This window comes from Pseudomonas sp. GW821-FHT12A04 (assembly GCF_058807755.1).
This window is the reverse complement of sequence record NZ_JBXAQZ010000010.1, coordinates 1-112,721: the sequence shown is the minus strand read 5'-3', so window position 1 is coordinate 112,721 and position 112,721 is coordinate 1. Positions and strand designations below refer to the sequence as shown.

The 112,721-nt window shown below is 60.7% G+C and carries 108 protein-coding genes and 4 pseudogenes (1 of these 112 running past the window's edge); 62 read left to right on the top strand and 50 right to left on the bottom strand.

Going from position 1 to position 112,721, the window contains the following annotated elements; all coding sequences use genetic code 11:
• Positions 1 to 822: the 5' portion of a thioredoxin-disulfide reductase gene (trxB, locus tag AC1RS8_RS17005; RefSeq protein WP_057714171.1), read on the bottom strand. The gene continues 138 nt to the left of window position 1, outside the view; only the first 822 of its 960 coding nucleotides appear in the window; its start codon is at positions 820 to 822; its stop codon lies beyond the left edge, outside the window.
• A 307-nt stretch (positions 823 to 1,129) separates the two neighbouring features.
• Between trxB and AC1RS8_RS17000 the strand changes: the two genes are divergently transcribed.
• From AC1RS8_RS17000 to cysG, 6 genes are all read left to right on the top strand, one after another.
• Positions 1,130 to 3,541 (top strand): DNA translocase FtsK, encoded by a 2,412-nt coding sequence (locus AC1RS8_RS17000; RefSeq protein ID WP_057714172.1) that lies wholly within the window; start codon positions 1,130 to 1,132, stop codon positions 3,539 to 3,541.
• 65 nt (positions 3,542 to 3,606) lie between these two features.
• Entirely contained in the window at positions 3,607 to 4,230 is a 624-nt protein-coding gene (lolA, locus tag AC1RS8_RS16995; protein WP_008049385.1) for an outer membrane lipoprotein periplasmic chaperone LolA, read from the top strand.
• Between the two features lie 162 nt (positions 4,231 to 4,392).
• The gene (locus tag AC1RS8_RS16990; RefSeq protein ID WP_090456609.1) at positions 4,393 to 5,715 is read left to right on the top strand and encodes a replication-associated recombination protein A; all 1,323 of its coding nucleotides are present in this window, start codon (positions 4,393 to 4,395) and stop codon (positions 5,713 to 5,715) included.
• Entirely contained in the window at positions 5,715 to 6,089 is a 375-nt protein-coding gene (crcB, locus tag AC1RS8_RS16985) for a fluoride efflux transporter CrcB (protein WP_057714174.1), read from the top strand. Before AC1RS8_RS16990 ends, crcB begins: the two co-directional genes overlap by 1 nt.
• A gap of 16 nt (positions 6,090 to 6,105) precedes the next feature.
• Positions 6,106 to 7,386, top strand: a complete 1,281-nt coding sequence (gene serS, locus AC1RS8_RS16980) for a serine--tRNA ligase (protein WP_489338864.1) — start codon at positions 6,106 to 6,108, stop codon at positions 7,384 to 7,386.
• A complete protein-coding gene (gene cysG, locus AC1RS8_RS16975) occupies positions 7,387 to 8,781 on the top strand; it encodes a siroheme synthase CysG (protein ID WP_090456605.1) in 1,395 nt (464 codons plus the stop codon). It abuts the gene before it with no gap.
• A gap of 114 nt (positions 8,782 to 8,895) precedes the next feature.
• Here the strand turns inward: cysG and AC1RS8_RS16970 are convergent, their stop codons facing one another.
• The 9 genes from AC1RS8_RS16970 to AC1RS8_RS16930 form a co-directional block, all read right to left on the bottom strand.
• Entirely contained in the window at positions 8,896 to 9,897 is a 1,002-nt protein-coding gene (locus AC1RS8_RS16970) for a glutathione S-transferase family protein (RefSeq protein WP_489338863.1), read from the bottom strand.
• A gap of 91 nt (positions 9,898 to 9,988) precedes the next feature.
• Positions 9,989 to 10,990 (bottom strand): glycosyl transferase family protein, encoded by a 1,002-nt coding sequence (locus tag AC1RS8_RS16965; protein WP_489338862.1) that lies wholly within the window; start codon positions 10,988 to 10,990, stop codon positions 9,989 to 9,991.
• Positions 10,987 to 11,322: a TusE/DsrC/DsvC family sulfur relay protein gene (locus AC1RS8_RS16960; RefSeq protein ID WP_057714179.1), complete on the bottom strand. Its 336-nt coding sequence runs from the start codon at positions 11,320 to 11,322 to the stop codon at positions 10,987 to 10,989. Before AC1RS8_RS16960 ends, AC1RS8_RS16965 begins: the two co-directional genes overlap by 4 nt.
• Positions 11,319 to 11,612: a sulfurtransferase complex subunit TusB gene (tusB, locus tag AC1RS8_RS16955; RefSeq protein ID WP_090456601.1), complete on the bottom strand. Its 294-nt coding sequence runs from the start codon at positions 11,610 to 11,612 to the stop codon at positions 11,319 to 11,321. Before tusB ends, AC1RS8_RS16960 begins: the two co-directional genes overlap by 4 nt.
• Positions 11,612 to 11,974 carry a sulfurtransferase complex subunit TusC gene (gene tusC / locus AC1RS8_RS16950; RefSeq protein WP_223503289.1) on the bottom strand — a complete coding sequence of 121 codons (363 nt, stop codon included), beginning with the start codon at positions 11,972 to 11,974 and terminating at the stop codon, positions 11,612 to 11,614. The genes tusB and tusC overlap by 1 nt, the downstream gene beginning before the upstream one ends.
• Before the next feature lies 1 nt (position 11,975).
• Positions 11,976 to 12,368, bottom strand: coding sequence for a sulfurtransferase complex subunit TusD (gene tusD, locus AC1RS8_RS16945; RefSeq protein WP_218496514.1), 393 nt, complete (start codon positions 12,366 to 12,368; stop codon positions 11,976 to 11,978).
• 200 nt (positions 12,369 to 12,568) lie between these two features.
• Positions 12,569 to 13,273, bottom strand: coding sequence for a YoaK family protein (locus tag AC1RS8_RS16940; RefSeq protein WP_090456597.1), 705 nt, complete (start codon positions 13,271 to 13,273; stop codon positions 12,569 to 12,571).
• Positions 13,274 to 13,298: 25 nt separating this feature from the next.
• Positions 13,299 to 13,628: a DUF6388 family protein gene (locus tag AC1RS8_RS16935; protein ID WP_057714183.1), complete on the bottom strand. Its 330-nt coding sequence runs from the start codon at positions 13,626 to 13,628 to the stop codon at positions 13,299 to 13,301.
• 20 nt (positions 13,629 to 13,648) lie between these two features.
• The gene (locus AC1RS8_RS16930) at positions 13,649 to 13,897 is read right to left on the bottom strand and encodes a hypothetical protein (RefSeq protein WP_008015571.1); all 249 of its coding nucleotides are present in this window, start codon (positions 13,895 to 13,897) and stop codon (positions 13,649 to 13,651) included.
• Between the two features lie 148 nt (positions 13,898 to 14,045).
• On the opposite strand from AC1RS8_RS16930, the gene AC1RS8_RS16925 reads away from it, so the two are divergent.
• Positions 14,046 to 14,396, top strand: coding sequence for a hypothetical protein (locus tag AC1RS8_RS16925; protein ID WP_090456593.1), 351 nt, complete (start codon positions 14,046 to 14,048; stop codon positions 14,394 to 14,396).
• A 130-nt stretch (positions 14,397 to 14,526) separates the two neighbouring features.
• On the opposite strand, the gene AC1RS8_RS16920 is transcribed toward AC1RS8_RS16925, so the two are convergent.
• Positions 14,527 to 14,952, bottom strand: coding sequence for a GNAT family N-acetyltransferase (locus tag AC1RS8_RS16920; protein ID WP_407515614.1), 426 nt, complete (start codon positions 14,950 to 14,952; stop codon positions 14,527 to 14,529).
• A gap of 146 nt (positions 14,953 to 15,098) precedes the next feature.
• On the opposite strand from AC1RS8_RS16920, the gene AC1RS8_RS16915 reads away from it, so the two are divergent.
• Both AC1RS8_RS16915 and AC1RS8_RS16910 read left to right on the top strand, forming a co-directional pair.
• Positions 15,099 to 15,536: a hemerythrin domain-containing protein gene (locus AC1RS8_RS16915; protein WP_218496225.1), complete on the top strand. Its 438-nt coding sequence runs from the start codon at positions 15,099 to 15,101 to the stop codon at positions 15,534 to 15,536.
• Positions 15,537 to 15,602: 66 nt separating this feature from the next.
• Positions 15,603 to 16,196, top strand: a complete 594-nt coding sequence (locus AC1RS8_RS16910; protein WP_489338828.1) for an NUDIX domain-containing protein — start codon at positions 15,603 to 15,605, stop codon at positions 16,194 to 16,196.
• Here AC1RS8_RS16910 and AC1RS8_RS16905 read toward each other — a convergent pair whose 3' ends face one another.
• On the bottom strand, positions 16,197 to 16,709 hold the full coding sequence (locus tag AC1RS8_RS16905) for a methylated-DNA--[protein]-cysteine S-methyltransferase (protein ID WP_489338827.1): 513 nt from the start codon (positions 16,707 to 16,709) through the stop codon (positions 16,197 to 16,199).
• A gap of 137 nt (positions 16,710 to 16,846) precedes the next feature.
• Here AC1RS8_RS16905 and ggt point away from each other — a divergent pair, with 137 nt between their 5' ends.
• Positions 16,847 to 18,574: a gamma-glutamyltransferase gene (gene ggt, locus AC1RS8_RS16900; RefSeq protein ID WP_154947854.1), complete on the top strand. Its 1,728-nt coding sequence runs from the start codon at positions 16,847 to 16,849 to the stop codon at positions 18,572 to 18,574.
• A 69-nt stretch (positions 18,575 to 18,643) separates the two neighbouring features.
• A complete protein-coding gene (locus tag AC1RS8_RS16895; protein WP_057714191.1) occupies positions 18,644 to 19,177 on the top strand; it encodes a cysteine hydrolase family protein in 534 nt (177 codons plus the stop codon).
• Between the two features lie 225 nt (positions 19,178 to 19,402).
• Here the strand turns inward: AC1RS8_RS16895 and AC1RS8_RS16890 are convergent, their stop codons facing one another.
• On the bottom strand, positions 19,403 to 20,305 hold the full coding sequence (locus AC1RS8_RS16890; RefSeq protein WP_218496235.1) for a LysR family transcriptional regulator: 903 nt from the start codon (positions 20,303 to 20,305) through the stop codon (positions 19,403 to 19,405).
• A gap of 199 nt (positions 20,306 to 20,504) precedes the next feature.
• Here AC1RS8_RS16890 and AC1RS8_RS16885 point away from each other — a divergent pair, with 199 nt between their 5' ends.
• The 7 genes from AC1RS8_RS16885 (at position 20,505) to AC1RS8_RS16855 (ending at position 29,989) form a co-directional block, all read left to right on the top strand.
• Positions 20,505 to 22,004 carry a purine-cytosine permease family protein gene (locus AC1RS8_RS16885; RefSeq protein WP_489338826.1) on the top strand — a complete coding sequence of 500 codons (1,500 nt, stop codon included), beginning with the start codon at positions 20,505 to 20,507 and terminating at the stop codon, positions 22,002 to 22,004.
• Positions 22,001 to 22,828 (top strand): nitrilase family protein, encoded by an 828-nt coding sequence (locus AC1RS8_RS16880; RefSeq protein ID WP_489338825.1) that lies wholly within the window; start codon positions 22,001 to 22,003, stop codon positions 22,826 to 22,828. The genes AC1RS8_RS16885 and AC1RS8_RS16880 overlap by 4 nt, the downstream gene beginning before the upstream one ends.
• A 100-nt stretch (positions 22,829 to 22,928) precedes the next feature.
• Positions 22,929 to 23,951: a helix-turn-helix transcriptional regulator gene (locus tag AC1RS8_RS16875; protein ID WP_090456574.1), complete on the top strand. Its 1,023-nt coding sequence runs from the start codon at positions 22,929 to 22,931 to the stop codon at positions 23,949 to 23,951.
• A 202-nt stretch (positions 23,952 to 24,153) separates the two neighbouring features.
• The gene (locus AC1RS8_RS16870; RefSeq protein ID WP_489340634.1) at positions 24,154 to 25,950 is read left to right on the top strand and encodes an amidohydrolase; all 1,797 of its coding nucleotides are present in this window, start codon (positions 24,154 to 24,156) and stop codon (positions 25,948 to 25,950) included.
• An 18-nt stretch (positions 25,951 to 25,968) separates the two neighbouring features.
• Positions 25,969 to 27,708, top strand: coding sequence for an amidohydrolase (locus AC1RS8_RS16865; RefSeq protein ID WP_489338824.1), 1,740 nt, complete (start codon positions 25,969 to 25,971; stop codon positions 27,706 to 27,708).
• A 106-nt stretch (positions 27,709 to 27,814) separates the two neighbouring features.
• Complete coding sequence (locus tag AC1RS8_RS16860; RefSeq protein ID WP_489338823.1) at positions 27,815 to 28,555, top strand: TorF family putative porin; 741 nt, start codon at positions 27,815 to 27,817, stop codon at positions 28,553 to 28,555.
• 45 nt (positions 28,556 to 28,600) lie between these two features.
• A complete protein-coding gene (locus AC1RS8_RS16855; RefSeq protein WP_150814729.1) occupies positions 28,601 to 29,989 on the top strand; it encodes a purine-cytosine permease family protein in 1,389 nt (462 codons plus the stop codon).
• A gap of 145 nt (positions 29,990 to 30,134) precedes the next feature.
• Here AC1RS8_RS16855 and AC1RS8_RS16850 read toward each other — a convergent pair whose 3' ends face one another.
• The 7 genes from AC1RS8_RS16850 to AC1RS8_RS16820 form a co-directional block, all read right to left on the bottom strand.
• On the bottom strand, positions 30,135 to 30,854 hold the full coding sequence (locus tag AC1RS8_RS16850; protein ID WP_489338822.1) for a L,D-transpeptidase family protein: 720 nt from the start codon (positions 30,852 to 30,854) through the stop codon (positions 30,135 to 30,137).
• Positions 30,851 to 31,609: a M15 family metallopeptidase gene (locus tag AC1RS8_RS16845; protein WP_489338821.1), complete on the bottom strand. Its 759-nt coding sequence runs from the start codon at positions 31,607 to 31,609 to the stop codon at positions 30,851 to 30,853. The genes AC1RS8_RS16850 and AC1RS8_RS16845 overlap by 4 nt, the downstream gene beginning before the upstream one ends.
• Before the next feature lie 33 nt (positions 31,610 to 31,642).
• Positions 31,643 to 32,632, bottom strand: coding sequence for a lipoyl synthase (gene lipA / locus AC1RS8_RS16840; RefSeq protein WP_489338820.1), 990 nt, complete (start codon positions 32,630 to 32,632; stop codon positions 31,643 to 31,645).
• Between the two features lie 167 nt (positions 32,633 to 32,799).
• Complete coding sequence (glyA, locus tag AC1RS8_RS16835) at positions 32,800 to 34,056, bottom strand: serine hydroxymethyltransferase (protein ID WP_057714202.1); 1,257 nt, start codon at positions 34,054 to 34,056, stop codon at positions 32,800 to 32,802.
• Positions 34,057 to 34,097: 41 nt separating this feature from the next.
• Positions 34,098 to 34,481 carry a glycine cleavage system protein GcvH gene (gcvH, locus tag AC1RS8_RS16830; protein WP_057714203.1) on the bottom strand — a complete coding sequence of 128 codons (384 nt, stop codon included), beginning with the start codon at positions 34,479 to 34,481 and terminating at the stop codon, positions 34,098 to 34,100.
• Between the two features lie 404 nt (positions 34,482 to 34,885).
• Positions 34,886 to 36,394, bottom strand: coding sequence for a transcriptional regulator GcsR (gene gcsR, locus AC1RS8_RS16825; RefSeq protein ID WP_223532167.1), 1,509 nt, complete (start codon positions 36,392 to 36,394; stop codon positions 34,886 to 34,888).
• Positions 36,395 to 36,462: 68 nt separating this feature from the next.
• Complete coding sequence (locus AC1RS8_RS16820) at positions 36,463 to 37,377, bottom strand: LysR family transcriptional regulator (RefSeq protein WP_489338819.1); 915 nt, start codon at positions 37,375 to 37,377, stop codon at positions 36,463 to 36,465.
• A gap of 151 nt (positions 37,378 to 37,528) precedes the next feature.
• Here AC1RS8_RS16820 and speB point away from each other — a divergent pair, with 151 nt between their 5' ends.
• From speB to AC1RS8_RS16795, 5 genes are all read left to right on the top strand, one after another.
• Positions 37,529 to 38,530: an agmatinase gene (speB, locus tag AC1RS8_RS16815; protein WP_057714206.1), complete on the top strand. Its 1,002-nt coding sequence runs from the start codon at positions 37,529 to 37,531 to the stop codon at positions 38,528 to 38,530.
• 53 nt (positions 38,531 to 38,583) lie between these two features.
• Entirely contained in the window at positions 38,584 to 40,092 is a 1,509-nt protein-coding gene (locus tag AC1RS8_RS16810) for an aldehyde dehydrogenase family protein (protein WP_489338818.1), read from the top strand.
• A 283-nt stretch (positions 40,093 to 40,375) separates the two neighbouring features.
• On the top strand, positions 40,376 to 41,950 hold the full coding sequence (locus tag AC1RS8_RS16805) for a purine-cytosine permease family protein (protein ID WP_489338817.1): 1,575 nt from the start codon (positions 40,376 to 40,378) through the stop codon (positions 41,948 to 41,950).
• A gap of 17 nt (positions 41,951 to 41,967) precedes the next feature.
• Positions 41,968 to 43,656 carry a choline dehydrogenase gene (gene betA / locus AC1RS8_RS16800; protein ID WP_090457955.1) on the top strand — a complete coding sequence of 563 codons (1,689 nt, stop codon included), beginning with the start codon at positions 41,968 to 41,970 and terminating at the stop codon, positions 43,654 to 43,656.
• A gap of 211 nt (positions 43,657 to 43,867) precedes the next feature.
• On the top strand, positions 43,868 to 44,326 hold the full coding sequence (locus AC1RS8_RS16795; protein WP_489338816.1) for a GNAT family N-acetyltransferase: 459 nt from the start codon (positions 43,868 to 43,870) through the stop codon (positions 44,324 to 44,326).
• A 13-nt stretch (positions 44,327 to 44,339) separates the two neighbouring features.
• Here the strand turns inward: AC1RS8_RS16795 and AC1RS8_RS16790 are convergent, their stop codons facing one another.
• The gene (locus tag AC1RS8_RS16790) at positions 44,340 to 44,645 is read right to left on the bottom strand and encodes an NIPSNAP family protein (protein WP_489338815.1); all 306 of its coding nucleotides are present in this window, start codon (positions 44,643 to 44,645) and stop codon (positions 44,340 to 44,342) included.
• 206 nt (positions 44,646 to 44,851) lie between these two features.
• Here AC1RS8_RS16790 and AC1RS8_RS16785 point away from each other — a divergent pair, with 206 nt between their 5' ends.
• The 6 genes from AC1RS8_RS16785 (at position 44,852) to AC1RS8_RS16760 (ending at position 48,737) form a co-directional block, all read left to right on the top strand.
• A complete protein-coding gene (locus AC1RS8_RS16785) occupies positions 44,852 to 45,187 on the top strand; it encodes a hypothetical protein (RefSeq protein WP_090456550.1) in 336 nt (111 codons plus the stop codon).
• Positions 45,188 to 45,369: 182 nt separating this feature from the next.
• Complete coding sequence (locus AC1RS8_RS16780; protein ID WP_489338814.1) at positions 45,370 to 46,032, top strand: ATPase; 663 nt, start codon at positions 45,370 to 45,372, stop codon at positions 46,030 to 46,032.
• 67 nt (positions 46,033 to 46,099) lie between these two features.
• Positions 46,100 to 46,438, top strand: a complete 339-nt coding sequence (locus AC1RS8_RS16775; RefSeq protein ID WP_057714212.1) for a hypothetical protein — start codon at positions 46,100 to 46,102, stop codon at positions 46,436 to 46,438.
• A gap of 276 nt (positions 46,439 to 46,714) precedes the next feature.
• Positions 46,715 to 47,644: a Ppx/GppA phosphatase family protein gene (locus AC1RS8_RS16770; protein ID WP_489338813.1), complete on the top strand. Its 930-nt coding sequence runs from the start codon at positions 46,715 to 46,717 to the stop codon at positions 47,642 to 47,644.
• A gap of 24 nt (positions 47,645 to 47,668) precedes the next feature.
• Positions 47,669 to 48,112 (top strand): arsenate reductase ArsC, encoded by a 444-nt coding sequence (locus AC1RS8_RS16765; protein ID WP_218496262.1) that lies wholly within the window; start codon positions 47,669 to 47,671, stop codon positions 48,110 to 48,112.
• Positions 48,113 to 48,347: 235 nt separating this feature from the next.
• Entirely contained in the window at positions 48,348 to 48,737 is a 390-nt protein-coding gene (locus AC1RS8_RS16760) for a c-type cytochrome (RefSeq protein WP_489338812.1), read from the top strand.
• On the opposite strand, the gene AC1RS8_RS16755 is transcribed toward AC1RS8_RS16760, so the two are convergent.
• Positions 48,738 to 49,613, bottom strand: coding sequence for a LysR substrate-binding domain-containing protein (locus AC1RS8_RS16755; RefSeq protein ID WP_223503333.1), 876 nt, complete (start codon positions 49,611 to 49,613; stop codon positions 48,738 to 48,740).
• 134 nt (positions 49,614 to 49,747) lie between these two features.
• On the opposite strand from AC1RS8_RS16755, the gene AC1RS8_RS16750 reads away from it, so the two are divergent.
• The 4 genes from AC1RS8_RS16750 to AC1RS8_RS16735 are packed head-to-tail and all read left to right on the top strand — an operon-like array spanning position 49,748 to position 53,988.
• On the top strand, positions 49,748 to 50,800 hold the full coding sequence (locus tag AC1RS8_RS16750; RefSeq protein ID WP_154861321.1) for an agmatine deiminase family protein: 1,053 nt from the start codon (positions 49,748 to 49,750) through the stop codon (positions 50,798 to 50,800).
• Between the two features lie 4 nt (positions 50,801 to 50,804).
• Entirely contained in the window at positions 50,805 to 51,713 is a 909-nt protein-coding gene (gene aguB / locus AC1RS8_RS16745; RefSeq protein WP_057714218.1) for an N-carbamoylputrescine amidase, read from the top strand.
• A 1-nt stretch (position 51,714) separates the two neighbouring features.
• Positions 51,715 to 52,815: an extracellular solute-binding protein gene (locus AC1RS8_RS16740; RefSeq protein ID WP_407515594.1), complete on the top strand. Its 1,101-nt coding sequence runs from the start codon at positions 51,715 to 51,717 to the stop codon at positions 52,813 to 52,815.
• A gap of 48 nt (positions 52,816 to 52,863) precedes the next feature.
• Positions 52,864 to 53,988, top strand: coding sequence for an agmatine deiminase family protein (locus AC1RS8_RS16735; RefSeq protein ID WP_493163105.1), 1,125 nt, complete (start codon positions 52,864 to 52,866; stop codon positions 53,986 to 53,988).
• Positions 53,989 to 54,133: 145 nt separating this feature from the next.
• On the opposite strand, the gene AC1RS8_RS16730 is transcribed toward AC1RS8_RS16735, so the two are convergent.
• The 9 genes from AC1RS8_RS16730 to AC1RS8_RS16690 all read right to left on the bottom strand — a co-directional run bounded on the left by AC1RS8_RS16730 (position 54,134) and on the right by AC1RS8_RS16690 (position 63,915).
• Positions 54,134 to 54,562 carry a nuclear transport factor 2 family protein gene (locus tag AC1RS8_RS16730; RefSeq protein ID WP_090456533.1) on the bottom strand — a complete coding sequence of 143 codons (429 nt, stop codon included), beginning with the start codon at positions 54,560 to 54,562 and terminating at the stop codon, positions 54,134 to 54,136.
• Positions 54,555 to 55,298, bottom strand: a complete 744-nt coding sequence (locus AC1RS8_RS16725; RefSeq protein WP_489338810.1) for an SGNH/GDSL hydrolase family protein — start codon at positions 55,296 to 55,298, stop codon at positions 54,555 to 54,557. Before AC1RS8_RS16725 ends, AC1RS8_RS16730 begins: the two co-directional genes overlap by 8 nt.
• Positions 55,299 to 55,304: 6 nt before the next feature.
• Positions 55,305 to 55,877, bottom strand: a complete 573-nt coding sequence (locus tag AC1RS8_RS16720) for a chorismate mutase (protein ID WP_154861316.1) — start codon at positions 55,875 to 55,877, stop codon at positions 55,305 to 55,307.
• An 81-nt stretch (positions 55,878 to 55,958) separates the two neighbouring features.
• Entirely contained in the window at positions 55,959 to 56,249 is a 291-nt protein-coding gene (locus tag AC1RS8_RS16715) for a DUF7693 family protein (RefSeq protein ID WP_489338809.1), read from the bottom strand.
• A gap of 185 nt (positions 56,250 to 56,434) precedes the next feature.
• Entirely contained in the window at positions 56,435 to 57,988 is a 1,554-nt protein-coding gene (locus AC1RS8_RS16710) for an amino acid permease (protein ID WP_489338808.1), read from the bottom strand.
• 162 nt (positions 57,989 to 58,150) lie between these two features.
• Positions 58,151 to 59,311 (bottom strand): iron-containing alcohol dehydrogenase, encoded by a 1,161-nt coding sequence (locus AC1RS8_RS16705; protein WP_057714226.1) that lies wholly within the window; start codon positions 59,309 to 59,311, stop codon positions 58,151 to 58,153.
• A 3-nt stretch (positions 59,312 to 59,314) separates the two neighbouring features.
• Positions 59,315 to 60,706: an aldehyde dehydrogenase family protein gene (locus AC1RS8_RS16700; protein WP_218496282.1), complete on the bottom strand. Its 1,392-nt coding sequence runs from the start codon at positions 60,704 to 60,706 to the stop codon at positions 59,315 to 59,317.
• A gap of 7 nt (positions 60,707 to 60,713) precedes the next feature.
• A complete protein-coding gene (locus tag AC1RS8_RS16695) occupies positions 60,714 to 62,087 on the bottom strand; it encodes a glutamine synthetase family protein (protein ID WP_489338807.1) in 1,374 nt (457 codons plus the stop codon).
• Positions 62,088 to 62,325: 238 nt separating this feature from the next.
• Positions 62,326 to 63,915: a winged helix-turn-helix domain-containing tetratricopeptide repeat protein gene (locus AC1RS8_RS16690; protein ID WP_489338806.1), complete on the bottom strand. Its 1,590-nt coding sequence runs from the start codon at positions 63,913 to 63,915 to the stop codon at positions 62,326 to 62,328.
• A 259-nt stretch (positions 63,916 to 64,174) separates the two neighbouring features.
• Between AC1RS8_RS16690 and AC1RS8_RS16685 the strand changes: the two genes are divergently transcribed.
• From AC1RS8_RS16685 to AC1RS8_RS16670, 4 genes are all read left to right on the top strand, one after another.
• Positions 64,175 to 64,927 (top strand): SDR family oxidoreductase, encoded by a 753-nt coding sequence (locus AC1RS8_RS16685; protein WP_057714229.1) that lies wholly within the window; start codon positions 64,175 to 64,177, stop codon positions 64,925 to 64,927.
• 44 nt (positions 64,928 to 64,971) lie between these two features.
• Positions 64,972 to 65,385: a cupin domain-containing protein gene (locus AC1RS8_RS16680; protein WP_057714230.1), complete on the top strand. Its 414-nt coding sequence runs from the start codon at positions 64,972 to 64,974 to the stop codon at positions 65,383 to 65,385.
• 95 nt (positions 65,386 to 65,480) lie between these two features.
• Positions 65,481 to 66,578, top strand: a complete 1,098-nt coding sequence (locus AC1RS8_RS16675) for an HlyD family secretion protein (protein ID WP_057714231.1) — start codon at positions 65,481 to 65,483, stop codon at positions 66,576 to 66,578.
• Positions 66,575 to 68,167, top strand: a complete 1,593-nt coding sequence (locus tag AC1RS8_RS16670) for a DHA2 family efflux MFS transporter permease subunit (RefSeq protein ID WP_489338805.1) — start codon at positions 66,575 to 66,577, stop codon at positions 68,165 to 68,167. Before AC1RS8_RS16675 ends, AC1RS8_RS16670 begins: the two co-directional genes overlap by 4 nt.
• Positions 68,168 to 68,426: 259 nt before the next feature.
• Here the strand turns inward: AC1RS8_RS16670 and AC1RS8_RS16665 are convergent.
• The 5 genes and pseudogenes from AC1RS8_RS16665 to AC1RS8_RS16645 form a co-directional block, all read right to left on the bottom strand.
• Positions 68,427 to 68,663: pseudogene (locus AC1RS8_RS16665) on the bottom strand (hypothetical protein); the annotation flags it as partial.
• A gap of 236 nt (positions 68,664 to 68,899) precedes the next feature.
• Complete coding sequence (locus AC1RS8_RS16660; RefSeq protein ID WP_489338804.1) at positions 68,900 to 69,592, bottom strand: RES family NAD+ phosphorylase; 693 nt, start codon at positions 69,590 to 69,592, stop codon at positions 68,900 to 68,902.
• Positions 69,586 to 69,990, bottom strand: a complete 405-nt coding sequence (locus AC1RS8_RS16655) for an antitoxin Xre-like helix-turn-helix domain-containing protein (protein ID WP_090456513.1) — start codon at positions 69,988 to 69,990, stop codon at positions 69,586 to 69,588. The genes AC1RS8_RS16660 and AC1RS8_RS16655 overlap by 7 nt, the downstream gene beginning before the upstream one ends.
• Positions 69,991 to 70,087: 97 nt before the next feature.
• Positions 70,088 to 71,584 (bottom strand): methyl-accepting chemotaxis protein, encoded by a 1,497-nt coding sequence (locus AC1RS8_RS16650; RefSeq protein WP_489338803.1) that lies wholly within the window; start codon positions 71,582 to 71,584, stop codon positions 70,088 to 70,090.
• Positions 71,585 to 71,879: 295 nt separating this feature from the next.
• The gene (locus tag AC1RS8_RS16645; RefSeq protein WP_340313927.1) at positions 71,880 to 72,014 is read right to left on the bottom strand and encodes a hypothetical protein; all 135 of its coding nucleotides are present in this window, start codon (positions 72,012 to 72,014) and stop codon (positions 71,880 to 71,882) included.
• A 323-nt stretch (positions 72,015 to 72,337) separates the two neighbouring features.
• On the opposite strand from AC1RS8_RS16645, the gene AC1RS8_RS16640 reads away from it, so the two are divergent.
• Entirely contained in the window at positions 72,338 to 72,610 is a 273-nt protein-coding gene (locus AC1RS8_RS16640) for a hypothetical protein (protein WP_489338802.1), read from the top strand.
• A 500-nt stretch (positions 72,611 to 73,110) separates the two neighbouring features.
• Here the strand turns inward: AC1RS8_RS16640 and AC1RS8_RS16635 are convergent.
• Positions 73,111 to 74,408 (bottom strand): annotated as a pseudogene (locus AC1RS8_RS16635) (ABC transporter ATP-binding protein/permease); the annotation flags it as partial.
• On the opposite strand from AC1RS8_RS16635, the pseudogene AC1RS8_RS16630 reads away from it, so the two are divergent.
• Positions 74,406 to 74,570: pseudogene (locus tag AC1RS8_RS16630) on the top strand (DMT family transporter); the annotation flags it as partial. The pseudogenes AC1RS8_RS16635 and AC1RS8_RS16630 sit on opposite strands and share 3 nt — an antisense overlap.
• Positions 74,571 to 74,657: 87 nt before the next feature.
• On the opposite strand, the gene AC1RS8_RS16625 reads toward AC1RS8_RS16630, so the two are convergent.
• Positions 74,658 to 75,686 carry an AraC family transcriptional regulator gene (locus tag AC1RS8_RS16625; RefSeq protein WP_489338801.1) on the bottom strand — a complete coding sequence of 343 codons (1,029 nt, stop codon included), beginning with the start codon at positions 75,684 to 75,686 and terminating at the stop codon, positions 74,658 to 74,660.
• A gap of 516 nt (positions 75,687 to 76,202) precedes the next feature.
• Between AC1RS8_RS16625 and AC1RS8_RS16620 the strand changes: the two genes are divergently transcribed.
• The gene (locus AC1RS8_RS16620; RefSeq protein WP_489338800.1) at positions 76,203 to 76,697 is read left to right on the top strand and encodes a lecithin retinol acyltransferase family protein; all 495 of its coding nucleotides are present in this window, start codon (positions 76,203 to 76,205) and stop codon (positions 76,695 to 76,697) included.
• Here AC1RS8_RS16620 and AC1RS8_RS16615 read toward each other — a convergent pair.
• Positions 76,676 to 76,837 carry a hypothetical protein gene (locus AC1RS8_RS16615; RefSeq protein WP_167362845.1) on the bottom strand — a complete coding sequence of 54 codons (162 nt, stop codon included), beginning with the start codon at positions 76,835 to 76,837 and terminating at the stop codon, positions 76,676 to 76,678. The two genes, AC1RS8_RS16620 and AC1RS8_RS16615, sit on opposite strands and share 22 nt — an antisense overlap.
• A gap of 152 nt (positions 76,838 to 76,989) precedes the next feature.
• Between AC1RS8_RS16615 and AC1RS8_RS16610 the strand changes: the two genes are divergently transcribed.
• The 7 genes and pseudogenes from AC1RS8_RS16610 to AC1RS8_RS16580 all read left to right on the top strand — a co-directional run.
• Positions 76,990 to 78,234, top strand: a complete 1,245-nt coding sequence (locus tag AC1RS8_RS16610; protein ID WP_489338799.1) for a dienelactone hydrolase family protein — start codon at positions 76,990 to 76,992, stop codon at positions 78,232 to 78,234.
• Between the two features lie 10 nt (positions 78,235 to 78,244).
• Positions 78,245 to 79,030, top strand: a complete 786-nt coding sequence (locus AC1RS8_RS16605; RefSeq protein ID WP_489338798.1) for an SDR family oxidoreductase — start codon at positions 78,245 to 78,247, stop codon at positions 79,028 to 79,030.
• A 79-nt stretch (positions 79,031 to 79,109) separates the two neighbouring features.
• Positions 79,110 to 80,348 carry a styrene monooxygenase/indole monooxygenase family protein gene (locus AC1RS8_RS16600; RefSeq protein WP_057714243.1) on the top strand — a complete coding sequence of 413 codons (1,239 nt, stop codon included), beginning with the start codon at positions 79,110 to 79,112 and terminating at the stop codon, positions 80,346 to 80,348.
• Positions 80,349 to 80,373: 25 nt separating this feature from the next.
• On the top strand, positions 80,374 to 80,916 hold the full coding sequence (locus tag AC1RS8_RS16595) for a flavin reductase family protein (protein WP_057714244.1): 543 nt from the start codon (positions 80,374 to 80,376) through the stop codon (positions 80,914 to 80,916).
• 176 nt (positions 80,917 to 81,092) lie between these two features.
• Positions 81,093 to 82,040 carry a SphA family protein gene (locus AC1RS8_RS16590; protein ID WP_057714245.1) on the top strand — a complete coding sequence of 316 codons (948 nt, stop codon included), beginning with the start codon at positions 81,093 to 81,095 and terminating at the stop codon, positions 82,038 to 82,040.
• A gap of 338 nt (positions 82,041 to 82,378) precedes the next feature.
• Positions 82,379 to 82,546 (top strand): hypothetical protein, encoded by a 168-nt coding sequence (locus AC1RS8_RS16585; RefSeq protein ID WP_157858923.1) that lies wholly within the window; start codon positions 82,379 to 82,381, stop codon positions 82,544 to 82,546.
• Positions 82,519 to 82,655 (top strand): annotated as a pseudogene (locus AC1RS8_RS16580) (methyl-accepting chemotaxis protein); the annotation flags it as partial. The gene AC1RS8_RS16585 and the pseudogene AC1RS8_RS16580, both read left to right, overlap by 28 nt.
• Before the next feature lie 146 nt (positions 82,656 to 82,801).
• Here the strand turns inward: AC1RS8_RS16580 and antC are convergent.
• Genes antC through antA form a run of 3 tightly spaced genes read right to left on the bottom strand, consistent with a single transcriptional unit; the run spans position 82,802 to position 85,727 of the window.
• Positions 82,802 to 83,833, bottom strand: coding sequence for an anthranilate 1,2-dioxygenase electron transfer component AntC (antC, locus tag AC1RS8_RS16575; RefSeq protein WP_489338797.1), 1,032 nt, complete (start codon positions 83,831 to 83,833; stop codon positions 82,802 to 82,804).
• An 18-nt stretch (positions 83,834 to 83,851) separates the two neighbouring features.
• Positions 83,852 to 84,340: an anthranilate 1,2-dioxygenase small subunit gene (gene antB, locus AC1RS8_RS16570; RefSeq protein WP_407515573.1), complete on the bottom strand. Its 489-nt coding sequence runs from the start codon at positions 84,338 to 84,340 to the stop codon at positions 83,852 to 83,854.
• Position 84,341: 1 nt separating this feature from the next.
• Positions 84,342 to 85,727, bottom strand: a complete 1,386-nt coding sequence (gene antA, locus AC1RS8_RS16565) for an anthranilate 1,2-dioxygenase large subunit (RefSeq protein WP_489338796.1) — start codon at positions 85,725 to 85,727, stop codon at positions 84,342 to 84,344.
• Positions 85,728 to 85,967: 240 nt separating this feature from the next.
• Between antA and AC1RS8_RS16560 the strand changes: the two genes are divergently transcribed.
• The 5 genes from AC1RS8_RS16560 to AC1RS8_RS16540 all read left to right on the top strand — a co-directional run bounded on the left by AC1RS8_RS16560 (position 85,968) and on the right by AC1RS8_RS16540 (position 90,824).
• Positions 85,968 to 86,975 carry an AraC family transcriptional regulator gene (locus AC1RS8_RS16560; protein ID WP_489338795.1) on the top strand — a complete coding sequence of 336 codons (1,008 nt, stop codon included), beginning with the start codon at positions 85,968 to 85,970 and terminating at the stop codon, positions 86,973 to 86,975.
• Positions 86,976 to 87,149: 174 nt separating this feature from the next.
• Positions 87,150 to 87,590 (top strand): CBS domain-containing protein, encoded by a 441-nt coding sequence (locus AC1RS8_RS16555; protein WP_489338794.1) that lies wholly within the window; start codon positions 87,150 to 87,152, stop codon positions 87,588 to 87,590.
• A gap of 245 nt (positions 87,591 to 87,835) precedes the next feature.
• Complete coding sequence (locus tag AC1RS8_RS16550) at positions 87,836 to 89,194, top strand: MATE family efflux transporter (RefSeq protein ID WP_489338793.1); 1,359 nt, start codon at positions 87,836 to 87,838, stop codon at positions 89,192 to 89,194.
• A gap of 251 nt (positions 89,195 to 89,445) precedes the next feature.
• Positions 89,446 to 90,117: a phosphoribosyltransferase gene (locus AC1RS8_RS16545; protein ID WP_489338792.1), complete on the top strand. Its 672-nt coding sequence runs from the start codon at positions 89,446 to 89,448 to the stop codon at positions 90,115 to 90,117.
• A gap of 137 nt (positions 90,118 to 90,254) precedes the next feature.
• Positions 90,255 to 90,824, top strand: coding sequence for a YceI family protein (locus tag AC1RS8_RS16540; RefSeq protein ID WP_489338791.1), 570 nt, complete (start codon positions 90,255 to 90,257; stop codon positions 90,822 to 90,824).
• A gap of 336 nt (positions 90,825 to 91,160) precedes the next feature.
• Here AC1RS8_RS16540 and AC1RS8_RS16535 read toward each other — a convergent pair whose 3' ends face one another.
• Complete coding sequence (locus AC1RS8_RS16535; protein WP_489338790.1) at positions 91,161 to 94,550, bottom strand: Ig-like domain-containing protein; 3,390 nt, start codon at positions 94,548 to 94,550, stop codon at positions 91,161 to 91,163.
• 475 nt (positions 94,551 to 95,025) lie between these two features.
• Here AC1RS8_RS16535 and AC1RS8_RS16530 point away from each other — a divergent pair, with 475 nt between their 5' ends.
• Positions 95,026 to 95,748, top strand: coding sequence for a GNAT family N-acetyltransferase (locus AC1RS8_RS16530; protein WP_102671368.1), 723 nt, complete (start codon positions 95,026 to 95,028; stop codon positions 95,746 to 95,748).
• A 318-nt stretch (positions 95,749 to 96,066) separates the two neighbouring features.
• On the opposite strand, the gene AC1RS8_RS16525 is transcribed toward AC1RS8_RS16530, so the two are convergent.
• Positions 96,067 to 97,197, bottom strand: coding sequence for a DmpA family aminopeptidase (locus AC1RS8_RS16525; protein WP_154908699.1), 1,131 nt, complete (start codon positions 97,195 to 97,197; stop codon positions 96,067 to 96,069).
• 165 nt (positions 97,198 to 97,362) lie between these two features.
• Positions 97,363 to 98,466 carry an extracellular solute-binding protein gene (locus tag AC1RS8_RS16520; protein ID WP_489338789.1) on the bottom strand — a complete coding sequence of 368 codons (1,104 nt, stop codon included), beginning with the start codon at positions 98,464 to 98,466 and terminating at the stop codon, positions 97,363 to 97,365.
• Positions 98,467 to 98,576: 110 nt separating this feature from the next.
• On the opposite strand from AC1RS8_RS16520, the gene AC1RS8_RS16515 reads away from it, so the two are divergent.
• Positions 98,577 to 99,350: a helix-turn-helix transcriptional regulator gene (locus tag AC1RS8_RS16515; RefSeq protein ID WP_489338788.1), complete on the top strand. Its 774-nt coding sequence runs from the start codon at positions 98,577 to 98,579 to the stop codon at positions 99,348 to 99,350.
• A 62-nt stretch (positions 99,351 to 99,412) separates the two neighbouring features.
• Here the strand turns inward: AC1RS8_RS16515 and AC1RS8_RS16510 are convergent, their stop codons facing one another.
• Positions 99,413 to 100,324, bottom strand: coding sequence for a LysR family transcriptional regulator (locus AC1RS8_RS16510; RefSeq protein WP_489338787.1), 912 nt, complete (start codon positions 100,322 to 100,324; stop codon positions 99,413 to 99,415).
• A gap of 106 nt (positions 100,325 to 100,430) precedes the next feature.
• On the opposite strand from AC1RS8_RS16510, the gene AC1RS8_RS16505 reads away from it, so the two are divergent.
• The 3 genes from AC1RS8_RS16505 (at position 100,431) to AC1RS8_RS16495 (ending at position 104,770) form a co-directional block, all read left to right on the top strand.
• Positions 100,431 to 102,158: an amidohydrolase gene (locus AC1RS8_RS16505; protein ID WP_489338786.1), complete on the top strand. Its 1,728-nt coding sequence runs from the start codon at positions 100,431 to 100,433 to the stop codon at positions 102,156 to 102,158.
• 145 nt (positions 102,159 to 102,303) lie between these two features.
• Positions 102,304 to 103,380, top strand: coding sequence for a C45 family autoproteolytic acyltransferase/hydrolase (locus AC1RS8_RS16500; RefSeq protein ID WP_489338785.1), 1,077 nt, complete (start codon positions 102,304 to 102,306; stop codon positions 103,378 to 103,380).
• A gap of 37 nt (positions 103,381 to 103,417) precedes the next feature.
• Complete coding sequence (locus AC1RS8_RS16495; protein WP_489338784.1) at positions 103,418 to 104,770, top strand: MFS transporter; 1,353 nt, start codon at positions 103,418 to 103,420, stop codon at positions 104,768 to 104,770.
• On the opposite strand, the gene AC1RS8_RS16490 is transcribed toward AC1RS8_RS16495, so the two are convergent.
• The 4 genes from AC1RS8_RS16490 to AC1RS8_RS16475 all read right to left on the bottom strand — a co-directional run bounded on the left by AC1RS8_RS16490 (position 104,748) and on the right by AC1RS8_RS16475 (position 109,299).
• The gene (locus AC1RS8_RS16490) at positions 104,748 to 105,695 is read right to left on the bottom strand and encodes a class I SAM-dependent methyltransferase (protein WP_489338783.1); all 948 of its coding nucleotides are present in this window, start codon (positions 105,693 to 105,695) and stop codon (positions 104,748 to 104,750) included. The genes AC1RS8_RS16495 and AC1RS8_RS16490 overlap by 23 nt on opposite strands.
• A gap of 76 nt (positions 105,696 to 105,771) precedes the next feature.
• Positions 105,772 to 108,135, bottom strand: a complete 2,364-nt coding sequence (locus tag AC1RS8_RS16485; RefSeq protein ID WP_340313891.1) for a TonB-dependent receptor — start codon at positions 108,133 to 108,135, stop codon at positions 105,772 to 105,774.
• Between the two features lie 101 nt (positions 108,136 to 108,236).
• The gene (locus tag AC1RS8_RS16480) at positions 108,237 to 108,773 is read right to left on the bottom strand and encodes a FecR/PupR family sigma factor regulator (protein ID WP_489338782.1); all 537 of its coding nucleotides are present in this window, start codon (positions 108,771 to 108,773) and stop codon (positions 108,237 to 108,239) included.
• A complete protein-coding gene (locus AC1RS8_RS16475) occupies positions 108,766 to 109,299 on the bottom strand; it encodes a sigma-70 family RNA polymerase sigma factor (RefSeq protein ID WP_493163086.1) in 534 nt (177 codons plus the stop codon). The genes AC1RS8_RS16480 and AC1RS8_RS16475 overlap by 8 nt, the downstream gene beginning before the upstream one ends.
• A gap of 233 nt (positions 109,300 to 109,532) precedes the next feature.
• Between AC1RS8_RS16475 and AC1RS8_RS16470 the strand changes: the two genes are divergently transcribed.
• The 5 genes from AC1RS8_RS16470 (at position 109,533) to AC1RS8_RS16450 (ending at position 112,631) form a co-directional block, all read left to right on the top strand.
• Positions 109,533 to 110,150 carry a cytochrome b/b6 domain-containing protein gene (locus AC1RS8_RS16470; protein WP_223504240.1) on the top strand — a complete coding sequence of 206 codons (618 nt, stop codon included), beginning with the start codon at positions 109,533 to 109,535 and terminating at the stop codon, positions 110,148 to 110,150.
• Entirely contained in the window at positions 110,147 to 110,932 is a 786-nt protein-coding gene (locus AC1RS8_RS16465) for a molybdopterin-dependent oxidoreductase (RefSeq protein ID WP_090456473.1), read from the top strand. The genes AC1RS8_RS16470 and AC1RS8_RS16465 overlap by 4 nt, the downstream gene beginning before the upstream one ends.
• Before the next feature lie 53 nt (positions 110,933 to 110,985).
• Positions 110,986 to 111,270, top strand: a complete 285-nt coding sequence (locus AC1RS8_RS16460; protein ID WP_489338780.1) for a pentapeptide MXKDX repeat protein — start codon at positions 110,986 to 110,988, stop codon at positions 111,268 to 111,270.
• A gap of 230 nt (positions 111,271 to 111,500) precedes the next feature.
• Positions 111,501 to 111,908, top strand: a complete 408-nt coding sequence (locus tag AC1RS8_RS16455; RefSeq protein WP_349736983.1) for a response regulator — start codon at positions 111,501 to 111,503, stop codon at positions 111,906 to 111,908.
• A gap of 60 nt (positions 111,909 to 111,968) precedes the next feature.
• Positions 111,969 to 112,631, top strand: coding sequence for an HAD-IA family hydrolase (locus AC1RS8_RS16450; protein WP_489338779.1), 663 nt, complete (start codon positions 111,969 to 111,971; stop codon positions 112,629 to 112,631).
• The last annotated feature ends 90 nt before the right edge of the window (positions 112,632 to 112,721 follow it).

Sequence of the window (112,721 nt, the reverse complement as noted above, 5' to 3'; positions counted from 1 at the left end):
GGTGGCATCGCCTTCGCTGCCACCCTTGACCAGCAGATACCCGTCGCGCATTTCCAGTTGGCCTGTGAACAGGTCGGTGTTGGGTTTATGGCCGATGGCGATAAACACCCCGGCCAGCGGCAGCTCCCGGGTTTCACCTGTGTGACTGTCCCGCAGGCGGGCACCGGTCACGCCGCTGGCATCGCCGAGCACTTCGTCCAGGTTTTGGTTCCAGTGCAGGCGAACATTGCCGTTGGCGGCCTTTTCAAAGAGTTTGTCCTGGAGGATTTTCTCCGAGCGCAGTTTGTCGCGCCGATGGATCAGGTGCACTTCTTTGGCGATGTTCGACAGGTACAAGGCTTCCTCGACCGCCGTGTTGCCGCCGCCGACCACAGCAACCACTTGATTGCGATAGAAAAATCCATCACAGGTCGCGCACGCCGAAACTCCTTTGCCGGCGAACGCTTCTTCCGACGGCAGGCCCAGGTATTGCGCGGAGGCGCCGGTGGCAATGATCAAGGCGTCGCAGGTGTAGGTGCCGCCATCGCCGATCAGCTCGAACGGCCGTTGTTGCAACTTGGCGGTATGGATGTGGTCGTAAACGATCTCGGTGGCAAAGCGTTCGGCGTGTTTTTGCATGCGATCCATCAGCACCGGTCCGGTCAGGCCTTCAACGTCGCCTGGCCAGTTATCCACTTCGACGGTGGTGGTGAGCTGGCCGCCTGCCTGGATGCCGGTAATGACAACCGGCTTGAGGTTGGCGCGGGCGGCATAAACTGCCGCGCTGTAACCGGCAGGGCCGGAGCCCAGGATAATCAGGCGGGAATGCTTCGCTTCGCTCATAAAAAACACCTCATAAGCCTTTGTCACCAAAGAGAATGCATGCTCAAATTGAATGGCATGTCATGTGCTGTTGACTATGCTGCATCCAAGGGTCTCAAGCATGGCGTCGTGCGTACAAACCCGTACAATGCCCTGCGTGTTACATATATTCAGTGTGCGCCGTGTTTATAGAAACAGGGGTGCAGTGTTAAAAGTAGTCCCGGTTACACGTGTTAACTTTATTACCTGCCTGGATTGGGCAGTTTTTTCGCGGTTTTTATAGACATTCACCAGATGGACGCGCCATTGGCGCAGGAAAAGAAGCGTTTTGAAGAAATCCACCGCAGCACCTAAACCAGCCGTCGTGCCGCTCTGGCGCCAGCACTTGCACTACCGACTCAAGGAAGGTGCGCTGATCGCCATCGGTGCCTTGTGCCTGTTCCTGATGATGGCCTTGTTGACCTATGGCAAGGATGATCCGGGCTGGAGCCATAACAGCAAGATCGACGACGTGCAGAACTTCGGCGGACCAGCGGGCTCCTACAGCGCCGATATCCTGTTCATGGTGCTGGGTTACTTCGCCTACATCTTCCCGTTGCTGCTGGCCATCAAGGCGTACCAGATCTTCCGCCAGCGTCACGAGCCGTGGCAGTGGAGCGGGTGGCTGTTCTCCTGGCGCCTGATCGGCCTGGTGTTCCTGGTGCTGTCGGGCGCCGCTCTGGCCCATATCCATTTTCATGCCGCGACCGGTCTGCCGGCCGGTGCGGGCGGTGCGCTGGGGGAAAGCCTCGGCGAACTGGCCAGGAACGCCCTGAATATCCAGGGCAGCACGCTGTTGTTCATTGCGTTATTCCTGTTCGGCCTGACTGTGTTTACCGACCTGTCGTGGTTCAAGGTGATGGACATCACCGGCAAGATCACCCTCGACCTGTTCGAGCTGTTCCAGGGCGCCGCCAATCGCTGGTGGGCGGCCCGTACCGAGCGCAAACAGCTGGTTGCCCAGTTGCGTGAAGTCGACGACCGTATGGATGAAGTGGTTGCGCCGACCGTCACCGACAAGCGCGAGCAGGCCAAGGTCAAGGAACGCCTGATCGAACGTGAGCAAGCCCTGAGCAAGCACATGTCCGAGCGCGAGAAGCAGGTGCCGCCGGTGATTGCGCCCGCGCCGCCAAAGCCCGCCGCACCGAGCAAACGCGTCGAGAAAGAGAAACAGGCGCCGCTGTTCGTCGACAGCGCCGTGGAAGGCACCTTGCCGCCGATTTCGATTCTCGATCCGGCGGAAAAGAAACAGCTCAATTACTCGCCTGAATCCCTGGCTGCGGTTGGCCACTTGCTGGAAATCAAGCTCAAGGAATTCGGCGTTGAAGTCGCAGTGGATTCGATCCACCCGGGCCCGGTGATCACCCGTTACGAAATCCAGCCGGCGGCCGGGGTAAAAGTCAGCCGAATCTCCAACCTGGCCAAAGACCTGGCCCGTTCCCTGGCCGTGACCAGCGTGCGCGTGGTGGAAGTGATTCCGGGCAAGACCACGGTCGGTATCGAGATTCCCAACGAAGATCGGCAGATCGTGCGTTTCTCCGAAGTGTTGTCGACTCCGGAGTACGACAACTTCAAATCCCCGGTCACCCTGGCCCTGGGCCATGACATCGGCGGCAAGCCGGTCATCACCGACCTTGCGAAAATGCCGCACTTGCTGGTCGCCGGTACCACCGGTTCCGGTAAGTCGGTGGGTGTGAACGCGATGATCCTGTCGATCCTGTTCAAGTCTGGCCCGGAAGACGCCAAGCTGATCATGATCGACCCGAAAATGCTGGAACTGTCGATCTACGAAGGCATTCCGCACCTGCTGTGCCCGGTGGTCACCGACATGAAGGACGCCGCCAACGCCCTGCGCTGGAGCGTTGCCGAGATGGAGCGACGCTACAAGTTGATGGCCAAGATGGGTGTGCGAAACCTGTCGGGCTTCAACGCCAAGGTCAAGGAAGCCCAGGACGCCGGCGAGCCGTTGAGCGATCCGCTGTACAAGCGCGAAAGCATCCACGACGAAGCGCCACTGCTGCAGAAGCTGCCGACCATCGTGGTCGTAGTCGACGAATTCGCCGACATGATGATGATCGTCGGCAAGAAGGTTGAAGAACTGATCGCCCGTATCGCGCAAAAGGCTCGTGCGGCCGGTATCCACTTGATCCTTGCGACCCAGCGTCCGTCGGTGGATGTGATCACCGGTCTGATCAAGGCCAACATCCCGACCCGCATGGCGTTCCAGGTATCGAGCAAGATCGACTCGCGGACCATCATCGACCAGGGCGGCGCCGAACAACTGCTGGGCCACGGTGACATGCTCTACATGCCGCCGGGTACCAGCCTGCCGATTCGTGTTCACGGTGCTTTCGTGTCCGACGATGAGGTTCACCGCGTGGTGGAAGCCTGGAAGCTGCGGGGTGCGCCGGAATACAACGACGACATCCTCAATGGCGTCGAAGAGGCGGGCAGCGGCTTTGAAGGCAGCAGCGGTGGCGGCGACGGTGACGATCCCGAGGCCGACGCGCTGTACGACGAAGCGGTCCAGTTCGTGCTGGAAAGCCGTCGTGCCTCCATTTCTGCGGTTCAGCGCAAGCTGAAGATCGGCTACAACCGCGCTGCGCGCATGATCGAAGCCATGGAAATGGCCGGGGTCGTGACGTCCATGAACACCAACGGTTCGCGTGAAGTCCTGGCCCCGGGGCCGGTGCGCGACTGACCCGAGTATGAAAGGGGGGGCGCCTTTGCGCCGCCCGCACTCCCACGAATGTTATGAGGACTCCCATGCGTCTGATCCGCATGCTGTTGCTGCCGGTACTGGCCTTGACCACGCTCCAGGCTAACGCCGATGACAAGGACGTGGCGCGCCTGACCCAACTGCTGGAAAAATCCCAGACCCTGACCGCACGTTTCTCGCAACTGACCCTTGATGGCACAGGCACCCAATTGCAGGAAACCGCCGGCGAGATGTCCCTGCAGCGTCCGGGCCTGTTCTACTGGCACACCGATGCGCCGGCCGAACAGACCATGATCTCCGATGGCAAGAAAGTCACCTTGTGGGACCCGGACCTGGAACAGGCCACCATCAAGAACCTCGACCAGCGCCTGACCCAGACCCCGGCCTTGCTGTTGTCCGGTGACGTGTCCAAGATCAGCCAGAGCTTCGACATCAGTGCCAAGGAAGCCGGCGGCGTGATTGACTTCACCCTGAAGCCGAAAACCAAGGACACCCTGTTCGACAGCCTGCGCCTGTCGTTCCGCAATGGCCTGGTCAATGATATGCAACTGATCGACAGCGTCGGCCAGCGCACCAATATCCTGTTCACCGGGGTGAAGGCGAACGAGCCGATCCCTGCGTCCAAGTTCAAGTTCGACATCCCCAAGGGTGCCGATGTAATCCAGGAATAAACGGCTGACGCAAAACCTGTGGGAGCGAGCTTGCTCGCGATAGCGTTGGGTCAGTCGACATAAATGTTGAATGTGATGCCGTAATCGCGAGCAAGCTCGCTCCCACAGGGTCAGCGTTTTGGCCCGCAGGCATTAAGTAACCCGAGGTTTTAAACGTACGCCATGGATCTGTTTCGCAGCACCCCCATCGCCCAGCCCTTGGCCGCCCGCCTGCGTGCGGCCAATCTGGACGAGTACGTCGGTCAGGAACACGTGCTCGCTCGCGGCAAGCCCCTGCGCGAGGCGCTGGAGCAGGGTGCCCTGCATTCGATGATTTTCTGGGGGCCGCCGGGCGTGGGCAAAACCACCCTGGCGCGATTGCTCGCGGAAGTCTCGGACGCGCACTTCGAAACGGTCTCGGCGGTGCTGGCCGGGGTCAAGGAGATCCGTCAGGCGGTGGAAATCGCCAAACAGCAGGCCGCGCAGTACGGCCGCCGCACCATTCTGTTCGTCGACGAAGTGCATCGATTCAACAAGTCCCAGCAGGATGCGTTCCTGCCCTATGTCGAAGACGGTACGCTGATTTTCATCGGTGCAACCACGGAAAATCCCTCGTTCGAACTCAACAACGCCTTGCTGTCGCGGGCGCGGGTCTATGTGCTGAAAAGCCTCGACGAAGCGGCCCTGCGCAAACTGGTGCACCGCGCGCTGACCGAAGAGCGTGGACTGGGCAAGCGTAACCTGACCCTCAGCGACGAAGGCTTCCAGATGCTGCTGTCGGCTGCCGATGGCGATGGTCGGCGCCTGCTCAACCTGCTGGAAAACGCCTCGGACCTGGCGGAAGACAACGGCGAAATCGGCACCGACCTGCTGCAAAGCCTGCTCGGCGATACCCGCCGGCGGTTCGACAAGGGCGGCGAAGCGTTCTACGACCAGATTTCCGCCCTGCATAAATCGGTGCGCGGCTCCAACCCCGACGGCGCCTTGTACTGGTTCGCACGGATGATCGACGGCGGTTGCGACCCCTTGTACCTGGCCCGGCGTGTGGTGCGCATGGCCAGCGAAGATATTGGCAATGCCGACCCCCGCGCCCTGAGCCTGTGCCTGGCGGCCTGGGAAGTGCAGGAGCGCCTCGGCAGCCCCGAAGGCGAGTTGGCGGTGGCCCAGGCCATCACCTATCTGGCCTGCGCGCCAAAGAGCAACGCGGTGTATATGGGCTTCAAGACGGCATTGCGCGCCGCCGCCGAGCACGGTTCGCTGGAAGTGCCGCTGCACCTGCGCAACGCGCCGACCAAGCTTATGAAACAATTGGGTTACGGCGATGAATACCGTTATGCCCACGATGAGCCGGACGCCTATGCCGCTGGCGAAGACTATTTCCCGGAAGAGCTCGACCCGATCCCGTTCTATCAGCCCGTGCCCCGTGGCCTGGAGTTGAAGATCGGCGAAAAACTCAATCACCTGGCGAAACTCGACCGTTTAAGCCCAAGGCAGCGGAGAAAATAGTGCTTCCCTTGATCGTTGCGGTTTCCGTCGGCGGGATGGCCGGCACGTTGTTGCGCTTCGTCACGGGCAACTGGATCAACGCGAATTGGCCTCGGCACTTCTATACCGCGACGCTGGCCGTTAATATCGTGGGCTGTTTGCTGATCGGCGTTCTATACGGTCTGTTTTTGATACGCCCGGAGGTGCCCATCGAGGTGCGTGCCGGGTTGATCGTTGGCTTCCTCGGGGGGCTGACGACTTTTTCATCCTTTTCACTGGATACGGTGCGCCTGCTGGAAAGCGGGCAAGTGCCGCTAGCCCTGGGCTATGCGGCGCTCAGCGTATTCGGCGGGCTGCTTGCCACCTGGGCCGGCCTGTCCTTGACCAAACTTTGATAAACGAGAAACCGACATGCTCGATTCCAAACTGTTACGTAGCAACCTTCAGGACGTAGCGGACCGCCTGGCATCCCGTGGCTATTCCCTGGATGTTGCGCGCATCGAAGCGCTGGAAGAACAGCGCAAGACCGTCCAAACCCGCACCGAAGCACTGCAGGCTGAACGTAATGCGCGCTCCAAATCCATCGGTCAGGCCAAGCAGCGCGGCGAAGACATCGCGCCGCTGATGGCGGACGTCGAGCGCATGGCGGGCGAATTGAGCGCGGGTAAAGTCGAACTGGACGCGATCCAGACCGATCTGGACTCGATCCTGCTGGGTATCCCCAACCTGCCGCACGAATCGGTACCGGTCGGCGAAGACGAAGACGGCAACGTCGAAGTGCGCCGCTGGGGCACCCCGACTGCCTTCGATTTCCCGGTTCAGGACCACGTCGCCCTGGGCGAGAAGTTCGGCTGGCTGGACTTCGAAACCGCCGCCAAGCTGTCCGGCGCCCGTTTCGCCCTGCTGCGCGGCCCGATTGCCCGTCTGCACCGCGCCCTGGCGCAGTTCATGATCAACCTGCACGTCACCGAGCACGGCTACGAAGAGGCCTACACGCCTTATCTGGTCCAGGCCCCGGCGCTGCAAGGCACCGGCCAGCTGCCGAAGTTCGAGGAAGACCTGTTCAAGATCGCGCGCGAAGGCGAAGCCGACCTGTACCTGATCCCGACCGCCGAAGTGTCGTTGACCAACATCGTCGCCGGCGAAATCGTCGATTCGAAACTGCTGCCGATCAAGTTCGTCGCCCACACGCCGTGCTTCCGCAGCGAAGCCGGTGCATCGGGTCGTGACACCCGCGGCATGATCCGCCAGCACCAGTTCGACAAGGTTGAAATGGTGCAGATCGTCGAACCATCGAAATCCATGGAGGCGCTGGAAGGCCTGACCGCCAACGCCGAGAAAGTCCTGCAATTGCTGGAACTGCCTTACCGCACCCTGGCGCTGTGCACCGGCGACATGGGCTTCAGCGCGGTCAAGACCTACGACCTGGAAGTGTGGATCCCGAGCCAGGACAAGTACCGCGAAATCTCGTCGTGCTCCAACTGCGGCGACTTCCAGGCCCGCCGCATGCAAGCGCGTTTCCGTAACCCGGAAACCGGCAAGCCGGAACTGGTACACACCCTGAACGGCTCCGGCCTGGCGGTGGGCCGTACCCTGGTCGCGGTGCTCGAGAACTATCAGCAGGCCGACGGTTCCATCCGTGTGCCTGAAGTCCTCAAGCCCTACATGGGTGGCCTTGAGGTCATCGGCTAAATGAACTATCTGCCGCTGTTTCACAACCTTCGCGGCAGTCGTGTGTTGGTCGTCGGCGGGGGGGAGATTGCCTTGCGCAAATCCCGCCTGCTGGCCGATGCCGGTGCGCTGCTGCGGGTGGTTGCACCTGAAATCGAAGCGCAATTGCGCGAGCTGGTTGCCGGCAGCGGTGGCGAGTGCCTGTTGCGTGGCTACGCCGAGGCGGATCTGGACGGTTGCGGGCTGATCATTGCCGCCACCGACGACGAAACGCTGAACGCACAAGTTTCCGCCGATGCCCATCGGCGTTGCGTGCCGGTCAACGTGGTGGACGCGCCGGCCCTGTGCAGCGTGATCTTCCCGGCCATCGTCGACCGTTCTCCCTTGATCATTGCTGTGTCCAGCGGCGGCGATGCGCCGGTGCTGGCACGTTTGATTCGCGCCAAGATCGAAACCTGGATTCCTTCCACCTACGGTCAATTGGCCGGGCTGGCTGCGCGATTCCGTCATCAGGTCAAAGGCCTGTTTCCGGATGTGCAGCAGCGTCGGGCGTTCTGGGAAGATGTTTTCCAGGGCCCGGTTGCCGATCGGCAACTGGCTGGGCAGGGCGGTGAAGCCGAGCGGTTGCTCCAGGCGAAAATCGATGGTGAGGCGCCAGTGGCGACCGGTGAAGTCTATCTGGTGGGCGCAGGGCCAGGTGATCCCGACCTGCTGACGTTCAAGGCATTGCGCCTGATGCAGCAAGCCGACGTGGTGCTGTACGACCGTTTGGTGGCACCGGCGATTCTCGAACTGTGCCGTCGCGACGCCGAGCGGGTTTACGTCGGCAAGCGCCGATCCGATCACGCGGTGCCGCAGGATCAGATCAACCAGCAATTGGTGGATCTGGCCAAGCAAGGCAAGCGTGTGGTGCGATTGAAGGGCGGCGATCCGTTCATCTTCGGTCGTGGTGGCGAGGAGATCGAAGAACTGGCGGCCCATGGCATCCCGTTCCAGGTCGTGCCGGGGATCACGGCAGCCAGCGGTTGCGCGGCCTATGCCGGGATTCCGCTGACCCACCGCGATTATGCGCAGTCGGTGCGTTTCATCACCGGCCACCTCAAGGACGGCTCCAGCGATTTGCCATGGGCCGATCTGGTCGCCCCGGCGCAAACCCTGGTGTTCTACATGGGGCTGGTGGGCTTGCCGATCATCTGCGAACAGTTGATCAAGCATGGTCGCGCTGCCGATACCCCGGCGGCACTGATCCAGCAGGGCACCACGGTCAACCAGCGGGTGTTTACCGGTACCCTGGCGGACCTGCCACGACTGGTGGCAGAGCATGAAGTGCATGCGCCGACCTTGGTGATCGTGGGTGAAGTGGTGCAACTGCGCGAGAAACTGGCGTGGTTCGAAGGGGCTCAGGGGCAGGTCTGAGACCGAGTTGCCTCATCGCGAGCAAGCTCGCTCCCACAGGGGATTTGTGAACGACACAAATCAATTGTGGGAGCGAGCTTGCTCGCGATGGGGCCTTCAAAACCTGCACAAATCTCAAGCTCTGCGCCAAACCCCTTTCCCACTCAACCGCTCCCGATCATGGGCCGCGGTGAAGTCCTGCGCCGGCCCTTTCGGCACCACACCCGTCGGGTTGATGGTGCGGTGGCTGGCGTAGTAGTGATTCTTGATGTGTTCAAAATCCACCGTCTCGGCGATCCCCGGCCACTGGTAAATCTCCCGCAGCCAGTTCGACAGGTTCGGATAATCCGCAATCCGCCGCAGGTTGCACTTGAAGTGACCGTAGTACACCGCGTCGAAGCGAATCAGCGTGGTGAACAGGCGGATGTCCGCTTCGGTCAGGTACTCGCCCGCCAGATAGCGGTTGGCGCCCAGCAGCAGCTCCAGTCGGTCCAGCTCGGCAAACACCTCATCGAAGGCTTGTTCATAAGCCTGTTGCGAGGTAGCAAACCCGGCGCGGTACACGCCATTGTTCACCGCCGGATAAATCCGCTCGTTCAACGCATCGATTTCTCCCCGCAGCGGCGCCGGGTAGAAGTCCAGGTCGTTACCGGTCAGATCGTCGAAGGCGCCATTGAACATGCGGATGATTTCCGATGATTCATTGTTGACGATGCGCTTTTGCTGTTTGTCCCACAGCACCGGCACGGTGACGCGACCGGTGTAGTCGGCGGTGTCGGCGGTGTAGCGCTGGTGCATGAATTCGAAATGGTCGAGCTTGTCGCCGGTCGACCCCAGGTGCTGGTCGAAGGTCCAGCCGTTTTCCAGCATCAACCAACTGACCACCGAAACGTCGATCAGGTTTTCGAGGCCTTTGAGTTTGCGCAGGATCAGTGTGCGATGGGCCCACGGACAGGCCAGGGACACGTACAGGTGATAGCGTCCGGGCTCGGCCGCGAAACCGCCGACGCCGGTCGGTCCCGGCTTGCCGTCAGCGGTCAACCAGTTGCGACGCTGCGCCTGTTCGCGCTGGAACGCGCCGTCCTTGCTGCTTTCGTACCACTTGTCCTGCCAGCGGCCATCCACTAACAAACCCATGTTCAAGACTCCCGAAACCCATAATCGATGGAGTCGAGTCTATTCCGATGAGTTCGAACAAAAAGCGCAAAGATCGGGCGCGAATGATCGATTAAATCGATTTGTCCCGCGCGGCCCAGTATTTTTCAGCGGTTTCGAAGGCCTGTTCGCGGGTGTGGCCGAGGCCACGCAGGGCCAAGGCCATGGTCGAGATCAGGGCCATTTGCGGGTAGCTGTCGACCACGTCGCCACGCCAGACCGCTTTCAAATGCTCAGGATCAAGCGAGGCAGGTTTGACGTGACGCTGCGCCGACAACTGCGGCCATTCCTCGTCCCAGCTCTCGCCCCCGGTGGTGCCGTACAGGTGGCTGTCGGCGTCCGGGTTGATCTCTATTTCGCCGCCATCGCCCTTGATCACAATGGCGGTATCACCGAGCAATCCACTGGCGTCGCGATGCACGGCCTGATAACCCGGGTGGAAAATGCTCTGCAGGCCACAACGGGCGCCCAGTGGGTTGAGGATCCGCGCCAGGGAGTGGATCGGCGAGCGCAGGCCCAGGGTGTTGCGCAGATCGATCATGCGTTGCAGCTGTGGCGCCCAGTCCATCAATGGCATGAAGGCCAGGCCGCCGTTATCCAGCGCCGAACCCACCTGTTGCCAGTTACGGCACAACGGGATGTTCAATTCGCCCAGCAGTTGCTCGCTGTACAAGCGTCCGGCCGTGTGGGCGCCGCCGCCGTGCATGAAAATCCGCACGCCATTTTGCGCCAGGCACTTGGCCGCCAGCAGATACCACGGCAAGTGCCGCTTCTTGCCGGCATAGGTCGGCCAATCCAGATCCACTGCCATTGCCGGAGGATTCAGGCGTTCGCGCAATGCCTCGGTGAAACCCGCCATCTCCTCGAAGCTTTCTTCCTTGTGCCGCAACAGCATCAGGAAGGCGCCGAGCTGGGTTTCCTCGACCTTTTCATCGAGCACCATGCCCATGGCTTCGCGGGCCTCGACCCGGGTCAGGTCACGGGCGCCGCGCTTGCCTTTGCCAAGGATCCGTACGAACTGGGCGAACGGGTGCTCGGCGGGCGTTTCGAGTGTCAGTGCTGGGTAATCGGTCATAAGCAATTCGTCGGTTTGGGCAGGCCCGCGAGTTTCGCGGCGAGTTTGGCGGGAGTGCCTTTGAACAGTCGGTTCAGGTGCAGGCTGTTGCCTTTTTCCGGGCCGAGTTTCAGGGCGGTGTACTTGATTAACGGGCGGGTGGCCGGTGACAGCTGGAATTCGGCGTAGAAACTGCGCAGCAGTTCGAGGACTTCCCAGTGTTCGGGCGTCAGTTCGATGTCTTCGGCCGCCGCCAGGGCACTGGCCACATCGGCGGACCAGTCACTCAGTTCGACCAGGAAACCGTCCTTGTCCAGTTCGATGGCGCGGGGGCCGACCGTCAATGCCTTCATAGCCAACTGTTGACCTTGTCGTAGTGAATCGACAGCTCGACGAAGGCCGGGTAATCGATGGCACTGGCCCAGTCTGGAACCGCAAGCGCACGGGCCTGGGCATCTTCGACCAGCACGAACAGCTTCAGGCCACGTGCGCTGAGCGCAGTGAACGGCGCGGTGCCTGGTTGCAACGCATAGGCGGCATCACCGGACAACAGCAACCCGTCGTTGGCGCCGATCACGCGCAGGCAACTGGTCAGGCGTTCGTCGCCGAACGGGGAATGAGACAACACATGCAAAGTCGACATCAGAGGGTGATCACCTGGTCGTAACGGTCAATGAGGGCGGTGATTTCGTGAGCGGCCAATACCTGGGCTTCTTCCAGCGACAGGCTGCTGGGGTCCAGGCCACGCTGGGTGATGCTGTCGCCACAGGCAAACAGTTCCTCGACACCGAACATCGGCAGGGCTTGCAGGTTGGCGCTCAGGTCTTTCTGTTGCAGGGCCTTGGCGTTCTGACCGGCGGCCAGCTGGAACACGCCGTCATCGAGAAACAGCAGGCCGATCGGCAGATCGAAAGCGCCCCCGGCCAGCACGATATCCAGCGCTTCCCGCGCGCCTGGGCCGGACCATGGCGACTGGCGGCTGATGATCAATATGGATTTGGCCATGTCATGCGCCTCCGAAACAGATCAGACGGTCGGCATCCTGCGCCGCGTCATGCAATTGGCCGAGGCCGGACAATTCCCACGGCGCGCCGACGGCTACAGCCTCGCGTTGATAGCGTCTGGCTTCTTCCTCGTTCAACACGCCACGACGCAGCGCGGCGGCGATGCACACCACGCCATCGAGTTGATGGTCGCTGACAAAGGCGTGCCATTGCTTGGGCAAGTCCAGTTCATCCTGGGGCGTGACCACGCTGGCGGACGCGTTGTAGACGCCGTCCTGATAGAAAAACAGCCGGACAATCTCGTGCCCGCCGGCCAGCGCGGCCTGGGCGAACAGCAGGGCTCGGCGCGAGGAGGGCGCATGGGCGGCGGAAAATACGGCGATGGCGAACTTCATGACGGACTCGATCAGCGAAACTGCCGCCATGATAATGCTTTATCGGCGGGGCGGCTAAAGTGATGTTGTCTGGGCGGGCCTCATCGCGAGCAAGCTCGCTCCCACAGTGGACGTGTGGTGGTTGCTGATTTTGTGTCCGACGCAAATCCCTTGTGGGAGCGAGCTTGCTCGCGATGAGGCCCGCCCAGTCAACACCAGACTCAGCGCGGCATATACCCCAACTGCCAACGCCGCGGGATCTTCAACGACAACACCCCGAGCCCGGCAGCCAGCAGGCCACTGGCAAACAACGCCTTGAGCCCCAGGTGATGTTCCAGCACGGCACCGAGTACCGCGCCGGCGAACATGCCGGTCCAGGGGATCAACTGCACCCGCCAGCCGCTACGGCGCTCGCCGAGCATCCAGCGGCCCAGCCCGCGGCCGAAACGCGACAGGGCACCGGTAACGTAGGTCAGGCCCACCGGCAGGCCATTCACTTCTTCCACCGCGGCGTTGAGCATGCCCATGGCGATGATCGCCGCCAGCAGGGCTGGCAGTTGCTCGTCATACGACCAGGCCGCGGCGGCGCACAGCAGGGCGGCAATGCACAGTAACAAGGGCAGGGTCCGGCGCCTGCCCAGGCGGCTGACGATAATGCCCAGCGCGTTGCCGACGATGAAGGTGGCGATGAGGATCACCAGGCGCAGGGTCAACCCAAGGTCGCCAGTACTGATGGCGACCGCCATCCGGGTGGTATTGCCGCTCATGAACGAGACGAAGTCGCCGCTGGCCATGAAACCGATGGCGTCGGTCATGCCGGCGAGTACCGAGAGCATGGCCACCAGGCTCAAGCCTATGCGCCCGCGCCATTTCTGTGTGTGCAAATGACCGGGGCTGGCGTGGGTCCTGGCGGTGTTGGGCAGCATCGGCGATGGCCTCCATGAACAGTGTTTACGGTTTTATCCCATTCAACTCGCAATATTCCAGCCAGTCCATGCCGGCCATTTCCGCCACTTCTCGGTGCACTTCAAGGCGCTGCGCTTCGTAGTCCCTGGGCGTGGCGGCAGTTAACTGCAACGTCAGTTCCCAGGCGAACAACTGCTGGCGTTCAGCTTCAGCTTCAAACGCTTCGTGCAGCCGTTCTTCGCGATACTGTGCCGCCGTTTCACCCTTGGCCTGAGCCAACAGCGGGTTGAGGTGGTCGAGTTCTTCGCGCAACTCGGGGCGCGCATCGAGAAACCGCTTCAGTGCTTGCTCATGCTGCAGTTCGGTTGCCGCCATGGTCGCTCCTTGTGAACGGGTTACGAGGATTGCTTCTTACTGGCCTTGGCCGCTGCCGCCAGGCATTCGAGGGCAAATTGTTCGGTGTAGGTCATCTGGATCGGCGTGGTTTCGCCTTTGACGGTTCTTTCGCCGTCGAGGATGTAACGAATCCGCTTGTCGGTGACGCCGATTCGCTTGGCAATCCAGGAAGGCGTCTGACCGATCTGGCTGATCAGCTTGTCGGCATATTCAGTGCTCGGTTTGTAGAACTCGGCATTAGGTGTCATCAGGTTTCCAGTCATGGGTGCGATAGGGCGATATTGGCGCGACAGGGTGCGCGAATCGTTGCGCGCTGTCGCGGTATAAATGCAGTAAAGCAGAACGATACGGCCCGCCGGGGTGATAAAGTCCGCTTTTTCCTGATGAGTGAATGCAATGCGAATTCTGATGGTGGCGCTGGCCGTGACGTTGCTGGCCGGATGCGCAGGCTCGGCGATGAACGACGCCCGCACCAAGGCCCCGTACAAGACCCTGAACTCGGAAAAACCGGGCAAAGACGTCGCCCAGTGCGTGCAGTTTTCCTGGCAGGACGAGGCTGTGTTCGGCGTCGATGCCGCTGCCTATCTGCAACCAGGGGAGAAGGGCGGCACGACCGTTTACACCCGTTCGGCGGAGTCTTTCGTCGACGTGACCACCGATGCCTCGGGCACGGTGTTGAGCTACTACGCACAGAAGGATGATTTCGTGGCCAAGCGACGCTTGGCGGCGTTGGCGACTTGCCTGTGATCTGACGCTGTACCCCCTGTAGGAGCGAGCTTGCTCGCGATGGTCATCAACGAAAACGCTGGATGCCTGAAACCCTGCGGCATTCCGGTTTTTTTCGCGAGCAAGCTCGCTCCTACAGGGGCGGTATGGATCAGTAGCTCAAGCGTTTCTGGAAGAAGAAGTGCTTGTGGCCCGGCGGGTAATCGGCAATGTGCCCGATCTCGCTGTAGCCGCATTTCTTATAGAACCCAGGTGCCTGGAATTCGAAGGTGTCGAGCCACAGCCCGACGCAGCGCCGTTCCCGCGCCAGGTCTTCGGCCATCTGCATCAGTTTCGAACCCAGGCCCTGTCCCCGGGCCTGTTCCGGCACCACCAGCAAGTCGATGTACAGCCACTGGTAAAACAATCGGCCATGCAGGCCGCCGAGGATCTCGTCGTTGTCGTCGCGCACCAGCAAGGCGATGTGCTCGGGCACGTTGCCTTCGGCTTTCGAGCTGTTGTACGCGCGCAATGGCTTGAGGATGGCCTGGCGTTGTTCTTCCGTGGGGTTTTGCGACAGTTCGATACGCAGGTTCATGGCTATATCCTTATGGCAGTGAAACCGCAGCCTAGCGTGGTCGCCGCGAATGTTCCATCGGCACAAAGCAGGTGGAACCGTCGCCTGCGCACAGATGTCACTCATTAGTACGCGTCATTCCAGAGTGCGACCGATGAGGACACGCCGTGAATATTTTCGAAGCCCTGCGCGAAAGCCATGAACGCCAACGTACTTACGCCAAAGCCCTGATCCACACCAGCGGCGACAGCCCCGAACGCGTCGAGGCCTACAAACAACTCAAATCAGAACTGCAAGCTCACGCCACGGCCGAAGAGCGGCATTTCTACATCCCGTTGATGGAGCTCGACAACGGTGTCGACCTCAGCCGTCATGGCATCGCCGAACATCACGAAATGGACGAAATGATGGAGGAACTGGACGACACCGAGATGTCCAGCCCGGCCTGGCTGGTGACCGCAAAGAAACTCTCGGAGAAAGTGCATCACCACCTCGAGGAAGAAGAGCAGAAGTTCTTCCAGATGGCCGGCAAGCTGCTCAACGACAAACAGAAAGAGTCATTGGCCGGACAATACGAGAAGGAGTACAAGGCGCAGCTTGCCTGAGGGGGCAAAGGCTGTGCGTTTTCACTTAACATGTGGACCCTCAGACAAATCACAGGACGCGTTGTCATGTCGAACACAGCCGAGCGGGTCAACATCCTTGAGTCTCAGGTGTTGTCCCACGACTGGTACCTGCTCAAGAAAATCACCTTCGATTACCAACGCAACAACGGCGAGTGGCAACGCCAGGTCCGGGAGGTCTACGACCGTGGCAATGGCGCGGCGATTCTCCTGTACAACCGCGAAAAGAAAACCGTGGTACTGACCCGGCAATTTCGCCTGCCGGTGTTCGTCAACGGCCACGATGGGCTGTTGATCGAAGTGGCGGCGGGGCTGCTGGAAGGCGCGGCACCTGAAGACCGCATCCGCGATGAAGCGGAGGAGGAGACGGGTTACCGCGTGCACCATGTGCAGAAGGTGTTCGAGGCGTACATGAGCCCCGGTTCGGTGACGGAAAAACTGCACTTCTTCATTGCCGAATACGACGCGAAGTCGAAAGTCAGCGACGGTGGCGGGCTGGAGGCGGAAACCGAAGAGCTGGAAGTGCTGGAGTGGACGTTCGAGTACGCGCTCGAAGCGTTTTACCGTGGCGAAATCTGCGACGCCAAGACCATCATGCTGTTGCAGTATGCGGCGATGAAAAACCTCTTCGCCCAAGTGTGATCAAAAGCCTGGCAGGCGTGCCGTGCCGGGCCATTGCCCACCCTCCAGGGTCAGCAACAACGCCTTCGCCTCAAGCCCACCGGCAAACCCGGTGAGCTTGCCCGACGCGCCAATCACCCGATGACAGGGCGCCACGATCGAAATCGGGTTCTTGCCATTCGCCGCACCCACCGCCCTGACCGCTGCCGGGTTACCGATCTGTTCGGCGATCTGGCTGTAGCTGCGCGTCTCGCCGAACGGGATGGTCAGCAGCGCTGCCCAGACCTTCTTCTGAAACTCCGTGCCGGCAAAATCCAGATCCAGTTCGAAGCGATCGCGGGTGCCGGAAAAATATTCGCGTAGCTGCGCAGCCGTGCGCACCAGGATCGGGTTGTCCGGCGCTTCGCTCATCGGTCCCAGGCGCACCCGCCCGGGTTTGTCGTTTTCCCAGAGGATGGCCGCCAGTCGTGAGCCGTTCGCGACCAGCTTCAACTGGCCCACGGGGGAGGCCACGGTGGTGCAGGTATAGGTCATGCAAGGGCTCGCGCAAAATTGCTGAACAGGCGTTAAGGATACTGCCTCGGCGGGGAGGCGCAATACGTAATCCCGACCATACTTGCCTACTGCTTTCGAAACGTTCCCCCTGTTTAATAACAAGAAGAGACTGACTCATGAAGTACGAACCTTTTGCCAAATCGCTGATTGCGACCTCATTGGCGCTCAGCTGCCTGACTGCTCACGCCGCCTCCGTGGCCCCGGCTACCGGGGAAAACGGCATGGTGGTCACGGCCCAGCACCTGGCCAGCCATGTGGGCGTGGATGTGCTCAAGAACGGCGGCAATGCCGTGGATGCGGCGGTCGCGGTCGGCTATGCGCTGGCAGTGGTGTACCCCGCGGCAGGCAACCTCGGCGGCGGTGGTTTCATGACCATTCAACTGGCGGACGGGCGCAAGACCTTCCTCGACTTCCGTGAAAAAGCGCCGCTGGCCGCAACCGCCAACATGTACCTGGACAAGGAGGGCAACGTCGTCCCCGATCTGAGTACCCGTGGCCACCTCGCCGTGGGCGTGCCGGGCACCGTTTCGGGCATGGAACTGGCGCTGTCCAAGTACGGCACCAAGCCGCGCAAGGAAATCATCGCCCCGGCCATCAAGCTGGCCGAAGACGGTTTCGTGCTGGAGCAGGGGGATGTCGATCTGCTGGACTACGCCACCGACATGTTCAAGAAGGACATCAAGGATTCCGGCTCGATCTTCTTGAGCAACGGCGAGCCGATGCAGGTCGGCCAGAAACTGGTGCAAAAGGACCTGAGCAAGACCTTGCGGGAGATCTCCGACAAAGGCGCCGACGGTTTCTATAAAGGCTGGGTGGCCGATGCCATCGTCACCTCCAGCCAGGCCAACAAGGGCATCATCACCCAGGCCGACCTCGACAAATACAAGACCCGTGAACTGGCGCCCATCGAGTGCGACTACCGTGGCTACCACGTGGTTTCCGCACCGCCACCGAGCTCCGGCGGCGTGGTGATCTGCGAGATCATGAACATCCTCGAAGGCTACCCGATGAAGGAACTGGGCTACCACTCGGCCCAGGGCATGCACTATCAGATCGAGGCGATGCGCCACGCCTATGTGGACCGCAACAGCTACCTGGGCGACCCGGATTTCGTGAAGAACCCGATTGCCCATCTGCTGGATAAAAACTACGCGACCAAGCTGCGCGAGGCGATCAAACCACAAAAAGCCGCGGTATCCAGTGAACTCAAGCCCGGCGTAGCGCCCCATGAAGGCAGCAACACCACCCATTACTCCATCGTCGACAAGTGGGGCAACGCAGTGTCGGTGACCTACACCCTCAACGACTGGTTCGGAGCCGGCGTGATGGCGAGCAAGACCGGGGTCATCCTCAACGATGAAATGGACGACTTCACCTCGAAGATCGGCGTACCGAACATGTACGGCCTGGTGCAGGGCGAGGCCAACGCCATCGCGCCCGGCAAGGCGCCGCTGTCGTCCATGAGCCCGACCATCGTCACCAAGGACGGCAAAGTGGTGATGGTGGTCGGCACTCCGGGCGGCAGCCGCATCATCACCGCGACATTGCTGACCATGCTCAACGTGATCGACTACGGCATGAACATCCAGGAGGCGGTGGATGCACCGCGTTTCCACCAGCAGTGGCTGCCGGAGGAAACCAACCTGGAAGCCTTCACCACCAGCCCGGACACGGTGAAAATCCTCGAGAGCTGGGGCCACAAGTTCGCCGGTCCCCAGGATGCCAACCACCTGGCGGCGATCCTGGTCGGTGCGCCATCCCTGGGTGGCAAACCGGTAGGCAACAACCGTTTCTACGGGGCGAACGACCCACGGCGTAACACCGGGTTGTCGCTGGGTTATTGAGGGTTGTGTCCGGAGGGGGACGGGCTTATGTTCGTCCCCTGATCCCTCGACATATCAAGGAAGGAAATCATGACCACTGCGTTGTTAATCATCGATGTCCAACAGGCTTTGTGTTCCGGGGAGTACGAGTGCTTCGAGATTGGACGGGTCATCAACACCATCAATGACCTGTCTGCCCGGGCGCGCAAGGCCGGCGTTCCGGTGGTGCTGATCCAGCATGAAGAAGCGGGCAGTCCGCTGGCGCATGACGCTGCCGGCTGGCAACTGGCGGAAGGGCTGCAAACCTCGCCAAAGGACCACCGCGTGCGCAAGACCACCGGGGATTCGTTCTATCAGACCAACCTGCAACAGTTGGTGCCGGTACAGGACTTCGAACGCCTGGTCATCTGCGGCCTGCAGACCGACTATTGCGTCAACGCCACCGTGCGCCAGGCCCTGAAGCTGGGCTACGACGTGGTGTTGGCGGCAGACGCACATTCCACCGTCGACAACGGCAACCTGACCGCCGAAGACATCATTTCCGAGCACAACAAGGACCTGGCGCACCTGACCGGTTCCGTGGCGCGGATCGACGTGGTTCCGGCCAAGGATATCCACTTCTGAAACCACCGCATTTCCCCTGTGGGAGCGAGCTTGCTCGCGATGACGTCATTACAGCCAGCATTGATGTCGGCTGAACCACCGCTATCGCGAGCAAGCTCGCTCCCACAGTGATTTCGGTCGCTCCCGAATTTTGCGTATACCCACTAACCCCGTGGGAGCGAGCTTGCTCGCGATGGCGTCATTACAGCCAGCATCGGGTTGACTGACCCACCGCTCCCACAGGACCTACACCGCTCCGAAAATCTCGATCAGCTCGTTCAGGAACGCACTCACCAGATCCCGCTGCCGCGCCGAATGCCGCACCGCCGCATGAAAGCTCACCTCATAGCGCAGCAGATCCGGGTTCAGCGGGTGCAACTGCCCCAGCTGTTCATGCCGGGTCGCGTAGTGCTGCGGCAGAAACCCCAGGTGCTGGCCGGACAGAATCAGCAGGGCCGCGCCGTCCATGCTGTCGGTGAGCACGGTCAGGCGTTCGATGGAGGTGGGGGCCGGCATTTCCGGCAACGGATGGCTCGGCCAGACCCAGTCAAACCCGCTGACATCTTCCCGGGTCAGCGCGCCAACCTGCTCGAACAGTGGATGCGAGGGCGCGCAGTAGGCAATCTGGGTTTCCGGGAACAGCGGGAAATAATCGATGCTGGGCAAGCGGTGCCAGAAGTAACCGATGGCCAGGTCGATATGGCCATTGATGATTTTTTCTTCCAGCAGCGACGACGACAGCTCGGTGAAGTGGAAGTACAGCCCCTCGTGCCGCGCCCGCAAACGGGCAATGGCCTGGCCGATTTTCCTGTTCGCCACCGGGTCGATTTGCCCTAGCAAACCGATGTTGATACTGCCCGAGACTTTGCGGTTGATGTGCTGCACTTCCACCCGGAAGCCCTCGGCCGCCGCCAGCAAGCGCCGGGCTGCCTCGATGAATTGAGTACCTTTGGGCGTTACCGAAAACCCGCCACGTCCGCGTTCGCACAGGCGGAAACCGACCCGCGCTTCCAGCGTTGCCAGTTGCGCGCTGATCGTGGGTTGCGTGGTGTTGAGAGCGGTTTGTGCCGCCGAGATGCCGCCCGCTTCGACGACGGTCAGAAATACCCGGATCAGACGCAGATCCAGCTCCGTTACAGTTCCCAGCATGGGGGCTCCCGATTCTCGCTTACATAGATACCGATCTATGTGAACAGTGTGCCTGCGATATTTTACTGCCAGAACTCACGCCCTACATTGCCGTGAAACCAGCGTCATCGTCAGCTTTTTATGGATTTTCACCTGATCTGGACGTCGTAGCGAGCGCTGTACCCACAAAAACAACAAACAACAGCATAGGAACAATCGTATGTCAGGTTCCCCAGTGTCTGCGCACGCCACCGAGGCGGGCGGCGGGTTGGCCATCGAAGGCCACTCCATCGATTACATTCCGGAAAACGAACGTCACGCCAAACTCAGCAGCCAGGGTCCATTCTGGTTCCTCGGCAATTTCCACTTCTTCACCATCTCCATCGGCTTTGTCGGCCCGAGTCTCGGCTTGTCGGCGCTGTGGACCATGCTCGCCGGTGCCCTGGGCATCATGTTCGGCACCATTTTCATGGCGTTCCACGGCTCCCAGGGCCCGGAAATGGGCCTGCCGCAGATGATCCAGTCCCGTGCGCAGTTCGGTTATCGCGGGGTGATCCTGGCGTTGATGGCGACGATGTTTGTGTTCGTGGGTTTCAACGTGGTGAACATCTCGCTGATCATGAACGGCCTTGAACATGTGTTCGGCATCGACCCGACCATCGTCGCCGTGGCCGTGGTGCTGATCGGCGCGCTGTTGTCGATCTACGGCCACGACCTGATGCACAAGGCCTTCAAGTGGGCCTTGCTGGCGACGTTGCCGCTTTACGCACTGGTGACCATCGCCCTGATGTTCGGCGCAGGTTCCGAAGGCGTCACCCCGGCAACCGACCTGGGCTTCAACTGGGTGGCCTTCGCCACGTTGTTCGCCATCGGTGCCAGCTACAACATTTCCTATGCGCCCTACGTGTCCGACTATTCCCGTTACCTGCCGAAAAACACCAGCCGGACGAAACTGATTGCGGCGGTGTTCATCGGCGCCTCGTTGTCGGGCAGCTGGATGATCGGCCTCGGTGCCTGGCTGGCGCAGCAATTGAAAGCGGCGGATGCGCTGGTGGCGTTGAATCAGGTCGGCTCGTCGATGATTCCGGGGCTGGGCAATCTGCTGGTGATCGTTTCGGTGGCGGGCTTCCTGCCGATCATCGCGCTCAACACCTACAGCGCCATGCTGACGCTGCTGACCGGCGTCGACTCGATCAAAAAAATCACCCCGACACCCCGCGCCCGTGTGCTGTCGATCAGTGTGATCAGCGTCATCCTGTTGACCTGCGTGCTGTTGATCAAAGGTGACGGCATCGCTCTGCTGAACACCTTCCTGGTGTTGCTGCTGTACTTCCTCGTGCCGTGGACCGCCGTCAACCTGGTGGACTACTTCTTCGTGCGCAAGGGCCGTTATGCGATCCCGCATTTCTTCACGCCAAAAGGCATCTACGGCGCCTGGCAATTTCGCGGCATCGTTTCGTACCTGATCGGCTTCGCCGCGATGGTGCCGTTCTTCTACATCTTCAACGCAGCGGCCAACAAGGAAGTGTTCGTTGGTCCGATGGCGCGGATGCTTGAAGGCGTGGACATCGCCTGGCTGGTGGGTCTTGTGGTGTCGGGGCTGATCTACTACCTGCTCAGTCGCTCGATTGATCTGGCCGCCGAACGCCGGGTGATCGACGCGCTGAGCGAAAGCGACATCGTCGCCATGACCCATTCATCTGCGGAGACAGTGCGTTGAACAACGCTAAAAACACAGTGGTCGCCTGCTGCCAACTGGCACCGAAAATAGGCGACCTGGCCTACAACCGCACGCTCACCGAACGCGCGATTCGCCAGGCAGCCTTTCAGGGCGCGCAAGTCGTCGTGCTGCCCGAACTGGTGCAGAGCGGCTATCTGTTTGCCGACCGCTTTGAGGCGCTGGGCCTGGCGGAAACCGTTGATGGTCCGACCTTGCAACTGTGGCAGGCCCTGGCCCGTGAGTTGAACCTGGTGATCGTCGGCGGCTTCTGCGAGCGCCTGCCCGCTGATGAATTGGCCAACAGCGCGGCGATGATCGACGCCAACGGCCTGCGCGCGGTGTACCGCAAGGCGCATCTGTGGGATGCCGAGAAGGACATCTTCACGGCCGGCGATGCGCCACCGCCGGTGGTCGAAACGCTGCATGGACGGCTCGGCATGCTGATTTGCTACGACCTGGAGTTCCCCGAGTGGGTGCGTCTTCCGGCGTTGGCCGGGGCCGATCTGTTGTGCGCGCCGGTCAACTGGCCCGACGGTCCGCGGCCGCAAACCGAGCGCCCGGCCGAAGTGCTGCGGGTGCAGGCCAATGCCTCGGTCAACCGCATGTTCATCGCCGCCTGTGATCGCTATGGCCATGAGCGTGGAGTCGGTTGGGTCCAGGGCTCGGTCATCGTCGATGCCGACGGCTACCCGTTGGCCGGGCCGGCGGAGCAGGGTGGCGAGCAGATGTTGCTGGCCACGCTGAACCTCGCCGAGGCGCGCAACAAGCGCATCAGTGCGCGCAATGACCTGCATCGGGACCGGCGGCCGCAGTTGTACGGCTGAGCGGTTGTTGTAACTGCTGATGTCACGGCGAACTGGACGCCATTCCCGGCGCTATGGCATCGTCCCGGCAACAGACCATGCAGTGAACGGGATCGCCATGATGGAGGAGGGGAACAAGGTCGGCGACGACGGGGCGTTGGCCACGCTGAAGGCGTTCAATCATTGCGTATTGCACCTGGGCCGGCTGGCGCGGGAGAGCGGGGCGTCGCGGTTCATCGCCGATGGCCTGCAGGCATTCGGTCAGCTGGTGCCCTTCGCATCTGCCTGGTGGGGCGAAATGTCTGCACCAGGTCCTGAGGTGCCCATGCAAAGCTGGATGCATGGCAGCATCAATCTTCCTGAATCCTTTGCCGCCGAATGGCATCCGGTGGCGGCCAACGATCAGTTCTCCTACGCCACGCTCAATCGTCCTGGTGAGGTGGTGTGCGACACGGGTTTCAACGACCCTTGCGAGGCGGTCAATGATTTCGCCCGGCGCTTCGACCTCTATCACTTGATGAGCATCACCTACGAATTGCCCGAAAGCGGCCTGATGTTTTTCGTCTGTCTCTACCGTGGTCAGGATGAACAGGCGTTCGAGGAGAACGAAGCCGAGCTGTTTTTGGCGTTCTGCGATCACCTGTTCCAGCTGTGGCGGTTTCAGGTGCAGGACATGATTCGCTTCGACAGCGAAAACGGCGCGAGTGATTTTGGCGTCGCGCGCATGGACGGCAGTCTGCTCTATGTGGGGGCCAGGTTGTGCGTCGCCATCCAGCGCGAACTGCCCGGCTGGAGCGGTTCCACGCTGCCACCGGAGGTAATCGCGCAATTGTCCAAAGCCCCCTGCGTGATCCGTCTGGGCCGCTGCGCCCTGACCCTGAGCCCCAACGCCGAACACGTCATCCTGTCCCTGGAAGCACCCTCGGGCGGGGACGGCCTGGCACCTCGGGAGCGCACGGCGGCGATGCTGTTCGCCGCGGGCCACTCCTACAAGGAAATCGCCAGGATGCTCGCCCTGAGCCCCGCGACCGTGCGCACCTACCTGCGCAATTGCTACTTGCAGCTCGGTGTGAAAAGCAAGGTGGAACTGGGCTCCGTCCTGCGTTCACCGGGTGCGCTGACGGAGTCCGTGCGCCGGGACTGATCCCCGCCGTTTCAATTATTTGCCTTACCCCTCCTCATTTGCAGAGGTCCATTCGCGCGCCGCGCCCTATAGGGTAGGCCCTGTCTATACAAGGGCTTGCGCAGTCGCTTCGGGCCGCTTCAAAACAATAAGAACAGGGGTGAGGCATTTGAGACTTTCCAGGTTGTTCATCGCCGTTGCATCGACAACGGCGTTTTCCTGCATGGCATTGGGCGCGACGCCCGCCGACACGGTCATGCGCAATGGCTACGTCTACACCGTCGATGGCCAGAATTCCGTGCAGCAGGCCATCGCCATTTCGGGTGGCAAGATCGTCTACGTCGGCAGCGATGCCGGGGTCGACGGCTACATCGGCAAGCAGACACAACTGATCGACCTGGCCGGACGCATGCTGATGCCGGGCTTCGTCGATGCACACATGCACCCCGGGGATGGTGGTCGCGCCATGACCTTGTGCGACCTGAAATACCAGACCATGACCCGCGCGCAGTTTCAGGCGAGCATCCAGGCCTGCCTCGATGCCGACAAGGACAAGGGCCCGGACGTCTGGCTGGAAGTGGGCAGCTGGGACCGCATGGGCATGACCGGGCTCGACGGCGACGCCGACAAATCGACCCTGGACGCGCTCAAGACCCAGCGTCCGATCCAGGTGCGCTCCACCGATTTCCACACCGTGCTGACCAACTCCCGCGGCCTGGAACTGGCCGGGATCAACAAGAACACCGCCGACCCCGAGGACGGCAAATACCGACGCGACAGCGCCGGCAACCCGAACGGTATTTGTGAAGACGGCGCCGCCGAATCGTTGGCCGCCGTGGTGCCGCCGGCGACCGACGCGGAAAAACTCAATCAGATGCGAGCGGCCCTCGACGCCATGCGCCAGCAAGGCATCACCAGTTTCTTCGATGCGCTGGCGGGGCCGGAAAACGGCAAGGCCTTCACCAGTCTGCAAAAGTCCGGCGAACTGACCGCCCGGGCCTTGCTGGCGATCAAGCTGGACCCGGCCGCCGCGGCCGCCAACCCGGTGAAAACCATCGCCGAGGCCAAGGCCCTGGCCAGCACCTACGACCAGGGCGACGTGAAGGTCGCGCCGGGCGTGAGCATGCGCCACGTCAAACTGTTCTTGGACGGCATCATCAATGCCCCGGCGGACACCGGCGCCATGTTGACCCCGTACCTGCACAACAGCGGCACCGACAAGGCGCCGCAGTGGACGCCGGGCAAGAACCTGGGCGAGCTGTACTTCCCGCCGCAGGTGCTCAATCCGCTGGTGCTGCAAGCGGTCAAGGCCGGTCTCGATCCGCACCTGCACGCCACCGGCGAGCGTGCGGTGCGCGATGCACTGGACAGCGTCGCCTACGTGCGCAAGGAACTGCCCGGTCAAGACTTCCGCCCGGCCATCGCTCACGCCGAGTCAGTCGACCCTGCCGATTACGCACGTTTCAAGGCTCTGGACGTCACGGCCACCATGTCGTTCCAGTGGGCGCAGCAGGCCCCGTCCACGGTCGACGGTACCAGCGATCACCTCGGTGCCGCGCGATTTGCGCGCATGGAACCCTCGGGCAGCATCGCCCATGCCGGCGGCCGTGTGGCCTTTGGCAGCGATTGGCCGGTCGATCCGCTGGATGAGTTCCTGGCGCTGAAAGTCGGTGTCACCCGTTCCGGCGACCCGAGCAATCCGCACAGCTATGGCCCCAAATATGCCGGGCGACTCAACGCCGATCCGGCGCTGTCGCGAGCCGAGGTGCTGCGCAGCATCACCCTCAGTTCCGCCGAACAGCTGAAGCTGGACGCGGTGCTGGGCTCGGTCGAAGTCGGCAAGTTCGCTGACCTGATCGTGCTCGACAAGAACTTCATGCAGGTGCCCGAGGAGGAACTGGGCCGCAATGACGTGCTGCTGACGTTGGTTGGCGGCAAGGTCGTGTGGGCCAAGGCGCCGTTCCTGGGACTGGCGCCACAGGTTGTTTCCCAAGTTGTCACTTCTCGATCCGTCCAATAAAAACTAGAGAGCGTTCCGATGCGATTTATTCCAAACCTGTTGGCCGCCGCGCTGGCCTTGTCGTCGGTGCAGGCGATGGCCGCCGCTGACCTGGTGTTGTTCAACGGCAAGGTCTTTACCGCCGAACCCGGCCAGGCGCTGGTGCAGGCTGTTGCGGTGCAAGACGGCAAGGTTCTGAAAGTGGGCAGCGATGCCGAAATCAATGCCCTGGCCGATGCCAAGACCCAGCGCATCGACTTGGCGGGCAAAGTGTTGATGCCGGGCATGATCGACACCCACAGCCACCCGGTGGTGGGCGCTTTCGACAGCATGAAAGCCAACCTGCTGGACGAGGTCAAACCCTTGCCGGAACTGGAGCAATGGTTGATCGAGGAAGACAAGGCTGGACGCGCACGCGCCGGTGATGTGATCAGCGTGGCCGGGGTCAGTTCGGCTTACTGGGAGAAAAGCCGTGAACTGGGCAAGGTGTTCAACCAGGGACGCTGGGCGGATCAACCGATTGTCTTCAGTGGCATCGACGGGCACACCGGTTGGGCCAACAACGCGATGCTCAAGCGCCTGGACATCGACACGGCGCTGGTCAAGAGCCTGCCGGAAAAGGAACGCGGTTACATCGGCCATGAAGCGGACTTCACCCCTAACGGCTACTTTGCCGAATCCCGCTGGGACGTGGTGCGTAACGGGATTCCGGCGCCCAGCCCGGAAGCCATGCTCAAGGCCGCTCGCGAGGCGGTGAAGATCAACAATCAATTCGGCGTCACCGCCTGGATGGACGCGGCGGCGAACGGCGGCAGTGAAGATTCGCTGTTCGATTTCCATGCCACCGCCGAAAGTGTCGGCGTGCTGCCGCTGTACAAGGAACTGGCGCAGAACGGCGAACTCAGTGCCCACGTCGCCGCGCTGATGGTCACCAATCCGAAGAGCAAACCTGCCGACCTGGAGGTGATCGCCACGGTAATGAAACAGTTCGAGGGCGTGCCTAACCTGACGTTCCCCGGCGTCAAGGTGTTTGTCGACGGCATTCTCGAATTCCCGGGGCAAACAGCGGCGGTCGTCGTGCCGTACAAGAACAGCCACAAGGACGGTCAGCTGCTGACCGACCCGGCGCACTTTGGCGAACTGGTGGTGGCAGCGGAAAAACGCGGCTGGATCGTGCACATGCATGCCGTCGGCGACCGCGCGGTGCGTGAAGCGCTCAATGGCGTGGCGTATGCGCGCAAACTCAGCCCGACACCCGTGCCCCACAGCATCGCGCACCTGCAACTGGTCAACCCCAAGGAGTTTGCGCGCTTCAAGCAACTGGGCGTGATTGCCTCGATGCAACTGCTGTGGGCCACCGGCGAGTCCTACACCGTCGAACTAGTCAAACCTTACATCAGCGCCTTTGCCTACGGTTACCAGTATCCCGCGCGGTCCTTGCATAACGCCGGCGCGACGATTGCCGGTGGCAGCGACTGGCCGGTGTCGAGCGCCAATCCGTTCAACGCCATTGCCCAGGCCAGCACGCGCAAGGGTCCGTTGGGCGTACTCAATGCCAAGGAAAGCATCGACCGCCAGACCATGTTCTACGCCTACACCATCAACGCGGCGAAAACCCTGCGCCTGGATCAGCAGATCGGTTCGCTGGCACCGGGCAAGCAGGCCGACCTGATCATCCTCGACCGCGATGTGTTCAAAGTCAGCGATGACGAACTGTTCGAAACCAAAGTCCTGAACACCTTCTTCGCCGGCAAGCAGGTCTACGCCCCCGCGTCCTGACCTGCGTACACCCAGCACACGCAAAAACCGCCAGCCCCTCGTAGCGCGAGGGGCCTGGCATCGCCATGCCTGAAATTCCCGTACGCCATAACAACAAGAGAATTGTATGAACGCACTTTCAGCATTGACCCTCGCGACACTGGCATTGATCCCCCTGAGCAGCCAGGCCCTGACCCTCAACGATGATTTCAGCCTGGACATGACCCTGGGCGTCGTCAGCGACTACCGTACCCGGGGCATCTCGCAAACTTTGGGCGATCCGGCAGTGCAGGGCGGCGCAACGCTGTTGCACAGCAGCGGCCTCTACATCGGAGCCTGGACCTCCAACGTCGATTTCGGTGGCGGCTTCGATACCCGCCAGGAGCTTGAGTACTACGCCGGTTATTACTGGCAGGCGACGGATGCCATCAGCCTGGATCTGGGCTACATCAAGTACGACTACCCGAAGAATTCCGAATTCAACCTCAGCGAGGTCTACGCCGTCCTCGACCTGTACGGCGTGAAGCTGGGTGCCTATTACTCCAAGGACACGCCGAACTTCTTCGGCGAGGACCAGGACACCCTTTACACCTACCTGGGCTACAAAATCGATTTGCCGGCCGAAGTCGGCCTGGACCTGCGCTTTGGGCGCAACGATGTGAATGACCCCGCGTTCTGGTCCGCCAATGGCGATAGCCGTGAGTCTTACTACGAGTGGGAAGCCAAGCTGACCCGCGACTTCGTCGGCGTCACCTGGGGCCTGAGCTACGTCGACACCGACTTGTCGAAAAGCGAGTGTGCCAGTTGGTACGGCTATGACGACCTGTGCTCGGCCACGGTCGTTGCCAGTGCCACCAAGACCTTCTAAGTTCAGCCCCGACAACAAAAACAGTTCCTCAAAGGAAAAACCCTCATGAGTGCGCAACGCAGTCCCCTGATCGAGACCCGCTCGATCGATTTCATTCCCGAGGCTGAGCGACACGGCAGTCTCTATAGCCAGTTCACCCTGTGGCTCGGCGCCAACCTGCAGATCACCGCCATCGTCACCGGCGCCTTGGCCGTGGTGCTGGGCGGCGATGTGTTCTGGTCGCTGATCGGCCTGTTGATCGGGCAAGTGTTGGGCGGTGCCGTGGTGGCGCTGCACGCGGCGCAGGGGCCGAAACTCGGGCTGCCGCAGATGATCTCCAGCCGAGTGCAGTTCGGGGTGTATGGCGCGGCGATCCCGATTGTCCTGGTGTGCCTGATGTACCTGGGGTTCAGCGCCACCGGCGCGGTGCTGTCGGGGCAGGCGATTGCGCAATTGATCAGCGTCAGCGACAGCGCCGGCATCCTGATTTTCGCGGCCTGCATCGCGTTCCTGACGATCTTCGGTTATCGGGTGATTCACCTGGTCGGGCGGGTGGCCAGCGTGCTGGGCATCATCGCGTTCGCCTACCTGTTCACCCGGTTGATGACCCTCAACGACATCGGCCTGCTGCTCGACAACCGGCATTTCGGCTGGAGCACCTTCCTGCTGGCGGTTTCGCTCTCGGCATCCTGGCAGATCGCCTTCGGCCCCTACGTGGCGGACTACTCACGTTACCTGCCGAGCAAGACCTCATCGTGGAAAACCTTCGCCGCCGTGGGCCTTGGCACCGTACTGGGGGCCCAGACTTCGATGGTGCTGGGGGTGTTCGCCGCCGCACTGGCCGGGGCGAACTTCCGTGGTCATGAAGTGGCGACCATTGTCGGCCTGGGCAGTAGCGGTGTGATCGCGTCCTTGCTGTACCTGAGCATTGTGTTCGGCAAGGTCACGGTGTCCACCCTCAACGCCTATGGCAGTTTCATGTGCATCGCCACCATCATCAGCGGCTTTCGTCGTCGCCTGGAAATCACCGCCCGCCAGCGCATGCTGTTTGTGCTGCTGATCGTCGCGGCGTCCACCGCCCTGGCATTGCTGGGGCAGTACTCGTTCCTCAACTCGTTCAAGTACTTCATCCTGTTTTTGCTGACGTTCTTCACCCCGTGGAGCGCGATCAACCTGGTGGATTACTACTTCATCAACAAGGAACGTTACGACATTCCTGCGTTGTCCGACCCGAACGGTCGCTACGGTCGCTGGAACGTGCTGGGGATCAGCGTGTACGTGATCGGCGTGTTGATCCAGTTGCCCTTTGTCGACACCCATTTCTACTCCGGGCCGATGGTTGCGCAACTGGGCGGCGTGGACATCTCCTGGATCGTTGGGCTGCTGGTGCCGGGTGTGATTTATTACGCGCTGGCCAAGCCGTCGATGAGTGGCGTGGTGGTTGAGCGGGGTTAAATCCCGCATTTGTGGCGAGGGGGCTTTTGTGGCGAGGGGGCTTGCCCCCGTTGGACTGCGTAGCAGTCCCTTTTTTGGGTGCACTTCGTGCCCCAACGGGGCGATGCGGCGTTCCGACAAGCCCCCTCGCCACAGGGTTCAGCGTTTACTCGCGTTCGGGAAGTTCCCAGCGCTGGCGCAACTGTTCGTACTGAGCTTCGGGCAGTTGCACCAGCATCGGGAATTTTCCCGGGTCCAGCCAGTTGAACAACCGCGCGATATCCGCCGGGTCCATGGCCGTACAGCCACGGGTCGGCGCCGTGGGTCCGCGCCAGATGTGGAAGAAAATGCATGATCCGGCAGCGGGAGTGGCCAGGGTGTTGTGCCGGATGAAAATGCCCTGGCGATACAAGTCATCGCTGCGGCGCATGCGTTCGGAACTGTTCCAGTCTCTTGCAATGACCGAGCTGTCGACCAGCTCGTTGTAGCGAGCCGACTGGCTGTCGTCCACGCATTCGATGGTCGCTGTCAGCGCCAGGTAGGGCAGGCGGGTATTGGCCGAAGGCTCGTAGCCAAACGCCGTGCCCAGGCTGAACATCCCGGCCGGCGCCTTGCCGTCGCCTTCCTTTTTGATCGGCCCTTCAGGTCGCCCGGGGTTGAGTTGGCCCTTGCCCCAGCCCATGCCATTCTTGCCGAGCACCACTGCAAAGGGCGCTTCGAATTTCTGCAAGGTCTGCCCGTGCCGTTCATAGCGCTGGGCAGTACCCTGGATGTCATCCCAGCCTTTACTGGTGACCACGATCAGTTGGTCACTGCCGTCGAGTCCCTGGGCCATGGCGGCCAGCGGAAAAAACGCCACCAACAGGGTCTTGAAGAGAATGTTCATGGTGCGAGCGGCGTGATGGGGAAGTTCATGACGTCCGGCTTCGGCGGATTCCCGCTGTACGTGAAGTGCCACCACTCGGCCGAATAACCCACAAAGCCTTCCTTGGCCATGGCACTGGTCAGCCGCTGGCGATTGGCCTTGGCCGTGGCGTTGATCAGCGCCGAGTCGGTGTGCGCCCGCTCATCGAAGCAATCGAAACCGGTGCCCATGTCGAGCGCGCCGTCGTGCCAGCGCTCGCCGTAGGGGGCGGTGCAATCCGCCGGTATCGCCGAAGGTGTCCAGGTGCCGGCGGGCAGGGCGTCGGGGCCGGTCAGGGTCAGGTCGACGGTGTTGCCTCGGGAGTGATTGGACACCCGGGCCACATAACCCAGGCGCCAGAAGTCCTGCTTGTCGACCCGTGGATAGAACTCGGTCTTGAGCGGGTCGCCGGGTTCGCTGGCGAAGCGTCCCATGTCCGCCACCGCGCGGGTCGGGCGATAGCAGTCGAATACCTTCAAGCCGTAGCCTTCGGCTTTCAGTGAGTTTTGCACTCGGGCTAACGCCTTCGCCGCGTCCTGCGACAGCAGGCACTCCGCCGCCTGGTAGCCGTCGAGCGGGTGCCCGGTGAAGTTGTGCGCGCTGGCGTAGCGGATGTCCTGCGCGATGCCCGGGTCGACGCTGCGCACATACACCATGTGCCCGGGTTTCGACTCGTCGGCCATGCACGGCGTGGCAAGGCTCAGGCACAGCAACAACAGACAGGGTGAACGCGACATCGGGAACGGCTCCATGCATGACCAGTCATTCCATCATGGCTTGAAACCGTCCGTACCTCCATGAAGTTGTTGATCGGCGTGATAGGACGAACGCACCAGCGGCCCGGACGTTACGTTCTTGAAGCCCATGCGCGTGCCTTCTTCGGCGAACCAGGCAAAGGTGTCCGGGTGCACGAAGCGCTGTACCGGCAAGTGACTGCGGGACGGTTGCAGGTACTGGCCGAGGGTCAGCATGTCGATATCGTGCTCGCGCATGCGCTGCATGACTTCGATGACTTCTTCGTCGGTCTCGCCCAGACCCAGCATCAGGCCGGACTTGGTCGGAATGTGCGGCATCATCTGCTTGAATTTCTGCAGCAGGTCCAGCGACCACTCGAAGTCCGAACCCGGCCGCGCGGCCTTGTACAGGCGCGGTACCGTTTCCAGGTTGTGGTTGAACACATCCGGCGGCTCATGGGCGGTGATCGCCAGGGCCACGTCCATGCGTCCGCGATAATCCGGCACCAGGGTTTCCAATTGAATGCCGGGCGACAGCTTGCGGATCTCGCGCAGGCAATCGACAAAGTGCTGGGCGCCGCCATCGCGCAAATCGTCGCGGTCCACCGAGGTGATCACCACGTACTTCAGGCGCAGCTCGGCGATGGCCACGGCCAGGTTCATCGGCTCGTTGGCGTCCAGTGGCTTGGGCCGGCCATGGCCGACATCGCAGAACGGACAGCGACGGGTGCAGATGTCTCCCATGATCATGAAGGTCGCCGTGCCACCGGAGAAGCACTCGCCCAGGTTCGGGCAGGACGCCTCTTCGCAGACGCTGTGCAGCTTGTGTTTGCGCAACAGTTGCTTGATGCGGTCGACCTCGGGAGAGATCGGCATGCGCACGCGAATCCAGTCGGGTTTGCGCGGGAATTCATCCGTGGGAATGATCTTCACCGGAATCCGCGCAACCTTTTGCGCACCGCGCAGTTTGGTGCCGACCTCTACTTTGGCTGGACCTTTTTGCGCCGCTTCAGCAATGACAGTCATGGTTTTTCCTTGTGCAGACAGCTAATCAGGCAGGGCACAGAACCTGTGGGAGCGAGCTTGCTCGCGATGGCGGACTTTCATTCAACATCAATGCTGAATGTATTGGCCTCATCGCGAGCAAGCTCGCTCCCACAGGGTTTTTCCCACAGGGTTTTTGTGTGGTGTGATCAGTCGCGATAGACCGGGAAGTCGGCACACAGGGCGGCAGCCTGCCGTGCGACATTGGCCTCGATATCGGCATCGCCCAGGTGATCGAGGATGTCGCAGATCCAGCCGGCCAGGGCAATGCTCTGCGCTTCCTTGAAGCCACGGCTGGTGATCGCCGGGGTACCGATGCGCAGGCCGGAGGTCACGAACGGCGATTGTGGATCGTTGGGCACGGCGTTCTTGTTCACGGTGATGCCGGCGCGACCGAGGGCGGCGTCGGCGTCCTTGCCGGTCAGGCCCTGGCGGATCAGGCTGACCAGGAACAGATGGTTGTCGGTGCCGCCGGACACCACGTCATAACCACGCTCGATAAACACCTGCGCCATGGCCTGGGCGTTGCGGATCACCTGCGACTGATAGGTCTTGAATGCCGGCTCCAGCGCTTCCTTGAAGCACACGGCCTTGGCGGCGATCACGTGCATCAGCGGGCCACCCTGACCACCTGGGAACACCGCGGCGTTGAGCTTCTTTTCCAGTTCCGGATTGGCTTTGGCCAGAATCAGACCGCCACGGGGGCCGCGCAGGGTCTTGTGGGTGGTGGTGGTGACCACGTCGGCGTAGGGCAGGGGATTGGGGTACAGACCGGTCGCCACCAGGCCGGCGACGTGGGCCATGTCGACGAAAAAGTACGCGCCGACCTTGTCCGCGATCTGGCGGAAGCGCGGGAAGTCCAGGGTCTTCGAATAGGCCGAGAACCCGGCGATGATCATCTTCGGCTTGTGTTCGACAGCCAGACGTTCGACTTCGTCGTAATCGATCAGGCCCGTGGTGGTGTCGATGCCGTATTGCACGGCGTTGTACAGCTTGCCGGAAAAGCTCACCTTGGCGCCGTGGGTCAGGTGACCGCCGTGGGCCAGGCTCATGCCGAGCACGGTGTCGCCGGCTTGCAGCAGGGCCAGATAAACCGCCGCGTTGGCCTGGCTGCCGGAGTGCGGCTGGACGTTGGCATAATCGGCGCCGAACAGCTGCCTGGCGCGGTCGATGGCCAATTGCTCTACCACATCGACGTGCTCGCAACCGCCGTAATAGCGCTTGCCCGGATAGCCTTCGGCGTACTTGTTGGTCAGGCCGCTGCCCTGGGCTTGCATCACCCGCTGGCTGGTGTAGTTCTCCGAGGCGATCAGTTCGATGTGGTGTTCCTGCCGCGCATCCTCGGCGTTCATCGCCGCCAGCAGTTCGTCGTCGTAGCCTTTGATCTGGTCGTGCTTGCTGAACATGGTGTGGTCCTTTTTCGGATTCGGGAAATGCGTAGGGGGCTTCAAGCGTCGGCGTGTTCTGCGGTCAGGCGTTCATAGGCGTCTTGATCCAGTAGATCGCTCAACGCCTGGACATCGACCGGTTTGAAGCGAAAGAACCAGCCTTCGCCCAATGGGTCTTCGTTGACCAGTTCCGGGGTGTTCTCCAGTGTCGCGTTGATCTCGACCACTTCACCGTCCAGCGGCATGCCGATACTGCTGGCGGCTTTCACCGATTCCAGCACCGACACTTCAGCGCCTGCATCGAAGGCGCCCAGCTCAGGCACCTGAACGAATACCACATCCCCCAGCGCCTGCTGGGCAAACGCCGTGATGCCGACGGTGACCAGGCCATTGCTCTCAAGGCGCAGCCATTCGTGATCGACGGTAAAACGCAATTCGCTCATCTCAACTCCTTATTGTTTTAAGGCTCGTGGCGGGGCGACGAGCGGGGTTGGAGGAGTGAGAGCAAGGGTGGTGCCAATGTTTTTTATTTGTTTTAAATCAATAGGTTGAGTAGTTTGTGCGGAGTTTGTGACATCTCGCTCGTATTGAATTCAATACAAGCAGGTATGGCCTTGGGGGCAAGCGCCGTGATTGCAGGCGTGGAAGGGATTGTCTTGATTTCGCTACGCTGTATCGATTTACAGACGAAGAATTCAGCAACACCACTGATCCCCTGTGGGAGCGAGCTTGCTCGCGATTGCGGTGTGACAGGCAAAATTGATATCGACTGACACGGCCTCATCGCGAGCAAGCTCGCTCCCACAGGGGAATGTGTTGTCTGTGACAATGTGTTCCGACAGATCACTCAGGGCTTGGCGGGAATGCCGTACTTGCGCAGGCGAATGGCAATGGCGCTATGGGACGTCTGCAATCGTGCAGCGAGCAACCGGCTGGACGGGTAGCTGCGATAAAGCTGTTCCAGCAGATTCTTTTCAAAGTCACCCACAGCCTCTTCCAGGCTACCGACTTCGCCGTCATTTTGCCGCTCTACCGCCGTGCGGGCGATGTCCAGATCGTCGATGTCTACCAGCGGATTTTCGCAAATCGCCGCTGCACGGAAGATCACGTTCTGCAATTGCCGCACATTGCCCGGCCAGCGGTTGCCGAGCAGGGCGCTGAAGGTGCTCGGTGCCAAACGACACGCCGGTCGCTGGATCTGCGCACAGGCCTGTTGCATGAAGTGATTGGCCATCAACAGGATGTCGTGACCGCGCTCGCGCAGCGGCGGTACTTGCAGGTTGAGCACATTGAGACGGTAGAACAGGTCTTCGCGAAAACGCCCTTCGGCGACCATTTTTTCCAGGTCGCGGTGGGTCGCGCTGAGCACCCGCACATTGACCCGGACCTCTTTGTCGCCACCGACCCGACGGAAGCAGCCATCGCTCAAAAAACGCAGTAACTTGGCTTGCAGGTAGGGCGACATTTCCCCGACTTCATCGAGGAACACCGTGCCCTGGTCGGCCAGTTCCAGCAGGCCGAGCTTGCCGCCCCTTTGCGCACCGGTGAAGGCGCCGGGGGCGTAGCCGAACAGCTCGCTCTCGGCCAGGCTCTCCGGCAGTGCCGCGCAGTTCAGGGCCAGAAACGGCGCATCGTGCCGTGGGCTGATGGCGTGGCAGGCGCGGGCCACCAGCTCCTTGCCGGTGCCGGTTTCACCCTGGATCAACAGCGGCGCATCGAGGGCCGCCACTCTTTGCGCACGAGCCTTGAGCGCGCGAATCGGCGGTGATTCGCCCAGCAGTGCATCGAAGCCTTCGGCATGGTCATGGTGCAGCGCCGACAGGCGTTCGCCGATGCGATTGGGTTGATACAGGGTGAGCAGGGCGCCGGCGTCGGTGATCGGCATCGCGTCCAGGAGCAAGGTCTGGCCACCGAGGCTGACCTCGTGCATGGGCAGGCGGAAATGGTGAGCGATCAAGGTGCGTTGCAAATCGGCATCGTCGAACAGCGCGGTCAGCGATTCACCGGCCGGTTCGCGCCCGCACAGGGCGATCAACGCCGGGTTGGCCAGCAGCACATGACCTCGGTCATCCACCGCCAGCACCGGGTCTGAACTGGCTGCCAGCAACGCGTCCAGTTGCAGGCGCCGGCGTTGCCCCGGAAGGATGTCGACCATGGTCACCGCTTGCACGCCGCGCACACCGAAAAGCGCCTCGCGCAACTCCTCCAGCACCTCGGCGCCGAGGGTTGGCGCATCGATGTAGACGTTCGGCGGCACCATCTCCACAGCGTCCAGATTGAAACTGCGTCCACCGAGCAGGGCCAGCACTTCCTGGGTGATTCCGACGCGGTCGATGAAGGTGACGTGGATGCGCATGACGGGCCTGCAAGGTTGGCGAACCGAATCAGTATGCCCGGCAAAATTTGAATTTGGCGAGTGTCACCTCACGGCTTGCCGGTTTTACGGGTGCTGGCGGCCAGGTCCTCGAGGAACGCCTGGAGGATCGGTGGCGGTGCCGTGCCGCGACGGGTGATCACGTCGAACGGCGATTTCAGGCGCAGGCTTGCGGGTGCCAGTTGGTGCATCTCGCCGCTTTTCACCCACTGGCTGGCGAAGTGCTCCGGCAGGAAACCCACATAAGCGCCGGAGATGATCAGGATGGCCGACGCCTCGATGTTGTCCACGGTGGCGGCCGCCTTGCTGACGCCCAGGTGTTCGAGGTCGTATTGCTGCATGTAGCCGCGCACGACGATGCGCCCCGCGCCGACCTCTTCGAGCAGCTCGGCGCCCTCGGCCTGGCTGCCGAACAACGGGTGTCGCCGGCCGCAATACAAACCCAGCGCTTCCTGGTACAGCGGTGATTGCAGCAGGCCCGGCACATGGATCGGGAAGTGCCCGATGGCCAGGTGCAGGCGACCGTCGAGCACCCGTTCTTCGAGTTCCGCCGGGGTGCCGACGTACACGTTCAGGTGCACGTCATGCCCGCGGGAGACGAAGCGCTGTGTGGTGCGCGGAATCGGCGAGTCGGGGTCGGTAATCGTGGTGTCGATGATCCCCAGGTTGAGCTTGCCGCTGATGTGTTGCTTGAGCACGTCGGCGTCCATGCAGAAGTTTTCCACCGCCGACAGCAGGCGCTGGGTGGCTTCATGAATCGCCACCCCTTGTTCGGTCAGGCGAAACCCGCTGCGCCCACGCTGGCAGAGTTTCACCCCAAGACGGGTTTCCAGGTGGGTCATCTGTTCGCTGATGGTCGACTGCCCGGCATTCAACGCCGCCTGCGCGGCCGAGAAGCCACCGCAGCGCACAATCGTGGCAAACACCCTGAGCAGTTTCAGGTCGACGTCGTGCAGCTGGATCATCTTGGACCTCCGGCATGTGGATGCATCGGGAATGCCGATATGAGTATCTGATGTTTAGCATTTTTTCCACGAAAACCTGCGCCCATAGTCTTTCCAACGGCGGTCGCCTTGCAGTCCGTCAAGCCGATAACAAGAAGTGGAGAGGCTAGAAATGTCGAACAACGGTTATGAATCCGGTCGCCTGAACCTGCCATTCGTGGGTCATTGCACCTTTGGCAAATCCCCGGTGTGCACCGATTGGGATGCACTGGATGCCGACGTCGCGGTGCTCGGCGTGCCCAACGACATGGGCACCCAGTGGCGCTCCGGCGCACGCTTCGGACCACGCGGGATTCGTGAAGCATCGACGCTGTTTTCCTTCGGCCACGCCGGCGCCTACGATCATGAAGATGACGTGATGTACCTCACCGCATCGGACGTGCGCATGGTTGACGTCGGTGATGCCGACATCGTCCACACCGACATGGCTACCAGCAACAAGAACACCGAGTACGCCGTGCGCAAGATCCTCGACGCTGGTGTCATGCCGGTTGTTCTCGGCGGCGACCATTCGGTGCACGCACCAGTGATCAAGGCCTTCGAGGGCCGTGGCCCGATCCACATCATTCACTTCGATGCGCACCTGGACTTCGTCGACGAGCGCCACGGCGTGCGCTACGGCCACGGCAACCCGCTACGCCGTGCCTCGGAAATGAACCACATTGTCGGCATGACCCAAATGGGCATTCGCAACGTGTCGTCGTCCAACCGTGATGACTACGAAGCGGCCCACGAAGCCGGCTCGAAAATCCTCTCGGTGCGCGATGTGCGTCGTCTCGGTGTCGAAGGCGTGCTGGCGCTGATCCCGCAGAACATCAACTACTACATCACCATCGACATTGACGGTTTCGACCCGTCCATCGCCCCCGGCACCGGCACCCCGAGCCACGGCGGCTTTCTCTACTACGAAGTGCTGGAAATCATCCAGGCCCTGGCCAAGCGCAGTAAGGGCAACATCGTCGGCATGGACCTGGTGGAAGTGGCTCCGGTCTACGACCCGACCGGCATGACCTCGATCCTCGCCGCGCAACTGCTGCTCAACAGCATCGGTTTCATCTTCCACGAGCGAGGCAAGGTGCGGGCGGCCGCCGAAAGCGAAACCGCATCAGCCTGATCATCGAAACCAGTGACCCGGCAGGCCCTGACTGCCGGGCAGAGAGAACAAAAATGGACACGATCGTCAAAAGTTACCTGCAAAAATTCGGCGTCAGCGAAGCCACCCAGACCTTCCTTAGCAAGGTCCAGAAAATGTTCATCGGCGGCGCCTGGGTCGAGGCCAGCAACGGCGAAACCTCCGATGTGATCGAGCCCTCGACCGAAGGCCTCATCACCCGCATTCCCATGGGCACCACCGATGATCTGGACCGCGCCGTGCAAGCCGCCCGCGCCCAGTTCGACGGCGGCGCCTGGCGCCAGGCCAAACCCGCGGAACGCGAGCGCATGATGCAGCGCCTGGCCGACCTGATCGAGCAGAACGCTGCCGAGCTGGCGCAAATCGAATCCATCGACATGGGCAAATCGGTTGCCTTCGCCAAGGACGTGGACATCCAGGGCACCGTGGATACCCTGCGTTACTTCGCCGGCTGGGCCACCAAGCTGCACGGCCGTACTGTCGAACCTTCGCTGCCGGGCAACTACCTGGCCTATACCCGCAAGGAAGCGGTAGGTGTGGTCGGCGCCATCGTGCCGTGGAATTTCCCGCTGCAAACCATGGCCTGGAAGCTCGGCGCGGCGCTGGCGACCGGTTGCACCGTGGTGGTCAAGCCCGCCGAACTGACTTCGTTGTCGGCCCTGCGTTTCGCTGAACTGGTGCAGGAAGCGGGCATCCCTGACGGCGTGATCAACATCGTCACCGGGCGCGGCAGCGTGGTCGGAGCGGCCATGGCCACCCACCCCGGCATCGACAAACTGACCTTCACCGGATCGACCCCGGTCGGCCAGACTGTCGGCCGCGCAGCGCTGGATGACATGAAGCGTCTGACCCTCGAACTCGGTGGTAAATCACCGGTCATCGTCTGTGCCGACGCCGACATCCCGGCCGCCGCCCAAGCAGTCGCCAACGGCGTGTTTTTCAACTCCGGGCAGGTATGCGACGCCGGTACACGGGCCTATATTCATAGCAGTGTCTACGACGAATTCCTGCGTGAGCTGATCGCCTACACGCGCACCCTGAAAATGGCCTCGGGCCTGGACCCGGACTGCTTCATCGGCCCGCTGGTTTCGGCCCTGCAAAAGCAGCGCGTGACCGAGTACATCGAAACCGGCAAGGCCGAAGGCGCCGAACTGGTCTACGGCGGTCAACCGGTCGATGGCCCTGGCTTCTTCGTCGAGCCGACCATTTTCGCTAATTGCCGCAACGACATGCGCATTGTCCAGGAAGAGATCTTCGGCCCGGTGCTGGTCACCGCACCGTTCGACGACGAGGAAGAAGCGCTGGCCCTGGCCAACGACTCGCCATACGGCCTGGCTGCCGCACTGTATTCCAACGACCTCGGGAAAGTGCACAGCCTGATCCCGCGCCTCAAGGCCGGTTCGGTCTACGTCAACGCCCACGGCACCCTCGATCCATCGATGCCGTTCGGTGGCTACAAGCAGTCCGGATTCGGCAAGGACCTGGGCGCCGAGCAGCTCGACTACCTGCTCGAAACCAAGGCGGTGTGGATCACGCTGCCTTGAGTCAGGGCTGACTCAATTCCTGTGGGAGCGAGCTTGCTCGCGATGACGGTTGCACATTCGACATCTGTGTTGCCTGACCCTCCGCTATCGCGAGCAAGCTCGCTCCCACAGGTTTTCGGTTCCAGCAAGAACGCCAGGTAGGCACGGGCAACACTGAACCTGTGGCGAGGGAGCTTGCTCCCGCTGGACTGCGCAGCAGTCCCATTTTCAGGGCCACAGGGGAGTCGTTCACCCGAAAGAACGCGGTTATCTCGTCATGATCTTCCAACAATAAGAGTCCGTCATGAACACTAACGCCAAGTCCGCCACGAGCGTGTCCGCCCTCGACGAAAAATCCGTCGTCGAGGGGCATTCGATCGACTTCATCCCCGAGAACGAGCGCACCGACAAACTGTCGAGCCAGGGCCCGTTCTGGTTTCTCGGCAATTTCACCTTCTTCACCATGACCATCGGCTTCGTTGGCCCGAGCGTCGGCCTGACCGCGCTCTGGACCACGCTCGCCGGCACGCTGGGCATCATGTTCGGCACGCTGTTCATGGCGTTTCACGGCTCCCAGGGGCCGCACCTTGGCCTGCCGCAGATGATCCAGTCCCGTGCGCAGTTCGGTTATCGCGGGGTGATCCTGGTGCTGCTGGCGACGCTGTTCGTGTTCGCCGGCTTCAACATCGTCAACCTGGTGCTGATGATGCAGGGGCTGCACACGCTGTTCGGCTTCAACCCCGCAGTGATCGCGGTGGCGGTGACCATACCGGCGGCGGTGCTGGCGATTCTCGGCCATGACTGGATGCACCGCAGCTTCAAATGGGCGTTGTTCCTGTCGCTGCCGCTGTATGGCCTTGTCACCGTGGCGGTGTTGATGGGTTGGGTGCCGGACGCGGTAATGCCGGCGCTGGCGGCGGGCGAAGTGGCCCGGGAGCCGCTGGGTTTCAACTGGACCGGTTTCATCGCGCAGTTTGCGGCGGCCGCCAGCTACAACATCGCCTATGCGCCTTATGTGTCGGACTACTCGCGCTACCTGCCGAAGAATACTTCCAGCGGCAAGCTGATCGCCGTGGTGTTCCTTGGGGCGTCGCTGTCCGGTGCGTGGATGATTTCCGTGGGTGGCTGGCTGGCCGATCACCTGCACTCCACTGACGTGCTGGTGGCCCTCGGGCAAGTCGGCAACACCGTGTCGCCGCTGGTGGGCACGGCGGTGGTGGTCGTCACCATCCTGGCGTTCCTGCCGGTGATCGCGATGAACATCTACAGCGCCAAGCTGACCACGCTGACCTGCGTCGACTCGATCAAGCACATCGAGCCAACCCGCAAGGCACGCATCCTGGCCATCGGCTTCGTGATCCTGCTGCAACTGGGCGTGGCCCTGAGCATCCAGAGTTCCGGCAAAGGCCTGTCGGTACTGGGGATCTACCTGGTGGTGATGCTGTACTTCCTGGTGCCCTGGACCTCGGTCAACCTCACCGACTACTTCTTCGTGCGCAAGGGCCGCTACGCCATCCCGCACTTCTTCATGCCCCACGGCAACATTTACGGCAGCTGGGGGCTGCGCGGTATCGCCGCCTATGCCATCGGTTTTATCTCGATGATCCCGTTCTTCTACATCTTCGACGGCGTTGAACAGCGCGAGGTGTATGTCGGTCCGCTCGCCAAGGCGCTGGGCAGCATCGACATCGCCTGGCTGGTCGGGCTGATCGTATCGGGCCTGGCGTACTACTGGCTGAGCCGCTCGATCGACCTCAAGCGCGAAGAAGCGGTGATCCAGCAGATTGAGAAAAACTCCCCGCAATACACCACCGGCGACACGCTGACCCACAAACAGCAGCCACTGCCGGTATTCACTGAATCAACGGTTGGGAGATAGTCATGACCACGCAAAAAATGGCTACGCAAAAATACGACTACATCATCATTGGCGCAGGCTCGGCAGGTTGTGTGTTGGCCAACCGCCTGAGCGAAGACCCGGCCACCTCGGTGCTGGTCCTGGAATTCGGCGGCAGTGACAAGAGCGTAGTGATCCAGATGCCGAGCGCATTCTCGATCCCGATGAACACCAAGAAGTACAACTGGCGCTACGAAACCGAGCCGGAGACCCACCTCAACGGCCGGCGCATTCACTGCCCGCGAGGCAAGGTGCTGGGCGGCTCTTCGTCGATCAATGGTCTTGTGTACATCCGTGGCCATGCACTGGACTTTGACGAGTGGGAATCCCTGGGTGCCGAAGGCTGGGGCTATCGCAACTGCCTGCCGTACTTCAAGCGCGCCGAGAGCTACGAGTCGGGTGGTGATAGCTATCGCGGGCAAACCGGGCCGCTGCACACCACCAACGGCAACCATATGAAAAACCCGCTGTACGGTGCCTGGGTCGAAGCCGGTGCCGAAGCTGGCTACATCAAGACCGAAGACTGCAACGGCTACATGCAGGAAGGTTTCGGCGCCATGCACATGACGGTGAAGAACGGCGTGCGCTGCTCCACGGCCAACGCCTATCTGCGCCCGGCCATGGGCCGTCCGAACCTGACGGTGATCACCCATGCGATGACGCGCCAGGTCATCCTCGAAGGCAAGCGTGCGGTGGGGGTCATGTATGACCACGGCGGCCAGACCCACCAGGTGTATTGCAACCGCGAAGTGCTGATCTCGTCCGGGCCGATCGGTTCGCCGCACCTGCTGCAACGCTCGGGCATCGGCCCGGCGGACGTCCTGCGCAAGGCCGGGATCGGCGTACGCCATGACCTGCCGGGGGTAGGGGAGAACCTGCAGGATCACGCCGAGGTGTACATCCAGTTCGGTTGCAAGGAGCCGGTGACCCTCAACAGCAAGATGGACCCGCTGAGCAAGCTGATGATCGGTCTGCGCTGGCTGCTGTTCAAGGACGGCCTGGGCGCCACCAACCATTTCGAGGCCGGTGGTTTCATTCGCTCCGAGAAGGGCCTGCGCTGGCCGGACATCCAGTTCCACTTTTTGCCGGCGGCGATGCGCTACGACGGCAACAAACCGATCAAGGGCCATGGCTTCATGGTGCTGACCGGGCCGAACAAACCGAAAAGCCGTGGTTATGTGCGCGTGCGCTCGGCCGATCCGTACGAGCATCCGGAAATCCGCTTCAACTATCTGGAGCGGGAAGAGGACCGCGAAGGTTTCCGCCGCTGCATTCGCCTGACCCGCGAGATCATCGGCCAGAAAGCCATGGACCGCTTCCGCGACGGCGAGATCGCCCCGGGCGCCCAGGTGACCAGCGACGAAGACCTCGACGCCTTCGTGCGTGACAACCTGGAAAGCACCTACCATCCGTGCGGTTCGTGCCGCATGGGCGAGGACGACATGGCGGTGGTCGATTCCGAATTGCGCGTGCGTGGTATCGCCGGTCTGCGGGTGATCGATTCGTCGGTGTTCCCGACCGAGCCGAACGGCAACCTCAATGCGCCGACCATCATGCTCGCCGAACGGGCATCCGACCTGGTGCGTGGCGTGCAGATGCTGCCGTCGGCGGATGTGCCGGTGGGGCTGGTCGAGGGCTGGGAAAGCAGCCAGCGTACTTCGCTGCCGGGGCGTAATGTGCGGGTCTGACCGCAACCTGCAAACCAATGTGGAAATCTAATGTGGGAGCGAGCTTGCTCGCGATGGCGGAGTGTCAGGCAGCGTCAATGTCGACTGATCCACCGCCATCGCGAGCAAGCTCGCTCCCACAGTGGACGGCGGTGCTTTCAGAAAATTTTACGTCGCTGTTGCCTCGCCATTGCTAGTCTGTAATTCCTTGAGACCGCAATGGAGCACCCTCATGGCTATTCAGGCCCTGCGCGCCGACGCATCGCACATCGACCAGATCGCCCCTTTGTTTGACGCCTACCGGATGTTCTACCAGCAGCCGTCGAACCTTTCGCAATCGCGCACTTTCATCGCCGAGCGGCTCGCCCGGGATGAATCGGTGATTTTTCTTGCCCAGGACAGCGATGGTGAAAACCTCGGCTTCGTCCAGCTGTTCCCGACCTTTTCCTCGATCGACGCCCATCGCACCTGGCTGCTCGGTGACCTGTTCACCACGCCCGCCGCCCGGGGCAAAGGCGTCGGCACCTTGCTGATGAACACCGCCCGGGATTTTGCGAAGCTGGCCGGTGGCAAAGGCATGACCCTGGAAACCGCCACCGACAACTTCACCGCCCAGCGCCTGTATGAATCCCTGGGCTGGGTGCGCGACCCCGGTTACTACACCTATTGCCTGGATCTGAAAAAAGACTGACTCAGCGATCCAGTCAGCCAAACACCGGCCGCATGAATGAACGCTCGTAGCTGAGGATGAATTTCTTCTCCTCGGCGTACTTGAAGGCTGCGATGCACTCTGGATCGTTCATCGACTGCTGCCGGTAATGTTCGTACGCCGCCAGGCTGGGGAAGGTGAACAGCGCCAGGGCGATATTGTTGGCACCCTCCGATGGCAAAAAGTAGCCGTGGTGCTGGCCGCCGAACTTTTCCACCAGGGGAATCCACATCTTGCCGTAGTGCTCGAAAGCGTCGAGCTGGTAGGGGTCGAGCACGTATTTCAGGTAGCAAGTGACCATTGTTTCTCTCCTTGATAAAGCGTCTGACTATCCGCTGATTGCAGCTGTCGCCACAGCAATGTATGCGCCATAGACCGGTAAATTTGCGCCAACTGAACACTATTGCTGTGGTCAGCTTCAAGGGTGATATCAATGAGGCATCATTTTCGCTAGGATGCGCACCGCCCGAGAATTGATCTCGGGCGTTCCCCCTCTGGAGTTGTTCAGTGAAATACCTCAGTAAAGTGGCTGCCGTTACCCTGTTCGGTCTGGTACTGGCCGGTTGCAACAGTGCCCCGATGAATACCCAGCATTACGACAGCAGTCAGTACACCGTGCTGGGCCACAGTGAAGCGAGCGCCACCGGCCTGTTGTTGTTTGGCATCATCCCGATCCGTCAGAACAGTCGTTTTGTGCGCGCACAGGACGAGGCAATCAAGGCCAAAGGCGGCGATGCCATGATCAACACACAGGTGCAGGAGCGCTGGTTCTGGGCGTGGGTCCTGACGGGTTACACCACCAAGATTTCCGGTGATGTGGTTAAGCTGAAGAACGTTCAATAAACGCAATACCTGTCGCCTTGACGTGAAAAGCCCGGTCGAGCCGGGCTTTTTTTCGCCCGCGGGAACCCCGCCGCCACACTATTGGTTCAATCAATAGTCACCATCAAGAATCGCAAGTTCTGTTTTGTGCGCAAAGGCGGAAAATTGCCTGCATTGAACACGCTGCTCAAGGAACCTGCGCGATGAAAATCTTGACCCGACTGGCTGTGATTGCCCTGTTGCTGGGCAGTGTTGCGTCCACCGCATCGGCCTTTGCCGAAGATGCACGCGCCTGCCATCTGCCGCCGATCACCGGCGGTCACAGCGGGCTGCAATACGGTCAGACGGTCGGGGTGCTCTACAGCGACAACACTGTGGAAAACCTGCAATACCTTGAGCAATACCACTCGGTGGCCGTCAACGGTGCGAAAAACGCACTGGATACGCGGATTCGCCAGGCGTTCGTCAACAGTTCCGATCCGGACCTGGCCATCGACTGGCTGATGGGTTCGTTGCACCACACTTTTCTGTCGGTGACGGTCTACGAAAATCTCGATGCCCTGGTGCAGGTCCATCCCGATGTGGTGGTGATGCTCGATACCCACAATCAGTTGCTGACTCAGCGTAACGACCGGGTCGAGGCGCGTTTCGCCGCGCGGTTCTACGACGCCAACCTGCAGTACATCGGCAAGGCCGAAGGCGCGGTGGAAAAACAACTGCCGTCGGTATGGGTGCATGACAAGACCGCGCCCGAGATCGCCGCGCAAATCGAACAGCAACGCGACCTGCAACTGACCGCGCTGAAACAGTTCGATGCGTCGTTGAAGGCGCTGGTAACCGCCGGATTGACCGCAACAACAAACTAACAAGCCCGACGTCCATTGAGCGGCGGGCAACCCGATCCACCGTGGATTTCTATTCAGGACCTGATTCATGCGCACTGTTTTTGCCCCGACCCTGGCCTTCGCTTCGCTGCTGCTGGCCGGTTGTGCCACGCCGAACGATCCGACCATGACCTTGCAGACCAGCAAGTCACCGGAGGAGTACACCCATTGCGTGGTGCCGAAGTTGCAGCACGATGCGCTCAACCCAACGGTGTCGCAGACCCAGCGCAGCTACCGGATCGTCGTATCAAGCAAAGTGTCGGCGGACAACGTGCTTGAAACCTATAAAGCCTCGAACGGCGGCAAGGTGTTCCTGTACGAGCGCAAGCTGCTGGCGTCGACCTTCGTGCCGTCGACGTTCGAGCGTGCGGCGCAGGAGTGTTTGTAAGGGCAATTTCAGGCAAAAAAAAGCTGCCGGGACTGGCAGCGGAAAGTTAAAGCACGCATTGGATGGACTGAGTATGGCGCTCGGTTCATGACGATTCGATGACAGCTTCATGGCCATCCATCAGGATGCCGAAAATCCTGCCAGTGTTGTGGTGTGGGTCAGATCTCCAGGCCTGTCATCCGGGTGTCATCGAAGCAATGGCAAGATCCTCGCAATCCGTCTTGAGTGACTGGCGGCCGTCAGTCCGCCGGCAGATGAATGTGCAAGGAACCCCATATGAAAGACGCCCCGCTGTTTGCCGCCATCGACCTGGGTTCCAATGCGTTTCGCCTGATGATTGGCCAGTCGGTGAGACGGAACCAGCAGATGGTCATCCAGGAAGTGAAAACCCTGCGTGAACCGGTGCGTCTGGTCGAGGGCCTGCAGGGCGGGGCGCTCGATGAATTGGCGCTGGACCGTGGCTGGCAGGCGCTGGCGCGATTCGGCAAGAAACTGCGCGGCTTCGAGGCCGGGCGCGTGCGGGCGGTGGCCACCAGCGCGGTACGCGAAGCGGACAATGCGCCGCTGTTCCTGGCCAGTGCCGAGCGGCACCTGGGCTTTCGCATCGACGTCATTTCCGGTCACGAAGAGGCGCAACTGGTCTACGCCGGCGTCGCCCACACCTTGCCGGCGCAAACCACGCGGCTGGTGGTGGATATCGGCGGTGGCTCCACGGAAATGATCATCGGCCGTGGCGACCAGTTGCTGGTCACCGAGAGCATTGCCATCGGCAGCGGCACCTTCGGTGCGCATTACTTCCACGGCGGGCGGATCGTGGCCGAAGCGCTGCTGGAGGCCGAACGCGCAGCCACCGTGCAATTCGAACGCATTGCCCGCCGCTATCGCGCCATGGGTTGGCAGCAGGCGATCGGTTCTTCAGGGACGGCGCGGATGCTGGCCAAGGTGCTCAAGGCCAATGGCCTCAATGATGACGGCCAAGGCGGCATCACCTACGGTGGCCTGTTGCGCCTGTCGTTGCGCCTGCTGGAAGTCAAACATGTGAAACACCTCAAGTTGGCCGGTTTGCCCATCCACCGCCTGAGCATTCTGCCCGGCGGTCTGGTGGTGATGCTGGCGGCATTCAAGGTGTTCGGGATCACGCACATGATTGCGTCTGAACCGGGTCTGCGGTTCGGCGTTCTGCATGGATTGATGAGCAAACACTAAAAACCTGCCAGCCGAGGTAAACCCATGACCGACCCCCGTCGCGTGCTGTTCGTCTGCGCCCGAAACGATGTCCGCTCACCCATGGCTGAAGCCCTGCTTCGCCACACCGATCCTGCCGATTTCCAGGCCTTCAGCGCCGGGCTTGAGGCCAGCGAGATCGACCCGCGCACATTCGAATCCCTCGATCACATCGGTGTCGATGCCAGCGGCTTGCGCAGCAAGTCCCTCGAAGATTTCGAAGGTCAGGAATTCGACTACGTCATCACCCTGTGCGACAAGTCTTGCGAAGAGGCCTCACGCATGCCGTTTACCGGTGAAGTGATGGTCTGGAGCTTCGAAGACCCGACCACCAGCGAAAGACACGACCCGTTCCGCCATACCCTCCAGGAAATCGGTGACCGCATCAAAATGTTCGTCACCGTGAAAACCCGCCCCGTGCCCCAGGCGCCGTCAGTCAGCGATTCCTGAAACCCCTCGAACACCGTCTACCCTCATCGGTCACAACCATCATGATGAGCGCAGGCCCCCTGTGGGAGCGGGCTTGCTCGCGAAGAGGCCTTCACATTCAACATCGTAGGTGGCTGGACTACTGCTTTCGCGAGCAAGCCCGCTCCCACAGGGATTGCGTCCATTTGACCACTTGGGATATCCCCGGCCCGCATGTTCCAATAGCCATCCGGCAACACCCGACTGGAAACGGAACATGAAGAAACTCGCAGCACTGACCCTCGCCTCGGCGCTCATCGCGGGCCTGTTCAGCACACCCACCCTTGCTGCGGGCGATGTCCAGGCCGGGGAGAAAGTGTACAAGCGCCTCTGCAGCGGCTGCCATCAGATCGGTGAATCGGCTCGCGCCTTCTTTGGCCCGCAACTCAATGGCGTGATCGGTCGCCATTCCGCCGTCACCACGGACTACGTGTATTCCGACGCGATGAAATCCGCCAACCTGGTCTGGGACCGCGAAACCCTGATCGCCTACCTCGAAGCGCCGAAGAAAGTCGTGCCCGGCACCCGCATGATTTTCTGGGGCCTCAGCGACCCGGAAAAAATCGAAGACCTGCTGGCCTACCTGCAAACTTTCCCGGCGCAATGATCACGCCGCGGTCTGCTGCTCGGCCGCCAGGTTGTCGACCAGCCACTGGGTAAAGGCCCGCGCCATCGGGATGTTCTCGCTGTCACGGTGGGTCAGCAGCGCCCAGTTCGGGCCGCGGATGGTTTGCTCCACCATCGGCTGCAACAGCCCGGTGGCCCGTGCCTGCCGACTCAGCAACTGGCTCACCAGCGCAATGCCCAGTCCGGTACAGGCCGCGTCCAGCAGCAAACCCGGATCGGAAAAATTCAGCCCCTGATCCATCTGCCCCACATCGATTCCTGATTCCACCGCCCAGTGGCTCCAGTCCATTTCCCGCTCGCCATGCAGGGTGGTGCGCTGTTCCACGGGCACGGCCAACAGGCTCGGGTGACACGCCGGGTAGAGGCGGTCGGCGTGCAGTACCTTGAAACTGCATTCGGCCTGGGAGCTGATGTCGTCGCGCACCGCCAGGTCGATGGTCTGGCTGGCCATGTCCGGCACTTCATCGGTGCTGAAAATCCACAGATCGACCTGCGGATGCTGCCGGCGGAAATCCCCCAGGCGCGGCAACAACCAATGCCGGGCAAACGCCGGGGTGGTGTTGAGCACCAATTGATTGGGCTTCTGGTATTGCCCCAAGCGGCGAATGCCCACCGCCAGTTGCTGCAACAACGCCTGGGTGGTGCTCAGCAGATCGTGCCCGGCATCGGTCAGGCTGACGCTGCGCCCGCTGCGATGGAACAACGGTTGCTCCAGGTACGCCTCAAGGCTGCGGATCTGCTGGCTGATCGCCGATTGGGTGAGGTGCAACTCGTCGGCAGCCTTGTGAAAACTGCCCAGCCGGGCGGCGGCTTCGAAGCCGCGCAGGGTGCTCAGGGGCGGCCAGTGTTTGAGCATATCGATAAGCTCCTCTAATCAGTTGTCTGCAAAATCCATCGTTTGTTTGCCTGTTTTTCCAGCCGTAGCATGCATGCCAAGACCGCCAAGGCCGTTTTCATTGAACACAATGACTTAACTCAGAGGTGCTTGTCATGCAGCAGAACGTAATTCAAAACAGCGGTTGGACGATGCCGGCCGAGTGGGTCACTCACGCCGCCACCTGGATGGTCTGGCCGCACAACAAGACCCTGTGGGAGTCAGGCTGGCGGGTGACACTGCCACAGGTTCAAGAAGATTTCGCCCGGGTGGCCAACGCCATCGCCCGCTTCGAACCGGTGAAACTGGTGGTCGATCCTTCAGCCGTCGCCAGCGCCAAGGCGTTGTGCGGGCCGAACATCGAGTTGATCGAACTGGCGGTCAACGACAGCTGGTGCCGCGACTCCGGCCCGAGCTTCGTCTGCCACCCGCAGCAAGGCCTGGCCGGTGTGAGCTGGCGCTTCAATGCGTGGGGCGGCAAGTCGGCTCACGATCTGGACGAAAGCCTGGCCCGCCGTGCGCTCAATCATTTGGGACTGGAGTGCTTCGGCACGGCGTTGAGCAATGAGGGTGGCGCGATTCATGTGGACGGCGAGGGCACGCTGATCACCACCGAATCGGTGTTGCTCAACCCCAATCGCAACCCGGGCGTGAGCAAGGCCGAGATCGAAGAGATCTTCACCCGCCTGCTGGGTGTGAAGAAAACCATCTGGCTGCCGGGCGATCCCGACTATGTGACCGGTGACATGACCGACGGCCACGTCGATGGCGTGTGCGCCTTTGCCCGTCCCGGCGTGTTGCTGGTGGACGCCACCCACGACAAGCAATCGGTGTACGCCGAAGTGGCCAGGGAGAACCGCCGCGCCCTTGAACTGGCCACCGACGCCCAGGGCCGCCAGTTCGAACTGATCGAACTGTTCGAAGCCACCGATGCGGTGGACACCGAGGCCGAAGTGTTCTGCGCCTCCTACACCAATTTCTATATCGCCAACGGCGCGATCATCATGCCGGCCTACGGCATCGATGCCGACAAGGTCGCTGCCGAAGTGCTGGCGCAGGCGTTCCCCGGTCGTGAAGTGGTGCCGGTGCGGATCAACCATCTGGCCCATGGCGGTGGCGGTGTGCATTGCATCACCCAGCAACAGCCGGCCTGGCCGGTGCGGGGTTGATGCCATGACACTGCTGACCATCGCCACCACCCAGATGCCCTGCACCTGGGACCTGAAACACAACCTCGACCAGGCCGAGCAACTGGTCCGCGAAGCGGCGGCCAAGGGCGCGCAGGTCATCCTGTTGCAGGAGCTGTTCGCCACGCCGTATTTCTGCATCGAGCAACACCACAAACACCTGGCACTGGCCGAGGAGTATCGCGAAAGCCACGTGCTCCAGCGCTTCGCCGCATTGGCGAAAGAGTTGGGCGTGGTGCTGCCGCTGAGCTGGTATGAGAAGGCCGGCAACGCCTACTTCAACTCACTGAGCGTGGCCGACGCCGACGGGCGCCTGTTGGGTGTGTACCGCAAGACCCACATCCCCAACGCCATCGGCTATCAGGAGAAAGAATACTTCAGCCCCGGCGACAGCGGTTTCCGGGTCTGGGACACCGCGTTCGGGCGCATCGGCCTGGGCATCTGCTGGGATCAGTGGTTCCCCGAAACCGCCCGCTGCCTGGCGTTGATGGGGGCCGAAGTGCTGCTGTTCCCGACGGCCATCGGCTCCGAACCGGGTTGTGCCACTCTCGATTCCCGGGATCACTGGCAGATGACCATGCGCGGCCACGCCGCCGCCAACCTGCTGCCGGTGGTGGCGGCCAACCGGGTCGGCCGGGAAGCGGCGACCACCGACCCGACTCTGCAAATGAGCTTCTATGGCTCGTCGTTCATCTGCAACCACAAGGGCAAGTTGCTCGCCGAAGCCGACCGCGACAGCACCGGCGTGCTGGTCCACAGCCTGGACCTGGCGGCCATGCGCGAGGACCGCCTGACCTGGGGTATCTACCGCGATCGCCGTCCGGAAATGTACGGCGCCTTGTTGACCCAGGACGGTCGTCAGATCCACTCACGCTGGGCAACCCAAGGGGTGTGACATGAACACGATCAACAAGCTGTGCCTGGCCATGGGGCTGGCGCTGAGCTGTGCGGTGCCTGCGTTGCACGCCGAAGAGAAAACCCTGCGGCTGTACAACTGGGCCGACTATTTCGCCGAGGACACCTTGAGCAAGTTCACCGCCGAAACCGGGATCAAAGTGATCTACGACGTGATGGACGGCAGTGAAACCCTGGAAGCGAAAATGCTCGCTGGCGGCAGTGGCTACGACCTGATCTTCCCCGGTGACACCGTGGCCGAACGCCTGATGCGCGCTGGCAGTTTGCAGCCCCTGGATCAGTCAAAACTTACTGCTCTGAATGACGTCGAGCCGGGGTTGCAGAAATTGCGCTCGCACTATGAGCAGTCGCGCCAGGCCACGGTCCCGTACACCTGGGGCACCATCGGTCTGACCTACAACGCCGGGCAGATTGCCCAGCGTGCGCCGGATGCGCCGGTCGACAGCCTGGACATGCTGTTCAAACCGGAACTGGCGGCGAAATTCGCCGACTGCGGCATCTCGATGATCGACTCGCCGGACGAAGTGCTGGCCGTGGTGCTCAATTACCTGGGCCGCGACCCGCGGAGCGCCAAACCGGCGGACCTGGCGGCGGCCAGTGACTTGCTGATGAAACTGCGGCCGTACATTCGCAAGTTCCAGTCGCAACCGGTGACCGACCTGGTCAACGGCAACCTGTGCATGTCCCTCGGCTACAGCGGCGACATGACCCAGGCGCAGCGCACGTCTGACAGCGCCGGCAAGAAAACCACCTTCCACTACCGCATCCCCCGCGAAGGCACCACGGTGTGGATGGACACCATGGCCATTCCCGTCGACGCCCGGCATCCGGAGTACGCCTACGCGTTCATCAACTTCGTGATGCGCCCGCAAAACATGGCAGCCATCAGCAACTTCACCGGCTACCCGACCTCCAACGCCAAGGCACGCCCGGATGTCGATGCCGCGATGCGCAACAACCCGGACATCTACCTTGATGATGCCACCTACGCGCGGCTGATTCCCGGTAAGGACATTCCCCAGGCCGACATGCGGGCACGCATGCGCACCTGGACCAAGTTCAAGACCGCTACAGTCAAATGATCATCGGCCGGCCCGAGGGCCGGCCAAACCTCGATTTCAGGAAATCACATGCCGACACGTCGAACATTCATCAAGCAGGTATCGGTCGCAGCCGCAATGGGCACGGTGGCGTCCATGGGATTGGGCTTTGCCGGCCTGCCGGTGCGAGCGGCCGACAAAGGCAATTGGTACATGCCCGATGAAGGGGACAAACACCAGCGGGCCTTCATCGCCTTCGGGGCACAGGCCGCGATCTGGGAGGACTTCACGCCCCACGTGCAAGACGCCCTTGGCCGGATCGCCCGCAGCATTGCCCAATACGAGCCGGTCACCGTGTTCTGTCGCCAGAGCGAACGGCGCCTGGCCGAAGCCAAATGCGGCAGCCACAACACGACCTTCGTGATCACCGAACTGGATGACATCTGGATGCGCGACATCGGCGCCAATTTTGTCGTCGACGGAAGCGGCGGCCTTGCTGCCGTGGACTTCAACTTCAACGGCTGGGGCAACAAACAGCAGCATGCGGACGATGCGCAACTGGCCGCCCTGGTCGCCGAAAACGCCAAGGCGGATTACCAGCGAAGCGAACTGGTGGGCGAGGGCGGTGGCATCGAAGTGGATGGCCACCGCACAGGGATAATGACCGAAAGCAGCTGGATCAACCGCAATCGCAATCCGGACTGGAGCAAGGCTGAGGTCGAAGAGGAACTGAAAGAACGGCTGGGCCTGCGCAAAATCATCTGGCTGCCGGGCATCAAGGGCAAGGACATCACCGACGCCCACGTCGATTTCTATGCGCGCTTCGTCAAGCCCGGCGTGGTCATCGCCAACCTCGACAACGACCCCGAGTCCTACGACTACAAGGTCACTCGCGCCCATCTGCAGATCCTGGAAAACGCCACGGATGCCGATGGCCGCAAGTTGCAGGTGCATACCGTGTCGCCGCCGCTCAACCCGCGCAACAGCCGGTTCAGCAACGACAACCCGGACTTCGCCGCGGGCTACATCAACTACTTCGTGATCAATGGCGCGATCATCGCTCCGCAATTCGGCGACGAAGAAGCCGATGCCAAAGCCTTCGACCTGCTGTCCGAACTCTACCCGCAGCGCAAGGTGGTGCAACTCGACATCGACGCGATCTCCGCGGGCGGTGGCGGCATTCACTGCGTGACCAGTCACCAGCCGATGGTGTGATGACTTCCGGTTTTACACAAAACCTGTACCTGTAGGAGCGAGCTTGCTCGCGATGGACTCAAGAGCGCCGCGTTGAGCCAGCAAGTACGCGTTTTTGTTAACGCCCATCGCGAGCAAGCTCGCTCCTACAGGGGGGATCAGGATGTCAGGCTTTTGTGGCCTTCAGGTAAGCCCCCAACCGCCGCCCCATTTCCTCACCCAGCGCCTGCAAGCCACTGAGCGGCCGCACCATCACTTCAAACTCGACAATCTTGCCCTGTTCGTTGAAGCGGATCATGTCGATACCCTTCAGTTCTTTCTCGCCGACCCTGGCGCTGAATTCGAGAATCACGTTCAAGCCATCCGCCGTCGCCAGCTCACGGTGATAGGCAAAATCCTCGAACACGTCCATGACCGTATTGAGGATCATCGACACCACCGGCGCTCCCGGATACGGCGTGTGCGCCATCGGCGAACGGAACACCGCCTGCGGATCGAGCATTTCGGGCAAACCGCTCAAGTCGCGGTTGTCGAGCATCGCGTGCCACTGCTTCAGGGACGCTGCGACATTGGGGTTCAGTTTCAGCTCAGACATCTTCAACTCCTGTTTTTATTGTTGTGGTGCGAAAGCGTTGGTCGATCACCCTGGCGGCATCGTCGGCCCATTGACGATAAAGCATCGGCCCCGGATGAAAACCATCGCTGGCCATCAAGCCCGGTTCGGGCGCCAGCGGGGTGGTCAGCATCGTACATTGATCCAGGCGTGCGGCCAGATCCGCAAGATGTGCATTGAACCGTCGCGCCCTGAAACCCAGAAACCAGCGCAGCGGCTGGGGCAGCGCGGGGAACAAATGCATCGGCGGAAGCGGCGACACCACGATCTGCCTCACCGCGTATTTATCGCACAGCAGCGCCATCAAGCGCCGTTGCCGAGTGAGCCACTGATCCAGGGTGAGAGAGCTGGTGACATCGTTGACGCCAATCGACAACAGCGCCACATCGAACGGCTCCGGGGCGTGCTGTTCGAGCAGCTCCAGCAACCCTTGTGAATCCAGCCCCGAGTGCGCCCAGAGTTTCCACGACAACTGGTAATCATCGGCCAGGCGCGCGACCAGCCGACCACTGAGGGCTTCACCTTGAGTCGCCGCACCCACCCCCGCTGCGGCGCTGTCGCCGACAATCAACAAGCGCAGCACGTCACCGCTGCCGGCCTCGCCCTGGCGGTCACCTTCGGCCTCCGGCAACTTGGGCGTCACCCGCCGCGTATACAGGCCCTGCGCCAGCAACAACGGGCCGAGCAGGATTTTGGCGAGGGTTTCAATGTGGCTCATTTGACGTTATCGCCCTGCAATACACAGCTCCCCGGTCGCACGAATCATCGCCTGGCCATGCAAATAATCCTTGATCAGCGCGGAACGTTCGGTGGCCAGCCATTGCGGGCAGTTCGGGTCGTTGCGGTAGGGCAGGAACGCGGCGTACTGCGTGAGCAGCAGGTTCTGCAGGTTGTCGAGCTTGGGCCGGATGTCGTTGCCCAGGTCTGGCCGTGGCGTGTCCGGTGCCTTGTGCGCCGCTTGCCATTGTGCGAGCCGGCCGTATTGCACCAGTTTGCTGGCTTCAATCTGGGCGGCGATCAGGACGGCGACATCGTCGGGGTCAAGCTGGCGTTCGGCCGCCTGCTTCCTGGCGTTGGCGATGACTTGCGCTTCCCGGGTGTTGTCCTGGACCGGTTTGCCGCTGTCCCACTTGGTCAGCGCCACCAGTTCGCTGATGTTCAACCGCTCATTCATCGTCGCCAGCAAGGGCTGCAAGGCATCGGGCGCCGGGGGTGTCGTGCCGGCTTGGGCGCTGCCAGCGAGCAAACCGAGCAGGGCGCAGGCCAGCCAGTGCGGCAGGCGTAGGGAACGGGGCATGGGCAGAACCTCCTTGGACGCGAAAATCACTCCGGCTTGTGTATCACAAGTGCGGCCAGGGAACGACAGGTTGCGAAAGATTCAGGCCAGCAGCCGTTCAATCTGCGCCAGCTCCCAGGTGCTGAGCAAACTCACCGGGTCGGTGCCGAAGCGCTGCCCGTTGTCGAACACATATTCTCGGCCATCGGGGCTTTGGCCGTGCAGGCAGTGGCGCAGGTGACCGGCGTCGACGTCGAGCGTCAGGCGCCAGCTGTCGATGTCGACCTGTACATGGTCAGGCTCGCAGGCGTCGTCGACTCGCTTGAAGGTGCAAATGCCTTGAGCGGCATCGCGCAACGGCTGGTAAACCTCGCGGGCGGTGAGGGCGGGCACAGGTGTCTCCGGGACGGAATCGGGGAGGCACAGGATAGATCATCAGCCTGCAAAAAAACCGTAAACGCCAAACAACCTTGTGGGAGCGAGCTTGCTCGCGATTAGGCCGGCACATCCAACATCAATGGCGCCTGACACGCCGCCATCGCGAGCAAGCTCGCTCCCACAGGTTAATCAGCACTCGCCTATTTCCTGTCCAACGCCGCCTCCGCCGCGGCAATTTCAGCCTGGCGCTTGACGATCATGTCGCCCACCGGTGGCCCCTGGAAGCGCCGGGCTTCAAAACCGAACCAGACGATGGCCGTCAGGATCAGGAAACCGATGGTGATGTACAGCGCCCAATCGTTCGGTGGCTGGATGCCGATGACGAAAATGATGATCATCGCCAGGATCGAGAGGATGGCGAACACCGAGTACCAGAAACGCCCCATGTTCCACGGCCCCATGGTCGGCCACTTCGACGTCCCAAAGGTAAACAGGCCGAGCGCGATGGGAATGGCGAAGGAGAAGAACAGGAAGATCACCGTGCAGGACACCACGATGGTATAGACCGGCGTTGTCCCGATCGAGATCACCGACGATCCCCAGACGAACAACACCGCTAGGGTGGCACCGGTCCAGATCGCTGCCACCGGGCTGCGATGGGTCGATGAGACCGAGGACAGCGCTTTTGAGCAGGGCAGGCCACCGTCCCGGGAGAACGCGAAGATCATCCGTGAAACCGAGGTGACGGTGGCCAGTCCGCAGAGCACCTGCGAAATGAAGATCGCCACGAAAAGCACCAGTTTCAGTATCGGGTCGACCTGGGTGTTCATGGCCCAGAAAAACACGTTCCAGCCTTGCTTGGCCGCCTCGTCCATGTTCGGCAGCATCAGCACGAACGCGCTGAGCATCAGCCAGCCGAACAGCAACGACCAGACCACCGACATGACCATGCCGCGCGGCACCGACATGGCCGCGTTGCGGGTTTCCTCGGAGGTGTGCGCAGAGGCGTCATAGCCGGTGATGGTGTAGATCGGCAACAACAGGCCGAGCATGAAAACCCAGCCGTTGGAGACCTGCGGCCAGACGCTGCCACCCGCTTCGCCGGAATAGTTGCCGAAGGTCCACAGCCGTGCGAATTCATAGCTGGGTGCCGATATCAGGCAGACGATGGTCAGGGCCAGCGCCGTGGCGAAGATCAGGTAACCTGAGAAGTCAGTGAGTTTGGCGGTCAGGCCGATACCCAAGTGGTTGCACAAGGCCTGCAGGCCGGTGAGGATTGCCAGGAAAATCACCCTGACCGTGGTCGTGTCTTCCATGCCCAGTGCCGGCCCGAAGGCACCGAAAAAGAAGTAATAGGTACCGACGTTGATCGCGCCCAGCACCGTGACCAGCCCCAGCAGGTTGAACCACGCGGTCAGCCATCCGGTGAAGCGGTTACCGAGGATCGAGCCCCAGTGGTACAGGCCGCCAGCGGTGGGGTAGGCCGAGGAAATCTGCGCCATGGCCATGGCGAATACCCCGGAGATCAGGCAACCGATTGGCCAGCCGATCCCGATGGATGCCCCGCCCGCGCCCGAGGTGCCCTGGGCCAGGGAGTTGATGCCACCCGAGAGGATGCAGATGATCGAAAAGGAAATGGCGAAGTTGGAGAAAACCCCCATTCGTCGTGAGAGTTGCTGGGCATAGCCCATGCTGTGCAGCACCTTGACGTCATCGTCGTGCGTTTCGGTGCCCGGCTGGCTTGCTGGGTTCATGATGTGTGCCCCTTTTCAGGTTTTGGACAGGCCGAACTGAGCCGCCGTAGGCTCGACCTTGGTTTTCTGTAGGAGCGAGCTTGCTCGCGATGAACGTCAACGATGACGCGGGGAGCCTGCCCCCCCGCGTCATCCTCAAGTCCATCGCGAGCAGGCTCGCTCCTACAGACGGCCGTGAAGTGCCGCGTCGAAAATCTTTGCCACGCCGTCCCGGGTCAATGGCAGCGGGTTGCCGCCAGCGGAAGGGTCGACAATCGCCATGTCGGCGATCAGGTCGGCCTGCCGGTCATCAACGCCCAGTTCAACCAGGGTATGGGGCACGCCGATGTCCTTGCGCAGCTTGAGGACGAAGGCCAGGAAACTGTCGAACCCCGGGGAGGGCAGGCGCAGGTACGCCGCCAGGCGGGTGATGCGCTCCTCGATGGCCGAGCGATTGAAGTGCAGGACATAGGGCATGAAGGTGGCATTGGTCATGCCGTGATGGGTGTCATACAACGCACCCACCGGATGGGAGAGCGCATGCATCCCGCCCAGGCCTTTCTGGAATGCCGTGGCGCCCATGGCCGCCGCCGCGAGCATTTGTGCGCGGGCCTCAAGGTCCGACGGCGTGTGTACCGCCTTCACCAGTGAGTTGGCCACCAGGCGCATGCCTTCCACGGCAATGCCATCGGCCAGGGGGTGAAAGCCGGGGGCGCAGTACGCTTCCAGGCAATGGGACAGCGCGTCCATGCCGGTGCCTGCGGTGATTTTGGCGGGCATGCCGACGGTGAGGGCCGGATCGCTGATCACCACGCGGGGCATCATTTTCGGGTGGAAGATGATGCGTTTGGTGTGGGTGCGCTCGTCGATGATCACCGCCGCACGGCCGACTTCGGAACCGGTTCCCGCCGTGGTCGGCACGGCAATGACCGGGGCGATGCGGCTGTCGTCGGCGCGGGTCCAGTAGTCGCCGATGTCTTCGAAGTCCCAGACCGGACGGGTCTGGCCGCTCATGAAGGCAATGAGCTTGCCCATGTCCAGGCCACTGCCGCCGCCGAACGCGATCACACCATCGTGCTGGCCGGCACGCCAGGCATCGAGCCCGCCGGCCAGGTTGGCTTCCACCGGGTTGGGCTTGAGGTCACAAAACAGCGCCACGCCAAGACCGGCGGCGCGCAATGCGTCCAGTGCCGCCGTAGTGATCGGTGCGCGGGCCAGGCCGCTGTCGGTCACGAGCAAAGGTCGCTGGATACCCTGGCTGCGACAGACCTCGGCCAGTTCGGCGATGCGCCCGACACCGAAACGAACGCTCGTGGGGTAGCTCCAGTTTCCTGTCAGGTTCATGGTCTACACCTCGTGACGCAGATGAAAGGATTTGGCCCGGGTCAGGTGCTCGTAGCCCAGTGGCGACAGGGTGACGCCGCGACCGCTGTTCTTCACGCCGGTCCAGGCCAATGCCGGGTCCAGGTAATCGCAGCGGTTCATGAACACCGTGCCGGTGGCGATCTCGTTGCCCAGGCGTTCGGCTGCTGCGAGGTCCCGGGTCCAGATGGAAGCGCTGAGCCCGAACTCACTGTCATTCATCAAGGCGATGGCTTCTTCATCGCTGGCCACCGGCATGATGCCGACCACTGGGCCAAAGCTTTCGTCGCGCATGACCGACATTTGATGGTTCACGTCCACCAGCACTTGCGGTGCCAGGTAGGCGCTGCCCGGCACGTCGGCGGGAAAGGACTTCGGATCGATCAGCGCTTTGGCACCCTGGGCCAGCGCATCGGCAATCTGGCCGCGAACGAAGAATGCGGCGCCCGGTGTCACCAGCGGACCGAGGGTGGTGGCTTCATCCAGTGGGTTGCCCAGCACGTACTGGCGGGTCAGTTCGGCGAAGCGCTCGACAAACACCGGGTAGATTTTCTGGTCGACGTAGATGCGTTCCACGGCGCAGCAACTCTGCCCGGAATTGAAGAAACTGCCGTCCACCAGATTTTCCACCGCCTGTTCAAGGTTGGCGTCTGCCCGGACATAGGCCGGGTCTTTTCCGCCGAGCTCCAGGCCCATACCGAGAAATTGTCCGCTGGCGACGCTTTCCATGACTTTTCCAGCCTCCACGGAACCGGTGAAGTTCACTTGCTGCACGCGCCCGCAAGCAATGATCGCCCCGGTCGATACATGGTCGAGCAGCAGATTCTGGAACAGCCCCTCGGGCAGTTTTGCGCGACGCATGGCCTCGGCGAAACGCTCGCCCACCAGCAGCGTTTGCGAAGCATGCTTGAGGATCACGCTGTTGCCGGCCATCAGCGCCGGGATAATCGTGTTCACCGCCGTCAGATAGGGGTAATTCCACGGAGCGACCACCAGCACCGTGCCCAGCGGCTCGCGTTTGATATAGCGACGAAATCCCGCGACAGGCTCGGGCTCTACCCGGTCAAGGACTTGCGGTGCGATAGCGATCATGTGCCGGGCGCGTTCGGCGAAACCGCGCAGTTCGCCGGCGCCATAACGCACCGGGCGGCCCATTTGCCAGGCAAGCTCCGGCACGATGTCGGCCTGCATCGACAGCATTGCGTCCACCGCGGCAGTGCAAAACGCCGCGCGTTCGCTCAGTGAGCGGCGTTGCCATGCCGCCTGTGCGCTGGCAGCGGCCGTCAGCGCCTGCTCGATCTGCGCCGCATCGGCCACCGCGCGTTCGGCGTACACCCGGCCATCGACCGGGGAGATCAATTGAACCTTCGCAGTCATGATGTTCTCAATAGCGCTCGAAGCCGCGCTGCAATTCCCAGTCGGTGATTCGCCGGTCGTACTCTTTCTGTTCCCACTCGGCGGTGTGTACGTAATGGTCGACCACCTCATCGCCGAACGCCTTGCGCAACATGCCGGAGGCCTTGAGTGCGGCACTCGCCTCGCGCAGTGTCTTGGACACTTCCGGCAAATGCTCATCCAGGTAGGCGTCGCCTTCGAACGGCGGCGCCAGATCGAGCTTCTCGTCGATACCGGCCAGGCCCGCCGCGATCAGCGCGGCGAAGGCCAGATAGGGGTTGAGATCGGCACCGCCGATGCGGCATTCGATGCGGATGGCCTTGCTGCCTTCGGCACACAGGCGAAAGCCGGCGGTGCGATTGTCGCGGCTCCAGACCGCCCGCGTCGGCGCAAAAGTGCCAGCCTGGAAGCGCTTGTAGGAGTTGATGTAGGGCGCGAGAAAACAGGTGATGTCGTTGGCGTACTTGAGCTGGCCGGCGACCCAGGAACGCATTAGTTTCGACATGCCGAACTCGGCTTTCGCCTCGAAGAACAGCGGCTTCTTGGCGTTCTTGTCCCACAGCGAATTATGGATGTGACTGCTGGAGCCGGCAGCGTCGTAGCGCCACTTGGCCATGAAGGTGATCGCCTTGCCCTGCAATTGCGCGATCTCTTTGCAGGCGTGCTTGATGATGACGTGGTGGTCGGCCATGGTCAGGGCATCGGCGTAGCGAATGTTGATCTCTTCCTGCCCCGGGCCCCATTCACCCTTGGAGTTTTCCACGGGAATGCCCGAGGCCTGCAAGTGCTTGCGAATCGCCCGCAGCACCGGCTCTTCGCGGGTGGTCTGGAGGATGTTGTAGTCCTCGATGTAATGGCCGGCGGTTTTCGGTTTGTGATAGTTGCGCCTGTGGATCGCCTCGTAACTCTCATCGAACAGATAGAACTCGAGCTCCGAGGCAAACATGCCGGTGTAACCACGCTCGCGCAGGCGCTCGACCTGTTTTTTCAGAATGGCCCTTGGGCTGTGGGGCAGGTCCTGGCGATGGTGATGATCGAGCACGTCGCACAGCACCAGCGCCGTGCACTCAAGCCAGGGCACGCGCCGCAGGGTGGACATGTCGGGCTTGAGCACGAAATCGCCGTAGCCCTTGCTCCAACTGGCCGCGGCGTAACCCGGCACCGGCTCCATGTCGATGTCATCGGCCAGCAGATAGTTGCAGCAGTGGGTTTCTTCGTGGCCGCTGTCGATGAAAAACTCGACCTGGAATCGCTTGCCGACCAGGCGTCCCTGCATGTCGACCATGCAGACCAGTACGGTATCGATTTCGCCGGCAGCCGCGGCGCGCTTGAGTGCATCAAAGCTGAGGAGGGGCTCTGTCATCACGGCAATCCTGCGTGAAAGGTTTGGGCCAGTCTGGGATAGCTGTTGCAGACGCTCTCCAGAAAAACCCAAAACCTGCAGAACCGAGCATCATGAGCAACGAGTTGATCAAAGCTTAGCCTACGTTGTAGGAGCGAGCTTGCTCGCGATGAACTTGAAGACACCGCGTTTAATCAGAAAACCCGCGTCATCGTTGACGACCATCGCGAGCAAGCTCGCTCCTACAGGGTGGTCGTCTTCACTCAGGTAGCCCGGCCAGCCGCAGTCCATCGACGAAACGGGCGAAATCCTCAGGCCGTTGAATGGGCAGCCAGTCCTTGAGGGTGCACAGACGCAAAGAAGGATCCAGCTTTTGCAGACGCTGCATCGCCAGATTCGCTTTTTCCATTCGACCGCCGAGCGCATCACTGGCCGCCACCAGCGCCGCCGCGACCAGCAGACTGGGCAGGTTGCCCAGGGCCTTTTCCGCCCACTGCGCAGCGGCATCGAAGTGCCCGGCGAAGAAATGCGCGAGCGCCATCCCCACCTGCATCCTGAACATTTCCGGATCCAGCGGACTCAAGCGAACGGCATGGTTCAAATGCTCGATGGCGGCGTCTGTTTCACCGTGCAGTGCCCGCAGGATACCGCCCAGAAACCAGGCGGGGGCGAGGTTGGGATTGAGCAGGCGCGCCCTGTCGAGCAGCGCAATGCCGCCGTCGACTTCGCCGGCGAGATGAGCAAGCGCATGTCCGCCCCGGGTCAACGCGACGGCATCGTCGCGGCCGAGGGTCACCGCCAGACGCGCCAGGCGTATGCCCTCGGCGATTTCTGCGGGTCGATCGCTCATCCAGCCATTGAGCTTGCGCCAGAAGTGGCACCAGGCGGCCATGCCATAGGCCGAAGCAAATTCCGCATCGAGTTCGATGGCCCGGTAGAACATCGGCAGCGCCTGCTCGATGGCTTCCCGGCTGCCGCTGTGCAGTTTTGCCATGGCCCGCAGGTAGTAGTCGTAGGCGTCCAGGCTTTCCGTCGGCTTGCGCTTGGCGCGTTCGATTTCTGCCCGCTCCAGTTGCGGCGCGATGGCACCGACGACGCTTTCGGTGATTTGGTCCTGCAGCTCGAAGAGGTCGTCGAGCAGGCCTTCGAAGCGCTCCGCCCAGATATGCGTCCCGCTTGTCGCGTCGATCAGTTGCCCGGTAATGCGCAGCCGGTTCCCGCACTTGCGCACGCTGCCTTCGAGCACATAGCGCACGCCCAGTTCCTGGCCGACGCCCTGGGCGTCCACGACCTGGCCCTTGTAGGTGAAGCTCGAATTGCGCGCAATGACGAACAGCCAGCGGATACGCGACAGGGCCGCGATGATGTCCTCCACGACGCCATCGGCGAAATACTCTTGCTCCGGATCGCCGCTCAGGTTCTGGAAGGGCAGGACGGTGATCGAGGGTTTGTCCGGCAGGACGAGCGTAGGGGAGAGGATTTGTTTCGGGGCAGCGCTTGCGCGTTCGTCGATGTCAGGCTGTGGTGTTTGCCCGCTCAAGTCGCCGTTGATCCGACCAACGAAACGGTAGCCCTTGCGGGGGACGGTGCGCACCAGGCGCTGCTCCTCACCGGTATCACCAATGGCCTTGCGCACCGCATTGATGTGGCTGGTGATCGTCGATTCCGAAACGATCCGGTCGCCCCACACCGCCTTGAGCAACTCGTCCTTGCTGACGACGCGGTCGGGATTGTTGACGAACAGCAGCAACAGATCGAAAACCTGCGGTCCGACGGCCACGATTTGCCCGCGCAGGGTCAGCTCCCGGCGCTCCTGATCGAGTACGTAGTCTTCAAACGTGAATGGCAAATTGAGCATCCCCTGGCGAAGCGCCCTCAACTCCGTGTCCCAGGCGGCTGGCGGTTGGTAACTGAGGCAGATGATACGGCAGCTCGACACCCGCTGCACCGTCTGCGGCAAGGGCGGCTGGACGAACGTCAATGGCTTTGGACATAAAACCAAGCACTCGCCAAGGCAAACCCAAGCCCGGCGCAAGGACTTGCCTGGTGCGCGCAGGCACTCTTTCTACACCGACGCAATGGTTGCAGTCGACAAGCGGAGAAAAGTCATGAAGATCGTCGTCATCGGAGGCTCCGGCCTTATCGGATCGAAACTTGTGAACACCCTGCGCGAGCGCGGCCATGATGCGCTCGCCGCCAGCCCCAGCACGGGCGTGAACAGCATCACCCGCGAAGGCCTGGCCGAAGCGATGGATGGTGCTGATGTGGTGGTCGACGTGGCGAACGCACCGTCGTGGGAGGACCAGGCAGTTCTCGATTTCTTTGAAACGTCGAGCCGTAACCTGCTGGCCGCCGAAGCCGCTGCCGGGGTTCGTCATCACGTAGCCCTGTCGATTGTCGGCAGCGAACGGCTTCCCGATACCGGCTATTTCCGGGCCAAGGTCGCGCAGGAAGCCCTTATCAAGGCATCCGGCGTTCCTTACACCATTCTACGTGCCACGCAGTTCTCCGAGTTTGCCGGCGGCATTGTCCAGTCGTTCGCCGTTGGCGAGGAAATTCATGCTTCGCCGGCGCTGATCCAGCCGATAGCGTCCGACGACGTGGTAGCGGCGCTGGCCGATGTCGTGCTGGCAGCACCGGTCAATGGCACCGTTGAAGTCGGTGGCCCGGAAACCATGCCGATCGACGAACTGGCCAGGCGTTATCTGCGGGCGACCCAGGACAACCGCAAGGTCGTGCCGGATGTACATGCCCGTTACTTCGGCGCCGTGCTCGACGATCAATCGCTGGTCACCGGCAAGAACGCACGCCTGGGGGCGATCCGCTTCGACGACTGGCTGGCCCGGTCGATGGCGCAGTAACGGATCGCACCCGCACATTTCCCTACGAATCCAGGAGAAATCCCATGGTTACCCGATTGCTAATGGCCGCTGTCTTCGCGGCGCTCTCGATCAGCGCCGCAACAGCCGCCGAGCCGCCCCCCGGCAAGGTGACGGTGGTGTTCGACCGTCCCATTCCCAACATCCCTGGCAAGAGCATGAGGGGCGTGGTCGTCGAGTATGGGCCGGGTGCCGCATCGCCGGCCCACACCCATCCGAAAACGGCCTTCATCTATGCAACGGTCCTGGAGGGTTCGTTTCGCATCCAGGTCAAAGGCGAGCCGGAAAAGATCTACAACGTCGGCGAAAACTTCGTAGAGGAACCGGGCTCCGTGCACCTGGTCAGCGCCAACGCCAGTGACACCCAACCTGCACGCCTGTTGGCGGTGTTCGTCCTCGACACCGAGGAAAAGGTACTCGTGACACCGATCAAACAGTGAGCCGATCACGCGCTCATGAAGGCTCGACCGCCGGGCGGCAGACCCTGTCGCCCAGTGGCTGAGTCAGTTCTTGGCACTGAACAGGAAATGAAAAAATGAACTCGCTCCTGGACAAGGCCGCCATTGCCACCAGCGCAAGTAGCGGCACGCCTGTGGTCGTGGTGCGGCGAAGCAAGCGCAAGACCATCGGCCTGTTGCTGTGCGTCGCGGCCTTGATGGTCGTGGCGGTTTGGGGAGCCATGGCGTTTTCAAGTGGCGTGACCTCGACCGACAACGCGTATGTCCGCGGGGACGTCACCTCGCTGGCCGCCAAGGTCGCGGGCTATGTCACGGCGGTGGAGGTTCGGGACAACCAGGCCGTGCGTGCCGGTGATGTGCTGTTTCGAATCGATGACCGCGACTACCGCGCCAAACTTGCGCAAGCCGAGGCCAATGTCAGCGCCGCCCAGGCGCGCCTGACCCATGTCGACGCACAGATCCAGCTCCAGCATGCGCTGATCAGGCAGGCCGAAGCGCAAAGGCGCTCAGCCTCCGCCGACATGAGCCTGGCGGCCAAGACCCACGACCGCAGCCGCAAACTGATCGTCAGCAATGCGGTGAGCCAGGCCCTGGTCGATGAAACCGGCACCGCGCAATCCAGAGCCGCGGCCTCGGTTTCGGCCGCTTCGGCAACGGTCGAGGCGCAACAGCAGCGCATCACGGTGTTTGTAGCCGAGCGCGAGGCTGCCGTGGCCGCTGTGAGCCAGGCAGAGGCCGCACGTGATCTCGCCCGGATCGATCTCGAGCACACCGTGGTACACGCACCTGTGGATGGCGTGGTCGGTAACCGTCAGGTTCGCCTCGGTCGTTTCGTCACACCGGGCGTATCCCTGCTCGATATCGTGCCGGTCAACGATGTGTGGATCGTGGCGAACTTCAAGGAAACTCAACTGGAACATATTCGCCCCGGTCAGCCGGTGCGCGTCACGGTCGATGGCTACCCCGATGCGGCACTCGATGGCGTGGTCGACAGCTTTGCACCAGGCAGTGGCTCGGCGTTCAGCCTGCTGCCGCCCGACAACGCCACCGGGAACTTTGTGCGTGTCGTGCAGCGCGTTCCGGTGAAGATCCGCCTGGCTGAAAACCCCCTGCCGGGGCGCATCGTGCCGGGCCTGTCCGCGCGGGTGGAAGTTGCACAAGGGGCCGGCTCATGAGCCGCGTTGCCTGCGCCACGCCGAGCAGCGCCAGGACAATGAACGGCGTCCTGCTCATGGTGGGCATCGTGCTGGCGACGTTGACGGAAGCGATCGCCAGCACCGTGCTGGCCCTCGGTCGCGGCGACATTATCGGCGACACCTATGCCACGCCTGACGAGTTCGCCTGGCTGGATGTCGGCTACATCGCGTTCAAGCTGATCGGGTTCATGCTCGCCCCTTGGCTGATGCAGCGATTTTCTGCGCGCAACGTGATCATCGGCGCCACCCTGGTCATGGGCCTGGCGTGCTGCGTGGCTGCCGTTACCGCCTGGCTGGAACTGCTGATCGCACTGCGCATCCTGCAGGGCTTCGCTGGCGGTGCTCTGCTGGTGGCGGGTCAGGCGATCATCTTTCGCGGCTATCCGCGCGCACTTCAGCCGATCCTGCAAGCCCTGTTCGCCATGGCGGCGGTGGTCGCGTCGGCGACCCTCGCGCCAGCCCTGCAAGGGTGGTTGGTCGACAGCCAGTCCTGGACCTGGATCTTCTTCAGCGTGGTGCCGTTGGCCTTGGCGGCGACCGGCCTCTTGCTCATCGCCGACCACCCCGTGCCCGCCCAGGTCCGGCAACGTTCGTTCGACTGGCTCGGGTTCTCGCTGCTCTCTGCAGCCCTGTTCTGTTTCACCTACGTGCTCAGCCAGGGCAGTCGCTGGGACTGGTTCGAGGAGCCGCGCATCCTGGTGCTGACCGTGCTCGGTACCGCCGCGCTGCTGGCCTTTCTCGGCCAACAGGTGTTGGCCAACGGCCAGGGGCTGCTCGACTTCAGCCTGTTCAGATCAAGCGATTTTACCTTTGCTTTTTGCGTCAGTTTCGTTGCCGGTGCCGCGTTGTTCGGCAGCGCCTACCTGATCCCGGCGTTCGCCCTGTCGGTACTCGCCTTCACACCGACCGATGCCGGCTTGCTCCTGTTGCCCAGTGGCGGTTTTTTTGTCGGTTCGCTGCTCATCGCCGCCTACCTGTTCAGCGTGCGTCGCGTGCCGCCGGTGGCGACCGTGCCGTTGGGTATCCTGCTGATCATGGGGGCGATGTGGATGCTGTCCGGCTCTAGCAGCGAAAGCGGCACCGACGACATGATGGCGGCCATCCTGTTGCGCGGCCTGGGCCTTGGCTTCCTGTTTCTGTCGATCACGCTGATCGCTTTCAGCCACCTCAACAGCCGCAACCTGGCCAGCGGCATCGGCCTGTTCAACACAGGGCGCCAGTTGGGAGGCTTGATGGGCGTCGCCGGGCTGCAGACCTTGATCGACCATCAGGTTGTCAGCAATGGCGTGGTCCTCGGCGCCAACGTCACCCCAGGGGGACACGCGGTCATCGAACGGCTGATGACCACAACCGCGATGCTGGCAGGGAAGGGCATGGATCAGGTGGCCGCTGGCCGGGCAGCCACGAGCTTGCTGGGCAAAGCGGTATCAGGTCAGGCCACGGTGATTGCTTTCGATACGGCGTTCTTCGCCGTGGCCCTGCTGTTCGTCTTTGCCGCGCCCATACTGGTGGGCATCAAGATTGGCCTCTCGCGATCCGCGAAAGTGCATGACCTACAAACGAATTGATAACCCGCACGAAAAAGCCCGGCTGTTGAAGCCTGATGCTGTTCAGTTAAATGAGAACGATCCCCTGTAGGAGCGAGCTTGCTCGCGATGGTCGTTAACGATGCCGCGTGTTTACAGGCTAAACGCGGCGTTCTTGATTCCATCGCGAGCAAGCTCGCTCCTACAGTGAGTGGATCGTTCTCGCTTGATTGAGCAGCATCAGGCTGTTGAGGCCGGGCTTTTCGTTGAGTCTTGCGGTAAAGCACTGCATTCAGACAGCGCGGCTTTCGATCAGACGGTCGGAACCGCCTTCGGCAACACGTTTTTCCAGCAAGCGATCCGAGCCACCTTCGGCCACACGATTCTCGATCAAACGATCGGAGCCACCCTCGGCCACACGGCTTTCAATCAAACGATCCGAGCCGCCTTCAGCGACCACAGGTTGAGCAGGGTTTGCGGCGAAAGCGTTAACTGCGAAAACCGAGAAAGCGATACTGAGGAGGGTCTGGCGTTTCATGATGGTGTGCTCCGGGGTGCTTATGGGTTGGTATGGAGCAGATGTTACGCCGGGGATTTTTCAAGAGAACTTCATTGAAATGATGGTGACTATCGATGCGCTCAATGGATCGCAGATCCCTGTGGGAGCGAGCTTGCTCGCGATGGCAATTTCACGTTCAACATATGTGTCGATTGACACACAGCAATCGCGAGCAAGCTCGCTCCCACAGGTTTTCATGTGCATGACAACGGGGCTCAAGCCTCACTGATCTGACTGACACTGGTGATCTGCCCATTCCAGACCATCTCGTAATGCGCCGTCTGCACAATCGACGAAACCGGCCTCGGCGTCATCAACGCCCAGCAATGACTGCCCGGCATCCGCACCGAGTGATAACGCAAACCGGGGCAACCGGCATCGCGCACCGCCTGCCCCAACACACGGGAGTGGCTGTAGTCGTCCGGCGCATACACCGGATCGCTCATCGGCAGGGCCGTGGCGTCCTTCATCCCGCCATCGCCAAATGCACAGGCCAATCCACGAAACACAAAGCGCTCATAGTTCAGGCTCGGCACCCTCGACCAATACAGCGCCTGGTGATGTCGCACCTCGGCCAGCGCCGCGTCCATCGACTCCGCCAGGTACAACACCCCAAAACGGCCATCGCTGAAACGCGAGCCCGCTGGGTTGACGTGGGTAAACGGCGCAATGGCATAGGAGCAACCCGGAATGCCGAACGGAATCTCGCTGCGCGCAATCAACTCCAGCTGACCCACCTCATTTTTCAACCGCGGATTGGTCAGCGCCTGAATCTCGAACAACACCTCGAACTCAGCCGCATCCGCCACATCATCAAACAACGCAATGGGCGGAAACTTCGAATTGACCAGGCGAAAAGCCTGCAACGACTGACCGGCAAACACCGCCAGCTCACTCGCCATCACCATTGCGCACCCCGCAGCATGTCGATGCGGCGGAAGGTTTCGTACAGCGAAATCATGTCGCCCTGGGCCATGATCTCCAGCGGCGAACGCCCGTTGAAAAACTCGTTGTCATTGGCCATCGAGGCAAAGCCGTACACGTTATCCGGGTTGTCGAACACCAGCCGCAACGTCGCGTGAATGTTCAACACAAAACTGATGCGCTGCATCTGGTCCGCATCCAGCGCCACCGCCCAGTCCGGGTCTCGCTGCCGGGCGCGGGTGTAGGTGCTGCGGGAAATACGCAGGATGCGACAGGCCTGATCGCTGTTGGCCTTCCACTTTTCCAGAATGCTCACGGCGGCACGCAGGCCGGTGACGCATTGGTTTTTGCTGAAGGATTGGGGTTGCAGGGGGACGGCCATGATCAATACCTATCTTGAGTCCATAGACTCAAAGATAGGTTTGTTGAGTCTGTAGAGCAAATCGATTCGACCAACGGAAAACTTCTCCCGTCGAGCATCACTGATGAAACGTCCGCCCCAACGCATCCAGCCGGGTCGCAATGGGCGGCAAGCGCCTGCTGCTCAGCGCCAGTGTCTCCACATCATCCGCCGTGTTTTGCGCAATGCTCTGCACCGACTGCAAGCGCCCGACAATCTCGAAACTTGCCGAGGACTGTTCGCGGGTCGTCGTGACGATCCGCCCATTGAGTTCATCGATCTGCGAGATGTCGCTGCCGACGGCCTGCAACATCGCTGCCGCCACTTGACTGTCCTCGACGCAGCGCACTACACCTTCGCGGCTGTCCTGCATGGCCTCCACGGCTTTGCGGCTGCCTTGCTGCAAGGCTTCGATGATGGTGCGGATTTCCTTGGTGGACACTGCCGTGCGTTGCGCCAGGCTGCGCACCTCATCGGCCACCACCGCAAAGCCCCGGCCTTGCTCGCCGGCGCGCGCCGCTTCAATCGCCGCGTTGAGCGCCAGCAAGTTGGTCTGCTCGGCAATGCTGCTGATCACCTCCAGCACCGTACCGATCTGCTGCGCCTGCCCGGCCAGTACCTGCACGGTCTGGTTGGTGCCTTCCAGGCGTGAGGCCAGTTGAGTGATTTCCTGCCGCGCACGGTTCACGCTTTCCTGGCCGCGGGTGACTTGCGCGCTGGCCTGGCCGGCATGGACAACGGCATGCTCGACATGCACCACGATGTGCTCCATCGCATCGCCCATGCGCTGCATCGACCCGGTCATCTGCGCGATTTCCGTCAACTGATGCTTGGCGCCTTTCTCCAGCGTGTTGCTGGCCTTGGCCAACTCCTGGCCCAACTGACCCAACCCCTGAGAGTCACGCACCACGCCGTCCACCAAGGCGGTGATCTGCATCAAAAACTGATCGAAGCGCTGTGCCAGCGACACATGCACTCGCGCCTTGTCACCTTGGCCGGCACCCGCGGTGAACTGGGACGTGGTCGCCAGCATCTTGTCCAGCATGTCCTGGCTCTCCACCGCATCGGCCTGGCTGTGCATCGCCAGATAGAGCAGCGCGACCGTCTCCATCACCACATAAAAAGCGTGAACGAACACCATCGTCCAGCCACCGTGATGGGCCATCACAAACACCGGAAAACCCTGATGCTGCAGCGCATGAAACACCACGTGATGCAGCGCAATCGTCACCGCCGCCACCAGAATCGGCAGCCAGTCCCGATAAAACGTCAACACCGCTAACAACGCAAAAATCCCGAAGTGCGACTCAATGACACCCTCGGCCTGATTGATATGCAACGCCGCCATCACCATCAAACCCACGCCCAGCAGACAACGCATCAACCGCATTCCGCCGATGGCTCGATACAACAGCGTCAACAACACACTGGTGCCACCGCCCACCAGCAGCGCCTGCTTCAACGTGTCGTGCCAGAACGCCAGGCCGATAGCGAACGCGAACATCAGCCAGATCAGGCCCAGCATGATGCGGTCGGCTTTGCGGTAGTGGTCGAGGAAACGAGGGGGGAAGGGCATGTACGCTTACTCCATGTAAATGAGCCAGAAAAAGCAGGGTTTATGGCAACACGGGACATCGCGAAGGCTTGGGTACGTTAAGGGGCAGACGTTTTCAGAGTCAGGGATGCGAATCTGTTGGCGGCATGGTCGAGCTGTATTTGAGATGCCGTGGAGAGCGTAGCGTTTGGCCATCATTCTAGGCAGCTACGACGTCGCTCGTGGAAAACAATGTCCGATATAGAGGCAAGTAATGCTGAAGTGGCGGGGGAGTGCGACAGACTCCGTTGCAAAGCCTGTCGTACACCCGAGGCAATTACGACTTCTTCGGCGGATAGTTACCGCGCAAGACACCGGACTTGTTGCCGGTTTTGCTCGGCAAATTCGGCACCAACGGACGGGATCTGGGCTGGGGGTTGGAGCGGCTTTGGGGTTGAGGTTGTTTGCTCATGGTTCGCCTCCTGATTTTTCAGGGATTCGCGAAGTGGTTTACTGATGAAGTTTAGCTAATTGACAGTGGGCTGGGTTGTTTGGCGCTTGGGGAGGCTGTTTTGAGCAATCGACCTTTCTTTTTTGACCCCATTGATCCCTCACGCAATTCTCGGATTTTGCCTACAGCTTCAGCAGGGGTTACCCGCTATTCCAAAAATGAAAAACCGGAAATGCTGAAGGGGCAGAAAGGGGAAGCACCGAACTGCTCTATACGCCTGATGCTATAGAGGCGTATCGAGAACAAAGTGAACGAGAGTACAAGGAACTTGGAGGGGTGAAATAATGAGCGTCATTGCAACTATCGTGCTTAACGAAAAACCTGAAGAGGTAATTCTATTTCTTACCAAAAATGAATTAGGCATTTCTTTACCTAGGCTTGACGGCCTTTATAATCTGGCTAACTGGGCGCATGTGGAGAACAACTTAGGGCTATTGAACCTTGTCAAGAAAATGAGTGATGCCGGCTTTATCAAATATAGTGGGGGCGGAGTTGTGAGAGGGCCAAACTGGAGAGAGCCGGCATTCATGCTCGAGGGAAAATATACCTTTGATTGACAGCATCAAGTGCCTGAACGCAGGTGCCAGAGAACGGTGACAGTAGCCATCATTTCGTGGTCGTCCGGTTCTCTTGTCCAGTCGCTTAAATCATCGAAGGTTCCCAGGTTGAGCCGCTGCCGCAGCGGCTCTTCTCATTGTTACGGGCATATTGAGTATCTTCGCCTGATTGGTTTTTCGTGGCCTTGAATCAAGCTGACGGGTAACCCCTTTCTGGAGTAGCAAATAAAGTTGGCGCGAGAGCACCCGTTTTTCTTTACTCCGCCGCCGCCATAGTCGTCCGACTGCTCTAGTCTCTTGTCCTCCCCCTGATGGCTGGGGCGTCTTGTTGATTCATACGAATTGAATCGAGCAGACGAAAAAAAGCCCGCGATGGGGAGAGCGGGCTGGAAATCACAAAGGAGCTGGATCCACCGTATGCCAATGGATGTGAAAATACTGTGATAGATGTCTGATTACTTGCCCGCGTTCGATTTGACGTAGCTGTGTGCCCCGCGAAGTCATACCGGTTGCATCACCTTTCGATGCACCCACTGAGCCTCGCTTTGCAGTTCCAGAACTTGCCAGTGGAAGCGTTCCAGCGAGGCATTGTGGCCGACGCTGATCAGGATCGTCTCCGGCAGCGTTTGTTTGAGTAACTGATAGCAGCGCGCCTCGTTCGCCGCATCCAGCGCCGAACTGCTCTCGTCGAGGAACAGCACCGCGGGGCGGGCCAACAGGGCGCGGACGAAGGCACAGCGTTGCTGTTCGCCAACGCTCAGGATTTGCGACCAGTCCAGTTCGTCATCCAGTTGCTCGCTCAAGTGTTGCAGGCCGACGTGCTGCATGTGCAGGCGTAACGCGGCGTCTGCATCACGATCCGGTTGATTGGGGTACCAGAGTGCTTCGCGCAGGCTGCCTAGCGGCAGGTAAGGTTTCTGCGAGAGTGTCAGGGCACGCTCACGGTCGTCACTGGCGCAGCCGCGAGCGTGAGGCCAGAGTCCTGTGACCGTGCGTATCAACGTCGACTTGCCGTAGCCGGACGGTGCGCTGATCAGCAGGCTGTCACCGGGCTCAAGTGAAAGGTTGAAGCTGTTGAGCAAGCGCCGACCGTTCGGCAACCAGATGTCCAGATCCTTGATTTGAAGGCCCTTGGGCTGCTGCCCCACAACGACATTCGACTTGACTTCGACCTTGTCCAGGCGCTCCTGGAAACCAATCAACCGGTCGATCACCGATTTCCATGCCGACAGCTCCGGGAACACCTCTACGAGATAGGCAATGGCCGAGTGCACTTCGCCGAAGGCAGCGCTGATCTGGGTCAGGCGCCAAGAGGAAACGCGCCGGCGAAGAACTGCGGCGCCATGATGAACATCGGTATGACCGTGGCACTGCGCAGGTAGAAGGTCGAATAGCCCATGATCAGCTTCTGCTTTTTCACCAGCGTCCAAAAGTTTTCCAGCGCCGCCTCCAGGCGTTGGTTGAAGCGTGCGTTTTCTGTCGCTTCACCCCGGTACTGGGCCACCGAGTCGGCGTTTTCCCGCAGGCGCATCAGCGAGAAGCGAAAGTCGGCTTCGCGCCGCTGTTGCATGAAATTGAGCCGCGGCAATGCGCGCCCCAACCAGAACGCCAGCCCCGTGCCCAGAAGGGCGTAGACGAGGGCGATCCACACCAGCAACCCCGGAATGACTACGGACTCACCGGCGAACGGCACGCTAACCAGGCCGGATGCCTGCCAGAGGATGTGCAGGAAGGAAAACAGTGACACCACCGAAGTTAGCAATCCCAGGCTCAGCTTGAGCGATTTGACGATAAGGAGCTGACCGAGCCACTGTTCGCCGCGCTGCTGGCGTTTGTGGCGCTCAATGAAGTACCGCGCGAAAGCCTGTACGCGGGAGCGGCAATGATCATCGTCGGCCTGTGTTTCTCCAATGAACTAATCCGCTTTGGCAGCAAAGCATCCGTCCCTTCGACCGAGTGAGCTATTTTCGGATCCTGATTACTTTGCCGGGGCGAAGCTTGAGGCAGCATTGAGATTGCCCCGGATCTTGCACTGTGAATCCTGAGTTCAGCTTCGGAATCTAAGCGTGGTTGAGGGCGCCTCGCCAAAACGTTTTTTATATTCTTGGGCAAACCGTCCCAAGTGGACAAAGCCCCACTTGAACGCGATGTCGGTTACCGAAGCGTCATGACTCTGTGTGCTTAACTCAAGGTGCACCTGTTCCAGTCGCAGGTTGCGCAGATAGGCCATGGGCGTGGTGTCGCAAAAATCGCGGAAGCCGGCAAATAGTGTGCGTACGCTCACCCCGGCGTGCTCGGCCAACTGCTCGATGCTCAGCGGTTCATTCGCATGAGTCCGCATATATTCCTCGGTCCTTTTGACGAAATAGGGCAAAAGCGCTTTTGGTTTACTGGCGCTCTCCAGTTGTTCCCGCAGATTGTTGGGTTGGCCATAGATCAATGCATTGATCAGGACTGACTCGAACTGCTTGAGCACCAGGGAGTGGTGAAGCGGGTGCTGGTTAGATGTAATCGCGTCGGCCAACATGGCGATCAGCTGGAGAAAGTAGCTTCCGCTTGGGGTCGTCAGGTCGAGTTCTGGCTGGAACTCCAGTGATCTGTCCATCACATGCCCAAGGTGCTGGGCACAATGGTATTCAACTTCACTGCGTTCGATGCGAAGGGCCAATTGGGGGGCGTTGGCATCCCAGCACATCGATAACGGCAGGTTGGGTGAAATCAAAGAGGCCTTATAAGGGGTGGAGATAAAGTCATGGTCGCCGCAGATGATGTGCGCTTTGCCACTGATGGGGATCTGGATCAAGAAAAAATCTTCCAGACGACCGGGATCAATGTTGACTCGGGCTCCATACTCCAGCCGGTTCAAGGACAGGCGCCCACGATTGACGTGGTGCATCCGTGCGCTGATGCGGTCGGTTTCCTGGATGCAGCGCAGCTCGTGATTTTTGAACACACTGCTGACGCCTTTACGAATGGCATCCAGGTCATTGAGAAGGAATAGCTGATTTTCAGGGGTGAACAGGGAAGCTCTGTTAAAGAGACTGCCGCAATTCTCTGGAATGAGATTCAGGCTCATGGTCACCTCACTTGCATGCACGGTTTCGAGGCATGGCGCACAAAGCGTTACCGAGGGTCTGCAGGATAAGGATAGTCGCTGCGCTAATCGGATAGCCCGTGGGCATGTCTGTTTCTTTTAGCGCCCTTGATCGGGCTTTCTACCGACTCTGGCAAAAGTTATGCCAGGCGGCTTTCAGGTTGGCTGGCCGCTGCGAGACCTTACTCATTCGCCCCTGGAATCCCCCCGTAAATATTAGGCGTCCAATGTTTTTTCCTTGGCGGTGTCGGGCTTTTGAGGGGCGAAAAGCGGGGTATCTGAATCAGTCGCGAAGCACTGTTGCCGGATCGACTTTCGGTGCAGGTCGAATTGACCCTGTGGATGCGAATCAGAAAACTTCCTGCAGGCCATGGACAGGTTTAGCGCCCAGCGGATAGTCCCTCTCGATGCAGATGTTCAACATCATTCCAACGCTTCTGAATTAACTGAGGTGGGAGTGCCGACCAGAGCGCTCATCCACTCCCGGTAAGGCGGAACATGATGAACAACTCCTATAGAACCGCTCCGGTAGACGAACTCCGTACCAGTGAGTGCTATGAGTGGGACTGGGAAACTGACGCAGAGGTCCCACCTGGAAGCCACCTCATCACCTCACGAAATGGCTACTACCATCACGGGATCTACTTGGGTGGGCATCAAGTCGTTCACTATTCCGGGCTTTGTGCAGGCTTGCACGCAGGGCCTGTAGAAGTGCTGACACTGCATCGGTTTGCGTCAGGGAAACCGATCTGGGTCAAGAGCACCCGGCAGCTTGGATTTGAACGAGACGAAGTCGTCCGAAGAGCCCTCTCACGGGTAGGAGAAAATCAATACCGACTTCTGACCAACAACTGCGAGCATTTCTGCAATTGGTGTCTTTACGGCGAAAGCCGTAGTGATCAGGTCCGCAAATTTTCAGTTCATCCTCTCGCAGCACTGCGACTTCTTCTGAAGACCCTGCCCGGACTTCTTCAGCAAACCACCATCGCCTGATCCTTCACCTTTGCCTTCCATCGATTGCGCTGAGCAGGTTTTCGTACGTCGACATCTGTGACGAAATCTTCAAGGCACTGTTCTTCATCAACCTGTTGGTTGATGAAGTCAGTAGGTAGCGTCAGCGCTTTCAGCGCCACTCCCAAAGCTTTGTTTCATTGTGCGCATCAGATCCGGTACGCATGGGCAACTTCCTGCATGCCACGGACAGGCATCGCATTCAGCGGATAGTCCGCATCGCCGAAGGTGCCCAATATCATCTCCAACGTTCCTGAACCATTGGAGATTCGAAATGAAAGGCCAGTATGTCAGCGTGCAGGTTCCTTCCGGGGGACACTTCCAGGCTTACCTGGCGACCTCTGTCGATGGTCGCGGGCCGGGCGTCGTGCTCTGTCAGGAAATCTTCGGCGTTAACCAGGCCATGCGCGAAGTCGCCGACCTGTTGGCTGAAGAAGGTTACACGGTGCTGGTTCCGGACCTTTACTGGCGCCAGGAGCCTGGTGTCCAGTTAGGCTACACCGAGGAAGACTTTGGTCGTGCCTATGAACTCTACCAGGGTTTCGACGAGGCGCTTGGCATTGATGACATTCGTGCCAGCCTGAATGCCCTGGAAGCCTTGCCCCAATGTCAACCGGGCGACTTGGGTGTCGTGGGTTATTGCCTGGGTGGCAAGCTGGCTTATCTGGCGGCCTGTCGGTTACCTGAAGTGGCCTGTGCCGTCGGTTACTACGGCGTGGGCATTGAAAACGCCTTGTCGGAAATCGAAGGGTTACAGGGTCGTCTGGTGCTCCATATGGCCGAACAGGATCAGTTCTGTCCCGCCGAGGCTCGGTCCGCGATCCAGGAGACTTTGCAGAAGCAGCCGGGTGTCGAACTCTACGTTTACCCGGGAGTGGATCACGCCTTTGCTCGCCCCAACGGTCATCACTATCACAAACCATCGGCGCTGTTGGCTCACGAACGGACCATTGCCGCATTGCGTCGGGTTCTAGGGCCGGACTACAACCTCTCCGATCTCTGGGACGAGCACGTGCGTCACGAGTTCGACACCCGCGACGTACCCGCCACCATGGCTACCATGGTCGCTGAACCTTACGTCAACCACATCCCGACCATGACCGGTGGCGTGGGTGCCAAAGAGTTGAGCCGCTTCTACCAGCATCACTTCGTCCATGGCAATCCCAAGGACATGGCTCTGACACCGCTGTCACGCACGGTGGGTGCATCGCAGATCGTTGATGAATTCATCATGAGTTTTACCCATGACACCGAGATCGACTGGATGCTCCCAGGGGTGGCGCCGACCGGGCGTCATGTCGAGATTCCGATGCTGGGAGTCGTCAAGTTTCGCGGGCCCAGGCTTTATCACGAACATATCTACTGGGATCAGGCCAGCGTGCTGGTTCAGATCGGCCTGCTTGACCCGACGGGGCTGCCGGTGGCGGGTGTGGTGACTGCGCAAAAACTGCTCGATGAATCGCTGCCTTCCAATACGTTGATGCCGAATTGGGCCTCCAGCGCCAACAAGCCGGTTTAAGGAGATAACCATGTCTCATCTACAGAACAAGATCGCCGTGATCAGTGGCGGCGCGACCCTGATCGGCTCCGCCGTGGCTCGGGCGTTGATGGACGCAGGGGCTAGCGTTGCGCTGTTCGATATCGATCGTGAAGCGGGTCTCAAGGCGGCGGCCGAGCTCGGCGAGAGAGCGGTTTTTTTTCACCTCGATGTGACAGATGACGAACTCATTGCGCATGCGGTCGAAGAGGTGCGAGCGCGTTTCGGCGGGATCGACCTCCTGATCAACCTGGCCTGCACTTACAGCGATCAAGGCTTTGCCTCCACGCGCCAGGATTGGTTGCACGCACTTGATGTGAACCTGGTTTCTGCAGTGGCGTTGACTCAGGCGGTACATCAGGACCTCAAGGCGCGATGTGGTGCGATCGTGAATTTCGCTTCCATCTCGGCCAAGTGTGCCCAGACCGGGCGCTGGCTTTATCCGGTATCAAAAGCCGCCATGGTGCAGTTGACTCGCAGCATGGCCATGGACCTGGCAGCCGACGGCATCCGCGTCAATTCGGTATCGCCTGGCTGGACGTGGTCGCGGGTGATCGCCGAAGCCAGTGGCGACAATCGTAAAAAGGCTGATGCAGTCGCCGCTTCTTATCACCTGTTGGGGCGCCTGGGAGAACCCTCCGAGGTGGCCAATGTGGTGGCGTTCCTTTGTTCACCCGCCGCCAGCTTCGTGACGGGCGCGGATTACGCCGTCGACGGGGGCTACTCGGTCATGGGACCGGAGCAGAACCTGCCAGCGATACCGCGGCTTGCCGAGTAACGCATAACACTGACAAGAAACCCTGTTCGGCGACTGCCGAATGCTGCACCTGTAACCGTCGATAACCAGGAGAATAACAATGCGTCGAATCGCCATCGTCGGAGCCGGTCAAGCCGGCCTGCAACTCGCTCTAGGTTTGCTCGCCAAGGGCTATCACGTGACCCTGACCACTAATCGCAATGGCGAGGACATTCGCAACGGTAAAGTGATGTCCAGTCAGTGCATGTTCAATGCCGCTCTGCAAAGTGAGCGCGATCTGGGGCTGAACTTCTGGGAAGACCAATGCCCGGCTGTTGAAGGTATCGGTCTGACTGTGCCTGACCCTGAGAACCCGAATGAGCCACTGTTCAGCTGGAGTGCTCGGCTGGATCGCTACGCTCAATCAGTCGATCAACGTCTGAAAATGCCGGTGTGGCTGGACGAAGTCGTGAAGCGTGGCGGCGAGGTCGTTATCCAGGACGTAGGTGTGGCTGAATTGGAGCAGTTGTCGGCGAGTCATGACCTGGTGCTGCTTGCTGCGGGTAAAGGTGAGATCGTCAACCTGTTCGAAAAAGATACCGAACGGACGCAGTTTCAGCAGCCGCAACGGGCGCTGTCATTGACCTACGTGAAGGGCATGACACCGATGTCGCCGTTTTCCAGGGTCAGCTTCAACTTGATCCCGGGCGTGGGCGAATACTTTGTGTTCCCTTGCCTGACGACCACCGGTCCTTGCGAAATCATGGTTTTCGAAGGGATTCCGGGCGGGCCGATGGATTGCTGGCAGGGGATCACATCTGCCGAGCAACATCTTGAGAAAAGCCTGGAACTGGTCAATCGCTACGTTCCCTGGGAGGCCGAACGTTGCCGGTCCGTGGAACTGACTGATGACAAGGGTTTCCTGTCCGGACGATTTACGCCGATGGTGCGCAAACCGGTTCTGACGCTGCCGTCGGGGCGCAAGGTGTTCGGCATGGCCGACGCACTGGTGGTCAATGATCCTATTACTGGCCAGGGGTCGAACAATGCCGCCAAGTGCAGCAAGGTTTATCTGGACGCGATTGTCACCCGTGGCGCGCAAAACTTCGGCCCGGAGTGGATGCACGATACCTTCGAGCAGTATTGGAGTTATGCCCGGCACGTAGTGAAGTGGACCAATACGATGCTCACGCCACCGCCTCAGCATCTGCTCGAACTGCTCGGGGCCGCCAGCCAGTCAAAACCTCTGGCATCGGCCATCGCCAATGGCTTCGATGATCCACGCAACTTTGCCCCTTGGTGGTTCGACGCCCAGTCGTGCCAAGCCTTCATTCAGGAAAAGACCCATCAGGCCGCTTGAGTCGCCATCGAGCCAGGAGTTCAACATGAATGCCTTTACCGCAGAATCCATCCAGCATGATCTGGTCAACGCTCAGGACTGCGATCCGCGCGAATTACGCAATCTGCTTGGGCAGTTTGCCACTGGGGTGACCGTCATCACCACGCGTACGATCGATGGACGCAATGTTGGCATGACCGCCAACTCCTTTTCGTCGGTTTCACTCGATCCGCCACTGGTGCTTTGGAGTATTGCCCGCAGTGCGCCGAGTCTGCCGGACTACCTGTCGTGCGAGCATTTTGCGATCAACGTCCTCGGTGCAGATCAGCACGATATTTCCGGACGTTTTGCACGACCTGCGCCAGACAAGTTTTCGGGTGTGGCCTTCAAGGCCGGAGAGTCCGGGGTGCCTCTGCTCGATGGCGTGATTGCCACGCTGGTCTGCCGCAATGTCACTCAGTATGAGGGCGGTGACCATTTGATATTCCTTGGACAAATCGAACACTACCGCCACGGCGCAGGGGAACCGCTGGTGTTTCACGGCGGGCAGTATCGAGTGGCTGCGCAACATCCTGGGGTGAACCGATAAGTCAGGGCTTGAACCTCGCAAAACACTAATACCAGCTGAACATCCTACAGGCGTTGAGACTTGTTGATGCGCTGGCCTGTGCGGCAAGGGTTCAACGTTATGTGGTAACGGACAGCCTTTGCACGCCCATTGCTACGTTCAACTTCTCCGCCTTTAGCCTTGCTGTGGAGAGCGTCATGAAAATAAAAAGAAAACTGCTATCGGTATGTGTGTTGGGCACTGGCCTCTTGGGAATTGAAGCCGCGCAGGCGTATGACCTGCCAGTCGTCAATCTGGGTTTAACATCTTTTCTCGATGGCGCGCCGCCAGCGGGTGCGGGGTGGTACTTTCAGGAATACTTCCAGAACTACAGCGCCAATCGTTTTAGGGATCAAAATGGCAAGTCGCTGGGCTTGCCCAGGCAGGAGCTGGATTATCAGGTCGCTGTTACACAGGTCAGCTATTTTTCCGACCTTCGCTTGGGCAACGCGACGCTGGGCATGAACGCCGTGCTGCCTTTTGTAACGAGCATGGATGTTGATGACGGACTCAATAACGCGGCGCTGAAGGCTCAAAGTGGTATGGGCGATCTGCTTTTGGGCCCGATGATTCAGTTTGATCCAATCATGGGACCCGATGGACCGCGTTTCGCGCACCGCATTGAGTTGCAGGTGAACGTGCCGACTGGCAAATACGACAGTAAGCATGACATCAATCCGGGCGCCAACGCTTGGTCGTTTGATCCCTATTGGGCCGCCACTTATTGGTTTACTCCAAAATGGACGGCATCCGTTCGTGCTCATTATCTTTACAACGGCAAGAACGATGATCCGGGCCCAGGGTTTGGTGGCGCTGACGATATTCAAGCCGGCCAGGCTTTACACGCAAACTTTGCTACCGAGTATGCGGTGACGCCACAGCTGCGTCTGGGTATCAATGGCTATTGGCTGAAGCAAATCACCGATACCAAAGTTGACGGTCATGAGGTTTCCGGCCGTCGCGAAAAGGTATGGGCTGTCGGGCCTGGGGCGATGTACAGCTTTTCCAAAGAGGATCATGTGTTTGTGAATGCGTACTTCGAACAGGACGTCGAGAATCGTCCTGAAGGTAGTCGTGTGCAAGTGCGGTATGTCCATCACTTTTAAGACCGCCACAGTCATTGTGCTCCATAGCTTCGATTACGTTGGTCTTCTGCCTGCCCCTGGGGGGCGGGCTTTTTTTGGGGTCCCTCTACCGGGACCCGTTTTTATTGCGCAATGGTTTGGAGGTCACTTCATTTTCGACTCGGACGCGGTCTCGTGCAGGAGCTGGCTCCTACAGTTTCCCGGGATTGGATGAAGAACCTTTTTTTTCCTTTTCGGGACCAGTCATGTCGGCATCTCCTGCTGCTTCTGACCATGTTGATTGCCCTGGTTGCAGAAGAGCGTCGCCTGCAAAGCACATTGTCACGAATAGGGACGACTGGGGCGTCGTAGAACAGCAGGTGGTTGAGCTTGCCCGGTTGATCCAGGGCGAAACCCTGCGCCTCGAACGTCGACGCGATGAAACCGACTTGTCGGTGACCGCCCTCAGCGAATTGGGCACCACCCTTCAGGAAGTTGCCAGCAACGTTCAGGCCGCCCATCCAGACAAACCAATCTACTGGCTGTGAACGCGGCTATTGAAGCAGCTCGCGCCGGCGAAGCGGGCAGGGGGGCAGTGTCGTTGCCGACGAGGTACGGCAACTGGCAACTCGGACTCAGGAAGGATTGGCGAGGATCTGCTCGTTCAGGCCAAAGCGCTACGGCATTTGGCAGATCGTTTTGATCGCTGAGAGTTCGACGGTGGGGTATTGATCAGTAGCGTCGGTGGATGATGAAAAAAGCACAGGAATATCTGGTCTGCACCAGATATTCCTCATGCAATCTCAATGCTTGGAATTGCTCCCGATGAATTTTTCGTAATACATCTGGAACCGCTCAATCTTCTGATCGCTGAACCAGGTTTTAACCGCTTCGACCATCGGCGGGGGACCGCACAGGTAAATGTCGAATGGATTGGCTTCGAACGACTGGCGGTCGAAGTGATCAGGAATCCAGCCGGTTTTACCTTTCCAGTGTTCTGATGGTTTCGACACCACCAAGTGATAATCAAAGTTCGCGATTTTATCGCGATAATCAGCCAGGCGTTGAGTTTCGCAGAGGTCATTATCCTGCGTGACGCCATAGAACAGTTGGATCGGGTGTCCGCAACCACCTTGTTCGGCAATGGTATCCAGCATTCCGAGGAAGGCCGAAAGGCCGGTTCCTCCTGCCACCAGGACGAGAGGCTTACTGACCTGGCGTAGATAAAAACTACCCAAAGGCGCCTCGAACTCGAGCACTTCTCCGGGGCGGCAATGCTCACGGATGAAGTTGCTCATCACTCCATCAGGCAACAGCCTGATGAGAAACTGAAGCTGGTTATTGGGGTTGGGTCGGTTGGCGAATGAGTAGGAGCGCCACTCATCGGTGCCAGGTACATGCAGTCGAGCGTATTGCCCCGGAAGAAAATCCAATTGCCGGGGGTGGGAGCAAGCGTCCAGATGAAGGATCGCCGTGGTGGCCGAAACCTGCTCCACACCGGTAATCACCGCTTGCAACAATTGAGTTGCCCCAGCGTTGCACAAGCTCGAATCGAAATCGAAATAGAACGACGCATCCGATTGCACGCGGGTCTGGCAAGAGAGCATCTTGCGTTGCGCCAGATCCTGTTCGGACAAAGCCTCGTCATCGACATAATCTTGAGTGTATCGGCCTGATTCGCAGCGCCCCTGACAGGTGCCGCAGACACCTTCGCGACAGTCCAGCGGGATGTTCACGCCATTGCGCAGCGCGGCGTCGAGCAGCAACTCGTTTGGCTTGACCTCGAAGAACGAGGTCTTGCCATCGGCGAAGCTGAAAGCGACTTTATGATTCATGACAGCGTGCTCCACAGCTCACAGGTGATAGAAATCAAGCACCGAGTTGATGGTGTCGTTGAGCAATACGATGTGCTTGCGAGTGATCTTCCAGCTGTCCGCGACGGGTCTGAGGTGGTAGGTCACATGGCCGTAGAACTGCTCGGACAACCCTTGTCGCGTGAAGAGCGTGACCCAGGCTGCCTTGACTTCAAGCAGTCCGTTATTGAGTTCGTTGATGCGCACATTGCTGATTTGATGCAAGGTGCGCGGCATCGGCGTTGAAGCCGCCGACTTACCCGTGCGCAAACGAAACACGCGATCTTCCAGACCGGAGCGGTTCGAGTAGTAAATCAGCGACATGCTGCGCTTGGGGTCGGTGGTGTACACATGCTCCGACTCCCATTGCGGCAGGTGGAACTCACTCTGCTCATCAAACAGGGCGATATAGGCGTCCCAGTCCTGTTGATCACACAGCTCGGCTTTACGGTAGAGAAATTGTTCGATGGAATACTGTAGTGCGCTCATTTCACACCTCCTTCAACTTCAGGGCTTTTTGTTCCAGACCTTGCAAAAGGAAGCGCTGCCAGGATCCGTGCTGATTGATGTAGAGCCCTTCATGGGTGAACTCGGTGCCGGTCAGTACCGGGTTGATACCCAGAACCTCGCTGTTGGGGGTGGAACCCTCGACCCACTTTTCACTGCCGCGAGACACTTCGTTCCAGCGCTCGAGGCGCGCCTGGAATCCGCGCTGGGCTTCGCGAAACTCAACCAGGTCGTCCGGGGTTCCCATGCCGGAAACGTTGAAGAAGTCCTCGAACTGGCGAATCCGGTTTTCCCGGTCGGCGTCGGATTCACCCTTGACGCCGATGCACTGGCTGGTGATCTCTGTCTTGTTCCAGGCCACCGGGCGCACGATACGCAGCTGTGAGCTGATTTGATCCATGAAGAACAGGCTTGGATAGATGTTGAGGTTGCGCAGGCGGTGCATCATCCACTCGGCTTGCTGCTGGCCATACTCCTCGATCAGACGCGGCATGACGGTGGCATAACCGGCGCGCACCGTTGGATTAGGCATGTCGCTGAACAAGAGGCTGTGGCCGTTCTTGAACGAGAACCAGCCGTCGTCGGTTTCTGCATCGCCGGCGCCCAGTTTGCTGTAGTCCAGAGTGTCGGAGACGCCGCCATTGGCGGCATTGACTTGTTGGCGATGTTGTACCGTGGAGACGTAGTTGTAGTGCACGGTGCTGACGTGATAACCGTCCAGACCGTTTTCGTGCTGCAGCTTCCAGTTACCGTCGTAGCTGTAGGTCGACTTGCCGGGCAATATTTCCAACTCGCCCGTAGGGGATTGCGCGACCATCATGTCGAAGAACACTTTGGCATCGCCCAGGTAGTCTTCCAGCGAATCGCTGCCATTGACGTCCAGGCTAATGAACACGAAGCCTTTGTAGCTTTCGATCCGGGCCTTCTTCAGGCCGCGGGTTGCCTTGTCGAAGCCTTCCGGATATTCGCCCGGGGCCTTGACCTTGACCAGGCGGCCATCACTTTTGTAGCACCAGGCATGGAACGGACAGGTGAAGGTCGACTGATTGCCTTTGCTGACGCGAGTCAGGGTCGCGCCCCGGTGCTGGCAAGCATTGATCAGCGCGTGGAGCTGATTGTTGCCATCGCGGGTGATGATCATGGGCTGACGACCTGCACGCATCGTCAGAAAGTCATTGGGGTTGGCGATTTCACTCTCGTGGCAGGCGTAGATCCAGTTCTTCTCGAAGATCAGTTCCATCTCCAGGTCGAACAGTTCCGGCTCGGTGAACATGTCACGGGCGACGCGGTAAATACCTTCGGCCGGCCGGAAATCCAGACAGCCTTGAATGTATTCCTGCCACTGAGTAATGCTTTTAGCGCTGTTCATCAGGTACACCCTTTTGTAGTTTTAGGCTCACCCCGATTGAAAGCCTTTCCGGGCGGTGCATCTATCCGGATTCGAGGCGATATCTATCCGTTTCTGAGGAGGGCGGGGCGTGCTTTTTCCGAGGGCCATACGGCGAGGTGTTTTTGTGCGTTTTCTTGATCATTACTGCATTATGCGGATAGCAGTCCCGAGGCCTGGGAAGTACGTTTGTAGCCAATCCGTAACCATTGTGGTGCTGCGATGAATCTGCAAACTCATGCGGGGACCGATGTTGAATTTCAAGACATCCATGCAGTGCGTCATGACCTGCAGAGTGCGCAGGCCTGGATGTCGAACATTTGCGGCCCCCACGAGCTCAAGGCCTCGTACCCCCAACGCATGCATTTTCAACATGCCGGAAATGTCTTGAAGTCGATGTCCACGGTGATCGGGTATATCGAATATGGTACCGATGTCACTATCGATATTGATGCGTCGGTGCTCAATAGCTATAGCATCAGTCTACCCATCAGTGGCGAACAGGAACTGCGAAAATCAAATGGCTTACTGATGTCCGATAGCGATAACGGATTGATCGTATCGCCTTATGATCAGCAAGAGCTTTCTATTACCGGTAATTGTCGAAAAATTCAGGTCGCAATAAAATGTGCAGCGATGCGCCAAGTGTTGGAAGAACTGTTACAGCGTCCGACCCAACAACCAATTGTCTTCGAAACGAGAGTAGGTGCAAGTGAGGGCGCGCCCGCAGCCTGGTGGCGGCTGGTCAAATACCTGCTAACGGAGATGGAGCAGGCGCGTAACTTTTTTGGTCATATCTCCATGGCTCGCGATATTGAAAAAGCGCTAATAAAGGGTTTTATATTGTCGCAGCCTAATAATTACTCGGGCGAGTTGGTTGGTCTTTCGCAAGGTCGGTGCCCTGAGTATTTATTTAAAGCCAAACAATTTATACATGAGCATGCCAGCGATGAAGTCGATTTGGACGAGTTAGGTCGCGCGGTCGGAGTGTCCCGCTTCAAACTATATGAAGACTTCAAGAAATACTTTGGCCTTACGCCAACTCTGTATTTGAAGCGTTTTCGGCTTGAGGCCGTAAGGCAAGCGTTGCTGGAGGGGGGCTCCAACGAAAATATTACTGCAGTGGCAATGCGCTGGGGGTTTAATCACTTGGGGCGTTTCTCATCCGATTACAAAAAAATGTTTTTAGAAGTGCCATCGAAGACGGTTGAGCGAAGTCGAAAGCTTTAATTTCAAGCAAGCACCTTGTGCGCGGTTTTACCATTGAAGCGTGTTGATCCACGATTTCAACAGATTCTTATGCTTGATTTTTTATTTTAACGAATTTTCTGTTTGTCTTTTTTATGCCGATTTAAGCGCCGGGCAGCGGATGCTTGCATTAAACAAAAACAAGAGAGAACCATTATGAAGACGGTTGCGCAGTTGCTTTGTATAAAGCCCGAATATAACCGGAATGTTCACACCATTGCACCGGAACAGATGGTTCTGGAGGCAGTCAGGACCATGGCTGAACGGAACGTTGGTGCGCTACCTGTCGTAGAGGACGGAGTCGTAGTTGGTGTTATCAGTGAGCGAGATTACGCGCGGAAGATGGTACTGAAAGGGCGCTCCTCGGCGGGTACACCCGTTAGGGATATTATGAGCTCACCAGTGATAACGGTGGACTCTCGTCAGAGTATTGAGGTTTGCATGAGTATTATGACCGATAGTCATCTTCGTCATCTGCCAGTTGTAGAAAACGAAAAGCTGCTTGGGTTGCTATCGATAGGCGACCTGGTGAAGTCAGCTATTGCAGAACAAGCTGATTTGATATTGCAACTTGAACGGTATATTCGCGGCCATTAGTTCTTGTTCCGCGTCTGGTACGGTCTGTCCCAGTCCGGGGCATAAGATGCTGGGACGGCTCATCGCTTCGGTCTCGTCAGACAAAAAAACGGGCAGACGTAAGATCCGTGTTGATGAAACTTCAGACCTTTCACCTCACGTCGCTGGAAATATAAACACAGACCTGAGATGTTCACGGCCCCTTGGATTCAGCCACCCACGCTATCCTTAATCATCGCTCCGGCCGTCGAGATGGACCTTCCCGAATGCAGACCCCAACCCCCCAACGCCCCCTCTGGAAAACCTACCTGCTGTTCCTCGCCCCCATGGTCCTGTCGAACTTCCTGCAATCCATGTCCGGCACGGTCAACAGCATCTACATCGGCCAGATGCTCGGCACCCAGGCCCTGGCGGCGGTGTCGGGGATGTTCCCCATCGTGTTTTTCTTCATCGCCCTGGTGATCGGCCTCGGCGCGGGCGCGGGGGTGTTGATCGGGCAGGCGTGGGGGGCGCGGGAGACGCATCTGGTGAAGGCGATTGCCGGGGCGACGTTGTTGTTGGGGGTGTTGATTGGGTTGGTGGCGGCGGTGGTGGGGAGTGTGTTTGCGCGGTCGGCGCTGGTGGGGTTGGGGACGCCGGCGGATGTGCTGGACGATGCGGTGGCGTATGCCCATGTGATGTTGTGGATCATGCCGTCGCTGTTGGTGTTCGTGTTGTTCACGCAGTTGCTGCGCGGGGTGAGCGATACGTTGTCGCCGTTGTTGGCGCTGGTGGTGTCGACCTGTGTGGGGCTGGCGCTGACGCCGGCGTTGATTCGCGGGTGGCTGGGTTTTGCGCCGATTGGGATTCAGAGTGCGGCGATTGCCGGGTTGGTGGGTAACCTGGTGGCGATGGGGTTGCTGGCATGGCGCTTGATCGGCAAGGGCCATCCGCTGGCGCCGGATCGCGAGTTCTTTGCGGCGATGAAGCTGGACGTGGCGATCCTCGGCAAGGTGCTGCGCATCGGTTTGCCCACCGGGTTGCAGATGGTGGTGTTGTCGCTGTCGGAGTTGGTGATTCTGGCGCTGGTGAACCAGCACGGGTCCCAGGCGACGGCGGCGTATGGCGCGGTGACGCAGATCGTCAATTACGTGCAGTTCCCGGCGCTGTCGATTGCGATCACCGCGTCGATCCTTGGGGCCCAGGCGATTGGGGCGGGGCGCATCGAGCGCATCGGGCCGATCCTGAAGACCGGGCTGATGATCAACGTGTGTTTGACCGGTGGTCTGGTGGTGCTCGGGTACTTGTTGTCGAGCTGGTTGCTGGCGTCGTTCCTCACTGAGGAGGCGACACTTGGCATGGCCGAGCACCTGTTGCATATCATGCTCTGGAGCCTGTTGGTGTTTGGTTTCCAGGCGATTATCGGCGGCATCATGCGCGCCAGCGGTACGGTGATGGTGCCGGTGGCGATTTCCATTGTGTGCGTGGTGGGCGTGCAGTTGCCGGCGGCGTATCTGCTGGATGCGAAGTTTGGATTGCAAGGGGTGTGGATGGCGTTTCCGGTGGCGTATCTGGGGATGCTGGTGTTGCAGACGCTGTATTACAAACTGGTGTGGCAGCATCAGAAGATTGAGCGGTTGGTGTAGGCGGAACGCTGCGGGAGGGGCATGCTGCTCACAGACCCATTGTGGCGAGGGGGCTTGTCGGGTCGCCGCACCGCCCCGTTTGAGTGCGAAGCGCTCACAAAAATCTGGATGTATTGTTAGATTTTGGGGGCCGCTGCGCAGCCCAACGGGGGCAAGCCCCCTCGCCACAGGTCCCTTGCCACAAAGCCCCTCGCCACAAAAGGACGGTGTGACTGAAAAAGACAGGCGCCATCGCCTGGGGAGGTTTTCAAATGAGCCCCTTGTCCCATTCCATCCTGCAAGACCGACCAGCAGCCGGGCGGCGTTTGATTGAGCCGTTGCTGCCTTACGCCAATCGCCCCGATGTCATCGTTCTGGCCTTGCCCCGTGGCGGCGTGCCGGTGGCTTATGAGGTGGCCACGGCGCTGAAGGTTCGCCTGGATCTGATGCTGGTGCGCAAGCTCGGCGTGCCGTCCCACCCGGAGTACGCCATGGGCGCGATTGCCAGCGGTGGTATCCAGATTCGTAATGAAGAGGCACTGCGGGTGCACCCGATTGATCGCGCCGCTTTCGACGCCGTGGTCGAACGGGAAAGCCGCGAGTTGCTACGCCGCGAGCAGGTCTACCGTGGCACGCGGCCGGCGGTGCAGCTCAAGGATCAGGTGGTGATCCTGATCGACGACGGCCTGGCCACCGGGGCTTCGATGAGGGCGGCGATCCAGGCGCTGCGGGCGCAGGCCCCATCACGCATCGTGGTGGCGGTGCCGGTGGCGCCGATCGAAACGGTGGAGGCGCTGCGCAGCGAGGTGGATGAGTTGATCTGTCCGCTGATGCCCGAGTGGTTCACATCGATTGGTCATTGGTACATGGATTTTTCCCAAACCTCGGATGCCGAGGTGATCGACCTGTTGCGGCGGGCGTGGCAACGCGGGGAGTGCGGGTAGCGCTGGCGGCCAGCGGCAGGTGGTCGCAAATCAACGGGTGAGGTGGAATAAACGCCGGTTGTTTGCTTTAGTCCATCTGATACCACCCGACTTGTGCGGCACGCCAACTCAGGACGGGATCCCTCCCGGAGAGCGTCATGAACCTTCGATCCGCGCGTTGCGTCGCTCTGGCCGGCACGTTGGTGTTCGGCCTGGTGCCGTTTGCTGAAGCCGTGGAATACAAGGATGTGAACGCCAGGGCCAGCACTTTGAGTTTCACCTATGAGCAGATGGGGTCGAGAGCCTACGGCACCTTTGGCAAGTTCAAGGCCAAACTGGACTTCGACACCGATAACCCCGGCGCCGCCCATGCCGCGCTGACCATCGACCTGAACAGCATCGACGCCGGCAACAGCGACGCCAACACCGAGCTGCAAAAACCGGCGTGGTTCGACACGGCGACTTATCCGGTGGCGACCTTCGAATCCACGTCCATCAAGGCCCTGGGCAATAACCGCTACACCATCACCGGCAAGCTTTCCCTGCGGGGGCTTACTCGGGAAGTGAGTGTACCGGTGCTGCTCAAATCCGAGAGCGCCATCGGCATCTTCGAGGGCCAACTGGTGCTCAAGCGTGACGACTTCAAGATCGGCGAGGGCGAGTGGGCGGACAGTGTGGTGTCCAACGAGATCAATATTCGCTTCCGGATGGTGGCGCCGCAGCGGTGACTGGGACCCCATCGATAGTTCCTCGGCCAATCATGTGACCATGCTGCTGGGGGGATGGAATGTGGTTTGTCTGATAGACCGAGGTGCCGCCATCGCGGGCAAGCCCGCTCCCACAAGGATCTTCAGCGAGCACATAAATTATGCTCGACGCAGACCCCCTGTGGGAGCGGGCTTGCCCGCGATGGCGGTGTAACAGTCAATACCAAGGCTGAGATCCATCAGGCACTTTGCGGATAGAGCGGACAGTCAACAAAACCCACTTCGGACCCACCGCACGCTGCACAAAAGAAAAACGCCCGATCCACATTGCATGGGCCGGGCGTCGATCAATCCGCTCTAGTTCGCCTTTATCGGCACCGTCACGGTTTTGCCGAAGGCCGATTTGATGGTCGCCGTCGGGCTAGGCGAGGGGCCGCTGCCGGCGGTCGTCACCGCTATGTTCCAGCGTGCGCCTGTCGGTGTCAGCGTCAGGACGGCGGCGCCAAGGTTCACCGTACCGGTTGTGGTCGTGGCCGTTGCCGTGATGGTATTGCCCGTGCCACGGGAGGTGGTGCCGGACAGGACCCAATACCAGCGGCTGTTGCTGCGGGCGGTGACGGTGGCGCTGGTGACGATCAGGCTCTCGTTGACCGGTGCCGAGACCGCCACGGACACCGTCGCCGGTGCCGACTCGGCGCCCTTGGCATCGGCGGCCCTATAGGTAAAGGTCGCGGTGAACGGCGCGGGGACCGTGGCCGGTGGTGTGTAGGTCACGCGCAGGCCATCGGTGCTGACCACGCCCTTGCCGGAGTCCGGTTGCTCCAGGCCCACCACTTTGAGTGGCACGTTACCGTCAGGGTCGCTGTCGTTGGCCAGCACGTTGATGATCACCGGTTGGCCGGTGTTACTGATGGCGCTGTCGGCGTTGGCGACCGGTTTTTGGTTATCGGGGTCCTCGACACGTTTATCGCCAGTGCGGAAGGTCGGCAGCGCGGCGGAATTGACGTAGGTGACGCCGTCCCAGCCGGGCAGGGGGGTTGGCATCAACTGGAACTGGCCCGGATTCTCGACATCCCAGCGCAGGAGCATGGAGGTGTCCTCGTGCTGGGTGTTGTGGCAGTGCTCCATGTAGGTCCCGGCGAATTCGCGGAAGCGGATCGCGATCTCCACGTCCACCGAACTGTCGACTTCTTGACCGATCCGATAGACGTCCTTGCGCGCCCATTTTTCCCATTCCGGCGGTGCCTTGCCGTCGCGCTTGAGGACGATGCCTTCTTCGAAGTGCACGTGCACCGGGTGGCTCCAGCCGTTGCCGCCGTTGATGATTTTCCACACTTCCAGGGTGCCGTCGCCGGAGAACCCGGCAGCGGTCGGGCCGGTAGCCAGTTGCGGAGCGGCGCTGATGATCCGAGGGTCCATCTGGTAGCCGAAACCGCCGTCGGTCTTGATGGTCCAGGGTTCTTCGTCGGTACCGTCGGAGCGGCCGAAAGTGAACTCGCGATGGCGCGCCGCCTTGAGCGTGGCTTGCACCGTCGGATCGTCACGGTTGAGGGTCAGCGGGATCATGCTTTTACCCACCGGCTGGCCTGGCTTGGCGGGTTCGTAGTCGGCGGGGTTCATGCTCACGTCCTGGCCGGCATAAGTCTGCACCACCATCTGCATGAACTTGCCCACCACCGGGTCGCCGGCGTCCCATTCCAGCCCTTTGCTGCCCAGCTTGAGCACTGCCTTGTACCTGCCGGACAAGACATCGGCCAGGCTCTGCGATGCAACCTCCGGCCCCTTGCCGTCGTGGTGCTCCATCAGGTTGACGAAGTACAGCTTGTCGCCGGTCTTGATCCCGTGTTTCGAGAAGTTGACGATGATGTCGTAACGCTCGGCGATGGCCAGGGTGGGCAGGATAGCGTTGTGGTCCTGCACATCGCCGTCGGCGTCCAGGTCCATGCTCCCGTCGAACGGCACCGCGTGTTCCATGAGATTGCCGTCGTTGGCGATCATATGGAACGGCACGCGGGTGTAAGACAGGCCGGAACCCGCCGGGCCGGGGAATTCGCCACCGGTACCGGCGATCTCACGCACCAGCGCGATCTTGAAGTAGCGCGACACCGAGCCATTGAGAATGCGGAAGCGATAGCTGCGCGCCCGCACGTTCAGGCGTGGCTGGTACTGCCAGTTGACGAGGATCTGGTCGCCGAGAAAACCATCGGTGTTGAACGGGTTGAACCACAGCTGGCCATTGGTATCCCAGGCCTTGTCGGCAATCATCAGGTTGACGTCATAGTCGCGGTTGCCCCAGGGCAATGCCGAACCGCTGGGCAGACGCAGGTTGACGCCGTCTTGCAGCGCTTCGTTGCCACGATCCATGGCGCTGTAGTAGTTCATCATCACCGCATTGCCCTTGTAGACGTTCTGCGCGGTGAAATCGAGCATGTGGTCGTGGAACCAGTGGGTGCTCATGGCTTCGCGCCAGTCGCCACGGATCTTGATGCTGCCGTTGTCGCAGGTCTTGAAGCCCGGCGTGGCATCGTTGACGAACAGGGTTTCACCCGGCGCGCAGGGGAACGCCGCGCGCGGATCCTGAGCGCTGGTGTTGATGGAGTCGTAACCGGCCAACTGGATCGGCCAGCGATAGTCGTAGTACTGCCCCGGAAAGAAAAACGCATTGGAATAGCCGTCGCTTTCGGCCGGGGAGTGGCCGTTGTGTTCGTGGGTGCTGAGGGTGTGCAGGCCGAACCCCATGTTGGCCGACGGATCGATCGGCAGGGCGTTGTAGTGGCGCATCAGCACCGGTTGGCCGTACCGCACCATCAGCAGTTTTGGCGGAAAGGTGCCGTCGAAAGTCCAGAGCGCCTTGTGGTTCTGAATCGGCATGTTGGGGTGAAAGCGGGTGTCGATGCCTTTGGTGGTGCCCGTTATGATCGGGGTGTCCGAGGTCTGGTTGTAGAGCCCGCCCGGCCCGAACTCACCGACGGCGTAGTTGTGCAACTGCCGGCGGTCGCGCATGCCGCCGTTGAGCTTGGCGCCGGCTTGAGCGGTCTTGAAGGCGACCTGTGGGTAGAACTCGTTCCAGCGCTGGTGCGACCAGCCTTTTCCTGGCGGACGACCTTCGGCCGGCGAGCCGACCGGATGGCGGTTGAGGAAGGCTTCGATCTGCGCTTTCCACGGGTTGCGGTCCAGCACGTTGGAATACTGCGCCGGAAACGGGTACAGCCCCGGCTGGCGCATGAAGGCTTCCAGCGCGGCGGCCGAAGGGCCGCTGCGGGCGATGTTGTTCGGGTCCTGCGTGGGCGCCGGGCCGACGATCGGAACCGGGAAAGTCAGGGGCGGTGCCGGCAGTGTCGGGTCGAGTTTTTCCGTGCCGAATTCTTCGAACAGCAGCAGTTGCTGAGTGTATGGCTGGGCCCCGAACAACGGGCTGGGCTTGCCGTTGGTGGGGATTTTGAAGGATGTCTGCAGGCTTGGCGGCAGCACGTTGTCGGTCGTTGGCGTGGTGCGGGTGCCGTACACACCATTGGGCAAGGCGTAGGAGCCCTGGTTGGTGGGAGGCATGGTCTCTATGGCATCCAGCGCGGCCTGGGGGTCGGCCGGCGGGTTGGTATACGCCGACGGATCTGTCGGCGGCGGCGGGCTGACATCGTCGAGCGGTGCTGCATTGACGATGCCGAGGCTGACGTTGATCAGCATCACAGCGGCGATGCCCGGTTTGCTGAAAAAGCCGAGCGATTTGAGGTCAGTTTTGTTTTTCATCTTGTTTCCTCGGGACGCGTCGGTGTGGCTGACGTTTGCAAAAACGCTCGATGCAATAGGTGCGCCAATCGCGGGGAAATTTGGGGGAAACAAAAACCTGTTTGATATCAAAAGGCTGGCGGTTTGGGTTTTGGTCCTGATGGCGCAGTAGGTGGGAATCCTCAACGTTGGGGGCTTTCACCCACCCGTTCTCCCCCGTTCATACCCGAGGTCGGTGTGGTGGTAACCGCTTTCGCGAGCAGGCGAGCTCCCACAGCAGATTGAGGTGTGGGCAATACCGCTGTCCCCTGAAGGAGCAGGCCTGATCGCGAAGAGGCAAGTTCATCCAGCACAATGTGTGCCGGACTCACTGTTGTCGGCCTTGAAAATGATGCGCATGGCTCAAGGAGGGTGGATGTCTGTCCATCACCTTCGGACCGGACGTGCCGGGCGCGCTATGATAGGCGGCCCTTGCCTCCCGGAGCCTGTCACCGCAATGCCCCTGATCAGCCATTTCAAGACCCCGTGCCCCGAGCACATCAATAGCCAGATCCTGCAGATGGTGGTCGACAACCTGACCGACATCAGCATGGTCGCGATCCCGCCCAGCAACCTGCTGTACAACCTCTATCAATACGCGATCGGCTATGAGGTGCACCTGTATCTGGAAGCGCTGAACGGTGAAAAAGGCATTGCCGTGGAGTTGATCGTCGCCACGGACGAAGACGACCCGCAAAAGGTAACGGGCTTTGTGCTGTACCTGCCGGTGCAGGACGACCCCGAGGCCTGCGGCGTGGCGTACATGGCAGTGCAGGCCGAGTATCGGCGCCAGGGCGTGGCCCGGCGGATGCTGCGGGAAATGGTCGGTCGCTACCCCCATGCCGAGCTGACCTGCTCGGTGGCCAAGGTGCCGTATTTCGAGGCGATGGGCTTTGAGGTGGTGGGCGTGCGTGCGACCCAGGTGTTGATGAACACTCGCGACCACGCTACCGCTGGCTTGATGGCGCTGCTGGATGTGGCGTCGATCTACAGCTCGCTGGAAGTGCGGCAGATTCATACCTACCTGCTGCAAAAACATGGCAAGCGGGCCATGACCGACGCGGAAAAACAGCGCGACCGGCATCTGGACCAGCTGACGCGCAAGGCCCAGGCGTTTGTGCGGGGGCGGTTGGGTGACGATGCGGTGCCGGCCGCTGGCCCTCGGTTGCGCCTGGTCTGATCGCACTCTCCTAACCCCCCACAAATCCCCCTGTGGGAGCGAGCTTGCTCGCGATAAGGCCGGGTCAGTCGACATTTACTGTGGCTGACCCCACCGCTATCGCGAGCAAGCTCGCTTCCACAATGAATAGTGTTGGTTTTCAGAGGTAAAAAAAGAGCCTCAAAGCTCTTGATGGGGAGGAAGTGGAGCCGTGAGGCTCAAGATGCGCATGAAACAAGTGGTGAGCTTGGTAGGGGTTCAGTTCACTCACCACCTACGCAGCGGCTTGCGCAAGCAAGCGGCTGCGTAAGTTCATCCTAAAAAGACCGAGTGTTTCACTCAAGTACCGCTAGTCGCATCCCCCGGCCAGCCGGCGCGGCGCAACGCCTTGAGCAAGGTTTCGGCATCCAGCCCCGGCACCCCATGCCCGTTGCCTTCGGCGGTGTCGGCGGCGAGCAGGGCATTGATGATGGCTTCTTCCACGGCTTCGGTGGCGGCCAGGAACAGCTCGCTGATGTGGTCGTTGTTGACCATGCTCAGATTGTGGGTGGTCGGTGCTTTCTTGCTCTCGTAGGCAGCCGGTGGCACGTGATCGTTACCGGTGGCGAAGGCGATGAAGATGTCGCCGCTGTGGTCTTCATTGCCGCCGCCGGTGCGGGCCAGGCCGAGGCTGGCGCGCTGGGCCAGGCGTGTGCACTGGTGCGGCAGCAACGGCGCATCGGTGGCCAGGCAGACCACGATCGAACCCATGCCCGGATGGGGCAAAGAGGCCTTGAGGAACGGCGAATCGACCTGTTCCATGTAGCGCCCGACCGGGTAGCCATCGACGCGCAACTCATTGCGAATACCGTGGTTGGCCTGGACAATCGCCCCCACTGTCCAGCCGCCCTGGGCACTGTTCAAGCGGCGCGACGCGGTGCCGATGCCGCCCTTGAATTCGTGGCAGATCATGCCGCTGCCACCGCCGACATTGCCTTCGGCCACCGGTCCGCCCGCCGCCGAACGCACGGCCTGGGCCACGTGTTCCGGCTTCACGTGAAAACCGTTGATGTCGTTGAGCAGGCCGTCGAAGGTTTCCAGCACCACTGGCATATTCCAGTAGAGGCGCCCGTCATCCGGCTGCTGCTCGCGGTCGAGCACGATCAGCGCGTCGCGCACCACGCCCAGGCTGTGGGTGTTGGTGAAGGCGATGGGGCTGGTCAGCAAGCCTGCCTCGCGTATCCACTCCAGCCCCGTGGCATCGCCGTTGCCGTTGAGCACATGCACGCCGGCAAAGCAGGGTTGCTGACTGGTGGAACCGGCGCGCGGTTCGATGACGGTAACGCCAGTGAGGATGTCGCGGCCATTGGCCGTGCGGCCTCGTACGTCGCTGTGGCCGACCCGTACGCCGGGGACGTCGGTGATGGCATTGAGCGGACCGGGTTGCAGTTGGCCGATCGGGATATTCAGGTCGCGGGCGCGTGGTTTCATGGTTTTTCTCATCTTCGATTCGTGGCAGAAAAAATATTTTTTGGACACCACGGACACTGTGGGAGCGAGCTTGCTCGCGATGGGGTCGCTAAATTCAGCATCCATGGCGACTGATCCACCGCTATCGCGAGCAAGCTCGCTCCCACAGGGTTTTGTGGTGTCCGGTCATTGACCGTTTTTGACCTTGCTCCAGATCCGCGTGCGCACGCGCTCGGTAGCGGGTGGCAGTGGCTGGAGGGTGAATAAGGTGGCCATGGCTTCGGCGGGCGGATAGACGGCCGGGTTGCTGCGGGTCGCTTCGGCCACCAGTGTGGTGGCGCTGCGGTTGCCGTTGGGGTAGTTGAGGTGGTCACTGACCGGGGCGATGACTTCGGCGCGCATCAGGTAGTCGATGAAGGCCATGCCTTGTTCCGGGTGCGGAGCGTCCTTGAGCAGCACCAGGGTATCGAACCATACCGGCGCGCCTTCCTTCGGCAAGCTGTAGGCGATCTTCACGCCGTTGCCCGCCTGCTCGGCGGTGGATTTGGCTTCGAGCATCGCGCCGGACCAGCCCACCGCCACGCAGATGTTGCCGTTGGACAGGTCGCTGATGAACTTCGACGAGTTGAAGTAGGCGATGTGCGGACGCAGTTTCAGCAGCAGCGCTTCGGCCTTCTTGTAGTCCTCGGGGTTGGTGCTGTTGGGCGGCAGGCCGAGGTAGTGCAGGGCAACCGGCAGCATCTCCGACGGCGAGTCGAGCATGGCCACGCCGCATTCGCCGAGTTTCGCCAGGTTCTCTTCCTTGAACACCAGGTCCCAGGAATCCACCGGCGCCTTGTCACCCAGCAGCGCGCGCACTTTGTCGATGTTGTAGCCGATACCGTTGGTGCCCCACAGGTAGGGTACGGCGTACTGGTTGCCCGGATCGTTGTTGGCCAGTTTCGCCAGCAGTTCGGTGTCCATGTTCTTGAAGTCCGGCATCTGCGCACGGGGCAGGGGGGCGAGGGCGCCGGCCTTGATCAGCGTGGGCAAACTGAAGTTGCTGGCCACCACCACGTCGTAGCCGCTGCGGCTGGTGAGCAACTTGCCTTCGAGCACTTCGGCGCTGTCGAAGGTGTCGTAGACCGGTGCAATCCCGGTGTCACGCTTGAAGTCCTGCAGGGTGGTGGGGCCGATGTAGTCGTACCAGTTGTACACGTGCACCGTCGGGGCTTCGACCGCAAAAGCCGACAGCGAAACCGCCAGACAGGCGCCAAACCCCAGATTGAAATACAAGCGGTGACGACTCATGATGCGGCACTCCTGGCCTGTTGCGGCCGGTGGTAATCAGGAGTTTGCAGCGTATCGACCAGGGTGGCCTTCACCCATTCCCATCATGGGTTACTCAAAAGGGGTAGTGCGTGGACGCGTTGTTGAAAGAGTTGCCGGTGCATCAGGGGCTGGCGCGGGTCTTTACGGCGGTGGGGCGGGACAGTTTCTGGCGTGCGCTGGTCGATACCCTGCGCTTGCTGGTGCCGCTGGATAACGCGCTGGTGGCGCTGATGCGCCCGGGGCATGTGCCGCGCCTGCTGATTGACTTCGATGCCAAGGGCAACAGTGTTGAGCAGGAAGAACTGGCGGACTACCGCGCCGGCATGTACCTGCTTGATCCGTTCTATCAAGCCGCTTGCGCCGGCATCGCCGACGGCTTGCACAGCCTTGATTCGGTGGCCCCCGACCAGTTCCAGCACAGTGAGTACTACCTGAGTTACTTCAGCACCGTGGTCGGTGGGGACGAATTGCAGTTCATGGTCAACGTCGATGGCGCCGTGCTCGGCCTGTCCCTGGGGCGTTCGACACGCTTCAGCCTCGAGGAGCAGGGCTGTCTGCTGTGCGTGCGTGACTGGGTGCTGGCGGCGATGCGCCGACACCTGGATTTGCTGCCACTGGAAGGGCCGGTCGCCGAACCACCGGCCGGCGATCTGGCGACCTTGCTCGATCGCTTCGACGCACGCCTGACCCTGCGGGAAATCGAAACCGCGCGCCTGATTCTCCAGGGGTTCTCCAGCAAGGCCATCGCCCAGCAAATGGGCATCTCCCCGGAGACGGTGAAGGTGCATCGGCGCAACCTCTATCACAAGCTCAACGTGAACGGGCATGGCGAGTTGTTTGCACTGGTGTTGCAGCCGCGTTAATCCGGATTGTCTGGTTGACCAGGCCGTTGCCTTCGCGGTCTTTATTGGCTTGATCCAACCTTTCAGGCCTGCTGTTCCTGCCAATGCGCCTTGAGGTATTGGATGAACACTTTCACCTTGCGCGTATTGCGCCGGTGGGCCAGGTACAGCACGTAGACCCACGGCCCGAACGCGCTGGGTTCACGCCAGTACTGGGGCATCAACTCGACCAGCTCACCGCGCGCCAGATAGGGCGCGGCACTCCACTGCGGGATGAACTGCAAGCCCTGGCCATCGAGCAGGCAGGCCAGGAGAAAGTCGTAGTTATCACTGGCCACCCGTGGCGTCGGCTGTGTCAGGCGTATCCGTTGCTCGCCTTGCTTGACCCACCAGAAATGCCGATTCAGTAGCGGATGGCGGAATATCAGCCAGTCATGCTGCTGATAATTTTCCAGTGAAACATCCTCGCCTTTGCGCGCCAGGTACGTCGGACTGGCGCACAGCAACATCTGGTTTTCCACTACCGGCTGCGCGATCACCCCAGGCAGGTCGATGGGGCCGTCGCGCAGGGCGAGGTCGTAGCCGCCGTCCACCGGGTCTTCGAAGTTATCGCTCAGGTCCACTTCCAGTTTGACCTGCGGATGCGCGGTCAAAAAGCGACAGCACACCTGGTTGAGAAACGCTGGCGCGAACGAGGGCGGGGCGGTGATCCGCAAGTCACCGCGCAGTTCATGTTGCAACTGCTCCACGTCTTCGGTGGCCAGTTGTAGTTGCATCAGCGCCTGGCGTGCGCCTTCCAGGTAGATGCGGCCCGCTTCGGTCAGCGCCATGCGCCGGGTGGTGCGGTCGAACAGGCGCGTGCCGAGTTCTTCCTCCAGTTGGGCCACGGCCTTGGTCAAGGCCGAAGGGGTTTTGCCGAGCAGGTCGGCGGCGCGGCTGAAATTACCCTGTTCGGCGGTGGCGACGAACATGGTCAGGGCACTCATTTTGTCCATTTATCTATTCCTGATAGGCACAGAAGTTGTGCGGGAGCAGGCATTCAGTTCTCGATTCGGCTTGGATAGTCTTGGCTACAGCCCAACAAAAATAAAGAGCCATCCCATGAAACAGATTCTGACCCTGGCCGCGTCACTTGTTCTGGCCTGTTCCTCGATGGAAAGTATGGCCGCTGTCGATCTCATCCTGCACAACGCCCGGGTGTACACCGCCGAACCTGGCCAGCCCTTGCAGCAGGCCATTGCGGTCGAGAACGGCAAGGTCTCGGCGGTGGGTTCCGATGCTCAAGTGCTGCGGCTCAAACAGCCGGACACGCGCATCATCGACCTGGGTGGCAAGGTGCTGATGCCAGGGTTTATCGACTCGCACTCGCACACGGTGAAGGGCGGCCTGCAATTGCGTCAGGCCAATCTGGACGGCGAGTTGCTGCCGCTCGATGAGCTGGAAAAGCGCCTGCGTCAATGGCGCGAAGACGGCAAGGCCAAACGCGGTGATGTCCTCAGTGTCGGCGGCTTGCCATCGACTTACTGGAACCGGATCGAGGCGCTTGAGCAGCGCTTCAATCAGGGGGAATGGGCGGATACACCCATTCTCTTTCTGGGCTGGGACCTGCACACGGGGTGGGCCAACCGGGCCATGCTCCAGCGTGCCGGCGTCGATGCCGCGCGGGTCAAGGCGCTGAAGGACGAGGAGCAGGCCACGATAGGGCATCACTCCGATGGGCGTCCGAATGGCTTCCTGGTCGACGCCGGCCTGTATCCGGTGCAGGCCTTGCTAGCAGCCCCGACCACCGAGGAGTTGATGGCGGGCGGGCGCGCAGCACTGGACTACTACAAGAGCCTGGGCATCACTGGCTGGATGGACCCGATCGCCAATGAAATCCCCGGCGGCGATGTGAACAATCAGTCGGTGGGGGTGCTGCCCATCTACAAAGCGTTGGCCGAACGCGGGGAGCTGACCGCTCATGTGGCCGCACTGCTGATGGCGGACTCGAAAGCCACGCCGGCCGATCTCGATGAGTTGGACAAGGTGCGTCAGCAGTTTCTCGGCGTGCCCAACCTGACCCTGCCGGGGATCAAGGTGTTTGCCGACGGCGTGGCGGAAGTTCCGGCACAAAGCGCCGCCATGCTGGAGCCCTACAAGAACTCGAAGAAATCCGGCGAGTTGCTGATCGACCCGGCGCACTTCGGCGAACTGGTCAGCGCCGCCGACGCCCGCGGCTGGCTGGTGCACATCCATGCGATTGGCGACCGCGCAGTGCGTGAATCGCTCAACGGCATCGAGCAAGCGCGCAAGGACCGGAAAAGCGGGATTGCCCATTCCATCACGCACGTGCAGATGGTCAATCCGCAGGAATTCGCCCGCTTCAAAACCCTCAACGTGATTGCCTCGATGCAGCTGTATTGGGCCATGGCCGATGAGTCGAGCGTGGACCTGGTCAAGCCCTATGTCAGCGCCATGGCCTTCATGTATTCGTACCCGGCCCGCTCACTGCTGAAGAACGGCGCGACCATTGCCGGTGCCAGCGACTGGCCGATCACCACGCCGGATCCGTGGAAGGCGATCTACCAGGCGGTCAGCCGCAAAGGTCCCAAAGGCGTGCTCAACGCTGACGAAGACATCGACCGCCAGACCATGTTCCAGGCCTACACCCTCAACGCCGCCCGCACTTTGCGCCTCGAGGATCAGATCGGTTCGCTCAAGCCGGGCAAACAGGCCGACATGATCGTCCTCGACCGTGATGTCTTCACGGTCAAGCCAGAGGCCCTGCGCGATACCCGGGTGCTGCAGACCTGGTTCGCCGGCCGCGAAATTTTCGCCCGTAAATCCTGACCCCCCCACAACCCGGAACCTGTAGGAGCGAGCCTGCTCGCGATGACGTCATCACATCCAACATTGATGTCGACTGACCCACCGCTATCGCGAGCAAGCTCGCTCCCACAGGCTGAATGCCAACGCAAAAAAAGGACCACCGCTCGTGAAACTGCATTGCTTCGTCACCGACACCCAAAACCCGCAAGTCCGAGGCCAGCAAATTGGCGAAACCTGGGGCGCACAGATCGGCAAGACGGTGGCGCTCTATCTCGATTTTTTCAATCAGGTCGGTGTTATGCCCGAGCAGGTGCGCTCGATCGGCGAAGCCAGCCTGCAAGCACTCACCGACTGGAGCCCAAGCCTGGCCCGGGAGCTGGAAGCCACGGCCGAAGGTGCCGGGATTGCCCTGTGGCAACTGGCGAGCCTGAATGCCCGTACGGAAATTCTTGCGGTGATGCCAGCCTCGCTCGAAGGTGAATGTTCGACGGCGGTGCATGCGCCAGCGGGGGCTGATGCGCCCAGGACCATCCAGACCTGGGACTGGCACGATTCCCTGGTGCCCCACGGCATGCTGTTGCAACTCACGGCCAGCTCCGGACTCACCGTCAAGCTGTTCACCGAGTTCGGCATGCTCGGCAAGATCGGCGTGAACAGCGCAGGCATCGGGCTGCACTTCAACATCCTGCACCACGCCAGTGACAACGCCGTGGCCGGGGTGCCAGTGCATGCGATTGCCCGGCGGATTCTGGAGGAGGCCACCAGCGTAGAAGAGGCGATTGCCCTGGCGCGATCGGCGCGGGTCAGTGCCTCGACGGTGCTGACGGTGTTCTCCCGCAGCGATGCATCGCCACGTGCGGCGAGCATTGAAATGTCCGCCGCCGGCACCGCCGTGGTTTTGCCCGGTGAGGACGGCTGGATCACCCACACCAACCACTTTCTCGACGCGGCACTCAGCCTTGGCGAGCGGACGCCGGACGCTTCGACCACCTACGCACGCCTGGCTCATGTCAATGCAGCGCGGGTTGACATGGTCCATGGCGACTTGAATCGCCGGGCGGCGGCCATGTGCGGTGCCGCCGGCGACGAGGCGCCGATCTGTTTCCATCCGGACCTGAGCATGCCGGCCACCGAGCGCTGGGAAACCCTGCTGACCATCGGCATCGACAGCGAACACGGCGTCCTCGAATACGCTGCCGGCAACCCGATGCAACTGGCCCGCGACGGCTTTCAGCGGTTCTGAACCGGCGTCCTCCATAACAACAAAAAGAGCACTCGATATGGCTAGTAACGGTCATTCCACGGCGGGTTCGCAATCCGCCCTCAGAACCTTCTTCGTCTCCGGCATGGGTACCGCGCTGGAGTTCTATGACTTCGTCATCTACGGCACGGCGGCGGCGCTGGTATTTCCCAAGGTGTTCTTTCCGCAGATGGACCCACTCACCGCCACGTTGTTTGCCTTCGCGGCCTTTGGCGCGGGCTTTTTTGCCCGTCCGTTGGGCGGCATGGTCTTCGGGCACTACGGTGACAAGAGCGGCCGACAGAAAATGCTGGTGATCACCCTGTTACTGATGGGCCTGAGCACCTTTTTGATCGGCTGTCTGCCGGGCTATTCGTCGATAGGCCTGGCAGCACCGGCACTCCTGGTGCTGCTGCGGTTGATACAAGGTTTCGCCGCTGGCGGCGAGTGGGGCGGGGCGGCGCTGTTCGGCATCGAATCGGCACCACCCGGTCGACGAGGACTGTGGGGCAGTTTCACCAGCATGGGCATCGGCATCGGTGGCATCCTGGGGGCAGCGGTGTTCGGCATCGTCAGTGTCGCCTCGAACGATAACCTTGCCGATTTCGCCTGGCGCATCCCGTTCTGGCTGGGCGGTCTGCTGGTGCTGATCGGGCTCTATGCGCGGCTGCAAAAACCGGTGGCACAGCCAGTCGAACACAAAACGCAGGCACGCATTCCCCTGGTCGCGGCACTGCGGGCACGCCCGAAGGAAATGCTGCTGTGCACCGGGATCGCGTTTGGCTACGTGACCATCGCCTACATCGGCAGCACGTTCTTTTTGTCGTATGCCACCCAACTCGGCTACAGCAGCACGGACGCGCTGATCTTCGACTTTTCGTTGTCGGTGGCCATCGTGGTGACAGCTCCGCTGTTTGCCCTGCTGTCCGACCGGGTCGGCCGACGCAAAGTCATGATCCTCGGCGCAATCATCATGGCCATCGGGTTCTTTGCCTTCTTCCCGTTGGTCGGCATGAAAAGCCTGTGGGTATCGACCCTCGCGTACATCGCGGTCGGTGCATTCATGGGGGCGACCCAGGGGCCGATTCCGGCCTTTCTCGCAGAGCAGTTCCCCCGGGAGATGCGCTATTCGGGGATGTCCGCCGCCTACCAGATCGGCGCAGCACTGGGCGGCGGTACGGCGTCGAGCGTGGCCACGGCGATCCTGATTGCCACCAACCACAATGCAGTCGGGGTTGCGGTATATGGCTCGGTGGCGTTGGCGATTGTCGCGGTTTGCTCGTTCTTCCTGAGGGAAACGGCGCACTTGAGCATGGCGCAGATTGATGAAGTGTCGAGGGATGAGGGCGTGCTGCCCGCCGCAACGACGGTCAGTCGGTCAGGCGCTGCTTGAACACCAACGCCTTCAACCCACACTCGACATCCGCATCCGGAAACTCCGGCGGGTTCTCCAGCCGCTGTTCGAACCGCAGGTTTGGCGCTTCGCGGGTCACGCCGTCAATCAGGAAGTCGGCACCGAACGCCGGGTCGTTCATGCACGCCAGCACGGTACCCTGGGGGCTGAGCAATTCCGGCAATCGACGCAACACTCGCTGGTAGTCCTTGGTCAGCAAAAAGCTGCCTTTCTGGAACGACGGCGGGTCGATGATCACCAGGTCGTACGGGCCTTTGCCGATCACCTTGCCCCAGGACTTGAACAGGTCGTGGCCGAGGAAACCGACCTTGCTCATGTCGTGGCCGTTGAGCCGGTGGTTGTCACGGCCACGGTTCAAGGCCGGGCTCGACATGTCGAGGTTGACCACGTGGCTCGCGCCGCCTTCGATGGCCGCCACCGAAAAACCGCAGGTGTAGGCGAACAGGTTCAACACCCGCTTGCCCTCGGCATTGGCCCGCACCCAGTCGCGACCGTAGCGCATGTCGAGGAACAGCCCGGTGTTCTGTTTGCGGCCCAGGTCTACCCGGTACTTCAGGCCACCCTCGGTGATGGTCATTTCCTCGATGACGTCCCCCAGCAGCCACTCGGTGGTGCTTTGCAGCAAGTAGCGATGTTGCAGCAACAGGGTGTGGGCGCCGGACTGGGCCCATTGCGCTGACTCGGTGATCGCCATCAGCAACTGCTTCAAGCCTTCCAGTTGCTCAGCTTCCGGTTCCTTGAACAGCGCCACCAGCACGACGCCCTGCAACCAGTCCACGGTCACTTGCTCCAGCCCGGGCCAGCAGCGGCCACGGCCGTGGAACAGGCGGCGGGTTTCGGCGGGGGCTGCCGCGAGGGCGGTCAGCAGGTGCTGGTTGAGAGTGGCGAGGGCTTCAGGGTTCATCGGGTCGGTTCGGTGGCGTGAAAGGGGCAGCATTCTAAACCCAATTGCCCCCTCAACGAACCGTTAGCGCAAGCGTTTACCAGTCCACCGAATAGCTGACGGCCAATCGACGTCCTTCGGCATTCGGGTATGGCGCGGCGGCATTGGCTTGCATGTAGAGCGTTTGATAGTTGCGGTCGCTCAGGTTGTAGATGCCCAGGTCCAGTTTGCCGACCGGTAGCGCCACGCCAGCCAACAGATCGACCGTGGTGTAGCCTTCGATTTTACGACCGTTCCCGTCCTGGAATCCGGCGTCGTAGCTTTCCAGGCGAAGGGCCTGCAATCGCAGGTTGTAGTCGCTCTGCTCATAGGCGATGAAGGCCGTGGTTTTGGCAGGTGAGATGCGGGTGGCCGGCAGGTCGCGCCATTCGCCGTTCTGATGGGTTTCACCTTTGGTCCAGGCATAGGTTCCGCCCAGCGACCAGGCATCGTCCAGGTGATAGGCAAGACTGGTCTCGATGCCACGCACGCGTTCTTTCTGGTCGATAAGACGCTGCGCACGTGTGACGGAATCGTAGTACTGAGTCACGTCGGAACGGTTTTCGAACACGGTGATGTTGCCTTGCAGCGAATCCCAATCCCCACGCCAGCCCAGTTCGTAACTGTCAACCTTGATGGCCTGGGCGTTGAGGTCCTGGATGTCATAGCTGCCGCGAACATCACGCAGGAAACGCTGGACATCGGGCAACGAGAAACCCTGGCTGAAATTGACGAAAACATCCTGCGCACTGCTGATGTGATAAACCGCGCCGAGGTTGTAGAGGGTGTCTTCGTACTTCAGCGTGCCGCCCGGCAGCACCTCGGTCACCCCCGCTTGCCAGATGCCGCCAAAGGCAATGCTGTCGGCGACGTCGCTGTGAATCCATTCATGCCGCGCACCGCCGCGCAGTGTCCAGTCGCCGATGTCCCAGCTCGACTGGGCGAAGAGCGCGGTGGTGTTGGTTTCGATGTCGGGGCCGAATGCATAGCGCTGACCCGTCGGCGTATAGACCAGCCCATCGACGCTGTAGCGGTCGCCGTGCTGGCTGATGCGTTCATTCTCGAAGTCGGCACCCCAGACCAGGCTGCCGGTGGCGCTGCCAATCGAGGGCAACGCACTGTCCACGGCGGTGCGCACGCCATAGACATCGGCCTGGCTTTCGGAGGCGACGACCCCGGCATTGGCGCCCCAGTTGTAAGGGAAGAAACGTGCCTCTTGTTTGCGCCAGTAGCTTTCCACCTGCAATTGCTGGCCGAACAGATCCTGATCGCTGTAATTGAAGTTCACCGCCTGATTATGGGTAAACGGCTGATCACTCAGCTGCAAACCCTTGACCGCCACTGACTCACCATTGCGAACGCCGGCCACGTAACCGGTGTCTTGCTTGTCCTCGTATTCCTGCAAGGAAAGGCTCAGGCGTCGATCGTCATCCAGATCAAAGCCGAATCTGGCGTGCAGGTCATGGCTCTCGGTGTCCATGTTGCTGCCCTGAAAAGCTTCCTGGGCGATGCGATTACCATTGCCGTCGAATTGATCGTTGCGTTGCAACAGGTCGGCCGACAGGTACCAGTCGAAGGCTTTCTCACGCCCGGTCACGCTCTGGAAGACATCGTAGGCAAAGCCTTTGCTATTGAAATTGTCGGCGCTGCTGATGCCCACGCGACTGCTCAATGCCAAGGGTTGTCCTTCGTTGCGTTTGGTGATGACGTTGATGATCCCCCCGGAAGCGCCGGCACCGTAAAGGCTGCTGGCGCCTGAGACCACTTCGATGCGCTCGATGCTCGATGGCGCGATGCTGTTGAGTTGGCGTGACACATCGCGACTGGCGTTCTGGGATACACCATCGATCAGCACCAGCACGTTACGTCCGCGTATGGTCTGGCCATAGTTGCTCATGGTCCCGGAGGAGGGCGCCAAACCCGGGACCAGCGTGCCGAGAATGTCGGCCACGTTGCGCCCGGCAGCGGACTGTTGCGCAATGTCCTTTTGCGATATCAGCTGCACGGTGCCGGGAATCGAGGCGATGCTGGCTTCGCTGCGGGTGGCGGAAACCACCGTGTCGGACAACGCCAGCGGACCGTTGCCCAGTTCCATCGGTGCCGGCGCCGGTTGCAGGATGACGCTGTTGTCCCCGCTGAAGCGCCATTGCAGGCCGCTGTCGCGCAGCACGGCATTGAGCGCCTGTTCAGCGTTGTAGTCACCTTGCAACGACGGCGCCGATTTGCCACGCAGCAGTGCCGCGTCGACACCGATGGAGAGCCCGGTTTGAGTGGCCAGCGCCGTCAGCGCGGTTTCCAGCGGCTGGCTCGCCAACTCGAAGTGCCAGGTGTCTGTCGCGGTGTCGGCGAAGGCCGGTGCGGCGCAGCTCAAGGCCAGTGCCAGAGCGCTCAGGCGAAAGAGGGAAAAGGTCTGGTTGGTCATTGTTGTTGCCCATGGAATCGACTGTATTAACTCCAATGACCGGGCTGAAATGAAATCGGGCAGTTGTCTTGAAGATTTTTTTCGAGGCTCTTTCCAGAGACTCAGCGTTTGCGCACCTGGATTAGCAACTGGCTGTAACTCTCGACGCGTATCGGCAAGGCCGCCTGCAACAACGCCAGCGCGGCATCGCTGTCTTGTGCCGGCAGCACGCCCGTAAAGCGCAGGGCCTGCAATTGCGCATCCGACACCCAGATAATGCCCCGACGATGCCGTTCAATTTCGGCCAGTACCTCGGGCAATGGCCTGTCATGGAAGATCAGTTGGGCGCGGGGCGACATCGGTGCCTGCGTGCCGGGCGCGATCCAGGTTTGCACCGGCAGGAACTGGGCGAGGGCGATTGCCGCCGGTAACACCAGCGCTGCGCCAATCAGGCGCGCGCGACGAGGCCGGGTTTTCGTGGGCGGTGACAGCGATTGCCACAGTTGCTGGAGTTGTTCGAACAGTTGCGCATGGCGTGCATCCGCGTCCCGCCAGGCGTTGAATTCGGCCAGTTCGGCAGTCGTCGGGTTCTCGTCCAGACGCACCAGCCACAGTGCCGCCTGCTCGCGGATCTGCTCCTGAACAAGGCCGTCAGTCATCGTTCAATCCATCGGGCAGGGCGTCGAACAGACGGGCGTGGCAGTGCGCAAGCGACTTGGCCAGGTACTGCTTGACGCTGCTTTCTGAGACCTTGAGGTGCCTGGCAATCTGGGCATAAGAACAGCCATCGATACGCGACATCAGGAACGCCTGGCGCGGTTTCTCCTCCAGTTCTTCCAACAAGAGCAGCAGGACTTTACCGAGCAACTGGTTTATCGCGTTGATCCGTTCCGGGCCTTGCTGGGTCTGTTGATCAAGCAGAACAGCCATGCTGCGCAGGGTTTCCGCTTCGACCTGGCGGCGATGGTACTGATTGATCAACAGGCGATTGGCCGCCACCAGCAGATAGGCCCGCGGCTCCTGCAACGTCGGCAGCACGTCCAGGCCCAGCAGTTTGACGAAGGTGTCATGGGCCACGTCAGCCGCGTTTTCGGGACAACCGAGCTTTTTACGCAGCCAGCCGAAAAGCCAGCCGTGATGCCCACGGTAAAGCTCGGAAAGGGACGAAGCGGACTGGCCCGACACGACGAAACCTCGAACGAAGATAATTCGCAAATGGGAAGTTGTTGCAGTTGCGAATGCTGTCATGTCGCAACGCGCCGTTCAAGTCCGTTGATGACGAGGTTGATTGTCGGGAGGCAGAAAGCGGGGCACGTGTCCCGAGAGTTATCACGTTTAATTTAACTTTGCGTGAGGATTTGGCGATCTTCCGGCTTCCATACTCGGCTCCAACGAACAACAACAAACGGGAGCCGGACATGTCGCAGACAACTGCTTCACCCAAGGCCAGCCATCCACGCTGGCTGCGGCTGACCCATTGGCTCAACGCCCTGGCGGTGCTGGTGATGGTCACCAGCGGTTGGCGCATCTATAACGCCTCGCCGCTCTACGATTTCAGCTTTCCCAATTCGATCACCCTCGGCGGCTGGCTGGCAGGCGCGCTGCAATGGCACTTCGCGGCGATGTGGTTCCTGGCGATCAACGGTCTGATTTACCTGGCGTTCAACCTGTTCAGCGGGCGCCTGAAGCGGCGTTTCTTCCCGGTCTCGCCCAAAGGCGTGTTGCACGACCTGTGGGCCGCCTTGCGGGGAAAACTCGGGCACGCCGACCTCAATCATTACAACCAGGTGCAGCGTTTTGCATACCTGTTCGTGATGGTCGACATCCTCCTGCTGGTGCTCTCCGGGCTGGTGTTGTGGAAGTCGGTGCAGTTTCCGCTGTTGCGTGAGTTGCTGTTCGGCTACGAGGGGGCACGTCGCGTGCACTTCTTCGCCATGGCATTGCTGGTGGCCTTCGTGGCGGTGCATCTGGTGATGGTCGCACTGGTTCCAAAAACGCTGTGGGCCATGATCGTCGGCCACAAGGAGCAGGTATGAAAAAGCGCATTCAGGTAGCCGGGCTGGACGAGGATTCGATCCTCACCGATGCCCGCAAGATCCTCGCGCCACAGATCGAGGACCGCTCGCGCCGCTCGTTCCTGTTGCGCGGCCTGACCCTTGGCGGCGTGGCGATGCTGTCCGGCTGCAACATCACTGACAACGACAGTGTTGAGACTGCGCTGTCGTCCATGTCGCGCTTCAACGACCGGGTGCAAGGCTGGCTGTTCAACCCCAACGCGATGGCGCCGACCTACCCCGAATCGATGATCACCCGGCCGTTTCCCTTCAATGCCTTCTACGGCATCGACGAAGCGCCGACGGTGGAGGAGGAGGGCTATCGCCTGGAAGTCACCGGCCTGGTCGCCGACAAGCGCAGCTGGCGCCTCGAAGAGCTAAGGGCCATGGCCCAGACCGAGCAGATCACCCGGCACATTTGCGTCGAAGGCTGGAGCGCGATCGGGCGTTGGGGCGGCGTGCGCTTCAGCGATTTCCTCAAGCGCATCGGCGCCGACACCGATGCCAAATACGTCGGTTTCAAATGCGCCGACGACTACTACACCAGCATCGACATGGCCACCGCGCTGCATGCGCAAACCCTGTTGGCGCTGACCTGGGACGGCGCGGTGCTGCCGCGCGAATACGGCTTCCCGATGAAGCTGCGCATGCCCACCAAGCTTGGCTACAAGAACCCCAAACACATTCAGGCGATTTTCGTCAGCAACACCTACAGCGGCGGCTACTGGGAAGACCAGGGCTACAACTGGTTCGGTGGCAGCTGATGAACGTGCGAAACATTCACCGTCCGCAAACCCGTGCTCCAAGGAGATCCATCATGAAAAAGTTGACCACTGTTGTTCTGTCCATGTGCCTGGCCGTTGGTGCTGCCTCTGTGTTTGCCGCTACTGCTGTTGATAACGGCAGCATGAGCAAGGACTCGATGTCCAAAGACGCCATGTCCAAGGATGCGATGAAGAAGACCGATTCGATGTCCAGGGACGCCATGTCCAAAGACGGCATGTCCAAAGACGGCATGTCCAAGGATGCAATGTCCAAGGACGCGATGAAGAAAGATGCCATGTCCAAGGACAGCATGAGCAAAGACGCCATGTCGCAATAATCAAAGGCAACACAAAACCTGTGGGAGCGAGCTTGCTCGCGATGAGGGCCTGACAGTCGAATCCCTGTTGACTGGCACGCCGCCATCGCGAGCAAGCTCGCTCCCACAGGTTTTCCTATTGTCGATCTGCTGTATCAAAAATGAATTTCCACCGATTCCGCTGCTCATACCTTTTAGGTGGCGGATCAGAACCCGCGAAATCATCGAGGCAATCAGGGAGCGGCACGGTCATGAGTCGAGTACCGACGGCGGGTGGGGATCTTCCTGGCGGGTTGATTCTGGTGGTTGAGGACGACCCGCTGATCCTGGAGTTTCTCTGTGAAATTCTTCAGGAGGAAGGTTTTGTCGTCGAACCGCAAATCAGCGCGGACGCGGCAGCGATTTATCTGGAGCAGCATGCGCCACAGGTGGGCATGCTGCTGACAGACATCACCATGCCCGGCACGCTCAACGGCGCGGACCTGGCCAACCAGTTCGGCGATCGCTGGCCGGACAAGCCGATCATGATCATGTCCGGTTTCGAAACCCCTGAAAGCGCAGGCGTGCGGCATGCGGTCTCTTTCATCAAGAAACCCTGGATGATTGGCGGGCTGCTCGATTGCGTGGACCAGACCTTCAAGTCCAAACGACTCAACTGACCAGCGCGCAGATGCTACATTGCCGGGCAAATCCGTCCGGCACCTGCGAGGTTCTTTTCCTTGTCCGATCACTCTGTATTCAACTCGACTTACCGAGCCTTTCTGTTCGATATGGACGGCACCGTCCTGACGTCCATTGCCGCCGCCGAGCGGGTCTGGACCACCTGGGCCGTGCGCCATGGTGTCGATGTCGACAGCTTCCTGCCGACCATTCACGGTGCCCGCGCCATCGACACCATCAGGCGCCTGGACTTGCCCGGGGTGGATGCCGAGGCCGAAGCCGCGTGGATTACCGAAGCGGAAGTCGTCGACGTCGACGGGGTACTGGAAGTGGCTGGCGCGGCGAAATTCTTGCGGTCCTTGCCAGCCGGCCAATGGGCCATCGTCACTTCCGCCCCGCGGGAACTGGCGTTGCGGCGGATGGCGGCGGCGGGGATACCGGAGCCTGACGTCATGATTACGGCCGAGGACGTCACGGTCGGCAAACCCGATCCGGTGGGGTACAAACTCGCGGCCCGGCGCTTGGGTGTCGAGCCTGAGCAGTGCCTGGTTTTTGAGGACGCCACGGTGGGGATTCTGGCGGCCGAGGCGGCGGGGGCGGACTTGATGATTGTCACGGCGACCCATGAGCAGCCGATCGAGACGTTGCATGCGACGTTGGCGAGTTATGAATCGGTGCGGGTTCTGGTGGATGCCGAAGGTCTGCATCTGCACGCCGTCTAATGTGGGAGCGAGCTTGCTCGCGATAGCAATTTTCCAGTCAAATCAATAGCAAACAGGTAGACGCTATCGCGAGCAAGCTCGCTCCCACAG

Coding starts and splice junctions, on each gene's coding strand:
- AC1RS8_RS16470 (WP_223504240.1), top strand. CDS start 109,533: ATGTCGCAGACAACTGCTTCACCCAAGGCCAGCCATCCACGCTGGCTG.
- AC1RS8_RS16530 (WP_102671368.1), top strand. CDS start 95,026: ATGCCCCTGATCAGCCATTTCAAGACCCCGTGCCCCGAGCACATCAAT.
- AC1RS8_RS16550 (WP_489338793.1), top strand. CDS start 87,836: ATGCAGACCCCAACCCCCCAACGCCCCCTCTGGAAAACCTACCTGCTG.
- AC1RS8_RS16940 (WP_090456597.1), bottom strand. CDS start 13,273: ATGCTGCCCAACACCGCCAGGACCCACGCCAGCCCCGGTCATTTGCAC.
- AC1RS8_RS16930 (WP_008015571.1), bottom strand. CDS start 13,897: ATGACACCTAATGCCGAGTTCTACAAACCGAGCACTGAATATGCCGAC.
- AC1RS8_RS16790 (WP_489338815.1), bottom strand. CDS start 44,645: ATGGTCACTTGCTACCTGAAATACGTGCTCGACCCCTACCAGCTCGAC.
- AC1RS8_RS16485 (WP_340313891.1), bottom strand. CDS start 108,135: ATGACCAACCAGACCTTTTCCCTCTTTCGCCTGAGCGCTCTGGCACTG.
- aguB (WP_057714218.1), top strand. CDS start 50,805: ATGACACTGCTGACCATCGCCACCACCCAGATGCCCTGCACCTGGGAC.
- AC1RS8_RS16850 (WP_489338822.1), bottom strand. CDS start 30,854: ATGAACATTCTCTTCAAGACCCTGTTGGTGGCGTTTTTTCCGCTGGCC.
- AC1RS8_RS16755 (WP_223503333.1), bottom strand. CDS start 49,613: ATGCTCAAACACTGGCCGCCCCTGAGCACCCTGCGCGGCTTCGAAGCC.
- AC1RS8_RS16805 (WP_489338817.1), top strand. CDS start 40,376: ATGAACACTAACGCCAAGTCCGCCACGAGCGTGTCCGCCCTCGACGAA.
- AC1RS8_RS16480 (WP_489338782.1), bottom strand. CDS start 108,773: ATGACTGACGGCCTTGTTCAGGAGCAGATCCGCGAGCAGGCGGCACTG.
- AC1RS8_RS16820 (WP_489338819.1), bottom strand. CDS start 37,377: ATGATCCAGCTGCACGACGTCGACCTGAAACTGCTCAGGGTGTTTGCC.
- AC1RS8_RS16645 (WP_340313927.1), bottom strand. CDS start 72,014: ATGAGCAAACAACCTCAACCCCAAAGCCGCTCCAACCCCCAGCCCAGA.
- serS (WP_489338864.1), top strand. CDS start 6,106: ATGCTCGATTCCAAACTGTTACGTAGCAACCTTCAGGACGTAGCGGAC.
- ggt (WP_154947854.1), top strand. CDS start 16,847: ATGAAGTACGAACCTTTTGCCAAATCGCTGATTGCGACCTCATTGGCG.
- cysG (WP_090456605.1), top strand. CDS start 7,387: ATGAACTATCTGCCGCTGTTTCACAACCTTCGCGGCAGTCGTGTGTTG.
- AC1RS8_RS16720 (WP_154861316.1), bottom strand. CDS start 55,877: ATGCCCCGTTCCCTACGCCTGCCGCACTGGCTGGCCTGCGCCCTGCTC.
- AC1RS8_RS16495 (WP_489338784.1), top strand. CDS start 103,418: ATGGCTAGTAACGGTCATTCCACGGCGGGTTCGCAATCCGCCCTCAGA.
- AC1RS8_RS16855 (WP_150814729.1), top strand. CDS start 28,601: ATGAGTGCGCAACGCAGTCCCCTGATCGAGACCCGCTCGATCGATTTC.
- lipA (WP_489338820.1), bottom strand. CDS start 32,632: ATGACTGTCATTGCTGAAGCGGCGCAAAAAGGTCCAGCCAAAGTAGAG.
- AC1RS8_RS16465 (WP_090456473.1), top strand. CDS start 110,147: ATGAAAAAGCGCATTCAGGTAGCCGGGCTGGACGAGGATTCGATCCTC.
- AC1RS8_RS16845 (WP_489338821.1), bottom strand. CDS start 31,609: ATGTCGCGTTCACCCTGTCTGTTGTTGCTGTGCCTGAGCCTTGCCACG.
- AC1RS8_RS16895 (WP_057714191.1), top strand. CDS start 18,644: ATGACCACTGCGTTGTTAATCATCGATGTCCAACAGGCTTTGTGTTCC.
- AC1RS8_RS16525 (WP_154908699.1), bottom strand. CDS start 97,197: ATGAAACCACGCGCCCGCGACCTGAATATCCCGATCGGCCAACTGCAA.
- AC1RS8_RS16925 (WP_090456593.1), top strand. CDS start 14,046: ATGCGAATTCTGATGGTGGCGCTGGCCGTGACGTTGCTGGCCGGATGC.
- AC1RS8_RS16610 (WP_489338799.1), top strand. CDS start 76,990: ATGAAAGGCCAGTATGTCAGCGTGCAGGTTCCTTCCGGGGGACACTTC.
- AC1RS8_RS16905 (WP_489338827.1), bottom strand. CDS start 16,709: ATGACCTATACCTGCACCACCGTGGCCTCCCCCGTGGGCCAGTTGAAG.
- AC1RS8_RS16860 (WP_489338823.1), top strand. CDS start 27,815: ATGAACGCACTTTCAGCATTGACCCTCGCGACACTGGCATTGATCCCC.
- AC1RS8_RS16675 (WP_057714231.1), top strand. CDS start 65,481: ATGAACTCGCTCCTGGACAAGGCCGCCATTGCCACCAGCGCAAGTAGC.
- AC1RS8_RS16535 (WP_489338790.1), bottom strand. CDS start 94,550: ATGAAAAACAAAACTGACCTCAAATCGCTCGGCTTTTTCAGCAAACCG.
- AC1RS8_RS16865 (WP_489338824.1), top strand. CDS start 25,969: ATGCGATTTATTCCAAACCTGTTGGCCGCCGCGCTGGCCTTGTCGTCG.
- AC1RS8_RS16540 (WP_489338791.1), top strand. CDS start 90,255: ATGAACCTTCGATCCGCGCGTTGCGTCGCTCTGGCCGGCACGTTGGTG.
- AC1RS8_RS16560 (WP_489338795.1), top strand. CDS start 85,968: ATGAATCTGCAAACTCATGCGGGGACCGATGTTGAATTTCAAGACATC.
- AC1RS8_RS16970 (WP_489338863.1), bottom strand. CDS start 9,897: ATGGGTTTGTTAGTGGATGGCCGCTGGCAGGACAAGTGGTACGAAAGC.
- AC1RS8_RS16775 (WP_057714212.1), top strand. CDS start 46,100: ATGCGCACTGTTTTTGCCCCGACCCTGGCCTTCGCTTCGCTGCTGCTG.
- AC1RS8_RS16650 (WP_489338803.1), bottom strand. CDS start 71,584: ATGCCCTTCCCCCCTCGTTTCCTCGACCACTACCGCAAAGCCGACCGC.
- AC1RS8_RS16545 (WP_489338792.1), top strand. CDS start 89,446: ATGAGCCCCTTGTCCCATTCCATCCTGCAAGACCGACCAGCAGCCGGG.
- AC1RS8_RS16455 (WP_349736983.1), top strand. CDS start 111,501: ATGAGTCGAGTACCGACGGCGGGTGGGGATCTTCCTGGCGGGTTGATT.
- AC1RS8_RS16795 (WP_489338816.1), top strand. CDS start 43,868: ATGGCTATTCAGGCCCTGCGCGCCGACGCATCGCACATCGACCAGATC.
- AC1RS8_RS16725 (WP_489338810.1), bottom strand. CDS start 55,298: ATGAGCCACATTGAAACCCTCGCCAAAATCCTGCTCGGCCCGTTGTTG.
- antB (WP_407515573.1), bottom strand. CDS start 84,340: ATGAGCGCACTACAGTATTCCATCGAACAATTTCTCTACCGTAAAGCC.
- betA (WP_090457955.1), top strand. CDS start 41,968: ATGGCTACGCAAAAATACGACTACATCATCATTGGCGCAGGCTCGGCA.
- AC1RS8_RS16710 (WP_489338808.1), bottom strand. CDS start 57,988: ATGAACCCAGCAAGCCAGCCGGGCACCGAAACGCACGACGATGACGTC.
- AC1RS8_RS16920 (WP_407515614.1), bottom strand. CDS start 14,952: ATGAACCTGCGTATCGAACTGTCGCAAAACCCCACGGAAGAACAACGC.
- AC1RS8_RS16705 (WP_057714226.1), bottom strand. CDS start 59,311: ATGAACCTGACAGGAAACTGGAGCTACCCCACGAGCGTTCGTTTCGGT.
- AC1RS8_RS16510 (WP_489338787.1), bottom strand. CDS start 100,324: ATGGACAAAATGAGTGCCCTGACCATGTTCGTCGCCACCGCCGAACAG.
- AC1RS8_RS16505 (WP_489338786.1), top strand. CDS start 100,431: ATGAAACAGATTCTGACCCTGGCCGCGTCACTTGTTCTGGCCTGTTCC.
- AC1RS8_RS16655 (WP_090456513.1), bottom strand. CDS start 69,990: ATGGCCGTCCCCCTGCAACCCCAATCCTTCAGCAAAAACCAATGCGTC.
- AC1RS8_RS16595 (WP_057714244.1), top strand. CDS start 80,374: ATGAATGCCTTTACCGCAGAATCCATCCAGCATGATCTGGTCAACGCT.
- AC1RS8_RS16460 (WP_489338780.1), top strand. CDS start 110,986: ATGAAAAAGTTGACCACTGTTGTTCTGTCCATGTGCCTGGCCGTTGGT.
- gcsR (WP_223532167.1), bottom strand. CDS start 36,394: ATGCGCATCCACGTCACCTTCATCGACCGCGTCGGAATCACCCAGGAA.
- AC1RS8_RS16935 (WP_057714183.1), bottom strand. CDS start 13,628: ATGGCGGCAACCGAACTGCAGCATGAGCAAGCACTGAAGCGGTTTCTC.
- tusC (WP_223503289.1), bottom strand. CDS start 11,974: ATGGCCAAATCCATATTGATCATCAGCCGCCAGTCGCCATGGTCCGGC.
- tusD (WP_218496514.1), bottom strand. CDS start 12,368: ATGAAGTTCGCCATCGCCGTATTTTCCGCCGCCCATGCGCCCTCCTCG.
- AC1RS8_RS16640 (WP_489338802.1), top strand. CDS start 72,338: ATGAGCGTCATTGCAACTATCGTGCTTAACGAAAAACCTGAAGAGGTA.
- AC1RS8_RS16750 (WP_154861321.1), top strand. CDS start 49,748: ATGCAGCAGAACGTAATTCAAAACAGCGGTTGGACGATGCCGGCCGAG.
- AC1RS8_RS16685 (WP_057714229.1), top strand. CDS start 64,175: ATGAAGATCGTCGTCATCGGAGGCTCCGGCCTTATCGGATCGAAACTT.
- antC (WP_489338797.1), bottom strand. CDS start 83,833: ATGAATCATAAAGTCGCTTTCAGCTTCGCCGATGGCAAGACCTCGTTC.
- AC1RS8_RS16670 (WP_489338805.1), top strand. CDS start 66,575: ATGAGCCGCGTTGCCTGCGCCACGCCGAGCAGCGCCAGGACAATGAAC.
- AC1RS8_RS16555 (WP_489338794.1), top strand. CDS start 87,150: ATGAAGACGGTTGCGCAGTTGCTTTGTATAAAGCCCGAATATAACCGG.
- antA (WP_489338796.1), bottom strand. CDS start 85,727: ATGAACAGCGCTAAAAGCATTACTCAGTGGCAGGAATACATTCAAGGC.
- AC1RS8_RS16600 (WP_057714243.1), top strand. CDS start 79,110: ATGCGTCGAATCGCCATCGTCGGAGCCGGTCAAGCCGGCCTGCAACTC.
- AC1RS8_RS16875 (WP_090456574.1), top strand. CDS start 22,929: ATGGAGGAGGGGAACAAGGTCGGCGACGACGGGGCGTTGGCCACGCTG.
- AC1RS8_RS16680 (WP_057714230.1), top strand. CDS start 64,972: ATGGTTACCCGATTGCTAATGGCCGCTGTCTTCGCGGCGCTCTCGATC.
- AC1RS8_RS16965 (WP_489338862.1), bottom strand. CDS start 10,990: ATGACCGATTACCCAGCACTGACACTCGAAACGCCCGCCGAGCACCCG.
- AC1RS8_RS16695 (WP_489338807.1), bottom strand. CDS start 62,087: ATGACAGAGCCCCTCCTCAGCTTTGATGCACTCAAGCGCGCCGCGGCT.
- AC1RS8_RS16885 (WP_489338826.1), top strand. CDS start 20,505: ATGTCAGGTTCCCCAGTGTCTGCGCACGCCACCGAGGCGGGCGGCGGG.
- AC1RS8_RS16910 (WP_489338828.1), top strand. CDS start 15,603: ATGTCGAACACAGCCGAGCGGGTCAACATCCTTGAGTCTCAGGTGTTG.
- AC1RS8_RS16660 (WP_489338804.1), bottom strand. CDS start 69,592: ATGGTGATGGCGAGTGAGCTGGCGGTGTTTGCCGGTCAGTCGTTGCAG.
- AC1RS8_RS16735 (WP_493163105.1), top strand. CDS start 52,864: ATGCCGACACGTCGAACATTCATCAAGCAGGTATCGGTCGCAGCCGCA.
- AC1RS8_RS16960 (WP_057714179.1), bottom strand. CDS start 11,322: ATGAAGGCATTGACGGTCGGCCCCCGCGCCATCGAACTGGACAAGGAC.
- gcvH (WP_057714203.1), bottom strand. CDS start 34,481: ATGAGCGAATTGCGTTTTACCGTCGATCACGAATGGCTGCGCCTTGAG.
- speB (WP_057714206.1), top strand. CDS start 37,529: ATGTCGAACAACGGTTATGAATCCGGTCGCCTGAACCTGCCATTCGTG.
- AC1RS8_RS16765 (WP_218496262.1), top strand. CDS start 47,669: ATGACCGACCCCCGTCGCGTGCTGTTCGTCTGCGCCCGAAACGATGTC.
- AC1RS8_RS16760 (WP_489338812.1), top strand. CDS start 48,348: ATGAAGAAACTCGCAGCACTGACCCTCGCCTCGGCGCTCATCGCGGGC.
- AC1RS8_RS16770 (WP_489338813.1), top strand. CDS start 46,715: ATGAAAGACGCCCCGCTGTTTGCCGCCATCGACCTGGGTTCCAATGCG.
- AC1RS8_RS16490 (WP_489338783.1), bottom strand. CDS start 105,695: ATGAACCCTGAAGCCCTCGCCACTCTCAACCAGCACCTGCTGACCGCC.
- AC1RS8_RS16780 (WP_489338814.1), top strand. CDS start 45,370: ATGAAAATCTTGACCCGACTGGCTGTGATTGCCCTGTTGCTGGGCAGT.
- AC1RS8_RS16620 (WP_489338800.1), top strand. CDS start 76,203: ATGATGAACAACTCCTATAGAACCGCTCCGGTAGACGAACTCCGTACC.
- AC1RS8_RS16870 (WP_489340634.1), top strand. CDS start 24,154: ATGGCATTGGGCGCGACGCCCGCCGACACGGTCATGCGCAATGGCTAC.
- AC1RS8_RS16625 (WP_489338801.1), bottom strand. CDS start 75,686: ATGAGCCTGAATCTCATTCCAGAGAATTGCGGCAGTCTCTTTAACAGA.
- AC1RS8_RS16730 (WP_090456533.1), bottom strand. CDS start 54,562: ATGTCTGAGCTGAAACTGAACCCCAATGTCGCAGCGTCCCTGAAGCAG.
- glyA (WP_057714202.1), bottom strand. CDS start 34,056: ATGTTCAGCAAGCACGACCAGATCAAAGGCTACGACGACGAACTGCTG.
- AC1RS8_RS16520 (WP_489338789.1), bottom strand. CDS start 98,466: ATGAGTCGTCACCGCTTGTATTTCAATCTGGGGTTTGGCGCCTGTCTG.
- AC1RS8_RS16740 (WP_407515594.1), top strand. CDS start 51,715: ATGAACACGATCAACAAGCTGTGCCTGGCCATGGGGCTGGCGCTGAGC.
- AC1RS8_RS16605 (WP_489338798.1), top strand. CDS start 78,245: ATGTCTCATCTACAGAACAAGATCGCCGTGATCAGTGGCGGCGCGACC.
- lolA (WP_008049385.1), top strand. CDS start 3,607: ATGCGTCTGATCCGCATGCTGTTGCTGCCGGTACTGGCCTTGACCACG.
- AC1RS8_RS16990 (WP_090456609.1), top strand. CDS start 4,393: ATGGATCTGTTTCGCAGCACCCCCATCGCCCAGCCCTTGGCCGCCCGC.
- AC1RS8_RS16810 (WP_489338818.1), top strand. CDS start 38,584: ATGGACACGATCGTCAAAAGTTACCTGCAAAAATTCGGCGTCAGCGAA.
- AC1RS8_RS16590 (WP_057714245.1), top strand. CDS start 81,093: ATGAAAATAAAAAGAAAACTGCTATCGGTATGTGTGTTGGGCACTGGC.
- tusB (WP_090456601.1), bottom strand. CDS start 11,612: ATGTCGACTTTGCATGTGTTGTCTCATTCCCCGTTCGGCGACGAACGC.
- AC1RS8_RS16890 (WP_218496235.1), bottom strand. CDS start 20,305: ATGCTGGGAACTGTAACGGAGCTGGATCTGCGTCTGATCCGGGTATTT.
- AC1RS8_RS16700 (WP_218496282.1), bottom strand. CDS start 60,706: ATGACTGCGAAGGTTCAATTGATCTCCCCGGTCGATGGCCGGGTGTAC.